Source organism: Microbacterium sp. SORGH_AS_0862 (assembly GCF_030818795.1).
Lineage (GTDB): Bacteria > Actinomycetota > Actinomycetes > Actinomycetales > Microbacteriaceae > Microbacterium.
Genome location: NZ_JAUTAY010000001.1, coordinates 3,169,685 through 3,281,843, shown reverse-complemented (window position 1 = coordinate 3,281,843; position 112,159 = coordinate 3,169,685). Strand labels below are relative to the sequence as shown.

112 protein-coding genes, 2 tRNA genes and 3 pseudogenes (1 of these 117 only partly in view) are annotated in these 112,159 nt (G+C 69.6%); 40 read left to right on the top strand and 77 right to left on the bottom strand.

Annotated features, from left to right (window positions below; translation table 11 throughout):
- From uvrB to QE377_RS16115, 10 genes are all read right to left on the bottom strand, one after another.
- Positions 1-1,395, bottom strand: partial view of an excinuclease ABC subunit UvrB gene (gene uvrB, locus QE377_RS16160; protein ID WP_307325317.1) — the 5' portion only. Its footprint begins 672 nt before the window's first position; 1,395 of the gene's 2,067 nt are visible here — the first part of the coding sequence; it begins with the start codon at positions 1,393-1,395; its stop codon lies off the left edge, out of view.
- Positions 1,396-1,432: 37 nt separating this feature from the next.
- Positions 1,433-2,029: a dephospho-CoA kinase gene (coaE, locus tag QE377_RS16155; protein ID WP_307325314.1), complete on the bottom strand. Its 597-nt coding sequence runs from the start codon at positions 2,027-2,029 to the stop codon at positions 1,433-1,435.
- Between the two features lie 20 nt (positions 2,030-2,049).
- A complete protein-coding gene (locus tag QE377_RS16150) occupies positions 2,050-3,237 on the bottom strand; it encodes a diguanylate cyclase (RefSeq protein WP_307325311.1) in 1,188 nt (395 codons plus the stop codon).
- Positions 3,234-4,802, bottom strand: a complete 1,569-nt coding sequence (locus QE377_RS16145) for an ATP-binding protein (RefSeq protein ID WP_307325308.1) — start codon at positions 4,800-4,802, stop codon at positions 3,234-3,236. Before QE377_RS16145 ends, QE377_RS16150 begins: the two co-directional genes overlap by 4 nt.
- Positions 4,803-4,962: 160 nt before the next feature.
- Entirely contained in the window at positions 4,963-6,174 is a 1,212-nt protein-coding gene (locus QE377_RS16140; protein ID WP_307325305.1) for a hypothetical protein, read from the bottom strand.
- Positions 6,171-7,949, bottom strand: a complete 1,779-nt coding sequence (locus QE377_RS16135; RefSeq protein WP_307325303.1) for a cell wall metabolism sensor histidine kinase WalK — start codon at positions 7,947-7,949, stop codon at positions 6,171-6,173. The genes QE377_RS16140 and QE377_RS16135 overlap by 4 nt, the downstream gene beginning before the upstream one ends.
- Positions 7,950-8,033: 84 nt before the next feature.
- Positions 8,034-9,653: an MFS transporter gene (locus QE377_RS16130; RefSeq protein ID WP_307325300.1), complete on the bottom strand. Its 1,620-nt coding sequence runs from the start codon at positions 9,651-9,653 to the stop codon at positions 8,034-8,036.
- Between the two features lie 84 nt (positions 9,654-9,737).
- On the bottom strand, positions 9,738-11,195 hold the full coding sequence (rpsA, locus tag QE377_RS16125; RefSeq protein ID WP_234075368.1) for a 30S ribosomal protein S1: 1,458 nt from the start codon (positions 11,193-11,195) through the stop codon (positions 9,738-9,740).
- Between the two features lie 215 nt (positions 11,196-11,410).
- Positions 11,411-12,073: a deoxyribose-phosphate aldolase gene (gene deoC, locus QE377_RS16120; RefSeq protein ID WP_307325294.1), complete on the bottom strand. Its 663-nt coding sequence runs from the start codon at positions 12,071-12,073 to the stop codon at positions 11,411-11,413.
- Positions 12,070-12,480 carry a DUF3054 domain-containing protein gene (locus tag QE377_RS16115; protein ID WP_307325290.1) on the bottom strand — a complete coding sequence of 137 codons (411 nt, stop codon included), beginning with the start codon at positions 12,478-12,480 and terminating at the stop codon, positions 12,070-12,072. The genes deoC and QE377_RS16115 overlap by 4 nt, the downstream gene beginning before the upstream one ends.
- Positions 12,481-12,690: 210 nt before the next feature.
- Here QE377_RS16115 and QE377_RS16110 point away from each other — a divergent pair, with 210 nt between their 5' ends.
- Positions 12,691-13,182 (top strand): FBP domain-containing protein, encoded by a 492-nt coding sequence (locus QE377_RS16110; RefSeq protein WP_307325288.1) that lies wholly within the window; start codon positions 12,691-12,693, stop codon positions 13,180-13,182.
- Positions 13,183-13,188: 6 nt separating this feature from the next.
- Here the strand turns inward: QE377_RS16110 and QE377_RS16105 are convergent, their stop codons facing one another.
- The 3 genes from QE377_RS16105 to QE377_RS16095 are packed head-to-tail and all read right to left on the bottom strand — an operon-like array spanning position 13,189 to position 15,223.
- The gene (locus QE377_RS16105) at positions 13,189-13,692 is read right to left on the bottom strand and encodes a GNAT family N-acetyltransferase (protein ID WP_307325286.1); all 504 of its coding nucleotides are present in this window, start codon (positions 13,690-13,692) and stop codon (positions 13,189-13,191) included.
- 17 nt (positions 13,693-13,709) lie between these two features.
- Complete coding sequence (locus QE377_RS16100) at positions 13,710-14,408, bottom strand: CoA pyrophosphatase (RefSeq protein ID WP_307325284.1); 699 nt, start codon at positions 14,406-14,408, stop codon at positions 13,710-13,712.
- 20 nt (positions 14,409-14,428) lie between these two features.
- Entirely contained in the window at positions 14,429-15,223 is a 795-nt protein-coding gene (locus QE377_RS16095; RefSeq protein WP_307325282.1) for an isocitrate lyase/phosphoenolpyruvate mutase family protein, read from the bottom strand.
- A gap of 168 nt (positions 15,224-15,391) precedes the next feature.
- Here QE377_RS16095 and QE377_RS16090 point away from each other — a divergent pair, with 168 nt between their 5' ends.
- Together QE377_RS16090 and msrA are read left to right on the top strand one after the other, a co-directional pair.
- Entirely contained in the window at positions 15,392-16,879 is a 1,488-nt protein-coding gene (locus tag QE377_RS16090) for an MATE family efflux transporter (protein WP_307325280.1), read from the top strand.
- A gap of 144 nt (positions 16,880-17,023) precedes the next feature.
- Positions 17,024-17,575 carry a peptide-methionine (S)-S-oxide reductase MsrA gene (gene msrA / locus QE377_RS16085; RefSeq protein WP_307325278.1) on the top strand — a complete coding sequence of 184 codons (552 nt, stop codon included), beginning with the start codon at positions 17,024-17,026 and terminating at the stop codon, positions 17,573-17,575.
- Between the two features lie 65 nt (positions 17,576-17,640).
- Here the strand turns inward: msrA and QE377_RS16080 are convergent, their stop codons facing one another.
- The gene (locus QE377_RS16080; RefSeq protein WP_307325276.1) at positions 17,641-18,528 is read right to left on the bottom strand and encodes an aldo/keto reductase; all 888 of its coding nucleotides are present in this window, start codon (positions 18,526-18,528) and stop codon (positions 17,641-17,643) included.
- 202 nt (positions 18,529-18,730) lie between these two features.
- Between QE377_RS16080 and QE377_RS16075 the strand changes: the two genes are divergently transcribed.
- On the top strand, positions 18,731-19,225 hold the full coding sequence (locus tag QE377_RS16075) for a hypothetical protein (protein WP_307325274.1): 495 nt from the start codon (positions 18,731-18,733) through the stop codon (positions 19,223-19,225).
- Positions 19,226-19,231: 6 nt separating this feature from the next.
- Here the strand turns inward: QE377_RS16075 and QE377_RS16070 are convergent, their stop codons facing one another.
- Both QE377_RS16070 and QE377_RS16065 read right to left on the bottom strand, forming a co-directional pair.
- The gene (locus QE377_RS16070) at positions 19,232-19,744 is read right to left on the bottom strand and encodes a glycine cleavage system protein R (RefSeq protein ID WP_307325272.1); all 513 of its coding nucleotides are present in this window, start codon (positions 19,742-19,744) and stop codon (positions 19,232-19,234) included.
- 22 nt (positions 19,745-19,766) lie between these two features.
- Positions 19,767-20,273 (bottom strand): bifunctional nuclease family protein, encoded by a 507-nt coding sequence (locus tag QE377_RS16065; RefSeq protein ID WP_307325269.1) that lies wholly within the window; start codon positions 20,271-20,273, stop codon positions 19,767-19,769.
- Between the two features lie 120 nt (positions 20,274-20,393).
- On the opposite strand from QE377_RS16065, the gene QE377_RS16060 reads away from it, so the two are divergent.
- The gene (locus QE377_RS16060) at positions 20,394-21,425 is read left to right on the top strand and encodes an LLM class flavin-dependent oxidoreductase (RefSeq protein WP_307325267.1); all 1,032 of its coding nucleotides are present in this window, start codon (positions 20,394-20,396) and stop codon (positions 21,423-21,425) included.
- Positions 21,426-21,498: 73 nt separating this feature from the next.
- Here the strand turns inward: QE377_RS16060 and QE377_RS16055 are convergent, their stop codons facing one another.
- Together QE377_RS16055 and QE377_RS16050 are read right to left on the bottom strand one after the other, a co-directional pair.
- On the bottom strand, positions 21,499-22,917 hold the full coding sequence (locus QE377_RS16055; protein WP_307325264.1) for a hypothetical protein: 1,419 nt from the start codon (positions 22,915-22,917) through the stop codon (positions 21,499-21,501).
- The gene (locus tag QE377_RS16050; RefSeq protein WP_307325260.1) at positions 22,890-23,219 is read right to left on the bottom strand and encodes a hypothetical protein; all 330 of its coding nucleotides are present in this window, start codon (positions 23,217-23,219) and stop codon (positions 22,890-22,892) included. Before QE377_RS16050 ends, QE377_RS16055 begins: the two co-directional genes overlap by 28 nt.
- 133 nt (positions 23,220-23,352) lie before the next feature.
- Here QE377_RS16050 and QE377_RS16045 point away from each other — a divergent pair, with 133 nt between their 5' ends.
- Positions 23,353-24,009, top strand: a complete 657-nt coding sequence (locus QE377_RS16045; RefSeq protein ID WP_307325257.1) for a dihydrofolate reductase family protein — start codon at positions 23,353-23,355, stop codon at positions 24,007-24,009.
- Between the two features lie 18 nt (positions 24,010-24,027).
- On the opposite strand, the gene lipA is transcribed toward QE377_RS16045, so the two are convergent.
- A complete protein-coding gene (gene lipA, locus QE377_RS16040) occupies positions 24,028-25,023 on the bottom strand; it encodes a lipoyl synthase (protein ID WP_307325254.1) in 996 nt (331 codons plus the stop codon).
- Entirely contained in the window at positions 25,020-25,658 is a 639-nt protein-coding gene (lipB, locus tag QE377_RS16035; RefSeq protein WP_307325251.1) for a lipoyl(octanoyl) transferase LipB, read from the bottom strand. The genes lipA and lipB overlap by 4 nt, the downstream gene beginning before the upstream one ends.
- An 83-nt stretch (positions 25,659-25,741) precedes the next feature.
- Here lipB and QE377_RS16030 point away from each other — a divergent pair, with 83 nt between their 5' ends.
- On the top strand, positions 25,742-26,182 hold the full coding sequence (locus tag QE377_RS16030) for a GNAT family N-acetyltransferase (RefSeq protein ID WP_307325247.1): 441 nt from the start codon (positions 25,742-25,744) through the stop codon (positions 26,180-26,182).
- Positions 26,183-26,265: 83 nt separating this feature from the next.
- Complete coding sequence (locus tag QE377_RS16025; protein WP_307325243.1) at positions 26,266-26,841, top strand: hypothetical protein; 576 nt, start codon at positions 26,266-26,268, stop codon at positions 26,839-26,841.
- 12 nt (positions 26,842-26,853) lie between these two features.
- On the opposite strand, the gene QE377_RS16020 is transcribed toward QE377_RS16025, so the two are convergent.
- The 11 genes from QE377_RS16020 to QE377_RS15970 form a co-directional block, all read right to left on the bottom strand.
- Positions 26,854-27,414: an NYN domain-containing protein gene (locus QE377_RS16020; protein ID WP_307326065.1), complete on the bottom strand. Its 561-nt coding sequence runs from the start codon at positions 27,412-27,414 to the stop codon at positions 26,854-26,856.
- 65 nt (positions 27,415-27,479) lie between these two features.
- Positions 27,480-28,529 (bottom strand): zinc-dependent alcohol dehydrogenase family protein, encoded by a 1,050-nt coding sequence (locus tag QE377_RS16015; protein WP_307325240.1) that lies wholly within the window; start codon positions 28,527-28,529, stop codon positions 27,480-27,482.
- A gap of 9 nt (positions 28,530-28,538) precedes the next feature.
- Positions 28,539-29,144 carry a YdeI family protein gene (locus tag QE377_RS16010; protein ID WP_307325237.1) on the bottom strand — a complete coding sequence of 202 codons (606 nt, stop codon included), beginning with the start codon at positions 29,142-29,144 and terminating at the stop codon, positions 28,539-28,541.
- Positions 29,145-29,186: 42 nt separating this feature from the next.
- The gene (locus QE377_RS16005) at positions 29,187-29,744 is read right to left on the bottom strand and encodes a ribonuclease H (RefSeq protein ID WP_307325236.1); all 558 of its coding nucleotides are present in this window, start codon (positions 29,742-29,744) and stop codon (positions 29,187-29,189) included.
- A 25-nt stretch (positions 29,745-29,769) separates the two neighbouring features.
- Complete coding sequence (locus QE377_RS16000) at positions 29,770-30,675, bottom strand: rhodanese-related sulfurtransferase (protein ID WP_307325233.1); 906 nt, start codon at positions 30,673-30,675, stop codon at positions 29,770-29,772.
- A 17-nt stretch (positions 30,676-30,692) separates the two neighbouring features.
- Complete coding sequence (locus tag QE377_RS15995) at positions 30,693-30,911, bottom strand: SCO4848 family membrane protein (protein WP_307325230.1); 219 nt, start codon at positions 30,909-30,911, stop codon at positions 30,693-30,695.
- Between the two features lie 19 nt (positions 30,912-30,930).
- Positions 30,931-32,424 (bottom strand): amidohydrolase, encoded by a 1,494-nt coding sequence (locus QE377_RS15990; RefSeq protein ID WP_307325227.1) that lies wholly within the window; start codon positions 32,422-32,424, stop codon positions 30,931-30,933.
- Positions 32,421-33,056, bottom strand: coding sequence for an FMN-binding negative transcriptional regulator (locus QE377_RS15985; RefSeq protein WP_307325224.1), 636 nt, complete (start codon positions 33,054-33,056; stop codon positions 32,421-32,423). Before QE377_RS15985 ends, QE377_RS15990 begins: the two co-directional genes overlap by 4 nt.
- Positions 33,057-33,063: 7 nt before the next feature.
- Positions 33,064-34,059, bottom strand: a complete 996-nt coding sequence (locus QE377_RS15980) for an Fpg/Nei family DNA glycosylase (protein WP_307325221.1) — start codon at positions 34,057-34,059, stop codon at positions 33,064-33,066.
- Positions 34,059-34,604, bottom strand: coding sequence for a ribose-5-phosphate isomerase (locus QE377_RS15975; protein WP_243227742.1), 546 nt, complete (start codon positions 34,602-34,604; stop codon positions 34,059-34,061). Before QE377_RS15975 ends, QE377_RS15980 begins: the two co-directional genes overlap by 1 nt.
- 37 nt (positions 34,605-34,641) lie before the next feature.
- A complete protein-coding gene (locus QE377_RS15970; protein ID WP_307325217.1) occupies positions 34,642-35,784 on the bottom strand; it encodes a ferrochelatase in 1,143 nt (380 codons plus the stop codon).
- 192 nt (positions 35,785-35,976) lie between these two features.
- Here QE377_RS15970 and pepN point away from each other — a divergent pair, with 192 nt between their 5' ends.
- The 8 genes and pseudogenes from pepN (at position 35,977) to QE377_RS15930 (ending at position 45,651) form a co-directional block, all read left to right on the top strand.
- Entirely contained in the window at positions 35,977-38,517 is a 2,541-nt protein-coding gene (pepN, locus tag QE377_RS15965; RefSeq protein ID WP_307326063.1) for an aminopeptidase N, read from the top strand.
- Between the two features lie 139 nt (positions 38,518-38,656).
- Positions 38,657-39,568: an ABC transporter ATP-binding protein gene (locus QE377_RS15960; protein WP_307325215.1), complete on the top strand. Its 912-nt coding sequence runs from the start codon at positions 38,657-38,659 to the stop codon at positions 39,566-39,568.
- Positions 39,565-40,407 carry an ABC transporter permease gene (locus tag QE377_RS15955; RefSeq protein ID WP_307325213.1) on the top strand — a complete coding sequence of 281 codons (843 nt, stop codon included), beginning with the start codon at positions 39,565-39,567 and terminating at the stop codon, positions 40,405-40,407. The genes QE377_RS15960 and QE377_RS15955 overlap by 4 nt, the downstream gene beginning before the upstream one ends.
- A gap of 10 nt (positions 40,408-40,417) precedes the next feature.
- Entirely contained in the window at positions 40,418-41,665 is a 1,248-nt protein-coding gene (locus tag QE377_RS15950; RefSeq protein WP_307325211.1) for a sensor histidine kinase, read from the top strand.
- Positions 41,662-42,351: a response regulator transcription factor gene (locus QE377_RS15945; RefSeq protein WP_307325208.1), complete on the top strand. Its 690-nt coding sequence runs from the start codon at positions 41,662-41,664 to the stop codon at positions 42,349-42,351. The genes QE377_RS15950 and QE377_RS15945 overlap by 4 nt, the downstream gene beginning before the upstream one ends.
- A gap of 10 nt (positions 42,352-42,361) precedes the next feature.
- Positions 42,362-43,531 carry a mechanosensitive ion channel family protein gene (locus tag QE377_RS15940; RefSeq protein ID WP_373459541.1) on the top strand — a complete coding sequence of 390 codons (1,170 nt, stop codon included), beginning with the start codon at positions 42,362-42,364 and terminating at the stop codon, positions 43,529-43,531.
- Positions 43,528-43,986: a globin gene (locus QE377_RS15935; RefSeq protein ID WP_307325206.1), complete on the top strand. Its 459-nt coding sequence runs from the start codon at positions 43,528-43,530 to the stop codon at positions 43,984-43,986. The genes QE377_RS15940 and QE377_RS15935 overlap by 4 nt, the downstream gene beginning before the upstream one ends.
- Positions 43,987-43,988: 2 nt before the next feature.
- A pseudogene (locus QE377_RS15930) lies at positions 43,989-45,651 on the top strand (FAD-binding dehydrogenase).
- A gap of 4 nt (positions 45,652-45,655) precedes the next feature.
- On the opposite strand, the gene QE377_RS15925 reads toward QE377_RS15930, so the two are convergent.
- Positions 45,656-46,321: a hypothetical protein gene (locus QE377_RS15925; RefSeq protein WP_307325202.1), complete on the bottom strand. Its 666-nt coding sequence runs from the start codon at positions 46,319-46,321 to the stop codon at positions 45,656-45,658.
- A gap of 47 nt (positions 46,322-46,368) precedes the next feature.
- Here QE377_RS15925 and QE377_RS15920 point away from each other — a divergent pair, with 47 nt between their 5' ends.
- Positions 46,369-47,280: an acyl-CoA thioesterase II gene (locus QE377_RS15920; RefSeq protein WP_307325199.1), complete on the top strand. Its 912-nt coding sequence runs from the start codon at positions 46,369-46,371 to the stop codon at positions 47,278-47,280.
- Here QE377_RS15920 and QE377_RS15915 read toward each other — a convergent pair.
- The 4 genes from QE377_RS15915 to ssb form a co-directional block, all read right to left on the bottom strand.
- Positions 47,277-47,765: a thioesterase family protein gene (locus QE377_RS15915; protein ID WP_307325197.1), complete on the bottom strand. Its 489-nt coding sequence runs from the start codon at positions 47,763-47,765 to the stop codon at positions 47,277-47,279. The genes QE377_RS15920 and QE377_RS15915 overlap by 4 nt on opposite strands.
- A gap of 62 nt (positions 47,766-47,827) precedes the next feature.
- Positions 47,828-49,507 (bottom strand): energy-dependent translational throttle protein EttA, encoded by a 1,680-nt coding sequence (ettA, locus tag QE377_RS15910; RefSeq protein ID WP_307325196.1) that lies wholly within the window; start codon positions 49,505-49,507, stop codon positions 47,828-47,830.
- 43 nt (positions 49,508-49,550) lie between these two features.
- The gene (locus QE377_RS15905) at positions 49,551-50,036 is read right to left on the bottom strand and encodes a hypothetical protein (protein ID WP_307325193.1); all 486 of its coding nucleotides are present in this window, start codon (positions 50,034-50,036) and stop codon (positions 49,551-49,553) included.
- Between the two features lie 16 nt (positions 50,037-50,052).
- A complete protein-coding gene (gene ssb / locus QE377_RS15900; protein ID WP_307325190.1) occupies positions 50,053-50,529 on the bottom strand; it encodes a single-stranded DNA-binding protein in 477 nt (158 codons plus the stop codon).
- A 216-nt stretch (positions 50,530-50,745) separates the two neighbouring features.
- Here ssb and QE377_RS15895 point away from each other — a divergent pair, with 216 nt between their 5' ends.
- A complete protein-coding gene (locus QE377_RS15895) occupies positions 50,746-50,976 on the top strand; it encodes a hypothetical protein (protein ID WP_307325188.1) in 231 nt (76 codons plus the stop codon).
- A gap of 3 nt (positions 50,977-50,979) precedes the next feature.
- Here QE377_RS15895 and QE377_RS15890 read toward each other — a convergent pair whose 3' ends face one another.
- On the bottom strand, positions 50,980-52,407 hold the full coding sequence (locus QE377_RS15890; RefSeq protein WP_307325186.1) for a PLP-dependent aminotransferase family protein: 1,428 nt from the start codon (positions 52,405-52,407) through the stop codon (positions 50,980-50,982).
- Positions 52,408-52,470: 63 nt separating this feature from the next.
- On the opposite strand from QE377_RS15890, the gene QE377_RS15885 reads away from it, so the two are divergent.
- Positions 52,471-53,103, top strand: a complete 633-nt coding sequence (locus QE377_RS15885) for a YitT family protein (RefSeq protein ID WP_307325183.1) — start codon at positions 52,471-52,473, stop codon at positions 53,101-53,103.
- Here the strand turns inward: QE377_RS15885 and QE377_RS15880 are convergent.
- Entirely contained in the window at positions 53,063-53,266 is a 204-nt protein-coding gene (locus QE377_RS15880) for a methyltransferase (protein WP_137417111.1), read from the bottom strand. The genes QE377_RS15885 and QE377_RS15880 overlap by 41 nt on opposite strands.
- An 86-nt stretch (positions 53,267-53,352) precedes the next feature.
- Between QE377_RS15880 and QE377_RS15875 the strand changes: the two genes are divergently transcribed.
- The 6 genes from QE377_RS15875 (at position 53,353) to QE377_RS15850 (ending at position 55,385) form a co-directional block, all read left to right on the top strand.
- Positions 53,353-53,428: transfer RNA gene (locus tag QE377_RS15875), tRNA-Arg, on the top strand.
- Between the two features lie 46 nt (positions 53,429-53,474).
- Positions 53,475-54,098, top strand: coding sequence for an oligoribonuclease (orn, locus tag QE377_RS15870; RefSeq protein WP_307325176.1), 624 nt, complete (start codon positions 53,475-53,477; stop codon positions 54,096-54,098).
- A gap of 37 nt (positions 54,099-54,135) precedes the next feature.
- Positions 54,136-54,211, top strand: a tRNA-His gene (locus tag QE377_RS15865).
- A gap of 33 nt (positions 54,212-54,244) precedes the next feature.
- Positions 54,245-54,595, top strand: a complete 351-nt coding sequence (locus QE377_RS15860; RefSeq protein WP_307325173.1) for a metallopeptidase family protein — start codon at positions 54,245-54,247, stop codon at positions 54,593-54,595.
- On the top strand, positions 54,586-54,897 hold the full coding sequence (clpS, locus tag QE377_RS15855; protein WP_307325170.1) for an ATP-dependent Clp protease adapter ClpS: 312 nt from the start codon (positions 54,586-54,588) through the stop codon (positions 54,895-54,897). The genes QE377_RS15860 and clpS overlap by 10 nt, the downstream gene beginning before the upstream one ends.
- Positions 54,894-55,385 carry a DUF2017 family protein gene (locus QE377_RS15850; protein ID WP_307325166.1) on the top strand — a complete coding sequence of 164 codons (492 nt, stop codon included), beginning with the start codon at positions 54,894-54,896 and terminating at the stop codon, positions 55,383-55,385. Before clpS ends, QE377_RS15850 begins: the two co-directional genes overlap by 4 nt.
- A gap of 1 nt (position 55,386) precedes the next feature.
- On the opposite strand, the gene QE377_RS15845 is transcribed toward QE377_RS15850, so the two are convergent.
- Genes QE377_RS15845 through gatC form a run of 6 tightly spaced genes read right to left on the bottom strand, consistent with a single transcriptional unit; the run spans position 55,387 to position 60,925 of the window.
- Entirely contained in the window at positions 55,387-55,926 is a 540-nt protein-coding gene (locus QE377_RS15845; protein ID WP_307325163.1) for a hypothetical protein, read from the bottom strand.
- A gap of 1 nt (position 55,927) precedes the next feature.
- Positions 55,928-56,248 (bottom strand): hypothetical protein, encoded by a 321-nt coding sequence (locus QE377_RS15840; RefSeq protein ID WP_307325160.1) that lies wholly within the window; start codon positions 56,246-56,248, stop codon positions 55,928-55,930.
- A gap of 44 nt (positions 56,249-56,292) precedes the next feature.
- The gene (gene dinB, locus QE377_RS15835) at positions 56,293-57,549 is read right to left on the bottom strand and encodes a DNA polymerase IV (protein ID WP_307325157.1); all 1,257 of its coding nucleotides are present in this window, start codon (positions 57,547-57,549) and stop codon (positions 56,293-56,295) included.
- A 51-nt stretch (positions 57,550-57,600) separates the two neighbouring features.
- The gene (gatB, locus tag QE377_RS15830; protein WP_307325154.1) at positions 57,601-59,115 is read right to left on the bottom strand and encodes an Asp-tRNA(Asn)/Glu-tRNA(Gln) amidotransferase subunit GatB; all 1,515 of its coding nucleotides are present in this window, start codon (positions 59,113-59,115) and stop codon (positions 57,601-57,603) included.
- Positions 59,115-60,629 carry an Asp-tRNA(Asn)/Glu-tRNA(Gln) amidotransferase subunit GatA gene (gatA, locus tag QE377_RS15825; RefSeq protein WP_307325151.1) on the bottom strand — a complete coding sequence of 505 codons (1,515 nt, stop codon included), beginning with the start codon at positions 60,627-60,629 and terminating at the stop codon, positions 59,115-59,117. The genes gatB and gatA overlap by 1 nt, the downstream gene beginning before the upstream one ends.
- Positions 60,626-60,925 (bottom strand): Asp-tRNA(Asn)/Glu-tRNA(Gln) amidotransferase subunit GatC, encoded by a 300-nt coding sequence (gene gatC, locus QE377_RS15820; protein WP_137417120.1) that lies wholly within the window; start codon positions 60,923-60,925, stop codon positions 60,626-60,628. The genes gatA and gatC overlap by 4 nt, the downstream gene beginning before the upstream one ends.
- 55 nt (positions 60,926-60,980) lie before the next feature.
- On the opposite strand from gatC, the gene QE377_RS15815 reads away from it, so the two are divergent.
- Positions 60,981-62,678 (top strand): long-chain-fatty-acid--CoA ligase, encoded by a 1,698-nt coding sequence (locus tag QE377_RS15815; RefSeq protein ID WP_307325144.1) that lies wholly within the window; start codon positions 60,981-60,983, stop codon positions 62,676-62,678.
- A 6-nt stretch (positions 62,679-62,684) separates the two neighbouring features.
- On the opposite strand, the gene ligA is transcribed toward QE377_RS15815, so the two are convergent.
- The 3 genes from ligA to QE377_RS15800 all read right to left on the bottom strand — a co-directional run bounded on the left by ligA (position 62,685) and on the right by QE377_RS15800 (position 67,386).
- Positions 62,685-65,021 carry an NAD-dependent DNA ligase LigA gene (gene ligA / locus QE377_RS15810; protein ID WP_373459540.1) on the bottom strand — a complete coding sequence of 779 codons (2,337 nt, stop codon included), beginning with the start codon at positions 65,019-65,021 and terminating at the stop codon, positions 62,685-62,687.
- A 61-nt stretch (positions 65,022-65,082) separates the two neighbouring features.
- Entirely contained in the window at positions 65,083-66,192 is a 1,110-nt protein-coding gene (gene mnmA, locus QE377_RS15805; RefSeq protein WP_307325140.1) for a tRNA 2-thiouridine(34) synthase MnmA, read from the bottom strand.
- Between the two features lie 9 nt (positions 66,193-66,201).
- Positions 66,202-67,386 carry a cysteine desulfurase family protein gene (locus tag QE377_RS15800; RefSeq protein WP_307325139.1) on the bottom strand — a complete coding sequence of 395 codons (1,185 nt, stop codon included), beginning with the start codon at positions 67,384-67,386 and terminating at the stop codon, positions 66,202-66,204.
- A gap of 73 nt (positions 67,387-67,459) precedes the next feature.
- On the opposite strand from QE377_RS15800, the gene glgX reads away from it, so the two are divergent.
- From glgX to glgB, 3 genes are all read left to right on the top strand, one after another.
- The gene (gene glgX / locus QE377_RS15795; protein WP_307325137.1) at positions 67,460-69,544 is read left to right on the top strand and encodes a glycogen debranching protein GlgX; all 2,085 of its coding nucleotides are present in this window, start codon (positions 67,460-67,462) and stop codon (positions 69,542-69,544) included.
- A gap of 61 nt (positions 69,545-69,605) precedes the next feature.
- Positions 69,606-71,687, top strand: a complete 2,082-nt coding sequence (locus QE377_RS15790; protein WP_373459539.1) for a maltotransferase domain-containing protein — start codon at positions 69,606-69,608, stop codon at positions 71,685-71,687.
- Positions 71,684-73,822: a 1,4-alpha-glucan branching protein GlgB gene (glgB, locus tag QE377_RS15785; RefSeq protein ID WP_307325134.1), complete on the top strand. Its 2,139-nt coding sequence runs from the start codon at positions 71,684-71,686 to the stop codon at positions 73,820-73,822. Before QE377_RS15790 ends, glgB begins: the two co-directional genes overlap by 4 nt.
- 90 nt (positions 73,823-73,912) lie before the next feature.
- On the opposite strand, the gene QE377_RS15780 is transcribed toward glgB, so the two are convergent.
- Both QE377_RS15780 and QE377_RS15775 read right to left on the bottom strand, forming a co-directional pair.
- On the bottom strand, positions 73,913-74,839 hold the full coding sequence (locus QE377_RS15780; protein WP_307325131.1) for a tetratricopeptide repeat protein: 927 nt from the start codon (positions 74,837-74,839) through the stop codon (positions 73,913-73,915).
- A complete protein-coding gene (locus QE377_RS15775; RefSeq protein ID WP_307325129.1) occupies positions 74,839-76,692 on the bottom strand; it encodes a glycosyl transferase in 1,854 nt (617 codons plus the stop codon). The genes QE377_RS15780 and QE377_RS15775 overlap by 1 nt, the downstream gene beginning before the upstream one ends.
- Before the next feature lie 111 nt (positions 76,693-76,803).
- Between QE377_RS15775 and QE377_RS15770 the strand changes: the two genes are divergently transcribed.
- A complete protein-coding gene (locus QE377_RS15770; protein WP_307325126.1) occupies positions 76,804-77,859 on the top strand; it encodes an AI-2E family transporter in 1,056 nt (351 codons plus the stop codon).
- Here QE377_RS15770 and QE377_RS15765 read toward each other — a convergent pair whose 3' ends face one another.
- The 9 genes and pseudogenes from QE377_RS15765 to rpsB form a co-directional block, all read right to left on the bottom strand.
- Entirely contained in the window at positions 77,860-78,582 is a 723-nt protein-coding gene (locus QE377_RS15765; RefSeq protein ID WP_307325123.1) for an alpha/beta hydrolase, read from the bottom strand. It lies immediately after the preceding gene.
- The gene (locus QE377_RS15760) at positions 78,582-78,869 is read right to left on the bottom strand and encodes a hypothetical protein (protein WP_307326053.1); all 288 of its coding nucleotides are present in this window, start codon (positions 78,867-78,869) and stop codon (positions 78,582-78,584) included. The genes QE377_RS15765 and QE377_RS15760 overlap by 1 nt, the downstream gene beginning before the upstream one ends.
- Before the next feature lie 2 nt (positions 78,870-78,871).
- Positions 78,872-79,555, bottom strand: a complete 684-nt coding sequence (locus QE377_RS15755) for a transglycosylase SLT domain-containing protein (RefSeq protein WP_307325119.1) — start codon at positions 79,553-79,555, stop codon at positions 78,872-78,874.
- Between the two features lie 59 nt (positions 79,556-79,614).
- The gene (locus QE377_RS15750; protein WP_307325116.1) at positions 79,615-80,232 is read right to left on the bottom strand and encodes a DivIVA domain-containing protein; all 618 of its coding nucleotides are present in this window, start codon (positions 80,230-80,232) and stop codon (positions 79,615-79,617) included.
- Complete coding sequence (locus QE377_RS15745) at positions 80,229-81,257, bottom strand: phosphatidate cytidylyltransferase (protein ID WP_307325114.1); 1,029 nt, start codon at positions 81,255-81,257, stop codon at positions 80,229-80,231. The genes QE377_RS15750 and QE377_RS15745 overlap by 4 nt, the downstream gene beginning before the upstream one ends.
- Positions 81,258-81,263: 6 nt before the next feature.
- On the bottom strand, positions 81,264-81,818 hold the full coding sequence (gene frr, locus QE377_RS15740; protein ID WP_307325111.1) for a ribosome recycling factor: 555 nt from the start codon (positions 81,816-81,818) through the stop codon (positions 81,264-81,266).
- 63 nt (positions 81,819-81,881) lie between these two features.
- Positions 81,882-82,598: a UMP kinase gene (pyrH, locus tag QE377_RS15735; protein WP_137417134.1), complete on the bottom strand. Its 717-nt coding sequence runs from the start codon at positions 82,596-82,598 to the stop codon at positions 81,882-81,884.
- A gap of 81 nt (positions 82,599-82,679) precedes the next feature.
- Positions 82,680-83,508: pseudogene (gene tsf / locus QE377_RS15730) on the bottom strand (translation elongation factor Ts).
- A gap of 99 nt (positions 83,509-83,607) precedes the next feature.
- On the bottom strand, positions 83,608-84,510 hold the full coding sequence (rpsB, locus tag QE377_RS15725) for a 30S ribosomal protein S2 (protein ID WP_307325108.1): 903 nt from the start codon (positions 84,508-84,510) through the stop codon (positions 83,608-83,610).
- Between the two features lie 300 nt (positions 84,511-84,810).
- On the opposite strand from rpsB, the gene QE377_RS15720 reads away from it, so the two are divergent.
- Positions 84,811-85,338, top strand: coding sequence for a M23 family metallopeptidase (locus tag QE377_RS15720; protein ID WP_307325106.1), 528 nt, complete (start codon positions 84,811-84,813; stop codon positions 85,336-85,338).
- Between the two features lie 2 nt (positions 85,339-85,340).
- Here the strand turns inward: QE377_RS15720 and QE377_RS15715 are convergent, their stop codons facing one another.
- The 10 genes from QE377_RS15715 to QE377_RS15670 all read right to left on the bottom strand — a co-directional run bounded on the left by QE377_RS15715 (position 85,341) and on the right by QE377_RS15670 (position 92,910).
- Positions 85,341-85,916 carry a hypothetical protein gene (locus QE377_RS15715; protein ID WP_307325104.1) on the bottom strand — a complete coding sequence of 192 codons (576 nt, stop codon included), beginning with the start codon at positions 85,914-85,916 and terminating at the stop codon, positions 85,341-85,343.
- 32 nt (positions 85,917-85,948) lie between these two features.
- Entirely contained in the window at positions 85,949-86,851 is a 903-nt protein-coding gene (locus QE377_RS15710) for a tyrosine recombinase XerC (protein WP_307325101.1), read from the bottom strand.
- Between the two features lie 16 nt (positions 86,852-86,867).
- A complete protein-coding gene (gene dprA / locus QE377_RS15705) occupies positions 86,868-88,028 on the bottom strand; it encodes a DNA-processing protein DprA (protein ID WP_307325099.1) in 1,161 nt (386 codons plus the stop codon).
- A complete protein-coding gene (locus tag QE377_RS15700; RefSeq protein ID WP_307325097.1) occupies positions 88,025-89,551 on the bottom strand; it encodes a YifB family Mg chelatase-like AAA ATPase in 1,527 nt (508 codons plus the stop codon). The genes dprA and QE377_RS15700 overlap by 4 nt, the downstream gene beginning before the upstream one ends.
- Positions 89,548-89,910, bottom strand: coding sequence for a YraN family protein (locus QE377_RS15695; protein ID WP_307325095.1), 363 nt, complete (start codon positions 89,908-89,910; stop codon positions 89,548-89,550). Before QE377_RS15695 ends, QE377_RS15700 begins: the two co-directional genes overlap by 4 nt.
- Positions 89,911-90,002: 92 nt before the next feature.
- Positions 90,003-90,326 carry a DUF2469 family protein gene (locus QE377_RS15690; protein ID WP_137417143.1) on the bottom strand — a complete coding sequence of 108 codons (324 nt, stop codon included), beginning with the start codon at positions 90,324-90,326 and terminating at the stop codon, positions 90,003-90,005.
- A 41-nt stretch (positions 90,327-90,367) separates the two neighbouring features.
- Positions 90,368-91,027, bottom strand: a complete 660-nt coding sequence (locus QE377_RS15685; protein WP_307325091.1) for a ribonuclease HII — start codon at positions 91,025-91,027, stop codon at positions 90,368-90,370.
- Positions 91,024-91,782 (bottom strand): signal peptidase I, encoded by a 759-nt coding sequence (gene lepB / locus QE377_RS15680; protein ID WP_307325088.1) that lies wholly within the window; start codon positions 91,780-91,782, stop codon positions 91,024-91,026. The genes QE377_RS15685 and lepB overlap by 4 nt, the downstream gene beginning before the upstream one ends.
- A 118-nt stretch (positions 91,783-91,900) precedes the next feature.
- Positions 91,901-92,248, bottom strand: a complete 348-nt coding sequence (gene rplS, locus QE377_RS15675; protein ID WP_137417146.1) for a 50S ribosomal protein L19 — start codon at positions 92,246-92,248, stop codon at positions 91,901-91,903.
- Between the two features lie 164 nt (positions 92,249-92,412).
- Positions 92,413-92,910 carry an MFS transporter permease gene (locus QE377_RS15670; RefSeq protein ID WP_307325081.1) on the bottom strand — a complete coding sequence of 166 codons (498 nt, stop codon included), beginning with the start codon at positions 92,908-92,910 and terminating at the stop codon, positions 92,413-92,415.
- 141 nt (positions 92,911-93,051) lie between these two features.
- Between QE377_RS15670 and map the strand changes: the two genes are divergently transcribed.
- Positions 93,052-93,834: a type I methionyl aminopeptidase gene (gene map / locus QE377_RS15665; protein ID WP_307325079.1), complete on the top strand. Its 783-nt coding sequence runs from the start codon at positions 93,052-93,054 to the stop codon at positions 93,832-93,834.
- A gap of 7 nt (positions 93,835-93,841) precedes the next feature.
- Here the strand turns inward: map and trmD are convergent, their stop codons facing one another.
- The 4 genes and pseudogenes from trmD to rpsP form a co-directional block, all read right to left on the bottom strand.
- Positions 93,842-94,531, bottom strand: coding sequence for a tRNA (guanosine(37)-N1)-methyltransferase TrmD (trmD, locus tag QE377_RS15660; protein ID WP_307325076.1), 690 nt, complete (start codon positions 94,529-94,531; stop codon positions 93,842-93,844).
- A 1-nt stretch (position 94,532) separates the two neighbouring features.
- Complete coding sequence (gene rimM / locus QE377_RS15655; RefSeq protein WP_307325074.1) at positions 94,533-95,162, bottom strand: ribosome maturation factor RimM; 630 nt, start codon at positions 95,160-95,162, stop codon at positions 94,533-94,535.
- Positions 95,162-95,392, bottom strand: coding sequence for an RNA-binding protein (locus tag QE377_RS15650; RefSeq protein WP_137417151.1), 231 nt, complete (start codon positions 95,390-95,392; stop codon positions 95,162-95,164). The genes rimM and QE377_RS15650 overlap by 1 nt, the downstream gene beginning before the upstream one ends.
- Positions 95,393-95,397: 5 nt before the next feature.
- A pseudogene (gene rpsP / locus QE377_RS15645) lies at positions 95,398-95,821 on the bottom strand (30S ribosomal protein S16).
- 181 nt (positions 95,822-96,002) lie between these two features.
- Here rpsP and QE377_RS15640 point away from each other — a divergent pair.
- Complete coding sequence (locus tag QE377_RS15640; RefSeq protein WP_307325070.1) at positions 96,003-97,163, top strand: glutamate--cysteine ligase; 1,161 nt, start codon at positions 96,003-96,005, stop codon at positions 97,161-97,163.
- Between the two features lie 41 nt (positions 97,164-97,204).
- Complete coding sequence (locus tag QE377_RS15635; protein WP_307325068.1) at positions 97,205-97,936, top strand: SGNH/GDSL hydrolase family protein; 732 nt, start codon at positions 97,205-97,207, stop codon at positions 97,934-97,936.
- A 7-nt stretch (positions 97,937-97,943) separates the two neighbouring features.
- Here QE377_RS15635 and ffh read toward each other — a convergent pair whose 3' ends face one another.
- Positions 97,944-99,482 carry a signal recognition particle protein gene (ffh, locus tag QE377_RS15630; protein WP_307325066.1) on the bottom strand — a complete coding sequence of 513 codons (1,539 nt, stop codon included), beginning with the start codon at positions 99,480-99,482 and terminating at the stop codon, positions 97,944-97,946.
- A 12-nt stretch (positions 99,483-99,494) separates the two neighbouring features.
- On the bottom strand, positions 99,495-100,088 hold the full coding sequence (locus tag QE377_RS15625) for a TetR/AcrR family transcriptional regulator (RefSeq protein WP_307325063.1): 594 nt from the start codon (positions 100,086-100,088) through the stop codon (positions 99,495-99,497).
- 250 nt (positions 100,089-100,338) lie between these two features.
- On the opposite strand from QE377_RS15625, the gene QE377_RS15620 reads away from it, so the two are divergent.
- From QE377_RS15620 to QE377_RS15605, 4 genes are read left to right on the top strand one after another with little or no spacing between them, the layout of a single operon-like run.
- Complete coding sequence (locus QE377_RS15620) at positions 100,339-101,979, top strand: ABC transporter substrate-binding protein (RefSeq protein ID WP_307325060.1); 1,641 nt, start codon at positions 100,339-100,341, stop codon at positions 101,977-101,979.
- Positions 101,980-102,004: 25 nt separating this feature from the next.
- Positions 102,005-102,973: an ABC transporter permease gene (locus QE377_RS15615; protein ID WP_307325058.1), complete on the top strand. Its 969-nt coding sequence runs from the start codon at positions 102,005-102,007 to the stop codon at positions 102,971-102,973.
- Positions 102,970-103,821 (top strand): ABC transporter permease, encoded by an 852-nt coding sequence (locus QE377_RS15610; RefSeq protein WP_307325055.1) that lies wholly within the window; start codon positions 102,970-102,972, stop codon positions 103,819-103,821. Before QE377_RS15615 ends, QE377_RS15610 begins: the two co-directional genes overlap by 4 nt.
- On the top strand, positions 103,818-105,314 hold the full coding sequence (locus QE377_RS15605; RefSeq protein ID WP_307325052.1) for an ABC transporter ATP-binding protein: 1,497 nt from the start codon (positions 103,818-103,820) through the stop codon (positions 105,312-105,314). The genes QE377_RS15610 and QE377_RS15605 overlap by 4 nt, the downstream gene beginning before the upstream one ends.
- A 2-nt stretch (positions 105,315-105,316) precedes the next feature.
- On the opposite strand, the gene QE377_RS15600 is transcribed toward QE377_RS15605, so the two are convergent.
- The 3 genes from QE377_RS15600 to smc are packed head-to-tail and all read right to left on the bottom strand — an operon-like array spanning position 105,317 to position 110,275.
- Positions 105,317-105,817: a DUF2004 domain-containing protein gene (locus tag QE377_RS15600; RefSeq protein ID WP_307325050.1), complete on the bottom strand. Its 501-nt coding sequence runs from the start codon at positions 105,815-105,817 to the stop codon at positions 105,317-105,319.
- A gap of 49 nt (positions 105,818-105,866) precedes the next feature.
- On the bottom strand, positions 105,867-106,739 hold the full coding sequence (ftsY, locus tag QE377_RS15595) for a signal recognition particle-docking protein FtsY (RefSeq protein WP_234075294.1): 873 nt from the start codon (positions 106,737-106,739) through the stop codon (positions 105,867-105,869).
- A 23-nt stretch (positions 106,740-106,762) separates the two neighbouring features.
- Positions 106,763-110,275, bottom strand: a complete 3,513-nt coding sequence (smc, locus tag QE377_RS15590; RefSeq protein WP_307325047.1) for a chromosome segregation protein SMC — start codon at positions 110,273-110,275, stop codon at positions 106,763-106,765.
- 443 nt (positions 110,276-110,718) lie between these two features.
- On the opposite strand from smc, the gene QE377_RS15585 reads away from it, so the two are divergent.
- Both QE377_RS15585 and QE377_RS15580 read left to right on the top strand, forming a co-directional pair.
- Positions 110,719-110,970: a hypothetical protein gene (locus tag QE377_RS15585; protein WP_307325044.1), complete on the top strand. Its 252-nt coding sequence runs from the start codon at positions 110,719-110,721 to the stop codon at positions 110,968-110,970.
- A gap of 29 nt (positions 110,971-110,999) precedes the next feature.
- On the top strand, positions 111,000-112,079 hold the full coding sequence (locus tag QE377_RS15580) for a GNAT family N-acetyltransferase (protein WP_307325042.1): 1,080 nt from the start codon (positions 111,000-111,002) through the stop codon (positions 112,077-112,079).
- The last annotated feature ends 80 nt before the right edge of the window (positions 112,080-112,159 follow it).

The window sequence follows — 112,159 nt, the reverse complement described above, 5'->3', positions numbered from 1 at the left end:
CAGTTCCTCCGCCATCTTCTTGGTCAGTGTGGTCACGAGCACACGTTCGTCGCGCTCGACCCGGAGCCGGATCTCTTCCAGCAGATCGTCGATCTGCCCCTTGGAGGGCTTGACCACGATCTCGGGGTCGACGAGACCCGTGGGGCGGATGATCTGCTCCACCACGCCGTCGGCGATTCCCATCTCATACCGACCGGGCGTCGCCGAGAGATAGACCGTCTGGCCGATCCGGTTCTTGAACTCGTCCCACCGCAGCGGTCGGTTGTCCATCGCCGAGGGCAGCCGGAAGCCGTGCTCGACGAGAGTGCGCTTGCGGGACGCATCGCCCTCGTACATCGCCCCGATCTGCGGCACGGTCACGTGCGACTCGTCGATCACGAGGAGGAAGTCGTCCGGGAAGAAGTCGAGCAGCGTGCGCGGAGGCTCGCCCGGCGCGCGCCCGTCCATGTGCCGCGAGTAGTTCTCGATGCCGGAGCAGAATCCGAGCTGCTGCAGCATCTCGAGGTCGAAGGTCGTGCGCATGCGCAGCCGCTGCGCCTCCAGCAGCTTGCCCTGCGACTCGAACTCCTTCAGTCGTTCCGCCAGCTCGGTCTCGATCGTGCCGATCGCGCGCTGCACCACATCCGTTCCTGCGACGTAGTGCGACGCGGGGAAGATCGGCACCGAGTCCATCCGCTCGACGATCTCACCCGTGAGCGGGTGCAGGGTGTACAGCGCCTCGATCTCGTCGCCGAAGAGCTCGATGCGGATCGCGTACTCCTCGTAGACCGGGATGATCTCGATCGTGTCGCCGCGGACGCGGAAGTTGCCGCGCGAGAAGTCGACGTCGTTGCGGTTGTACTGCATCGCGATGAACTGCCGGATGAGAGCGTCGCGGTCATAGCGCTCCCCCACCTGCAGCGCCACCATGGCGCGCAGATACTCCTCGGGTGCACCGAGGCCGTAGATGCAGGAGACCGTGGAGACCACAACGACGTCACGCCGGCTGAGCAGGGAATTCGTCGTCGAGTGACGCAGGCGTTCCACCTCGGCGTTGATCGACGAGTCCTTCTCGATAAACGTATCGGTCTGCGGGACGTACGCCTCAGGCTGGTAATAGTCGTAGTACGACACGAAGTACTCGACGGCGTTGTGCGGCATGAGCTCGCGGAACTCGTTGGCGAGCTGGGCCGCGAGCGTCTTGTTGTGGGCGAGTACGAGAGTCGGGCGCTGCACCTGTTCGATCAGCCAGGCGGTCGTGGCGGACTTGCCCGTGCCGGTGGCGCCCAGCAGCACCACGTCGGTCTCGCCGGCGTTGATTCGGGCGGCGAGGTCGGCGATCGCGGCCGGCTGGTCGCCGGACGGAACGTACTCGCTGACGACCTCGAAGGGGCGAACGGATCGTGTGGTCTGCACCGTTCCAGCGTAGGCGCGACCACGGACATCGGGGCGGTCAGCCCCGTAGCCGCTCCCACAGCTCGTCCGTCTGCGCGAGGGTATCCGCGAGGGAGCCCGACGTGTCGATGACCACATCGGCCACGGCGAGGCGCTCCTCGTCGGAGACCTGGGCGGCGATCCTCGCCCTGGCGTCGCGCTCGCTCGCGCCTCGCAGCTCCACGAGCCGGCGCTCGCGCACCGCGGCAGGGGCGTGGGCGACCACGATCGACTCCCATGGATCGTCGACGCGCGCCTCCACCAGTAGCGGGACGTCGTAGACGACCACCGCATCCGGATCTTCCGTGAAGGCCCGAGCGAAACGCTCGGACGAGGCGCGTCGCACCGCCGGATGGACGATGGCGTTCAAGCGTTCCCGCGCCGCATCGTCCGAGAAGACGATCGCGCCCAGCGCGGCACGATCCAGCGAGCCGTCGCTCTGGATGACCGCGGGCCCGAACTCGGCTGCGATCTGCGCCAACACGGGAGAGCCCACCGACTGCACCTCCCGCACGATGGCATCGGCATCGACGATGACCGCGCCGCGTTCGGCGAGACGACGCGCGATGGTCGACTTGCCGGACGCGATCCCGCCGGTGAGTGCGATGAGAGGCATGCCTCGAGCATGCCACGACGTCAGCCCGGGCCCGGTCCCGCCTCCGCCAGCCCGCCGAACAGCACGGACGACTCGACGCTCGTCGCGGACTGCACGGCCGCAAGGCGCGCAGACTGGACGAGGACCTCCGTTCGATAACCGACAGTCTCCGTCAACGCGACCCCGACTCCCACGGAGGGTATGACCGCACGACTCACGGCGCCGAGCGCCTCGAGCACACCGCGATAGATCACGGCGGCCTGTCGCCGCGCCTCCGCCGCGGTCGCCGCGCGCGTGACGATGATCAGCGCATCCTCTCCGTCCTCGCCGACGAGGGCGAACGACGGCGCGTACCGACGTACGCTCTGCCGCCAATGCTGCAGCACATCGCCCACGACGTCCGCGCCGAACGCCGTGCGGATCTCCGAGAGATCGGCCACGCGCACGGCGACGGTCGACACCAGCTCGCCGCGCCATCGGGCGCGCTCGATGACGTCCGCCATCGCCGTTCGAAGCGTCGCCGCCAGCAGGATGCCGTCCGAGTTGACTCCCCTGCTGCTCATCCACGCGAACGAGCGCAGATCGACCTGCGCCGCCCTGAGCAGCGAGAGCACGACGACGGCGACGACGGTCAGCACGACGGTGAAGAAGCTGGCGACGACGGAGCCGAACGCCTCGAGGAAGAGCGTGCTGCCGGGATCCGCGACGACGAAGACCACGCAACGGGCGAGATAGAACGCAGCGGTCACGAGGAAGACGATGGCGAGCGCCGCGGCGGTTCCGAAGCGGCGCATCGGCGCACGGAGCGTCTCGACCGCGGCGAGGACGGAGAACACGACCACGCCGATGCCCATCGTCAACCACCCCGCCCAGTCTCCGCCGTCGGGTCCTTCGACGATGACGGCGCCGGCCACGATCAGCGCACCCAGCAACGTCACCGCCGTCGCCGAACCGATCGGTCGCTGATTGAAGCTGCGAGAGCCGAGCCACATCACCGCCGTCGTCGTCACGAACAGCGCGTTGCCCACCGCGACGGTGAGCACCTCGCTGACACCCGCCGCCCACATGCTGTACGCGATGGTCGTCGTCATCCCGCACAGGAAGGCGATCGCCCAGATGCGGCCGGGACCGTGGTCACGGCGCAGGATCGTGTCGATGATGAACACGGCCCCGGCCACGTTGCCCACGAGCGCGGTGAACAACGATGCGGTGAGCAGGTCGATGTTCATTCCGGACTCCCGGTCTGCTCGCCGGGCACCGCGGTCGCCCGCACCGGGCGCTCATCGGCGGGAAGATGCACCAGGAACGTCGAGCCCAGACCACGGCTCGTCTGCACCGTGATGTCACCGCCGTGGGCACGCGCGATGTCACGACTGATGGAGAGGCCCAGTCCGGTCCCCTCCACGTCGGTGCGCGCACGGAAGTACCGTTCGAACAACCGACCGAGGTCGGACTCCGGGATGCCCGTTCCGGTGTCTCGGACGAGGATCCACGTCGACTCGCCGTCAGTGGTACAGCCGAGGAAGATGGCGCCGCCGTCGCGGTTGTACTTGACGGCATTGCTGACGAGGTTGTCCAGGACCTGCCTGAGCCGCAGGGGATCGGCGAACGCGCGGGCCGGCTCGATGCCGGATGTGACGATCGTCACCGCGCGCTCGGCCGCCCGGGGGCGCCAGGCCTCGGCCGTCGCCGCCACCAGTTCTGCGACATCGATCGGTTCGGGCGAGATCGTCATGTCGACGGACAAGCGCGATGCACTGGATGCGGCGAGGATGTCGGCCACGATCTCCAGGAGCCGCTCACCGTTCCGCGCCGCGATCTCCAGCGAATGGCGCGCCTGCGCCGGGTCGTCGAGAGTGTCCAGCGCGAGATCGAGATAGCCGAGGACGGACGTCAGGGGCGTTCTCAGCTCGTGCGAGACGGAGGCGACGAGGCGATCTCGTGCCCTCATCGCCGTCATCTCGGGGGTGACGTCCCGCGCGATCAGCACCGCACCCGCATCCGCGCCCTCGGCGTCGTGCATGCGGCGCACAGTGATGCTCATGGCGTGACGACGTTCGTCGGGGTGGCCGAACCACACCACCTGATTCTCGAACACCTCGCCCGCGAGCGCCCGCAGCAGCGGGCGTTCCGCCCGGGGCAACGGGGTGACGCCGTCGGCACGGTACGCGTTCTCGATCTCGCGGCTGCGGGACCCGAATCCCGGGATCGTGTTCTGAAACCGCCCCAGCGCCTCGTTCACCACGGACACCGTTCCATCGGGGGCGATGCGCAGCACACCGAAGTCCACCGCGTCGAGGACATCGATGACGAGCTCCTCCTGGCGCTGGGCGCGCTGCAGCGCGCCGCTGAGAAGCGCCGCCTGCTTCTCGAGCAGGTGCGCCTGCGCTCGCTGCCGCCGCGAGGAGATGAGCGTGGTCGTCGCGACCGCGAGAACGGCCGCCGGGAGCAGGAACGTCGTGTATCCCCAGACGGTCGTTCCCCCCGACACCACGATCGCCGCGTACGCAGCGTTGATGATCGTGAACTGGAGGAGGAATCCGACGACCCCCAGCGTGGCGAGCCACATCGCGGGGAAGACCCACATCAGTCCGAGCCCGCTCATGGGCTCGGCGACGCGGATCACCGCGATACCGGCGATGTCGACGATGGGCAAGACGTAGAGCACCGCGCGAGGGATGCGGGCCCAAGGCACGGCGAGGGTCGCCGTCCCGACGGCGAAGATGATCACGACCCCGATCAGGAACAGGCTCTGGTTGCGCAGTGTCGACGAGAGGACCCCGACCGTTGCCACGATCAGAACCAGGGCACACAGCACGAGCTGATTCAGGACAGCGGAGCGCCCCCGAGCTGCGAACGCACGAGAAGCCCGTGGCGCGGCGAGGCCCGCGTGCAGGAACGCGCGTACGCCTCTCCCCCGGGCGGGAGCAGCATCGCTGTGCATATCGTGGACACTATCGCTCCGTCGGCTCGCCCGGGAACGCAGGAGCGCCGACGCCTCGCGCCTGGGCGAAGACCACCGAGGTCTCGTCGCTCTCGGATGCTTCGACCGCGGCGATCGTCGCCGCTTCCACGAGAACCTCGGGCCCGTAGCCCAGGGTCTGGCTGAGGGCGACGCCGACTCCCACCCCTGGGACCACGATGCCTCTCGCATCCACGAAGCGTTCGATCACGCCGCGGTAGATGAGCCCCGCTTGGCGCCGCGCGTCGGCAGGGCTGGACGCGGTCGTCGCGACGAGGATGATGGTCCGATCGTCCGTCGCCCCCACAGCCGCCACCGGCGACGCGAACTCACGCACCGCAGACCGCAGCACTCGCGTGGTGGCTTCGGCGACCTCCTGCCCGAACGACGCGGTGATCGCTCCGACGTCTTCGACGATCACCGCGATGACCACGACCAGCTCGGTACGATGCGCCGCGCGGCGCAGGATCCGCCGCAGCCTCGCGAGGAACGCGGATGCCGCCAGCACCTCGTCCACGGCGGCGAAACCGGCGGGCTGCTGGTCGCTGACCAGCACGGCGCGGAGCATGAAGAGCGTCAACGAGGACACCGTGCCCAGCACCAATACCACCAGGGTCAGCGAGACCGGACCGAACCAGGCCGCGAAGACCGCGCTGTCCTCTCCCGCCGTCAGGGAGACGACCGCGCGCATCACGTGATAGGCGCCGAAGAGGGTGGTCGAGCCCACGAAGACCCAGGTGGCGACACGAGGTCTCGTCCGGGGGCCGACGGCGTGGATGATCGCCCCGACACACAATCCGGCGATGGCGAGGCTGTACCAGAGGACACTCGTGCTCCCGCCCGCGACCGGCGTCTCGACCACGGTGACCGCCGCGACGAGGAAGGCGAGGGACACGACCATGAGCGAGGGCCCCGCGACCTCCTCGCCGTTGTAGGCACGGAACCCCATCAGGACGCAGCCGGCCGCACCCACGGCGGCGGCGTTGCCCAGAGCGAGCGCCCACACGTTCGTCCACTCCGAGGCGTCGAACAGGCCGATCACCACGGTGCAGACGACGGCGATGATCTGCAGCAGGAAGCCGATTCCCCACAGCTGCGCCCCGCCGCTGTAGCGCCGCGACAGAGTGGTGGCGATGTAGGTGACCGCGACCGTGACCACCGCGATCGCGGTGAAGATGCCTGCGGTGATGGGATCGAGCGTCATCTGGCCTGGTCCCCCTTGCGCCGCGATGCGCCCGTTCCGGTGATGGTGACGATCGCGTCCGGATCGTCCAGCGACTCAGCGCTCGCGGGAAGCTGCACGCTGAAGGTGGAACCGACGCCGGCCGTACTGGTGACGATGATGTCGCCACCGTGCGCGCGCACGAGTTCGCGACTGATCGAGAGCCCGAGCCCGGTTCCGGTCGACGTGTCCGCGACCCGGAAGAAGCGCTCGAAGAGCCTGCCCAGGTCACTCTCGGAGACGCCGACGCCGGTGTCGGTGACCGTGATCATGGTCGTGATCCCGTCGGAGGTCGTGCTGAGCGTGACGCGCCCGCCGTCGCGGTTGTACTTCACCGCGTTGCTGACGAGGTTGTCGATCACCTGCCGCATCCGCAGCGGATCGGCGTACGCCGGCGCGGGGCGAACACCCGCCATGTCGATCGCGATCGCGCGTTCGGCGGCAGCGGGCGCCCAGGACTCTCCGCTCGCCCGCACCACGTCGGCGATGTCCACGTCCTGTTGCGAGATCGTGAGGTCCGCCGACATCTCTGACGTGCTCGACGCCGTCAGGATGTCGGACACGATCTCCAACAGGCGCGAGACGTTCCGCTCGGCCACGTCCAGGTAGCCGCGCGCCCGTTCGGGCACCTCGGGGTCGTCGACGGCGAGTTCGAGATAGCCGATGATCGACGTGAGCGGCGTGCGGAGCTCGTGCGAGACCGAGGAGACCAGCGAGTCCCGCGCGCGGAGCGCCGTGAGCTCGGCCGTGACGTCGCGCGAGACGATCACCGCGCCGTTGTCGGAGCCGTCGACGGCGCGCGTGCGCCGCGCGGTCACGCTGAGGGCGCGGCGACGCGGCCCGTCGCCACCGAACCACACGATCTGGTTGTCGAAGACTTCACCGCGTGCCGCTCGCGCGAACGGCGTGTCGTGCCGATCCACGGGCGTGACGCCGTCGGCCGCGAAGGCGGCGTGACCGCCGCCGGAGCCTGCCTCAGCCGACCGGGCAGCGCGCTGCAGTCGCGCGTGCGCCTCGTTCGCGAGCGTCGTGGAACCGTCGGCGGCGAGACGGATGACGCCGAAGTCGATCGTGTCCAGCACCTCCGCCAACAGCTCCTCCTGCTTCTGCGCTCGGCGCAGGGTGCGGGCCATGGTGCGAGTCTGACGGGTGAAGAGCAGCCGCTGCGCCGTCATCTGCCGTCCCAGAGCGAGGCTGATGGTGGCGACGACCACGATCATCAGCGGCAGGCTGAAGGTGACGTATCCGACCTCGTGGCGAGGGTCGACGATCGCGGTGGTGACCAGGACGGTGGGCGCGACGATGATGCCCACCAGATAGCCGCCGATGCCGAAGTAGATAGCGAGCCAGATGGCAGGGATGAAGAAGAGAACGCCGAACCCACCGGAGGGCAGCGATTGTCGGAGCAGGGCGATCCCCAACAGATCGATGATCGGGACGGCCATGATCCACCATGCGGACACTCTCGCCCATGGGACCAGCAACGCGACGCCGCCCGCTCCGAGCACGACGATCGCACCCAACCAGAAGAGGCCGAGATCGCCGGCGTAGCCCCAGGGCACCGCGATGACGACATAGACGAGCACGACCGCGGCCAGACTGAGCTGGAGTGTCGCCGTCGTCCGCGCGCGACCGGTGTCGAGGAAGGGCGGCAAGGCGAAATGACGACCGAATCCGCGGAGGTACCGCAGAATGCGCCGCGAATCGACGACATGCTCGGCGACGGGGTACGCATCGCCGTCGCCGCTGTTGCTCATGAGTCCGACGTTATCGCGCCCCGGCGTCCGATGCCGACCCACCCACCGCCTCCGCGCGCAATGGACGACCTGGGCGACGGGCCGTCACTGGCCGGCGGGCTCTGACGACGGCGCATCATCGGCTGCGTCGGCCGCAAGATACTCGGCGATCAGGCTGTGCTCGCCGCCGTGCGACGGCAGGAGGACACGCACGAGCACGGCTCCCGAGACGATAGCCACCCCGCCGACCGCGTACGCCCACAGCGCGCAGTCGACCAGGCTCTGCGTCGCCGCAGCCACGATCTCCGCACGGTACTGCGGAAACTGTTCGGCGACATGCAACGCGGAGGCGAAAGACGCCTGTAGCGCTGCCTGCACCTCGGCGGACACCTCCGACGCGGACGGCGAGGCGGCGATGGCCCGAGCGAACGCACCGGCGAACCCGGTCGCCAGGATGGCGCCGAGCAGGGCCTGCATGATCGAGCCGCCCAGGTCGCGCTGGAGGTCCGAGGTCGCGGAGGCCATGCCGACGCGCCGCACCGGGGTCGCATCGGTGAGCGCGCGGGATGCGGGGGTCATGGCGAAGCCGGCGCCGACCCCGATCGTGAAGAACCCGACGCCGATCAGCCAGTAGGGCGTGTGCTCACGCCAGAGCAGCGTCGTGAGGAAACCTGCGAGCACAAAGGCGTACCCGACCAGCATCGTCGTCCTCGAACCGCGCGTGGTGACCATGCGCGCAGAGACCGGCGCAGCGATCAGCAGCCCTGCCGCGGCAGGCACGACCGCCAGACCCGCCTCGAGGGTGTCGTAGCCGAGGATGTTCTGCAGGAACTGCTGGCCCACGAACATGGCTCCCATCAGTGAGCCGAAGACGATCATGCCCGCGACCGCGGGCACCCAGAACAGCCGACGACGGGCGATGGCGAGGTCGTACAGGGGTGACCCGGTCGCGCGTTGCCGCCACAGGAAGCACGCGAGCAGCACGACCGCCAGCGCAATGCTGATCCCGCCTGCCAGGCGTTGCCCGGGTGCGGCGACGACTCCCACCCCGACCACGAGAGCGGCAACACCCAATACCGACAAGATGCCGCCGACGTGATCGACCGGCTCCGCCGACTCGCGGATGTGGGAGGGGACGACGGCGAGGACGAGCACGAACCCGACGGCGGCGATAGGGGCGGCAAGCAAGAAGGCCGCCTGCCAGTGGAAGGCCTCGAGCACCAGGCCGGCCGCGACAGCGCCGAGCACTCCCGACATCGCGCTGACGCTCGACCACAGAGCGATCGCCGCCGTACGGGCGGGCCCGCGGGACCAGAGCGCGGTGATCAACGACAGGGTCGTCGGGTAGGCCATGCCCGCGGCGACGCCGGTGAAGACACGAGCCGCGATGAGCCACTCGAGCGACGGGGCCGCGGCTGCCGCGAAGCTGGCGACGACGGTCAACGCGAGCCCCAGCAGAAGCATCTGCTTACGGCCGTATCGATCCGCGAGGGCACCGAGATACAGCACGGACATCGCAAGCCCGAGCGAGCACCCGAGCGCGACGAGGTTGAGACCGGTCTGGCCGGCAGCGAAGTCGTCACCGATCTCGGGCAGAGCGATGTTGGCCGCGGCGAGATTGAGGTTGCACACCAACGCTGCCAGGACGAGAGCAGCGAGTACCAGACCGGGCCGAGGCGGGACGCCGCTGGCCTCGTCGACGCGCATCGTCCGCTCCACGGTCATGGGCTCACCCTATCCGCGTCACCGGAACGAGAAGAGGGCCGGGATCCGAAGATCCCGGCCCTCTCTCATGAGGATGTCAGTCGATCAACGACCCGACAGCTTCTCGCGCAGAGCCGCGAGAGCCTCGTCGTCGGCGAGGGTGCCCGCGGGGCCCGACTCGCTCGAGTAGGAGGACGAACCGCTGGCCTCGACGGTGCCGACGTTGTTGGCCTCCGCCTCCTGAGCCTTGATGACGGCAGCCTTGTGAGCTTCCCAGCGACCCTGAGCAGCGGCGTACTCCTGCTCCCAAGCCTCGCGCTGAGCGTCGAAGCCTTCCTTCCAGGCGTTGGTCTCGGGGTCGAAGCCCTCGGGGTACTTGTACTCGCCGTTCTCGTCGTACTCCGTGACCATGCCGTAGAGGGCCGGGTCGAACTCGGTGCCGTAGGGGTCGACCGACTCGTTCGCCTGCTTGAGCGAGAGCGAGATACGACGACGCTCGAGATCGATGTCGATGACCTTGACGAAGACCTCTTCGCCCACCGACACGACCTGCTCGGCCAGCTCGACGTGCTTGCCCGACAGCTCGGAGATGTGCACCAGGCCCTCGATGCCGTCTGCGACGCGGACGAACGCGCCGAACGGAACGAGCTTGGTGACCTTGCCCGGCGTGACCTGGCCGATGGCGTGGGTACGCGCGAAGACCTGCCACGGGTCCTCCTGGGTCGCCTTCAGCGACAGCGAGACGCGCTCGCGGTCGAGGTCGACCTCGAGGATCTCGACCGTGACCTCCTGGCCCACCTCGACGACCTCGGAGGCGTGCTCGATGTGCTTCCAGGAGAGCTCGGAGACGTGCACGAGGCCGTCCACGCCGCCCAGGTCGACGAACGCACCGAAGTTGACGATCGACGAGACCGTGCCCTTGCGGACCTGACCCTTGTGCAGGTTGTTGAGGAAGTTGGAGCGCGACTCCGACTGCGTCTGCTCGAGCAGAGCGCGACGGGACAGGACCACGTTGTTGCGGTTCTTGTCGAGTTCGAGGATCTTGGCCTCGAGCTCCTGACCGAGGTACGGGGTGAGGTCGCGGACGCGGCGCAGCTCGATGAGCGATGCGGGCAGGAAGCCGCGCAGGCCGATGTCGACGATGAGGCCACCCTTGACGACCTCGATCACCTGACCGGTGACGACGCCGTCGTTCTCCTTGATCTTCTCCACATCGCCCCACGCGCGCTCGTACTGCGCACGCTTCTTCGACAGGATGAGGCGACCTTCCTTGTCCTCCTTCTGGAGAACCAGGGCCTCGACGTGGTCGCCGACGTTGACGACCTCGTTGGGGTCCACGTCGTGCTTGATGGAGAGCTCACGCGAGGGGATGACGCCCTCGGTCTTGTACCCGACGTCGAGGAGGACCTCGTCGCGGTCGATCTTCACCACGGTGCCCTCGATGAGGTCGCCGTCGTTGAAGAACTTCAGGGTCTTCTCGACCGCGGCCAGGAAGTCCTCGGCAGATCCGATGTCGTTGATCGCGACCTGCTTGGTGGCCGGGGCGGTCGTTGCGGTAGTCATGTAGTGGGTAGTCCTTGTTGGATTGGGGTCTCAGGCTCCGAACGCACGCGCATGCGACGGACGGAGCGGATTGTCTGGATTCTTGTCACCCTGCGCGCACCGTCAGGCACGCGACACGAGTGACGATCAAGGCTATCAGAGCCGGGCACCGCGATCCAGCGCTCCAGAGACCGCCGTCATGCGGCGTCATCGATCCGCGGCGTCTGCCGCACGCGTCAGTACGAGCCCGACGCGACCGAACCCTCCACGACGGCGCGCGTGCTCGAGAGACCGAGGCGCGTCGCGCCCGCGGCGATCATCGCCTCGGCGTCCGCGCGTGTGCGGATCCCGCCCGAGGCCTTGACCTCCAGCCGGTCCCCCACGGTCTGCTTCATCAACTCCACCGCGTGCACCGTGGCGCCGCCGGAGGGGTGGAAGCCCGTCGACGTCTTCACGAAGTCGGCCCCCGCGCGCTCTGCGGCCTCCGAGACCGCCACGATCGCCTCATCGCTCAGCGCGGCCGACTCGATGATGACCTTGAGCACGACCGGCGCCGGGGCGGCCTCGCGGACCGCGCGGATGTCGGACTCGACCGCGTCGTAACGCCCCTCGATCGCGGCACCGACGTCGATCACCATGTCGATCTCGTCTGCGCCCTCGGATGCGGCCAGTGCGGCCTCGGCCGCCTTGATCTGCGAATGGTGCTTGCCACTGGGGAAGCCGACGACCACGGCGAGCTTCAGCCCGTCGGGGATGCTGACCGGGAGGACCGAGGGAGACAGGCACACGCTGTAGGCGCCGAGCGCCGCAGCCTCCGCGATCGTCGCCTCGACATCCGCCGTGGTGGCTTCGGGCTTGAGCAGCGTGTGGTCGACGTAAGGGGCGATGTTCTCGGTCATGCCTTCATGTTCTCATCCGCGGCGGTCGTCGCGGATCGGCCGGGCTTGCGCAGCAGCATCGCCGCCACCGCGCGCCAGCCCACCAGCAGCACGCCGAGGGCGATGGACGCCACGACGATGAAGGCGGGCGCCGTCCCCTGACCCGACAGCATCCGCAGCAACATCGCGCCGGCCACGGTCACGACCCAGACGGGCACCCCCGTGCGGAGCACGGCAAACGGCCGACGCCAGGCGAGCGCGATCCCCCAACCGGCGACGAGTGCGCCCAGGAAAGGCCACGCCGTGAGAAGCAGACCCTGCAGCGGCGACTCGTCGTGACTCGCGCGCCCGATGACGCAGAAGACGGTCACCAGAAGGACATCCGCCGCGACAGCGAAGAGGACGCGTCCACGGGCACGGCTGAGCACGCCTCCAGGGTACGGCGCCCGCGCACCGGCGACGGCGTACAGTGGTGCGCGTGATTCGTGAAATGCAGCCCGCAGGGCGTCAGGAGGTCCCCGGCGCGCATCGCGCCGGCGACAGATGAGGGTCGAGCCCCACGGGCTCCTCTGCATCTGCGTCGGCGATCGGCCGACGTCCACCCGCCGCTTCGGCGGCACGCACACGAAGGCACCTTCATGAACCCTTTGGACGATGCCCGCATCCGGGCCAGTTTCGTCAACGCATCCCTGCGCGAACGTAAAGCCGTTCTTCTCCCGCCGACTCTCGAGACGGTCTCGTGGGACGACCTGGACTACTTCGGCTGGCGCGATCCCAAGCAGCCGAAGATGGGCTACGCCGTCGCCGAGGTCGAGGGCGGGCCCGTTGGCGTGATCCTGCGCGAGGCAGACAGCCGTCCTCGCACGCGCGCCCAATGCGCGTGGTGCAACGACGTCGAGCTGCCGAACGACGTCGTGCTCTTCGTCGCCCGCCGCGCGGGCGACGCCGGTCGCCGTGGCGACACGGTGGGAACGCTCGTCTGCGCCGGCTTCGAGTGCTCGCGCAACGTCCGTCGCCTGCCGCCGTCCGCCTACCTCGGTTTCGACCGGGAGCCGGCGCGGCAGCGACGCATCGACGCCCTCCGCGAGAACGTCACGGCTTTCCTGCGCGACGTACGGGGCGCCGCCTGACGCGGATCAGCCCGCGCCCAGGCGACGCAGCGCTTCTCCCGTGAGGCGCTGCGTCGTCCACTCCGCCATCGGGGCCGCATCCAGCGAGCGGTAGAACGCGATCGCGGACGCGTTCCAGTCCAGCACCGTCCACTCCAGACGGGTGTACCCGCGATCGACGCAGAGCGCGGCCAACGATCCGATCAACGCTCGGCCGAAGCTCCGCCCGCGCTCCGACTCGGCGACGAAGAGGTCTTCCAACCAGATCCCGTGCCGGCCGGTCCACGTGGAGTAGGTGAGGAACCAGATCGCTATGCCGACGATGTCGCCGGCACGTTCCACGACGTGCGCCGAGACGCGCGGCTCGTCCCCGAAGAGCGCCTCCGTGAGCGCCTCCACGGAGTTCGCCACCGCATCCGGCTCGTTCTCATAGCGCGCGAGATCGTGGATCCGAGCGAGGATCCCGGGTTCGTCTCCCGGGCGGGCGGCGCGCAGCTGCGCGCCGTCGGGCAGATCCAGAGGCAGCGACATGCGTCGAGTCTGACGCATCACATCGGCAGAGCGAATTCGCGCGACCGATCCCACGGCTCCGTCCACCCGAGGCGATCGAAGACGGCGTCCAGCAACAGAGCGGTGAAGCCCCAGACGAGAAACTCGTCCGCGGCGTCGTGCACCACGAACGCGGGTCCGCGCCACTCTCGTCCATCGCGTCGGACGACCGTGACGCCCCGACGAGCGGGATCCAGAAGGTCCGCGACCGGAGCCCGGAAGACTGCCGCCGACTCGGCGACGTCCACCACGCTCACCGGTGAGGGACTGCGCCACCAGGCGAGCACGGGCGTGACGACGTGTTGCGAGAACGCGAGCGGCAGGGCCGGAAGAACGCCGAGGACCTCGACGCCCGCGGGATCCAGACCGGTCTCCTCCCGCGCCTCGCGCAGTGCCGCGGCGACGGGGCCGTCGTCGCCTGCCTCGAGGCGGCCTCCGGGGAATGCCATCTGGCCGGGATGCGCGCGCAGCGTCGCCGCCCGCGACAGCAGCAGTACATCGAGGTCGGCCGACACCGCCTCGTCTGCCGCGGCGCGGGCCGCGGGGAGCACATCGAGCACACCGAACAGCATGAGCACGGCCGCCGCCCGATCCGTCGGCGCCGGCGCCGGAAGCTCCGCCACTCGGAAGCCGCCCGCGTCGCGCGCGAGCGCGGCGAGCTCGGCTCGCGCGCCTCCCGACCCGTTCCCACCTCTCATGGCGCTGATCGGGGCGCCGCTCAGTTCAGCGCGCGGGTCGAGGCGGGGATGGATCCGTCGGCGTAGAGCTCTTTGGCGACATCCTGGAGCGCGGTGAGCGCGACGCGTTGCGTGGTGGGTCCGTAGGAGATACGCGCGACGCCCAGCGCCTCGTATTCACCCGCCGTCAGCGCGCTGGGAAGCCCGATGACGCTCACCTTCCGCTCCCCGATACCTTCGACGAGACGGCGGGCGACCGCGGCGTCCAGGATGCCGGGGACGAACACCACGTCGGCGCCGGCGTCGAGGTAGGCGCGGCCGCGCTCGATCGCATCGGCGATGGAGTCCTCGACGGGGCGCCCGCCCGCCCGGACGAACGCGTCGGTACGGGCATTCAGGGCGAACGGCACGCCTTCCGCATCCGCCGCCGCCGTGATCGCAGCGACACGCGCGACGGCCTCTTCGAGCGGCCGCAACCTGTCCTCGACGTTGGCTCCCACGACGCCCACGCCGATGGCGCGACGAACGGTGTCTCCCGGACTCTCGTAACCGTCGTCGAGATCTGCGCTCACGGGAATGTCACCGGCCACTCGAACGATCCGCGAGACCATGTCGAGCGTCGTCTCCAGCGGGATGGTGCCGTCGTCATAGCCGAACGTCGCTGCGATCGAATGCCCGGCCGTGGCGAGCGCGCGGGTCTCGGGCAGGGCGAGCACCGCCCGCGCCGAAACGACGTCCCACACGTTCACGACACGCAGGATCTCGGATGCGGCATGCAGCTCGCGGAGCCTGGTCGCGCGCTCGGCGATGGTCGACGACGGAGTCTCGGTGGTCATGCCCTCACGCTAGAGCACGCGCCGCGCCGAGGGGGATCGCGTCGGGAGCACGCGGCCACGGCATCCGCGACGCGCATACCACTAGCGTCTTCTCGAATCGATTCGATATCCTGATGGATGCGGTCTCTGTCACCGCGCTCATCCCCGCACGATCTCGAGAGCTCTCCCATGTCCACCTCACTCACCACCGGCAGTCCCTGGCGCGTCATCCTCCTCTTCTCCGTCCCCCTGCTCATCGGCAACGTGGTCCAGCAGCTGTACCAGGTGGTCGATGCGATCGTGGTCGGACGCGAGCTTGGCGTGGACGCGCTCGCCGCCGTCGGTGCGACGGGCAGTCTGCTCTTCCTGCTCATCGGGTTCGCGTGGGGATTGACCTCGGGCTTCGCCATTCCCACCGCGCAGGCGTTCGGAGCCGGCGATGCAGCCGCGGTCCGACGTTCCGTCGCCACCGGCGCTCTGCTGACCGCGGCGACCAGCGCCGTGCTCACCGTCGGTGCGCCGCTGGTGTCGCGCCCCCTGCTCCAGCTCCTGCAGACTCCCCCGGAGCTCCTCGACAACGCCACCATCTTCGCGCAGGTGAGCTTCCTGGGAGCCGCGGCGACGATGTTCTTCAACTACCTCGCGGCCACCATCCGCGCCATCGGCGACGCACGCACGCCGCTCGTGTTCCTCACCGTCGCGTGCCTCCTGAACGCCGGGCTCGTCGTGCTCACCGTGGGCCCTCTCGGCTGGGGCGTCGCGGGCGCAGCGGTCGCGACCGTCGTGTCACAGGCCGTGTCGGTCCTGCTGTGTCTGGCGTACGTGCGCCGTCGCGTGCCGATCCTGCATCTGAGCCGAACGGACTGGCGGATCACCCGCGCCGACATCGCCCTGCACCTGCGGCTCGGGCTGCCCATGGGATTCCAGGCCTCGATCATCGCCATCGGCACGCTGGCGGTGCAGGTGCGGCTCAACGAGCTGGGCGCGGATGCCGTCGCCGCGTACACCGCAGCGGCCCGCGTCGACGGACTCGCCGTCGCACTGCTGCAGTCCCTCGGGCTGGCGGTGTCCATGTTCGTCGCACAGAACTTCGGCGGCGGCCGTCCTGACCGCATCCGCGCAGGTGTGCGCCAAGCGTCCTGGCTCGCCGTCGGCGGAGCCGTCGCGCTCGGCGGCCTGCTCATCGCGTTCGGCGCACCCATCGTGCGCCTGTTCGTGGGAGACACCGCGCCGCAGGTCGTCGATCTCGCCGCGCTCAACCTCGTGATCAACGGCGCGAGCTACACGTTCCTCGGCATCCTGTTCGTCCTGCGCGGTGCACTCCAGGGCCTGAGCCACACCGTGATCCCCACCGTCACGGGGGTGATCGAACTCGTGATGCGGGTGGGCGCCGCGATCGCCCTCGGCGCCGCGTTCGGGTTCGCCGGTGTCGCCTTCAGCAACCCGCTCGCCTGGCTCGGAGCCGTGGCCGTCCTGATCCCGGCGTATGTGCGCGCCCACCGCCGCCTGGCCCGCGATCCCATCTCGCGCGGGGAGCACGTCTCCCCCGAGACCACGCCCATCCCCGTCGTGGGCCCGACCAACGGCTCCATGGTCGTTGACGCGATCGTCACGCGTCCGATCCCGATCATCCCCACCCGTACGCGGGGGCGACTGCTGCGCTCGCGCCGCCACTGAGGCGGATGCCGGGTGCGGGACCAAAACCGCCGGGTGCGTTGTTGTATCCGTCGATGCCGCCGACCGGCCGCATCGCAGACAGGCGGATCTACACTCGTGAAAGCCATCACGCGGCGACGATCCGTCCGACAAGGAGCAGTCAGCATGACCACCGACAACGGAACCATCACGCAGATCCCCGGCACCGAGACCGCCGTACTCGCGGGCGGGTGCTTCTGGGGCATGGAGGACCTCATCCGTCGTCAGCCTGGCGTTCTCGACACACGCGTCGGTTACACCGGCGGGCAGAACGATCACGCGACCTACCGCAACCACCCCGGTCACGCGGAGGCCGTCGAGATCGTCTTCGACCCCGCCAAGACGACCTATCGCGACATCCTCGCGTTCTTCTTCCAGATCCATGACCCGTCGACCCTGAACCGTCAGGGCAACGACATCGGCACGAGCTACCGCTCGGCCATCTTCCCCCTCAGCGAGCAGCAGAAGGAGGTGGCCCGCGACACCATCGCGGATGTGGACGCCTCGGGTCTGTGGCCCGGGAAGGCCGTGACGACGATCGAGCAGGCCGGCCCGTTCTGGGAGGCGGAGCCTGAGCACCAGGACTATCTGCAGCGCATCCCGAACGGATACACCTGCCACTTCCCTCGCCGCGGCTGGGTCCTCCCGCGCCGGGAGAGCGCCGCGACGCAGGCCTGAAGCACGCGGATGCGGCGAGCACACGCCCGCCGCATCCGCCTGCGGCGCTGACGGCCGAGCCTGCGTCAGTTCAGGTCGTTCGGATGCGTCCCGACACGGCCGGATCCGTCACCCGGGTCGAGTGCCGTGATCGCGGCGACCTCATCGTCGGAGAGCTCGAAGTCGAACAGATCGAGGTTCTCCGCCATCCGATCGCGATTGACCGTCTTCGGGAACACGATGTTGCCGACCTGCAGGTGCCAGCGCAGGACGACCTGAGCGGGCGTCTTGCCGTGGGATGCCGCGGCATCGTGGATCGCGGGGGTGCCGAAAAGGTCGTACTTGCCCTGCCCCAGCGGCCCCCACGCTTCGATGTGCACCCCGTTGTCCTTAGCCCAGGCGACGACCTCGCGCTGCTGGTACGCGGGGTGCAGCTCGATCTGATTGACGGCGGGCACCTTGCCGGTCGCCGCGACGAGTCGTTCGAGGTGCTCCACGAGGTGGTTGGAGACGCCGATGGAACGGGCGAGTCCGGCTTCGTTGAACGCGACGAGCTTCTCCCACGCGTGCACGTAGTTGTCGTTCGCCGGCGCGGGCCAGTGCACCAGGTACAGATCGACGTGGTCGAGACCGAGCTTGGTGAGGCTCTCCTCCAGTGCCTGCTTCGGCTGCGAGCCGGCCTGCCGGTCGTTCCAGAGCTTCGTCGTGACGAACAACTCGTCGCGCGGGATACCGCTGGCGGCGATGGCACGTCCGACACCTTCCTCATTGCCGTAGATCGCGGCGGTGTCGATGTGCCGGTATCCGAGTTCGAGGGCTTCGGAGACGAATCTCTCGGTCTGAGCGGGGTCGACTTTGAAGACGCCGTACCCGAGCTGCGGGATGTCGTGACCAGAGTTGAGGGCGATCGAGGGGATACGCCCCGCGTTCTCCCGCTTCGCTTCGGCGCGGTGATCTGCGTGATGTTCTGCCATGCGTCCAGCGTACGAAGCGGACGCGACATGCGGGCCGGGCTTGCAAGATCGGGAGATGTACCGCACGACGTTTTCGGCGGATGACCGGGCCATCCGGCTGTCGGGCTCTCGCCGCAGCGCGGGCTCGCGTTGACGTCTCCTCACGTCCGGAGAATGATGGAAGGACCCCGAACGCCGGTAGATCTACCGAAGGAAGTCTTCTATGCCCGCGCCCCGACCGCTCGTGACCGCGATGGTCGCGTCGGCAGGTGCGCTCGTGCTCTCATGCCTGAGCGCGTTCGCTCTCACCGGCGCCGACGCCGCGACCTCACCCCGCGCGGCCAGCACCGACCGTGCGCTGCCCCCGGTCGCGTTGAGCGCTCCCGCATCGCTGGAGGCGGCGATCGGCACGGAGCCCACCCCGATCGCGGAGCCTCCGGCGCCGGACGACACCGCGCCCCCGTCCCGTCGCGAGCGGGGCATGCCACCGACCGTCGGGCGGGTACCGCAGCCCGCCCCGGCTCCTGCCCCCGCTCCCGCGCCGCCGGTCACGCCCGCTCCCACCCCGGCGCCCACTCCGTCGCCGACGGACGAGCCCACACCGTCACCGGCGCCGACGACGACGCCGACCCCGGAACCGCCCGCCGAGGCGCCGGAGCAGCCGACGTCCGGGGAGCGTGCTCCCGACGAGACGTCGGAGTCGCTTCAGGACGACTGACTGCCGTCATCCGCTCTGGGTGACGGAGACCTCCACCTGGATGTCCGCAGCGATCGACTCGAGGCTCACCACGATCTCCGCGACGGACGTCTCCGCGGGGACCGCTGCCACGATCTCCGCATGGAAGAGGCGACCGCCCGACATCGCCGCATCCTGTGTCTGCGTGGTCATCCGGACGACGTTGACGCCGCGCTCAGCCAGCGCGCTGGTCACCTCGCGCACGATTCCGACACGGTCGTTGCCCATCACGCGGATGGCGAGCTCGCTCTGCGGCGCGAGAGGTCGTCCGGGTGTGACGACCACGATGCTCGCCAGCCCCTCCAGGATGCTCAGCGCGTCTCGCAGCTCGTCGGCACGGGATGGAGCGACGTCGACCTGGATGACGCCCGCGAAGGTGCCGGCCAGTTCCGCGAGCTCGCTGTTCTCCCAGTTGCCCCCGTGCGCGCTGATCACTTCGGCGACCGCAGACACGATGCCCGCACGATCGACGCCGATGACGGTGAGAACGAGCGTTGTCATGGCGCCAGCGTAGCCACCGCGCTCAGTCCTCGAAATCGTCCGGCTCGACCTCGTCGAGGAAGCTGCGGAATTCGGCGATGCGCGCGTCCTCGTCCGGCGCCGAGGCCGCATCCGGCTGTTCCGAGACGGTGTCGGCGATGCCCGCCACCGCGATGACGTCGTCCGCGACGAACATCGGAGCGTCCGCCCGGGACGCCAACGCGATGGCGTCCGACGGTCGGGCGTCCACGACGCGAACGCCCAGTGGGGTGTCGAGCGTGACTGCGGCGTAGAAGGTGCCGTCGTCGATGCGTGTCACCTCGACCCGCTCGACACGCGCGGACAACTCCTCGACGATAGAGAGCATCAACTCGTGGGCCAGCGGGCGCGGCGACGGAGCCCCCTGCACGGCCACGAGGATCGCTGTCGCCTCCTGGGCACCGATCCACACCGGGAGGATCCTGTCCCACGGTTCGGCGACAGGCTTCAGCAGGATCACGTGTTCCTGCGCGGGATCCAGAGCCACTCCCAGGACGCGGACGCGGACCATGGCACCTCCCGCTCGTCGACGTGCTGCCATGCTACGCACGACGACGCGGTATGCGGGCCGCGAAGAAGAAGGAGATCGATTCATCGGAATGGTTCCTCGCTCCGTATCGTTGTCCACGACATGGAACGCTTCGGAACACTGTCCTTCGGGCACTACGGCCCCCTCGGCGGCGGCCGCATCCTCACCGCGCGCGACTCGATGCTGCAGGCGATCGACCTCGCGGTGGGTATGGACGAGCTCGGCGTCGACGGCATCTACTTCCGGGTTCACCACTTCGCGCGTCAGCAGGCCTCACCCATGCCGCTTCTCGCCGCGATCGCCGCACGCACCTCGCGCATCGAAATGGGCACCGGCGTGATCGACATGCGCTACGAGAGCCCCCTCTCCTTGGCCGAGGAAGCGGCGGCGGTCGACCTGATCAGCGACGGGAGGCTCGCGCTGGGCGTCAGCCGCGGGTCGGCCGAGTCTGTGGTGCGCGGCTACGAGACCTTCGGATACACGGGTTCCGAAGACCCTCGGGGTGCCGACATCGCGCGTCGGCATTTCGATCTGTTCCTGCGCGCGATCGACGGCGAGCCGCTCGCCGAGCGCGACCCGAACAGCCCCTTCGGCGGCGGAACCGGGATGCAGGCGATCGAACCGCAGTCCCCCGGGCTCCGCTCGCGGGTGTGGTGGGGAGCCGGCAACCGCGACACCGCTGAATGGGCGGGACGCGTCGGGGTGAACCTCATGTCCTCGACTCTGCTCACCGAGGCAGACGGCACGCCCTTCGATCTGCTGCAGGCGCAGCAGATCGACGCGTTCCGTGCGGCGTGGCGCGAGGCGGGCCACGCGGGAACGCCGCGCGTCTCGGTCAGCCGCAGCATCTTCCCGATCACCACCGCCGAGGACGCCATGTACTTCGGCGGTTCGCAGGGCGGCGATCAGATCGGCATCATCGACGGCATACGCTCGACGTTCGGCAAGACGTACGCCGCGGAGCCCGATGTGCTCGTGGAGCAGCTGCTGCAGGATGCGGCGATCCGGTCCGCCGACACGTTGATGCTCACCATCCCCAGCCAACTGGGCGTGGAGTTCAATCTCCGCGTCGTCGAGTCGTTCGCGAAGTACGTCGCACCGGCTCTCGGCTGGAAGGCGACGGTATCGGCCTGAGGGCGCCCGCTCCCGCGTCTCAGTATCCGGCGAGCTCGCTCGGCGGGCGGGCCCGAGGGAACCCTCCTTTCCGTCAGCCGGCGGCGGGGGGGGGGACGCAGTCCAGGACGACGTCTTCGCCCTGCTGACTGATCGCCACGCTGGCGCCTCTCGTCCCCAATCCTCTCGGACGCCCCGAGCCAGCAGCGAGAGCGCCCCGCGACGAGACGCGAACGCGCACTCGATCGTCGGTCATCACGGCGATCGCGACGGCGGCGACACGTGCTGCCGAGTGCTTCACAGCGTTGACCAGCGCTTCATTGACCGCTTCTACGGCGCGCGCGGCCGTCCCGGGATCGGTCAGGGCCAGACGCGCGCCCGCGTCGACCTGGAGCGTCGTGGTGACGACCCCGCTCCAGGCGGACAGGAGACCCTCGACTGATCCTCCGAAGCCCGGCGCGGGGGCACCCTCCGCATCCGGAACTGCTTCGAGGATGGCATCGAACGCCTCGTCCGTCTGGTCACGGAACACCGCGAGGTCCTCCGGTGTCGGTGGGTCGTCGTCCGACTGCGCGGCGAGGATCACGCACCGTCCCTGCACCCGACCGTGGAGCAGCCCCGACGCGCGAATGAGCTGCTCACCGGCCTGCGCCTGCCGCGCTGCGACGCGCTGCGCCACCCGCGCCAGTACACGCGCGGCACGGTGCTCGGCGGAGCGCACCCTGCGCACCGCATCCACGCACAGCGACAGCGCCACCGCCGCCGCAGGGATCGCCACGACACCGACGACGCTGAGCATCCTCAGATCCGGCAGCAGCGCGAAGGTCATCACGGCCACGCCGACTCCGGCCAGCAGCCACGCCCCGATGAACGCGACCGGCCGCACGGAGTCGGGTGTCGGCCCCCGGAGGCGAGGAAGACGGGTCACTGCCCCCGCGGCGATGTCCAGCAGGCACACGCCGAGGTAGCCGAGCCCGACGACCGCGGGCGGCCCGGCAGTGAACGCAAAGGGCAGCGAGGCGATGTTGTAGACGAGCGCGACGACGAGCCACGGCATCGGGATCAGAACGAGCCGTGACCCACCCGCGGCGGCAGCCTCTGTCCCGGGCGCGGACGTCTCCGCGGGAAGACCCTCGTCGTCCGCAAGCTCGGCCAGCCGGTGGCTCCTCTCGCGCACCTTCACGGCGTACGCCCGCACGGTGTCGAAGTCCACGTGACCGCTCAGCATCGCGTCCCGACCGGCGCGCAGGTCGATCACCGTCTGCGCCCGAAGCTCGCGAGTCTGCGCCACACGCTCCTGGGCGCGCTCCAGGCGCGCACGCATGAGCTCCAGAGCGTCAGCCAGCCGCCGAGCGACGAGTCGGCGCCGCGCGAACTGCGTCGTCGCGACGCCGACGATGCCGAACACCACGAGGGTCGTGACGACGTTGGTGAGCGTTCGCGGACCCCACGCACCCGTCGTGGGTGTGTCCCACAGCAGCAGACTCACGGCGTTGTTGACGGGGGCGCGCACGACCGCCGCAGCGACAAGCGCCCCAGCACCACGATCGCCCGCGCGTGAGGTGACGTCAGCCGCCGTTCGGCCGCGGCCGCCGGCAACACGATGATCGAGAGAGCGATCCAGCCGAGCGCACCGACCAGCACCGCCGCCGCGTAGCCCTCGAGCGTCGCATCGCCGACCGTGGGCACGCTGACCGTGCCTGCGACGACGAACGACAACAGCGCGCTCCAACGCGTCAGGAAGGCTCCGCCGGAGACCGCATCCGCGCAGGTCCGGATGGCGCGTCGGAAGCTCCCCCGCACCCGAAGCACCATGCCGTACTCCCTCTGGCGCGCGTGCCTCGCCAGATCCATCGTGCCCCGCATCCGCCACCCCGGCAAGCACACTCCCGCATCCCTTCGCCGGGCCGGATGTTGACACCCGCTCCGTTCGGCCGGATCCTCGAGTGTGACTCGCGTGCGCCTCGACCTCAACATCTCTCTGGACGGCTTCGCCACCACGACCGACCAGACGCCGGAGAACCCGTTCGGCGAGGACTGGGGGCGACTCACCGCCGCGTACGTCGCCACACGCACCTTCCGCCACCGCGTGCTCCACGATGAAAGCGGCTCGGGAACGGCGGGCGTCGACGACGCGTACGCCGCGCGCTACTTCGAGGGCGTGGGCGCCGAGATCATGGGTGCCGGGATGTTCGGCCTGCATCTGCACGGCGACGACCCCGATTGGCGCGGTTGGTGGGAGGACGAGCCTCCGTTCGAGGTCCCCGTCTTCGTTCTCACGCACCGCGAGCGTCCGACGATCGAGATGGCGAACGGCACGGTGTTCCACTTCGTCCAGGGAGCGCCAGCAGCCGTTCTCGATCAGGCGATCGACGCGGCGGGCGGAGCGGACGTGCGGATCGGCGGCGGCGCGAGCACGGCGCGGGCGTTCCTCGGCGAAGGACTCGTCGACGACCTGCACGTGGGCATCTCGCCCATCATCCTCGGTGGCGGCATCCGCCTCTGGGACGATCTGCGCGGCTGGGAGGCGGACTACGAGGCGACCGGCGAGGCCGCGCCGAACGGAGTGATGCACCTGACCTTCCGACGTCGCTCGCGCGCCTGAGCCGGACGGGGGTATCTCCTAGACGGCTTGCGCGAAGCCCTGCCCCTCGGCGTCGATACCCTCGAGCAGGTGTGCGAGTTCCGTCGGGATCCGGCGGCCGTGGGCGCGCATCGACTGGGCCCACAAGCGTCCGGCACGGTACGACGAACGCACCAGGGGGCCCGCGAGCACGCCGAGGAAGCCCATCCGCTCCGCCTCCTGACGGATCGTGACGAACTCGTGCGGTTTCAGCCACCGTGAAACCGGCAGGTGACGCGGCGTCGGTCGGAGATACTGCGTGATCGTGACGATGTCAGTACCCGCGTCGCGGAGATCGCGCAGCGCTTGGAGCACCTCGTCGGGCTCCTCTCCCATGCCGAGGATCAGGTTCGATTTCGTGATCAACCCCGCGGCCCGCGCCCTCGCGAGAACCCCCAGGGAGCGCTCGTAACGGAAAGCCGGCCGGATGCGAGCGAACAGCCTCGGCACGGTCTCCACGTTGTGCGCGAAGACCTCGGGTCGCGAGGAGAACACCTCATCCAGAAGATCCGGATCGCCCGAGAAGTCGGTGGACAGGATCTCGACCCCGGTCCCCGGGTTCTCGGCGTGGATGCGGCGCACGGTCTCCGCGTGAAGCCACGCACCCTCATCCGGCAGGTCATCGCGGGCGACGCCCGTGACCGTCGCATAACGCAGCCGCATCCGTCGCACGCTCTCGGCGACTCGGCGCGGTTCGTCGGTGTCGTAGTCGGCGGGCTTGCCGGTGTCGATCTGGCAGAAGTCGCAGCGCCTGGTGCACTGTGCGCCCCCGATGAGGAACGTCGCCTCGCGATCCTCCCAGCACTCATAGATGTTGGGGCAGCCGGCTTCCTGGCAGACGGTATGGAGGTCTTCCGTCTTCACGAGCTCGCGCAGCGCGGTGTGCTCGGGCCCGGTGCGCGCTTTCGTCTTGATCCACTCGGGCTTGCGCTCGATGGGCGTCTGGGCGTTGCGGACCTCGAGCCGGAGCAGCCGCCGTCCCTCCGGTGCGCTCACGCCGTCACCTCCGCATACTCCAGCCGGAACCGATGGGAGGCCGTTTCCGCGAACTCCTGCGGCGAGATCGAGCGGCCGGCGGCGTCGCTGAGAGTCGTGACACCGGCATCCGTGATCCCGCAGGGGACGATGCGACGAAACGGTGCGAGAGAGTTGTCGCAGTTGACGGCGAAGCCGTGCATGGTGACACCCCGCTCGACGCGCACGCCGATCGCCGCCAGCTTGTCTGCTCCCGCAGCGCCCACGACCCAGACGCCGCTGCGACCCGGCACCTGGTGCGCATCGACGCCGTGATCGGCGACGGCCGCGATCAGCACACGCTCGAGTCGGCGCACGTACGCCACGACGTCCATCGGATCCGGCAGACGCACGATCGGATAGCCCACGAGCTGGCCCGGCCCATGCCAGGTGATGCGGCCCCCGCGATCGACGTCGAGAACCGGGGTCCCGTCGACCGGTCGCTCGGCGGGCTCCGTGCGCGTACCTGCGGTGTACACGGGCTGATGTTCGAGCAGCAGCAGGGTGTCCCCCCGTGCGCCCGCGGCGACCTCCGCGTGCAGGCGCCTCTGCAGCGCCCACGCGCGCTCGTAGGGCACGAGGGCTGGCGCGAAACCCACCGTCACAATGTCGAGCATTCTTCACTCCTTTGTTAGCCTCGGTCCAACAATAGTGAGCGCGCCACACGATTCCTCCTCGTCGACCGCTCTATGCTGGTCCGATGCTGGAGATCCGCACCGTTCGCACCGAAGACCACGCCGTCTGGCTCGAGCTCTGGCAGGGATACCTGAAGTTCTACGAGACGGAACTCTCCGACGACGTCACGCAATACGCCTTCGATCGCATCGTCAATCCCGCATCCGGACTCGACGGCGCGATCGCCTGGCAGGACGGACATGCGGTCGGACTCGTGCACTGGCTGACCCACCAGGCGACCTGGTCCAGGGGCGACTACTGCTACCTCGAGGACCTGTTCGTCTCCCCCGGCGCGCGCGGGTCGGGCGCCGGCCGATCACTCATCGGCCACGTGCGGGATCGGGCGACGGATGCGGGCTGCGCCAAGATCTACTGGCTGACGGCTGAGACGAACACCCGCGCTCGGGCACTGTATGACCAGGTGGCGACGCGCAGCGGGTTCATCCACTACCAGCTGTCGCTCTGACTCAGAGCGCACTCTCCACAGAGCCCCACGACCGGACCCTCGGTCCTGCCATCATGTTGCGAGACCGAGCGACAGGGGGCGCCATGGCCAATGACTCGTTCGCACGGGTTGCGATCACGACAGACGACGTCGGTGACGAGCTCGACAGGTACATCCGCGTCGCGGCGCACGACGGATACTGCATCCTCCACGACCCGATCCGGCGTGAGGGGACGGGCCGTGTCGCGCGGTTCCAGGGCTTCGCCACAGGTCGGTGGGCGTACGAGACGAACCTCCGCGGGTTCTTCGGCGACGCGTCCGGGTGGCGGGACGGCGCGCAGCGGTCAGCGTGGCAGGAGCTTCTCACCGCACTGCGCAGGACGAAGGGCCGCATCCGCTTCGAGATCGTCGACTCCGAAGAGGGAATGGCATGGTTCGCACGCCAGAGCGCCGAGGTGCGGGTGAACTGGCGATCCGCACCGAAGATCCACGTCGCCACACACTCGCACGAAGAGTTGGTATGGCCGACCTTCGCGGACGCGCTCGGGTTGGATGCTGACGTGATCGACGTCGATCTCGAGTTCGACGCGATGAGCTACGTTCGCCAGACTGCTGTGGCTCACGGCGAACTGCCGACCCGCAGCCAGTTGATCGCTTGGGCGCGCACACCCGGCGTCTGAAGCGTTCCTGGCTCAGCGCAGGAACTGCGTGGGGTCGTACTCGTCGATCGGGATCACGCGGATGCGGGGCAGGGGTGCGTCGAACGCCTGCGCGTCGTACTCGATGTCGAAGAAGGTGATTCCGCCGAGCGCCGCGTAACCGGTGTTGCGGAACTCGTTGAACGCGAGGACTCCGACGCGGCGCGTTCCGTCGGCGAGAGGTGCGAGATCCTCGACGAAGTCGCCGTCGTGACTGACGAGCACCACGTCGTCGTCGCGTTCGCGAAGCGCCCGCAGTGTGCGCTGGATCGCGATGTCGACCACCTTCGCGTCCGCCGGGCCCGACAGCGGGACGGGCTCGAAGCCGAGCGCCGTCAGTGCTTGGACGAACGTCATCGGCAGGTTCGTGGAGGCGTTCAGGAAGAAGAGCCCGCGCGCGTGCCCTCCCCAGGTGCGCTCGACGAAAGCCAGCAGGCGGTCCCAGCGCGGGCGCTCGTCGGGCTGCGGGCGACGCCCGAGGATCGACCCGCCCAGGGTGGCGTCGATGTTCTCGCCGTCGACGAGAAGCCAGGTCGTCGCCTGTGCCTGGGCCATCGTCTCGTCTCCTGTCGCCACCGTTTCGCTCACTCCCCCGCCCGCCGGGCGCACCACGCGTCGACTCACGGACGCAGCAGGACCTTCGTCGCCCGGCGCTCGTCCATCGCGGCATAGGCATCGGCTGCCTCGCGGAGCGGAAGCTCGAGATCGAACACGAGGCCGGGACGGATCGCTCCCGAGCGGACGTCGGGCAGGAGCTCCTCGATGTAGCCGCGCACCGGCGCCACACCGCCGTTGACGCCCACGTTCGAGCCGAACATGGTGCGCACGGGCAGCTCGGGGCCCCCGTTCGGGACTCCGACGTAGCCGACCATCCCGCCCGGGCGCGTCGAGCGCAGCGCCTGGTCCATCGACTCCTTCGTGCCGACGCACTCGAGGACGCGGTCGGCACCGATGCCGCCGGTCAGCTCACGCACCTTCTCGATGCCCTCCTCGCCGCGCTCTGCGACGATGTGGGTCGCACCGAACTCGCGGGCCAGCGCCTGCCGTTCGGGGTGACGAGACATCGCGATGATCGTCGTGGCGCCCAGTCGCTTCGCGGCGATGACCGCGCACAGACCGACGGCACCGTCGCCGACGACCGCGACGCTGTCGCCGGGGCCCACTCCCGCGGAGACCGCGGCGTGGTGGCCCGTGCCCATGACATCGCTCAGCGTCAGCAGACCAGGGATCTCGTCGGGCTCGACCGGGCCCGGAACGACCGCGAGAGTGCCGTCGGCAAGAGGGACGCGCACGAACTCGCCCTGACCGCCATCGGCGAAGCCGTCCTCGCGCACGTCAGCGCCCCACCATCCGCCGTTGAGACAGGAGGTGCTGACACCGTTGCGGCAGTTCACGCAGGTTCCATCGCACACGTAGAAGGGCGCGATGACGAAGTCGCCGGCACGGACGTTCTCGACGGCGTCGCCGACTTCCTCCACGACACCGACGAACTCGTGACCGATGCGGTGCGGACGCTCCGTCGGCGTCACCCCGCGGTAGGGCCACAGATCCGAGCCGCACACGCACGCCGCGACGACGCGGACGACCGCGTCGCGCCCCGTGGAGAGCTGCGGTCGCGGGACCTCTTCGACGCGGATGTCACGGGCGGCGTGGATGACGGTTGCGAGCATGATCCGAGCCTACGTGAGCCGGGGACCACGCGGCTCCCCGAGCGGATGCGGCGTCTTGCCCTCCGCGAGCATCCCGACGAGCCGCGCGACTCGCCCCGCCCGCGCCGACGGCGTCGCCGTCGCCACCCGGTGCAGGACCGCGTAGCGGTTCGTCGCGTCCAGGCGCTCGAAGAGCTCCGCCGCCGCGGGTTGCGCGGCGAGAGCGGCCAGGAGGTCGTCCGGCACCTCGATCGTCGCCGACCCGGCGTAGGCGCGTTCCCACCGCCCGTCCTCTTTGGCGCGGTCGATCTCCGCCTGCCCGCGCGGCCGCATCCGCCCCTCCTCGATCAGACGCGCGACCAGCGTCAGGTTGCGCTGGGACCACAGCGAGGCACGGCGCCGCGGTGTGTAGCGCTGCAGGAACGTGGCGTCATCGCGCCCGCGCTTCTGTCCGTCGATCCACCCACTGCACAGCGCCTCATCCAGAGCACCGTCGTATCCGAGAGCAGTCGGCTCGGTCGTGCCCTTCTTCGCGAGCACGAGCCACACTCCCCCGTCGTCGTGCTCGTGCTCGTCGAGCCACGCACGCCACGCGGCGGCATCAGCGACGATCAGCGGGTTGTCGAGGGTATGCACGCCCCCATCCTGGCGTGCGTCGACCGGATGCGCGAGAGGTGCTCAGCGGGCGCGGTCGCCCGCGCTGCGCGGCGGATCCACGCTGACATCCAGCGACTCCAGGCCGCGCAGCGACGTCCACACGAGCTCCTCCCCCTTGGCCGCGTGCTGGGATGCACGGACGGCGCGCTCGTCCGCCCAGCTGTTGAGGCGATGCCCTCGGTGTCCACGGACGTGTTCGAGCACGACGTCGGGAAGCCCCGCCGCACGCCGCGCGTCGCGCACCTCGATGAGCTGCTCGAGGATGTCGCGGTTGGCGGTGGGCTTCTTGGCCGAGGTCACCCAGCCGCGACGGGCATGACCGTCCATCCACTTCGTGTAGGTGTCGATCGCGTACATCGAATCCGCCTGCACGATGAGCTCGGGCACCTCGAAGTGATCCCGGATGGCGTAGAGCAGGCCCAGCAGCTCGCCGATATTGTTCGTGCCGCTCGGAAGCGAGCCTGCGGCCCACTGTCCGTCCTCACCCACCCATGCCCAGCCCGCGGGACCCGGGTTGCCCTTGCAGGCCCCGTCGGTCGCGACGGTGTAACGAGGGGGCGCGGCGTCAGTGGAGGACATCCCTCCATCTTCTCAGGCGTTCCGCTCAGCCCGCCACGAGCTCGGGATGATGGCTGCACGCCGTGCTGCCTCCACACGCCTCGCAGCGCACCACGCGATCGGGGCACCCGACGACCGCGCAGTCGATCATCCGGGAGGTGGGTGCGCCGCATCCGGTGCAACGGCCGATGTGCTCGGCGTCGGCGCCGAAGGTCATCGCCTGCCTGCCGTCGAAGACGTAGAGCGACCCTTCCCAGAGCCCGGTGTTGCCGAAGGTCTCGCCGTATCGGACGATGCCGCCGTCGAGCTGGTAGACCTCCTGGAATCCGCGTGCCGTCATCAGGCTGGAAAGCACCTCGCACCGGATGCCGCCCGTGCAGTACGTGACGATCGGCTTCTCCTTCAGGTGGTCGTATCGCCCGGAGTCGAGTTCCGCGATGAACTCCCGAGTCGTGGAGACATCTGGAACCACGGCGCCGCGGAAACGTCCGATCTCGGCCTCGAACCCGTTGCGTCCGTCGAAGAAGACGACGTCCTCGCCGCGTTCCTCGACGAGCTTGTGCACAGCACCGGGGGTCAGGTGCGTACCGGTGCCGACCACCCCGTCCGCGTCGACGCGCAGTTCGTCGGGAGCGCCGAAGGTGACGATCTCGTCGCGCACCTTCACCGAGAGCTTCGGGAAGTCGAGGCTCCGCCCCGCGTCGTCGAGCCCGGTGCCCTCCGACCACTTCAGGTCGAGCCCGCGGAAGGGCTCGTACTGTCGCGTCTTGCGCGCGTAGGTCTTGACCGCGCCGAGCTCTCCGCCGACCGTTCCGTTGATGCCGTGCCGCGAGATGAGGATGCGGCCACGCAGCCCGAGCAGCTCGCAGAGGTCGCGCTGCCACAGACGCACGGCCTCGGGGTCGGCGATCGGGGTGAACCGGTAGTACAGCAGGATCTTCGAGATGGCCACCGAGACAGCGTAGGCGCTCAGCCGGCCACGAGCGCCCACACCGCCGCGCCCGCCGACACGACGGCCAGGACGAGAGCGGTGCCGATCAGCACCGCATGGACGATGAGGAACCGTGTCGGGCGTCCCGCGGCGTCGCGTGCCCGCGCATCCTTCGCCACGCGGCCGTAGAAGCGAGGCCAGACCACGACGTTGTAGACCGCGTTGACGAGCAGAAGGACGGCGAGCAGGACGATCATGTCCCGAGCGTAATCGCCCTCAGACGACGTGCGTCACGCGGGCGTCGACGATCGTGCCCACGACCTCCATCTCACGCAGGGCAGCCGGCTCCCCCCTCCGCGGGTCCGCAGCGAGAAGCGCGAGATCCGCGCGCTGACCGACGGCGATCGTGTCCGGATCCGCGGACCCGCGATGAGTGGATGCGGCGAGGGCGACGTCCACCGGGACGGTCTCCTCGGGGACCCAGGGCTCGCGTCCGCCGCGCGTGCGAGATGCGGCAGCGGCGATCTGGCGCCACGGGTCGAGCGGGGAGACCGGGGCGTCCGATCCGAAGCGGAGGTCGACGCCCGCAGCCCACAGCGAGCGCAGCGGATACGCACGCGCCGTCTGCGTCGCCCAGATGCTGTCGGTCAGATCGCGGTCGTCGAGCGCGTGCTCCGGCTGCACGCTCGCCGTCACGCCGAGGCGGGCCATGCGCGGGATGTCGGCGGCAGCCACGAGCTGCGCATGCTCGATGGTGCCGTGCGCCCCGGTGGCCGCGTACGCGTCGAGGGCGTGACGCAGTGCGTCGTCGCCGATCGCATGGATCGCACAGTCGAAGCCCGCCGCCGTCGCCCGCGTCATGACCTCGCGCAGATCCCCCGGCGTGATGGTGACCAGCCCGTGCGGATGCGGCCCGTCGGCGTAGGCAACCGAGCAGGCGGCCGTGCGGGTGCCGAGCGATCCGTCTGTGATGGCCTTGAGCGGACCGACCGTGACGAGGCCGTCGTGGTCGCCGCGCAGCGCGTCACCGCTGCGCAGCCCCGCAGCGATGGCGCGGTCGAGGAGGTCCGGGTAGACACCGAACTCCACACGCAGCTGGTCGAAGCCGGTCGAACGTCGTCGCTGCCACGAGGACTCGTTCCACACCATGTCCAGATCGACGACGCCGACGACGCCGCGAGCGGACGCGGCCGCGGCCATCGCGGCCACCGCTGCATCGGAGATCTTCTCGGGAAGCTCGTTGAGGCGCCGCGATATCTCGAAAGCCGGCCCCTCGCGCAGGACGCCGTCGACGGCCGAAACGCCCTCGCGGGCAAGAGCTGCGGAGTTGAGCCACACGCTGTGCACATCGGCGTTGATCAGGTACGTGGGTATGTCGCCCGTCGCCGCATCGAGGACCTCGAGCGAGGGGGCGTCGGGCCAGAACGCGTCACGGAATCCGGTGCCCACGCGCCGACCGTCCACATCTGGGGCCACCCGCCCCATCCGGGCCGCCGCATCCTTCGCCGAGACCGCGTCGCCGAGCGGCTCACGCAACGCCGCCAAGGCCCATTGCGTCACGTGGACGTGATGATCCCAGAGACCCGGGATGACGAAGGCGCCGTCGGCGCGATGCACGGCTCCGCTCAACCGAAGAGCCCCGGCAGGCGCGATGTCGGCGATCCGCCCGTCGCGCAGGACGATGTCGTACACCTCCGCGCCCGGCAGGAGCTCGGCACCCGGTCCCGCGATCCGCACGTCCGCGACCGCGTCGATGCGTGGCCGGGTCATGCCTCAGGCCGCGCGCGCCGGGTGCGGGCCATCTCGTCGGCCAGTGCCGGGTTCGAGTGAGGCCCGTCGGCGCGCAGCATGTCGACGATGTGGTCGACCACCTCCGCCGGCCGGTTCTGGCTCAGCTTCCGCTTGCCGACGACCGAGCTCGGGGTGAGCCGGAATCCGACCGTGCCGCGCTCGAGCCGGTGCACGAACTCGGCGTCGTTCGGTCGCTCCCACATCCGGCGCGGGGCCGGCATGGGCGACTCGAAGCGTTCGACGAGACGGTCGAGCACCCGTAGGTTCTCCTCGGTGCCGAGCAACTCGGGAACGCCGCTCAGATGCGCGGCCACGAAGTTCCACGTAGGCACCGCCGGCACGTCGCCGTACCAGCCGGGCGACACGTAGCCGTGCGGGCCCTGCACCACGACGAGGAGCTCGCGCTCCCCCAGAGCGTGGATGGCGTCGTCGGGCTTGCCGACGTGCGCAACGATGCTCAGGTCGTCCCTCGTGTCATCGAGCAGCACCGCGTAGTGCGACGCGACGAGACCGTCGGGCCCCGCGCTGACGAACGTCGCCCACGGGTTGTGCTCGATGAGCCGCCGGATCTCCGCGACATCGGTCATCGCGAAGCTGGGGTTCTGTCTCACCGCATCCTCACTTCTGGCACACCGGACACCAGTACAGCTTCCGCGCGCCCATCTCCTCCAGCACGATCGACGTGCCGCTGATGCGGCAGGGCAGCCCCGCACGGTGGTAGACCCAATGCCGGTCGTCGCGATGCGCCATCGCCCGGCGCCACTCGTCGGGGGTGAGGTCGTCCATCGTCATCATCTGACCGGTCTCGACCCCGATCCGCAGCAGCCTCACCCAGTCGCGCCAGAGGCCACGGACGACCTCCTCGGGCACGTCTCGCCCCGGAGTGTGCGGATCGAGGCGGGCGCGGAACAGGAGCTCGGCGCGGTAGACGTTGCCGATCCCGCTGACGACGCTCTGGTCCATGAGCAGGAGCCCGATCGGCGTGGGCTTGCGCCGGACGACGCGCGTGAAGCGCTCCTCACCCTCGGCCAGGTCGTCGACGAGGGGATCCGGGCCCAGCTTCGCGATGACCGCCTGCACCTGATCGGGCGTCAGCACCTCGCATGCGGTGGGCCCGCGCAGGTCGGCGCACGTGGCCTCGGTCAGCAGCCGCAGCCGCACCTGGCCCACGATCGGGGGCGGCCAGGTCGCGTCGGTGTCGTCGAGTCCCGACGTCTGCTCCGACATGCGCACGTGTCCGCGCGCCTTTCGAGGCGCACCGATCGAGCTCAGCGAATTCTCGCCGGCGGCGTCCTCGATACGCTCCGTATCGGTGCCCCGCTGGTTCGTCTGTCCCATGCGCCCGTTGGCGGAGGCGATCGTCGGGTCGACAAGGATCTCACCCGAGAAGTCCCACGCGCCGTACATCCCCAGATGCACCCGCAGCCAGAGATCCCCCTCGAACTCGAGGAACATCTGCTTGCCGACAGCGCGCACCGACAGCGCCTCGCGGCCGTCCAGCAGCGCGGCGCCCTCGGCGAATCGCCCCTGAGGGCTCGACGCGAGGACCCGGTGTCCGACGACGTTGCGATCGAACTGCCGGGCGATCCGATGAACGGAATGGCCTTCGGGCATCAGCCCGCTTCCGGGTCGAAGCTGCTGGACGCGTCGTCGAGCACATCGGGGTGCGCGAGGCCCGCACGCGGATCGGGAAGAAGCGAGCCGTCGCGCTCGAAGTCCGCGATCTGCGCGATGCGGCGCACGTGCCGCTCCTCGTTCGAGAACGGTGTGGCGATGAAGCGGTCGATGAAGGTGGTGGCCTCCTCGAACGTGTGCTGGCGCGCGCCGATCGCGATGACGTTCGCGTCGTTGTGCTCGCGCGCGAGTTCGGCCGTCGCGATGTTCCACACCAGCGCCGCACGGATCCCCGCGACCTTGTTCGCCGCGATCTGCTCGCCGTTGCCGGAGCCGCCGAACACGATGCCCAGCGTCTCGATGCCGGCCGCCTGATCGCGAACGACCGCCTGCGCGGCGCGGATGCAGAACGCCGGATAGTCGTCGACCGGGTCGTATTCCAGCGGCCCGTGGTCGACGACGTCGTGACCGGCTTCGGCGAGATGGTGCTGCAGGCGCGTCGAGAACTCGAGGCCGGCGTGATCCGTGGCGATGTGGATGCGCATGATGCTCATCCTAGGGACGCGCGGACCCGCCCCGCACTCACGGGGCGATGCCGGCGGCTGCGGGCTTGAAGCCCGACCTGATGTTCTCGCAGCAACCGGGGCGGCACACGTCGAACCACGGTCCGAGCGACGTCCGGTGCAGACGCTGATCGGCCGGAGTACCGGCGAGTCGCTCCTCGATCAGATCCACGAGTCCCGACACGTATGCGGGATCGATGCCGGGCGTCGGTGTGCGGACGGCACGGATGCCGACCTCCTCCGCCGTCTCCATGGCCTCCGTGTCGAGGTCCCACAGAACCTCCATGTGGTCGCTCACGAAGCCGAGTGGCACGATCGCCACGGCCGTGACTCCGGCCGCCGCGAGTTCCGTGATCTCGTCGTTGATGTCGGGCTCGAGCCAGGGCTGGGATGCGGGACCCGAACGCGACTGGTAAACGAGCTTCCACCCGATCTCCGGTGCCGACTGCGCCATGACGACCTCCGCGACCGCCAGGTGCTGAGCCTCGTAGGCGCCGCCGGGGCCGAAGTCGCGGTCCCGCGGGCCGGAGCGCTGCGCGTCGGCGGTCGGAATGGAGTGCGTCGAGAACAGCACGCGGATCTGCTCGGCCGGCACGCCCTCGGCGAGGAAGCCCGAAACGGCCTCGCTGACGCCCTCGATGAACGTCGACACGAATCCCGGGTGGTCGAAGAACTGACGTACCTTGTCGATCGTCACCTGCCCGCCCAGGTTCGTCGCGTCCAGGACGCGGGCGAAGTCCTCGCGGTACTGGCGACAGCTGGAGAACGAGCTGTAGGCGCTCGTCGCGACCGCCAGCAGGGTGGTGTGACCGGCATCCGCGGCCTCCTGCACGGCCTCCTCCAGGTACGGCCCCCAGTTGCGGTTTCCCCAGTAGACCGGCAGCGCGAGACCGCGCCGCGCGATCTCCGCCTCGAGCGCGGCCTTCAGCGCGCGGTTCTGCGCGTTGATCGGGCTCACGCCTCCGAAGTGGCGGTAGTGGTGCGCCACCTCCTCCAGACGTTCGTCCGGGATACCGCGCCCGCGGGTGACGTTGCGCAGGAACGGGATGACGTCATCCTGCCCCTCGGGCCCCCCGAACCCGGCGAGCAGGACGGCGTCGTAGGCGGTGGGCTGCTCGACCCAGGGCGGACCGCTCGCGGCGTGTGCCGATGCGAAGGGCACGGGGGTGCCGGGGCGTCTCGGTCTGAAGAGGGGTCTGTTCAGGGGAAGTCACGCCAACATCCTCGCACCGTGCACGGATCGAGCCGGAGCGATACCGCCGATGCGCAGCAAAACCGTAGGCTGGAGGTCTCGCCCGTGTCGCCAGCAGCGATGCCGCGCCTTTCACACCCTCACCCCATGGGAGCAAACGCAGTGCCTGGAGAGAACCTCACCCGGATCGAGGCGCAGGAGCGCCGCGCGGTCGTCGACACCGAGTCGTACGAGATCGCGCTGGATCTGACCACGGGAGCGGAGCTGTTCCGCTCGACCAGCACCATCCGATTCGCCGCCACCGAGGGCGCTTCGACCTTCGTCGACCTCATCGCCGAGCGTGTGCACCGGATCACGCTCAACGGCGTCGACATCGACCCCTCCGCCTTCGCGGACTCCCGCATCCAGCTGGAGAACCTCGCCGCCCACAACGTGCTGACCGTCGACGCGGACGCGCGGTACACCAACAGCGGCGAGGGCCTGCACCGGTTCGTCGACCCGGTCGACGGCGAGGTCTACCTCTACTCGCAGTTCGAGGTACCCGATTCGCGGCGCGTGTTCGCCGTGTTCGAGCAGCCCGACCTGAAAGCGACCTTCCAGTTCACGATCACCGCTCCCGCGTCCTGGCAGGTCGTCTCCAACTCCCCCACCCCCGAGCCCGCGCCCACGGGCGACTGCATCGCGACGTGGACGTTCGAGCCCACTCCCCGCATCTCGTCGTACATCACGGCGCTCATCGCGGGTCCCTATGAGGTCACCCGCTCCGAGCTCACCAGCTCGTCCGGCCGCGTCATCCCGCTGGGTGTGTTCGCGCGCAAGAGCCTGTGGCAGCACCTCGACGCCGACTACGTCTTCGAGAAGACCCGTCAGGGATTCGCGTACTTCGAGGAGAAGTTCGGCGTCGCCTATCCGTTCGCGAAGTACGACCAGCTCTTCGTGCCGGAGTTCAACGCGGGTGCGATGGAGAACGCGGGCGCCGTGACGTTCACCGAGACGTACGTCTTCCGCAGCAAGGTCACGGATGCGGTGAAGGAGCGTCGTGTCGTCACGATCCTCCACGAGCTGGCCCACATGTGGTTCGGCGATCTCGTCACCATGAAGTGGTGGAACGACCTCTGGCTGAACGAGTCGTTCGCCGAGTGGGCATCCACCATCGCCACCGCCGAGGCCACCGAGTGGACCGAGGCATGGACGACGTTCAACGCGATGGAGAAGTCCTGGGCCTACCGCCAGGACCAGCTGCCCTCGACGCACCCCGTCGTCGCGGAGATCAACGACCTGGAGGATGTCCAGGTCAACTTCGACGGCATCACCTACGCCAAGGGCGGCTCCGTCCTGAAGCAGCTCGCCGCGTGGGTCGGCGTCGAGGCCTTCTTCGCCGGCGTGTCCGCGTACTTCCAGAAGCATGCGTGGGGCAACACCGAGCTGCCCGATCTGCTGACGGAGCTCGAGGCCACGAGCGGCCGCGATCTGTCGGGCTGGTCGAAGAAGTGGCTGGAGACGGCCGGCGTCAACACGCTCACCCCCGCGGTGGACGAGTCCGTGGACGGCACCATCAGCAAGTTCTCCATCATCCAGACGGCTCCGGCGGACTACCCCACCATCCGTCCGCACCGTCTCGGCATCGGCTTCTACGACCTGCAGGGCGACGCCCTCGTGCGCGTGCACCACATCGAGCTCGACGTCGACGGCGACCGCACCGACGTCGCCGAGCTCGTGGGCCACCGTCGCCCCGACCTCATCCTCCTGAACGACGACGACCTCGCGTACGCGAAGATCCGGCTCGACGACCGGTCGTTGGCCACAGCCGTCGCTCACCTGTCGAAGATCAGCGACCCGCTCGCCCGTTCCCTCGTATGGGGCGCCGCCTGGGATCAGACGCGGGATGCGGAGGCCTCCGCCTCGGAGTACGTGCAGCTCGTCCTCGGCAACATCGCGGCCGAGACCGAGTCCACGACCGTGCGCACGACGCTCGCGCAGCTGCAGCTGACCGCGAACGCCTATGTCGACCCCGCCAAGCGCGATGCCACACGTGCCGCCGTCGCCGACGGCCTCTGGGACCTCGCCCAGGGCGCCGCCGCGGGAAGCGACAGCCAGCTGCAGTTCGTGACCGCGTTCGCGTCCGCCGCGACGACCCCGGAGCACTTCGCGCGCGTTCGGAGTCTCCGCGAGCGCGAACTCGTCCTCGACGGTCTGGAGATCGACGCCGACCTGTCCTGGGCGCTGCTCGTCTCGCTCGCAGCGGGCGGACTCGTCACCACGACGGACATCGACGCCGCCCTCGCAGCGGACAACACGGCCAAGGGCGGAGAGTTCGCCGCCCAGGCGAAGGCGGCACTGCCCACGGCAGAGGCCAAGCGGCACGCGTGGGACGCGCTGGTCGGTTCGGACGACCTTCCCAACACCGTCGTCCGCTCGGCCGCAGCCGGCTTCACCCACCCGGCAGGTCGCGATCTGCTGGTCCCGTTCGTGTCGACCTACTTCGACATGCTGCTGCCGGTCTGGGAATCGCGCAGCTACCAGATCGCGAACTACCTCATCGTCGGCCTGTACCCAGCGCCTCTCGCGGATGTCGCGCTGCGCGACGCGACGCGGACCTGGCTCATCGAGAACCGCGACGCACCGGCGGCACTGCGCCGTCTGGTCGCCGAGAACCTCGCCGGCGTGGAGCGCGCCCTCTCCGTCCAGGAGGCGGACGCCTGATCGACTTATCCCGAACGCCCCGTCGACCACCGGTCGACGGGGCGTTCCGTTCGTCTCCGCCTCTGGGACGAGGCGTACCGGAAGAGATCGGTACCACAGGGGGACGCGGCGGCGAGGTGCCGGCTCGTAGCGTGGAGCCATGATCGTCGCAGAGAACCTCACCAAGCAGTTCGGGGACAAGCACGCCGTCTCCGATGTCAGCTTCACCGTCCAGCCCGGCAAGGTCACCGGCTTCCTCGGACCCAACGGCGCCGGCAAGTCCACCACGATGCGCATGATCGTGGGACTCGACCGACCGACCCACGGCAACGTGACCGTCGACGGCGAGGACTACCGCAAGATGCGCTCGCCCCTGACCCGCGTCGGCGTGCTTCTCGACGCCAAGGCCGTGCACACCGGCCGCTCCGCACGCAACCACCTGAGGGCGCTTGCGGCGACACACGGCATCCCGACCTCCCGAGTCGACGAGGTCATCGCGCTGACGGGCCTCGAGTCGGTCGCCAAGAAGCGCGCGGGCGGGTTCTCGCTCGGTATGGGCCAGCGCCTGGGCATCGCGGCGGCGCTGCTGGGCGACCCGCAGACGCTGATCCTCGACGAGCCGGTGAACGGCCTCGACCCCGAGGGCGTACGCTGGGTACGACAGTTCGTGCGCCACTACGCCAGCGAGGGACGCACCGTTCTGCTCTCGAGCCACCTCATGAGCGAGATGGCGATCACCGCCGACCACATCATCGTGCTGGGCAAGGGCCGTGTCCTCGCGGACGCCCCCGTGTCGCAGCTGGTCTCGGAGTGGACGAGCACCCGCATCCGCCTGCGCAGCCCGCGGCTTGCGGAGCTCATCCCCCTCATCTCCGGGGCGGGTATCGAGATCACCCAGACCGAGCCCGGAACGGCCGACGTCGTCGGCGCGCTGCCCGAAGCCGTCGGCGATGCTGCGGCGGCAGCCGGCATCCCCCTTCACGAGCTGAGCCCGCAGAGCGGCTCGCTCGAAGACGCCTACCTCGCCCTCACCGGCGAATCCGTCGAGTACAAGAGCAAGGAAGTCGCATGAGCGCCACCACAACCACCCCCGCGCGTCGCGTCACCGCGACGGAGGCTTCGTACCGCCTCTCCTTCCCCCGACTCGTGCGCAGCGAGACGCTCAAGCTCCTGACGCTGCGCTCCCCCTGGTGGTCGATCGCGATCGTCGCCGTCCTTTCGATCGGCTTCTCACTGCTGATGGCGTGGGCGATCACGAGCTTCGACGGCGGCCCGCAGGGCGACGACGGTTCGTTGGCCACGATGGTGATCCTCGCGCCGACGACGTTCACGATGCTGCTCGCCGTGATCCTGGGCGCCATCCAGGTCACCGGTGAGTACTCGACCGGGATGATGCGCTCCACCCTGACGGCTGCGCCCGGACGACTCGGGTCGCTTCTGGCCAAGACGGTGGTCGTCGCCGGGTTCGTGTTCGTGTCCAGCGTCATCATCTTCGCCATCGCCGCCGCGGCGACCGCACCGATCATGGCGCGCAAGGACCTCGGACTCGACTTCTCGAATCCGGAGGTCTCCGTGCTGCCGCTGCTGGCGGGCGCCCTCACCATGGCCGTCATCGCGATCATCGGCGTCGCAACGGGCTACATCCTCCGCAACGGTCCGGGAGCGATCGCCCTCGGTGTGGGACTCGTGTTCGTCCTGCCCATCGTCCCCGCTTTCTTCGCCGCGCTGCCCGGATGGGGCTGGGTACAGGATGCCGCCCGGTTCCTGCCCTCGAACGCGGGGCAGCTTTTGATGGGCACCTCGGGCGGAAGCGACCAGCTCGAGCCTTGGGCCGCGAGCCTCACGCTCGCCGTCTGGGTCGTCGTCGGCCTCGTTGGCGCGAGCGCCGTCCTGAAGAGCCGCGACGCGTAGAGTCGAGCGGATGAGCAAGCGCGGTCGGGCCGTCGCCGGGGCGGAGAGCACTCCCCCCGACGACGGCCTGCTGCTGCCGCGACCTCCGGGGGCCATCCGCCGGTACTGGTCGCGGCATCCGCGTTTCGCCGACGCACTCGTCGCCTTTTTCGCCTTCGTCCTCTCCGGGCCGGGCCTGATCGCCGCGGCTCCGATGGATCCCGCCTGGGCTCCCGTCGGCGTGATCGTGTCGATCACCGTTCCCGCGAGCACCGCGATCGCGCTCCTCTGGCGTCGGCGCTTCCCGATCACGGTCTTCCTGGTCGCCGCCCTCCCCTACCCGTTCGCGCCGTACCCCATGCTTCCGAGCGGCGTCGCGCTCGCGATCGCCGTCTACTCGCTGTCGGTGTACCGCTCCAGCCGCGCAGCGTGGGCGGGCGCCGGAATCCTCAGCGGCGCCCTCGTGATCTCCGGCCTTGTACGCGTGGGGCTCGGCGAGGGGTGGTCCACGGCGATCGGCGCGACGATCGCGACCATGATCATGCTCCTGATCGGGGCGCTCATCGGCGCGAACGTCGGCGGCCGCAAGCGCTACGTCGAAGCCCTCATCGAACGCTCCCGTCAACTGACGATCGAACGCGACCAGCAGGCACAGCTCGCCACGGCTGCCGAGCGCACCCGTATCGCACGGGAGATGCACGACATCGTGTCGCACTCGCTGACGGTGATCGTGGCGCTGTCGGAGGGCGCCGCGGCGACGACCGACGCCGAGCGCGCGCGCTCCGCCGCCCGCTCGGCCGCCGACACCGCCCGCGGCGCCCTGACCGAGATGCGGGCGATGCTGGGCGTGCTGCGCACGGATGACACCGGCTCCGCACCTCTGGCGCCCCTCACCGCCCCCTCGCCGCGGGAGGTCGTCGCCACCGCGCAGGGCGCGGGCTACCCGGTCGTGCTGCGCACCTCCGGACGCACGAGCACGCATGCGCCGACCACGGAGCTGGCGATCGGTCGCGTCGTGCAGGAGGGGATGACGAACGCCATGCGGCACGCGCCTCGCGCGACGGAGGCCGTCGTCGAGATCCGCGAGGATCCGGATGCGGTGCGAATCAGGATCATGAACAACGGCGTCGCTGACGAGAGCGACGACGAGAACGCAGGTTTCGGGCTTCGCGGACTCACCGAGCGCGTCGCCCATGCCGGCGGCACCCTGCGTACCCGACGCGGCGACGGCACCTGGACCCTCGACGTCTGGCTGCCGACCGAGGAGGAGACCCGATGAACGATCCCATCCGCATCCTGCTCGTCGACGACCAGGAGCTCATTCGTCTCGGCTTCCGCATGGTGCTGGACGCCGAGGACGACCTTCAGGTGGTCGGCGAAGCCGCCGACGGGGAATCCGCCGTCGCGGCCGTCGCGACCCTCGAACCGCACGTCGTCCTCATGGATGTGCGGATGCCGGGCGTCGACGGCATCACCGCGACGGAACGCATCGTCGCCGCTCACCCCGATGCCCGCGTCCTCGTGCTCACGACCTTCGATCTCGACGAGTACGCCTTCGCCGCTCTGCGCGCGGGCGCGAGCGGGTTCCTGCTGAAAGACGCGCAACGCCACGAACTCATCTCGGCGATCCACGCGGTGCACCGAGGCGATGCCACACTCTCGCCGCGCGTGACGCGCCGGATGATCGAGTTGCTCGGCACACCGCCCGTGCGCTCGGCAGCACCCGATCCGACCGAGACGCTGACGGAGAGGGAGCGCGAGGTGTTCCTCGCCATGGCTCAGGGTGCCACGAACGCCGAGATCGCGGCGGCCCTGTTCCTGGGCGAGTCCACCGTGAAGACGCACGTCGGTCGCATCCTCGCCAAGCTCGGCGCACGCGACCGCGTGCAGGCGGTCGTGATCGCCCACCGTGCGGGGCTCGTCGACGGCGGCGGCATCCAGCTCGGTGAGAGCGGCGATCGGTAGCATCGAGAAGGTGACGCACACCTTCGTCTTCGACCCCAACGACCCGGCGTTCTGGCCGAACATCGGGTCGTTCTTCACCACCGCCGGATTCAAGGCGCTCGGCGTGCTCGCCATCATCGTCGGCGCCATCATCGTCTCCTGGATCCTCCGCGGCGTGATCCACCGGGTCGTGGAGCGCATCGTCTCCGGCGCGAAGAGCAAAGCTCAGGTCACCGACACCCAGGCGCTGGATCGCTCCCCGCTCGCCGCCGTGCGACTGGTCCAGCGCACCCGCACGCTCGGCTCGATCCTGCAGAACATCGTCAACGTCACGATCGTGATCATCGGCATCATCCTGATCGTCAACACGATCGACTCGGGCATCCTCGGCTCCTTCGCGCTGCTCACGGCGGCGATCGGCGCAGGGCTCGGCTTCGGCGCGCAGAACATCGTCAAGGACGTGCTCAACGGCATCTTCATCGTCGCCGAGGATCAGGTGGGCATCGGCGACGTCGTCGACCTCGGACTCGCGACCGGTGTCGTCGAGTACGTCAGCGTGCGCGTCACGCACGTGCGCGACGTCAACGGGACGCTCTGGTACGTGCGCAACGGTGAGATCACCCGGATCGGCAACATGTCGCAAGGGTGGTCGCGGGTCATCATCGACCTTTCTGTCCCCGTCGATGCCGACCTGGATGCGGTGGAGAAGGCGATGCTCGATGCGGCGAAGCATCTCGCGAAGGATCCCAAGTGGCGCACCAGGATCATCGAACAGCCCGAGATCTGGGGGTTGGAATCGATCTCCGGGGATGCTCTCGTGATCCGGCTCGTCATGAAGACCCGCTCCAACGCCAAGGACGACGTCGCGCGAGAGCTCCGGGTGCGCCTGAAGCGTGCGATGGACGCCATGGGCATCCAGCTGCCGTTGCTGAACTCGATCATGCTGAGCGGACTGGAGGCGGCGGGTCGCGTGCGCGGGGCGAACCCTCCCCGCACCAAGCCCATCCCCGTCGCGGCAGACGAACGCCCGGTGTGGCGCCCGAAGCGCACGGGGAGGGGCGCCCGCGCCGCCACGGAAGCCGCCGCAGAGGGCGAGGCGGTCGCCCCCGCCGGAGACGGAGCGCCAACGAGCGATGACACGCATTCGGCGGCGCCGCGAAAGCCACGTAAGCCCCGCACCCCGCCCGAGGAGTCCGCATGAGCCAGCAGCCCGTCAGCTTCTACGCCCAGGTCGGGGGGCACGCCTTCTTCACCAAGCTCGTGGACGCGTTCTACGAAGGCATCGCCGACGACGAGGTCCTGCGGCCCATGTACCCGGAGGCCGACCTCGGTCCCGCCAAGGTCCGCATGCAGACCTTCCTCGAGCAGTACTGGGGCGGACCGACGACCTACAGCGAACAGCGGGGTCATCCGCGGCTGCGCATGCGCCACGCGGCGTTCCACGTCGATCCGGATGCTCGCGACCGGTGGCTCTCGCACATGCGGCACGCCGTCGATGCGTGTGACCTGCCGCCGATCCTCGAGGCGACGCTGTGGGACTACCTGCAGCGCGCGGCCTATGCCATGGTGAACACGTTCGAGCCCGCAGGCATCGGACCTGCGGCGGGGACACGCTCCTCCCTCCCGGTCGATCCTGCGGCGACCACGAAGGAGTGACCGTGACCGCATCCCACCGCACCGATGTTCTCGTCGTGGGATGGGGTCTGGCCGGACTCGTGGCAGCCTGCGAGGCCCTGCGCGCCGGGCGGTCGGTGACGATCGTCGACCAGCAGCCGCGTGTAGACCTCGGAGGGCAGGCGTGGTGGTCGTTCGGCGGGCTGTTCCTGGTCGACTCGCCCGAGCAGCGCCGCATGGGGATCAGAGACTCCCCCGAGCTCGCCGCGCAGGACTGGTTCGCCACGGCCGGCTTCGACCGGGCCGAGGACGAGTGGCCCGCGCGATGGGCTCGGGCGTACCTCGACTTCGCGCACGGCGAGAAGCGCTCGTGGCTCCGCCGGCGCGGGGTGTCGTTCTTCCCCGTCGTGGGCTGGGCGGAACGCGGTGGTTACACCGCGACCGGCCCCGGCAACTCCGTGCCTCGCTTCCACATCACATGGGGCACCGGCCCCGGACTGGTCGCTCCCTTCGCGGCGGAGATCGAAGAGGCCGAAGCAGCTGGACGCCTGCGCATCCTCGCCCGTCATCGCGTCACGGTGCTCGAAACGAGCGCCGGCGCGGTCACGGGGGCCCGCGGCGACGTTCTCATCTCCGCGGACACCGACCGCGGACGAGCGACTCCGCACGATGTGGTCGGCGACTTCTCGATCGAGGCGGCCACGACCATCGTGACCAGCGGAGGGATCGGCGGCAACCATGCGCTGGTCCGCGAGCGCTGGCCGGAGCGGCTGGCGACGCCGCCCGCGACTATGGTCGCCGGCGTCCCGGCCTATGTCAACGGTTCGATGCTCTCGGTCGCGGAACAGGCGGGAGCAACGCTCATCGGCAGCGACCGGATGTGGCACTACGTCGAGGGGCTGCAGAACTGGGATCCCGTCTGGCCGCAGCACGGGATCCGCATCCTCCCAGGCCCCTCCTCCATCTGGCTGGACGCGACCGGCGAGCGGCTGCCCGTCCCCCTGTTCCCCGGCTTCGACACCCTCGGAACCCTGGCCCATCTGCGCGCCACCGGACACGACCACTCGTGGTTCGTCCTGTCCGAACGCATCGTCGAGAAGGAGTTCACGCTCTCCGGCAGCGAGCAGAATCCGGACCTGACCGGCAAGGACGTCTCACTGCTCCTGCGCTCGCGGCTCGGAAAGGGCGCATCGGGTCCGGTGCGCGCGTTCCTGGAGCACGGCGCAGACTTCGTGCGCGCCGACCGACTCGAGGATCTGCTCGCCGGCATGCGGCGTATGCCCGGCGGCGACGCCCTCGATCCCGATCGGGCCCGGCGGGAGATCGAGGCGCGAGACCGCGAGATGGACAAACCCGTTCACCAAGGACGCCCAGGTGGCGATGCTGCGCTCCGCGCGGGCGTTCCGCGGCGATCGGCTGGTGCGCACAGCCCGGCCGCATCGCATCCTCGATCGCGCGGGCGGTGGCTTGATCGCCGTCAAGCTCCACGTGCTGACACGCAAGTCTCTCGGCGGCATCCTGACGGACCTCGACGCGAGAGCGCTCGATGCGCACGGTGAGGCGATCCCGGGGCTCTACGCCGCTGGCGAGGCCGCCGGCTTCGGGGGCGGCGGCGTGCACGGTTACCGCGCCCTGGAGGGGACGTTCCTCGGCGGCTGCCTCTACTCCGGCCGCGCCGCGGGACGCGCCGCCGCGAGCGCCGTCTGAACCGTCAGGAGCCCGTCGCACGCACGGCTGTCATCCCTGACCGCATCGGTACGCGCACGAGGATGTGACCCCGCGACAACGAGACGCGCGTCCACCCGGGGGCGGAGAACACTCGAGCGTGCTCCGCGCCGAGCACGAAGCCCATCGCGACCGCGCCGAAAGCGACGGCGCGCAGCTGGGAGCCCAGCGCCTCGTCCGGCTCCGCCCACACCCGGAGCCGAGCCGAGCGCACGACCTCCTCGCCGGGGTCGCTCGGCAGCGCATCGGCGACGGCCGCCATCCCCCACTGCGCTCGTGCGGCCAGCACCTCCGATGCGATCCGGTCCGACGGCTCCCATCCGGTGCGCGGCGGGGACACGCCCGCCCACGCGGGCCGGACGGCCGTCTCGCCCAGTTCGATCGCGGTGTCTGACGCGGCGGTCAGCTGCGAGGCGGGCACGCTCAGGTCGCACTCGAGCTCCGGGTCGACGGGGAGGACGCGCATGGCCAGCACCGTCGGAGTCGCATCGAGCAGGCCACGGGAGGCCAGCACCGCCGTCGTCATGGTCAGCACACCTCCGGCACCGCGGAAGTGGACGGCCGCTTCGCGGTCGAGCGCTCCGGCCCGTCCGACGAACGTCAGAGCGTCCGCCGCGGCCTCGGGATCGGGGAACAGGAGACGAGCGGACACCCCACCTAAACTAGCAACGCGTGCATGCGGCGAGCCGAGGAGAACCAATGACGATCAGCGATGAACCCACCGTCGGACGCACGGAGCACGGGAGCGACCCGGTCGGCTCCCTCATCGAGGTCCTCTCGATCGCGTCGAGCGATGCGCGCACGACCGAGGACATCTTCACGGGCGACTCGCACGCCATGCCCCTCGGACGCATCTACGGCGGTCAAGTCCTCGGCCAGTCCGTGGTCGCCGCCTCCCGCACGGTCGCCGAGGACCGCCCGATCCACTCCATGCACGGCTACTTCCTGCGCGCCGGCGACTCCTCGCGGGGGTTGACGTTCTCCGTGGACCGCCTGCGCGACGGCCGCTCCTTCTCGGCCCGCCGCACCCAGGCGTACCAGGAGGGCGTACCGATCTTCTCGATGATCGCGTCGTTCCAGACCGAGGATGCCGGCCTCGACCACGCCGAGCCGATGCCGGACGTGCCGGAGCCTGAGGCACTCGTGCCGCAGGAGTCGGACCAGCTGCATCCCCTGTCGATGCGCAGCATCAGCGAGCTGCCGGTCGAGGTCCGCCACGTTCCCGGAACGCTGTTCGAAAGCGAGACGGTGACGCCGGAACCGCATCAGAGCGTCTGGATGCGGCTGCGCCGGGCTCTGCCCGCCGATCCCCTGCTGCATCGCGCGATGCTCGCATACCTTTCGGACATGACCATCCAGGAGTCGATCCTGCGCGCGCATGGCCTCACGTGGCGCACACCGCGGCTCAACGTGGCGAGTCTCGATCATGCGATGTGGTGGCACCGCCCCGCAGCCGTCGACGACTGGCTGCTCTACACGCAGGACTCCCCCAGCGCGCGCGGGGGGCGAGGGCTCGCGACCGGCCGCATCTACACCCGCACCGGCGAGCTCGTCGCCAGCGTCGCGCAGGAGATCATGGTGCGTGTGCCGGCTCCGGGCGAGGCGTCCTAGCGCCGTCGGGCGTAGGCGATCGGCGCGCCGAGGTACGGCTCCCAGGCCTCACGCATCCGTTCGGTGAGTCGCATGGGCCGCCCCGTGGCGGCGTCGACCGTCACCACGACGGCGGACGAGCGGGCGTAGAGAGTCTGCGGCTGCTCGCCCGTCAGCGGACTGAACACCTCGTAGCAGACCTCCATGCTGGATCCGCCGAGGCTCCCGAACCACAACTGGACGTCGAGCGGTGCGCGCTGGTAGGGCACGGGATGCAGGTACTCGATCTCCTGGCGCGCGATGAGAGTCAGCACACCGGCCGTGGCCCCGGCCGGGACGACCGCGGTCGGATACTGCGGCTCGGTGTCATCCGCGGCCCAGAAGGCACGCACGCGCGCCTCCTCGAGAAGCTTGAGCATCGAGGTGTTGTTGACGTGGTTGAACGCGTCGAGGTCGCCCCATCGCAGGTGGATGGGGACATGGAGCCGGCGCTGGGCCTCGGTCATGATCTCTCCCCTGCTCGCATGCACGATACGGATCGCCCGTCAGGGGCGATCCGTATCCGGCATCAGTCGCGCGTCAGCTTGCGGTGCGTCGAACGGTGCGGGTTGGCCGCATCCGGACCGAGTCGCTCGATCTTGTTCTGCTCGTACGCCTCGAAGTTGCCCTCGAACCAGTACCACTGCGCGGGGTTGTCGTCCGTGCCCTCGTAGGCCAGGATGTGGGTCGCGATGCGGTCGAGGAACCACCGGTCGTGCGTGATGACCACGGCGCAGCCGGGGAACTCCAGCAGCGCATTCTCGAGCGAGCTCAGGGTCTCGACATCGAGGTCGTTGGTCGGCTCGTCGAGGAGCAGCAGGTTGCCGCCCTCCTTGAGCGTCAGCGCGAGGTTCAGACGGTTGCGCTCACCGCCCGAGAGAACGCCCGCCTTCTTCTGCTGGTCCGGCCCCTTGAAACCGAACTTGGAGACATAGGCGCGGGACGGGATCTCGGTCTTGCCGACCGTGATGATGTCGAGGCCGTCGGAGACGACCTCCCACAGCGTCTTGTTGGGGTCGATGTTCGCGCGCGACTGGTCGACATAGCTGATCTTGACCGTTTCGCCGACCTTCAGGTCGCCGCCGTCGAGCGGCTCCAGCCCGACGATCGTCTTGAACAGCGTGGTCTTGCCGACACCGTTCGGGCCGATGACACCGACGATCCCGTTCGGCGGCAGGCTGAAGCTGAGTCCGTCGATGAGAACGCGGTCGCCGAAGCCCTTGTGGAGCTTCTTCGCCTCGATGACGACGTTTCCGAGGCGGGGCCCGGCAGGGATCTGGATCTCCTCGAAGTCCAGCTTCCGCGTGCGCTCGGCCTCCGCCGCCATCTCCTCGTACCGCGCGAGACGCGCCTTCGACTTCGTCTGGCGCCCCTTCGCACTCGAACGCACCCACTCGAGCTCGTCCTTGAGGCGCTTGGCGAGCTTCGCGTCCTTCTTGCCCTGGACGTCGAGACGCTCGGCCTTCTTCTCGAGGTACGTCGAGTAGTTGCCCTCGTAGCCGATCAGGCGGCCGCGATCGACCTCGGCGATCCACTCCGCGACGTTGTCGAGGAAGTAGCGATCGTGGGTGATCGCGATGACGGCACCCTTGTAGGACTGCAGGTGCTGCTCGAGCCAGAGCACACTCTCGGCGTCGAGGTGGTTGGTGGGCTCGTCGAGCAGGAGCAGGTCGGGCTTCTGGAGCAGGAGCTTCGCCAGCGCGACGCGACGGCGCTCACCGCCGGACAGCGGACCGATCGCGGCGTCGCCGGGCGGGGTGCGCAGTGCGTCCATCGCCTGCTCGAGCTGCGAGTCGAGATCCCAGCCGTCGGCCGCGTCGATCTCCTCCTGCAGCACGCCCATCTCCGCCAGAAGTGCGTCGAAATCCGCGTCGGGATCGGCCATCAGGCCCGAGATCTCGTTGAAACGGTCGAGCTTGGCCTTGATCGCGACGCCGTCCTGGATGTTCTCCAGAACGGTCTTCGTCTCATCGAGTTCCGGCTCCTGCATCAGGATGCCGACGCTGTACCCGGGGCTCAGCTTCGCCTCGCCGTTCGACGGCTGGTCGAGACCGGCCATGATCTTGAGGATCGTCGACTTACCGGCGCCGTTGGGGCCCACCATGCCGATCTTCGCACCGGGGAGGAACGCCATCGTGACGTCGTCGAGGATGAGCTTCTCGCCGACCGCCTTGCGGGCACGGACCATGGAGTAGATGTATTCGGCCATATCCGCTCCAGTCTAGACGGCGCTCGCACGCCCCGCCGTCGGCCTACCAGTCGATGGCGCGGGTGTGTCCGATCAGACACGTGCCGTCGGAGAGACCCGGCTCCACCACGGTCACGGCCTCGCGTGTGGCGGGTCCCACCTGGCCGATCAGGCATTCCTCGCCCCAGCGCACCGCGAACTGGATGCTCTCGGCGGGATTGTTCACTGTCGACTGATCCGGGGTGACCTGCATCGCCGCCTTGTCGAAGCCGGCTGCGGTGAGCGCGTCGATGTACGCACGCCCCGAGACCTGATCGGGCCCGGCCCACACCGCATCCACCACACTCGTGAACAGCGGCAGGTTGTCTTCGGCCGAGCCCTCCGGAACGAGCGTCGGGGTCGGGCTCGGAGCCGGGGTCGTGGCGGCGGGTGTCGAGATCGACACGGTCGGGCTCGGCTGCGGTGACGGCGTGCACGCCGCGAGCATCACGGCGCCGGCCGCGGCCACGAGGACGAGGGCGGACAGTCGGACGGCGCGGGGCGAGGTCACGGGCCCAGTTTAGGCATCAGAACGGGGTGGACCCGACGCTCACCTCCTCGCTCTCCGCCCCGGGCGCCGCCCACCCGTCATCGTCGACCGGACCCGTGGGGCGGCTTCCATCGAGCCCGGCGGGGTCCCCTGACCGCGCAGCCGTGCGCGTGTAGACGGTCGTGCCCCATCGCAGATCATGACCCACGGCCTCGGCCTCGATCTCCGCAGAGACGCCCTTCTTCGTGTCGGTCTCCCATTCCTGCAGCGAGAAGCGACCGCTCACGACGACCCTCTCTCCCGACCCGATCGATCGGTGGATGTTCTCGGCCAGTCCGCGGTAGGCGCTCACGCGGTACCAGCTGGTGTTCCCGTCGATCCATTGCGAGGTCTGCTTGTCCTGGCGACGTTCGGTCACCCCGACGCGGAAGCTGACGACCGCGTCGCCGGAGGGCATGCGCCGCAGCTCGGGCATCGCGGCCACGTTGCCGACGATCGTGATGCGTTCCTTCATGGTGTGTCTCCTCTCGATCGGGCACGCGGGATGACGCTGCGGCGCCCGGGTGCCCGACGGGCGCCGCAGCGGAGACAACTGTGCCTGGCCGATCCGGTCGCGAATCCTCTCGCGGACCTGGATGCGGCGGACCCGCCGTCCGTCTCGCACTGGGGAGGAGCGAGGATGCGGTGTCGGTGGCCGTCGATAGCGTCGAGACGACGGGAGGGAAGACCGATGAACGCAGGAATGAACACCGCGACCGCTCCGTCTCTGGTCGCCCTCGGACTGGATCGATGGCGCGTGCTCGACGCGGCGGGCGTCGTGATCGGCGTGGTCGACGCGCTCGCGCGCCCTGAAGGAACGCGCTATCGCGCCCGTCGCTACCGGTGGTCCTCTCGGGCCTTCGTCGACGTCGGCGAGTTCTGGCGACGTGATGACGCCGTCGCGGTGCTCCGCCGCGGCTGAGCCTCAGACGACCGCATCCAGCGCACCCTCTCTGAGCGGCGCCGCTCCCCCGATGGTCCGCCCCCAGGCACGAGCGATCCCGTCGACGGCGCGCTCGAGATCGGGGGCGGCTGCGGTGAAGGGGATGCGCAGGTTCTTCTCGAAACCGCCGTCCACGCCGAAACGGGGCCCTGCGGAAAGGAGGATGCCCTCGGCGCACGCGGCGAGCACGAGCGCGCTACTGAAAGGGCGATCGAGCTCCACCCACAACGCCACGCCGCCGTCGACCGCCGGAACCGTCCACTCGGGAAGCTGCTCCGCTAGGGCTGCGCTGACCGTGTCACGTCCGGTTCGCAGCAGATGCGCGCGCTGCGCGATGACCTCGGGCAGATGCGGGAGGAGAAGAGTCGCGACGTGTTGCTCCCAGTCGGGGGTTCCCAGCTCGATGGGAAAGCGGGCCGCGATGAGACGACGGATGAGTTCCTCATCCGCCCGGATCCAACCGACGCGGAGCCCGCCCCAGACCGTCTTGCCGAACGAACCGACGCGGACGATCTGCTCGTCCTGCGGGTCCGCCCCGAACGGGGGCGGCTCGATCGCACGGTCGATGTCGAGATCGGCCGTGGTCTCGTCGACGATCAGCACCGTTCCCGCACGCGCGGCGGCCGTGACGAACAGCTCGCGCTCGAAGCCGGTCATCGAGCGGCCCGTCGGATTCTGGAAGTCGGGCATCAGGTACGCGAGACTCGGGCGGACGCGCGCGAACACCTGCTCGGCGCGATCCAGGTCCCACCCCTCGTCGGGCGTCACGGGGACGCTCACCAGCCGAGCGCCGGCGGAACGGAGCGCTTCGGCCGCATGCGGATACGTCGGACTCTCGATCATCACCCGATCGCCGCGGCGCACCAGGACGGTCGCGAGGAGGTGCAGGGCACTCTGCGCACCGCTCGTGATGAGGATCTGGGCCGACGTCGTCTGAATGCCGCGACGCGTGTACTGGTCGGCCAGCGCAGCACGCAACTCTTCGCGACCGACCACGTCGTAGCCGGGGCGAGCCAGGAGCGCCGTTGTCTGCGCGGCCGCCTCGGCGAACACACCGGCCAGACCGGGCCAGGCCGCAGGGCTCGCCTGCTGGAGATCGACGGCGCGGGGGTCGGACACCGTTCTGGTGGCGGCGCGCTGCGGCGCTCCCTGCGTGACGCTGCCCGAGCCTCGGAGGCTGCGGATGTGGCCACTGTCGCGGAGGCTCCGGTATGCGGCCGCAACCGTGGTGCGGCTGACGCCGAGCACGGAGGCGAGTGCCCGCTCTGCCGGCAGCGCGGTCCCGGCGGGGAGCCTGTTGTCGAGACAGAGCAGGCGGATCCCGTCGGCGAGGGCCTCGTATGCGGGTTCGCTCGTGCGCCATCCACCCAGTCGCGCTGTCAGCGCCCTCGCGCTCACTCGGGAGTCCATGCAAGCCAGTCTATCGAGATTGGTATCTTGGAGAGGAGCCAATTGTGCGATGTGCTTGACGGCATGACCACACGACTGATCCGTCTCGTCGTCGGCTTGGCGATCTACGGCGCCGGAGAAGCGCTCATCGTTCGCGCGGGGCTCGGTGTGGACCCCTGGACGGTCCTCGCCCAGGGCATCTCACTGCGAACCGGGTGGGGAATCGGCTGGATCGTCAATCTGCTGGGACTGGCCGTCATGCTCGCGTGGATACCGCTGCGCCAACGACCCGGTGTCGGGACCCTGGCCAACATCCTCCTGCTGGGAACGAGCATGCAGGTCGTGCTCGATCTCGTGCCCGACGCCGACGGGTTCCCCGCCCAGATCTTCATGCTCCTCGGCGGTATCGTCCTGGTCGCCTTCGCCACCGGTCTCTACATCAGCGCCGGGCTCGGACCCGGCCCGCGCGACGGACTGATGACAGGACTACACACCCGCTTCGGCATCCCCATCTGGATCGCGCGCGGCAGCATCGAACTGACGGTCCTCGGTGTCGGCTGGCTGCTCGGCGGCACCGCGGGCGTCGGAACCGTCGCCTTCGCGCTGCTCATCGGGCCGCTCGTGCACCGGGCTCTTCCGCTGCTGGCACGCCGCCCTCGTGTCGCCCGTCGGTCGGTCAGTGCTGACGGAACTCCGGCCACGCCGAGCCGGGCTTGAGGTGCGCGCGCAAGGCGCCCTTCGCGATCTCCATGCTGGGATAGCTGCCGAGATGGTCGTCCGCGCCGCTCATCGTGACGACGTATTCCCCGGCATCCTTGCGGATGCTGCCCACCACACCGGTGTTCCCGTAAGCCACCCATAGCGCTTCGGTCGTGCTCATGCCGAACCTCCTCGTCCGTATACGCCCGACGCTACGCCGTCCCGCGGTCGGGCACCAGGCCCGTCGCGCTACGCTGGAGGATGCGGCCCCCCGTAGCTCAGCGGATAGAGCAGGAGCCTTCTAATCTCTTGGTCGCAGGTTCGATTCCTGCCGGGGGGACCACCGTCTCCGACTCGTCCGCGTCGGAGCACACGAGGAGGATGTGCACGTGAGTACGACCGATGGCGACCGGCTGGTGTGGATCGACTGCGAGATGACGGGTCTCGATCCTCAGATCGATGAGCTCGTCGAGATCGCGATCGTCGTCACGGACTTCGAGCTCAACGTCCTCGACGAGGGATTCCAGATCGTCATCCGCCCGGATGCCACCGCGTTGGCGAACATGAACGACTTCGTCACCGAGATGCACAGATCCTCCGGCCTCCTCGATGAGATCCCCTCCGGCGTGAGCGTCGCCGAAGCCGAGTTCCAGGCGCTCGAGTACGTGCAGCGCTTCGCGCCGATCGAAGGCAAGGCGCCGCTGGCGGGCAACACGATCGGCACGGACCGCGCCTTCCTCGCCCGTTACATGCCCCGACTCGACCGGTGGCTGCACTACCGCAACGTGGACGTGTCCAGCATCAAGGAGCTCTCGCGCCGCTGGTACCCGCGGGTCTACTTCAACGCACCCGCCAAGAACGGCGGCCACCGGGCCCTCGCCGACATCCGGGAATCCATCCGCGAGCTGGCCTATTACCGCGAAGCCGTGTTCGTCTCACAGCCCGGTCCCTCCAGCGACGACGCGAAGTCCGTCGCGGCGAACGTCGTGTCATCATTTGCCTCTGAGGTGTGAGAGAATCGTTTGGTTGCCCGCGCGAGCGGGAGACATGGTGGCTATAGCTCAGTTGGTAGAGCACCGCGTTGTGGTCGCGGGGGTCGCGGGTTCAAGCCCCGTTAGCCACCCCACTTCTTCCCTCCGTTGCGAGGCAGGGTCGCCTGATGCTTGAGATGGATCACGAGAGCTTCGAACGCCTCGTCGTCGAGGAGCTCGACCGTCTCCCCGACGACATGGTCGACGGACTCGACAATGTCGTGTTCGTGGTCGAAGACCGCTCGGACGAGGATCGGGGCGAGCTGTTCGGGCTGTACGACGGGTGGGCGCTCACCGAGCGCGACCGTTATGGCGGCGGTGAGCTGCCGGATCGGATCGTGGTGTACCGCGAGCCGCACCTGAACGCCTGCGCCGACGAGGAGGAGCTCCGCGACGAGGTGCACACGACCCTCGTCCACGAGATCGCCCACTTCTACGGCATCGATGACGCCCGGCTGCACGAGCTGGGATGGGCATGATGGCGGCGTTCGCAGATCCCGACGTCGACGAGCGGTTCGATCTCGGCGCGGCCGGCGCCCTCGACCCGCACTGGCAGACCGTCGTCTGGAACGACCCCGTCAACCTCATGAGCTACGTCGTCCGCGTCTTCCGCGAGTACTTCGGCTTCTCCCGGGAGGAGGCCACCAGGCGCATGATGGCGGTGCACCACGACGGGCATGCCGTCGTCGCGGAGGGGATGCGGGAGCAGATGGAGCTGCACGCGCAGGCGATGCACGACTACGGCCTCTGGGCCACCGTGCGGCGGGCACCCGGCGCATGAGCGACACGGTCACCCTCTCCTTCACGCGTGTCGAGGCCGTTCATCTGCGAGGACTCGTCGGGCAGTTCGTCGATCTGCTGGCGGATGCGGATGCCGCATCCGACCCGGCGGTGGCGCGCCTGACGCCCTCGGCATATCCCGACGACGCGGCGTCCGCGGATCAGTTCCACGCCGCGACCCGCGCTGACCTCCTGCGCCGGCGGAGCGCGGAGGCGGGCACCGTCCTCGCGGATCTCGCCAGCGCGGGCGAACTGGATCCGTCGGACGACGACGCCTTCGACGAGGCGCTCGCACAGATGGAGATCTCGCTCGAGCCGCGCCAGGTGGCGGCATGGATGCGGACACTCAATGCCGTCCGGCTCGTCCTGGCCGCGCGGCTGGGCATAGACGACGAGGACGATCACCCGGCGGACGATCCCCGCTTCGGCGTGTACGAGTGGCTCGGCTATCGGCTCGAGCTGCTGATCGGCGCCACCGAAGACCCGTGAGTCAGACGTTGACGACGTGCGTCGCGAGGGAGCGCGGGTCGTTCTCGCTCAGGTGATCCCGCTCCTGAGCGGCCCAGCGGTCCCAATGCGGCTCGTACGTCGCACCGTCACGTCGCAGTGCCCGCTCCCGTCTCACGGCGTCCTCCGCCTCCACCCAGACGCGCACCGGCACCAGAGCGGCCGCCGCCGGTGTCAGGACGCCAGCGCCCTCGACGATCAGGGGCGTTCCCGGCGCGACCTCGTGCCACGCTGCCGGCGCGTCCGACTCCCAGTCCCAGCCCTGCCAGCGGCCGACCCTCCCCTGCGCCAGCGGCTCCAGCACGCCGGCGATCGCCGCATCCGCACCCCGACGCAGTCCATCCCATCCGGGATAGAGCCGATCCAGCGACAGGACGACGAATGCGGGCCGTGCGGCGGCGAGCTCGCGTGCGAGCGTCGTCTTGCCCGCGCCGGAGCGACCGTCGATGACCACGAGACGCGTCGGCCCGCACGCGTCGAGGGATGCGGCGATGTCGGCCAGCGAGGCGCCGCCCTGCGGCACGTTACTTCTTGAGGGCGCGGATCACGCGGCTCAGCGCGCGACCGGCGACGAAGACGAACGGAATCGCGACCGCGAGCAGCGACACCAGGTTCGGCTCGAAGCGCAGGTCGTCGCCCTTGCGGATGTAGGCGCCCAACGGAACCGTGTACCCGCCACCCCCGCCACCCTCGTTGCCGCTGTCGTCGGAGCCTCCTCCGAAGCCGTGCCACGACAGCGCGACCGGAATGAAGCGCACGCCGTCGACGTCCTGCTGATCGCCGTAGACGGAGGTGACGCCGAGGGATGCGGACTGCTTACCGAGGTCGAGAACGAAGTTGGCCATGCCCCCACGCTAACGGCAGATACGCACGACGCCTACGCCTTGACTCAGTCGGACCGGGGTGGACGAGGGTGCGAGGGCAGCGATCCGCCGGCGCGCGGCGCTCCGAGCAGCGCCGCGCGGGTGACCGCTCCGCGGCCGAAGCGGCTCGATGCGTCGTCGAGGGCCTCTTCGACGCGTCGCCACTCGGCGTCGTCGTCCCACAGGGTCGCCATCATGCCGGAAGAGCGCAGATTCTCGCCTCGCACCCCGATGAGCCGGACGGGCAGCGAGCGGTCGACTCCCGCGAGCAGACGCAGCGCGGCGTCGCCGATCCGCTGGCCCACAGCCGTCGGCTCGGGCAGGGTCACCGACCGGGACAGGGTACGGAAGTCCGCGAAACGCACCTTGATGGCCACCGTCGCCGCCTCGACATCATGCGCTCGAAGTCGGGCGCCCACCCGGTCGGCGAGACGTCGCACTTCGGCACGGAGCACCGTGTCGTCGTCGACGTCCTCATGGAACGTCTCCTCGTGGCCGATGCTCTTGTCGGTTCGCTCGATGGACACCTCACGCGCATCCTCCCCGCGCGCCAGCTGCCAGACGCGCTCCCCCATCGCCGCACCGAGGGCTTTCTCCAGCACCGACCTAGGGGTCTCCAGGACGTCGCCGATCGTGCGGATGCCTCGGGCTTCGAGGACCTCTGCGGAGCGGGGGCCCACGCCCCACATCGCACGAACCGGCCGGGGCGCGAGGAACGCCGCGGTGTCGGCGGCCGCGATGATCAGCAACCCATCGGGCTTGCTGAGCGTCGACGCCATCTTCGCGACGTGCTTCGTCGCCGCCGCTCCCACGCTGCAGACGAGGCCGGTGTGCTCGAGCACCCGGGCACGCAGCAGCCGCGCGATCGTCCCCGGGCTGCCCCAGAGGCGGCGCGAACCGCGCACGTCCAGGAACGCCTCGTCGATCGACAACGGTTCGACCAGCGGGGTGAATTCGCGGAAGATGTCCATGACCTGCGCCGAGAGCGCCGTGTAACGGTCGAAGCGCGGCGGCACGATCACCGCGGACGGGCACAGCCGCATGGCCTGGGAGACCGGCATGGCGGATCGAACGCCATAACGACGCGCCTCGTACGACGCGCTCGAGACGACGCTGCGGCCTTCGGGCGATCCGATGATCAGCGGCTTGCCCGCCAACGACGGATCGTCGAGCACGGCGACGGCCGCATAGAACGCATCCATGTCGACGTGAAGGATGCCCGCGCCGGTGTCGTCGGCATCGGCTGGCGACACGATGCGCCCGGATCCGTCGCCGCGTCCCATACGATCATTCTCCCGCGGACCGCCGACATCGCGGCCCGCGGGAGAGCCGGGTCACTGTGCGGCGCGCTCCAGCACCAGCTCGCGAACGCGGGCGGCGTCGGCTTGCCCCTTCATCGCCTTCATGACCGCGCCGATGACGGCACCCGCGGCCTGGACCTTGCCGTCGCGGATCTTCGCCAGCACGTCGGGCTGGGCGGCCAGCGCGTCATCGATCGCGGCGATGAGCGCGCCGTCGTCGGAGACGACCGCGAGTCCGCGGGCGTCCACGACCTCCTGCGGCGAGCCTTCGCCGGCGATGACGCCCTCGAGGACTTGACGTGCGAGCTTGTCGGTCAGCGTGCCGGCATCCACGAGCGCCTGGAGGGCGGCGACGTCGGCGGGGGTCACGAGGTCCGCCGCTTCGCGCTCCTGGGCGTTCGCGACGCGCGTGATCTCACCGGTCCACCATTTGCGCGCGGCGGCAGGGCTCGCACCCGCGGCGATCGTCGCCTCGACCTCGACGAGGAGTCCGCCGTTGGCGACGTCTTGGAACTCGAGGTCGGTGAAACCCCACTCGGCCTTCAACCGACGACGGCGAGCCGCCGGCGGTTCGGGAAGCGCAGCGCGCAGCTCCTCGATCAGCTCGGGGGCCGGGACCACGGGCAGCAGATCGGGCTCCGGGAAGTATCGGTAGTCGTCGGCATCCGACTTCGGACGACCCGGCGACGTCGTCCCCGTGTCCTCGTGCCAGTGCCGCGTCTCCTGCGTGATCGTGCCGCCTGCGGCGAGGATGGCCGCCTGACGCTGGATCTCGTAGCGCACGGCACGTTCGACGGAGCGCATCGAGTTGACGTTCTTGGTCTCGGTGCGCGTGCCGAGCTTCTCCGCACCGCGCGGGCGGAGCGAGACGTTCGCGTCACAGCGCAGGTTGCCGCGCTCCAGGCGGGCTTCCGAGATACCCAGAGAGAGGACGATGTCGCGGATGGCCGCGACGTACGCCTTGGCGATCTCCGGGGCCCGGCGCTCGGCGCCGAAGATGGGTCGCGTGACGATCTCGACAAGGGGCACGCCGGCTCGGTTGTAGTCGACGAGCGAGTACTCGGCGCCCTGGATGCGACCGGTCGAGCCGCCGACGTGGGTGAGCTTGCCTGCGTCCTCCTCCATGTGGGCACGCTCGATCGGAACCGTCACGATCGTCCCGTCGGCGAGCTCGATCTCGACCTGCCCGTCGAAAGCGATCGGTTCGTCGTACTGCGAGATCTGGTAGTTCTTGCCGAGATCCGGGTAGAAGTAGTTCTTCCGCGCGAACCGGCTGGACGGCGCGATCGAGCAGCCGAGGGCGAGCCCCAGGCTGATCGAGGAGCGGATCGCCGTCGCGTTGACGACCGGCAGCGCGCCGGGCAGCCCCATGTCCACGGGCGCGACGAGCGTGTTCGGCGCTGCCTGGTGGTTGTCGGGGTGCGCGGGGTTCGGCGCGGCCGAGAACATCTTCGTGTGCGTGTTGAGCTCCACGTGGACCTCGAACCCGAGCACGGGCTCGAACAGCTCGAGAGCCTCGTCGAAGTCCATCAGTTTGTCCTTGGCCATCAGCGGGTCCCTCCCAGCACGGGGGCGCGATCGAGCAGCGGCCCGCCCCACGAATCGACGAGCAGCGCCTCGAGCGCCGCCCCCACGCGGTACAGGCGCGCATCCTCACGCGCGGGCGCGAGGAACTGGATGCCGACCGGCAGGCCGTCCTCGGCCGCGACGCCCGACGGCACGGATATCCCCGGCACACCGGCCAGGTTCGCCGGGATGGTGGTCACGTCGTTCAGGTACATCTGCAGCGGGTCGTCGATCTTCTCGCCCAGGCGGAACGCCGTCGTGGGCGCGGTAGGCGTCGCGATGACGTCGACCTTCGCGAACGCCTCGTCGAAGTCGCGCTGGATCAGGGTGCGCACCTTCTGGGCGCTGCCGTAGTAGGCGTCGTAGTAGCCCGCGGAGAGAGCGTACGTGCCGAGGATGATGCGACGCTTCACCTCGTCGCCGAAGCCGGCTTCCCGGGTGGCGGCCATCACGTCCTCGACCGTGGCTGCGGTGTGCGGGCTCACCCGCATCCCGAAACGGACGGAGTCGAACTTCGCGAGGTTGCTCGACGCCTCGGCGGGCAGGATGAGGTAGTAGGCCGCGACACCGTACTCGAAGTGGGGGGCACTGACCTCGACGATCTCCGCGCCCTGCGCCTCCATGGCCGCGAGAGCCGCGCGGAACGAGTCCGACACTCCCTGCTGGAAGCCGCGGTCGTCGAGTTCACGGATGACGCCGACCTTCAGGCCCTTGAGGCTCTCGCCCATGGCACCTTCACGCGCCGCAGCCGCGAACGACGGCCAGGCGTCGGTGAGCGACGTGGAGTCGTGAGGGTCGTGACCGGCGATCACGTCGTGCAGCAGAGCGGAGTCGAGAACCGTTCGCGTGACAGGCCCGACCTGGTCGAGGCTCGAGGCGAGTGCGATCGCACCGTAGCGGCTGACACCGCCGTAGGTCGGCTTCACGCCGACCGTGCCCGTCACGTGCGCGGGCTGACGGATGGAACCGCCGGTGTCAGAGCCGAGCGCCAGCGGCGCTTCGAAGGCGGCGACGGCGGCCGCCGAGCCGCCGCCGGAGCCTCCCGGGATGCGATCGAGGTCCCACGGGTTGCGGGTGGGGCCGTACGCGGAGTGCTCGGTGGATGAGCCCATCGCGAACTCGTCCATGTTGGTCTTGCCCAGGGGCACGAGGCCGGCGGCCCGGGCCCGCGCGACGACCGTCGCGTCGTAGGGCGACATGTAGCCCTCGAGGATCTTTGACCCGCTCGTGGAGGGCATGTCGGTCGTGACGAGGACGTCTTTGATGGCCAGCGGCACGCCTGCCAGCTCGCCCAGCACCTCGCCGCTCGCGCGGCGGCCGTCGATCTCCGCGGCCGCGGCCAGCGCGCCCTGGTTGACGTGCAGGAACGCGTGGACATCACCATCCACCGAGGCGATGCGATCGAGATGCGCCTGGGTCGCCTCGACGCTGGACACCTCGCCCGCGGCGAGCTTGGCGGCGAGATCCGCCGCGCTGAGACGGATGATGTCGCTCACTGCTCCTCCCCCAGGATCGCCGTCACGCGGAAGCGGTCCTCCGCCGCATCCGGCGCGTTCTGCAGAACCTCGGCGAGAGACAGCGCCTCGCTGTGCTCGTCGTCGCGGAAGACGTTCTGCAGCGGGATCGGGTGGCTCGTCGCGACGACATCGGGGGTCGCGACCTCCGACACCTTCGCGATGTTGTCGACGATCGCGTCGAGCTGACCGGTGAGGCGCCCGACCTCCTCGTCGCTCAATTGGATCCGGGCGAGGACGCCGAGATGGCGCACGAGATCTGGGGTGATTTCCGACACCCCGACAGTCTAGTTCGGCCCCGCCCGGACCCCGGGCGCCCGTAGGCTGTGCCGGGTGACGACCTTCGATCCTCCCCGTCCCTGGGTCCGCAGCTACGCCGACGGAGTGCCCGACGACCTCGAACCGGTATCCGGCTCCCTCGTGGATATCGTGCAGGCCTCGGCACGGGAGTATCCGGATGCGGTCGCACTGCAGTTCTTCGGGCGCGAGACCACCTACCGGGAGCTCGACCGAGCCATCTCCCGCGCGGCGGCCGGACTCCACGCACAAGGCGTCCGCCGGGGCGATCCCGTCGCGATCGTCCTGCCCAACTGCCCCCAGCACATCGTCGCCTTCTATGCCGTCCTGCGCCTCGGCGCCGTCGTCGTCGAGCACAATCCGCTCTACACGGCGCGCGAGCTGCGCAAGCAGTTCGAGGACCATGGCGCCAAGCACGCCATCGTCTGGAGCAAGGTGGCGGCCACCGTGCAGGCCTTCCCGAAGGACGTCCGCGTCTCGACACTCGTCACGGTGGATCTGACGCGCGCGATGCCCTTCACGACCCGGGCCGCACTCCGCCTGCCCATCGCCAAGGCCCGCGAGTCCCGTGCGGCGCTCCACGCGAAGGTCCGCGGCGGTGTCGACTGGGACCAGCTGCTGCGCAGCGAACCGCTTCCGGCCTCGCATCCCGCGCCGGCGGCCGACGACCTCGCCATCATCCAGTACACGAGCGGCACCACCGGCACCCCCAAGGGCGCCAAGCTCACGCACCGGAACCTGCTCGCCAACGCGGCGCAGTCGAGGGCATGGGTGCCCTCCATCCATCGCGGCGAGGGATGCGTCGTCTACGCCGTCCTGCCGATGTTCCACGCCTACGGCCTGACCCTCTGTCTCACCTTCGCCATGTCGATGGGCGCGCGGCTCGTGCTGTTCCCGCGCTTCGACCCCGACATGGTCCTCACTGTGACCAAGAAGCACCCCGCGACCTTCCTGCCGCTCGTGCCGCCGATCGCCGACCGGCTCCTGCAAGCGGCGCAGGCGAAGGGCATCTCGCTCGCGGGAACGCGGATCGCCATCTCCGGCGCCATGGCGCTGCCGCACGAACTCGTCGTGCCGTTCGAGAAGGCGACGGGGGGCTACCTGGTCGAGGGCTACGGGCTCAGCGAGTGCTCGCCGGTCCTGATGGCGAACCCCGTCGCCGAGAACCGGGTGCCCGGGACCGTGGGGCTTCCGCTGCCCGGCACCGAATGCCGGGTCGTCGACCCTGAGAACCCCCGGGTCGACGTCGCTCCCGGCTCCGCGGGCGAGCTGCTCGTGCGCGGACCGCAGGTCTTCTCGGGCTACTACGGCAAGCCGGAGGCCACGGAGGAGGTCTTCGTCGACGACTGGTTCCGCACGGGCGACATCGTCACGATCGACGAGGCGGGCTTCGTCCGCATCGTCGATCGGATCAAGGAGCTGATCATCACGGGCGGCTTCAACGTCGCACCGACCGAGGTGGAGAACGTTCTGCGCCAGCATCCGCAGGTCGAGGATGTGGCCGTCGTCGGCCTCCCCGACGAGCATGCGGGCGAGGAGGTCGTCGCCGCCATCGTGGTCACCCCCGGTGCCGAGGTCGACACCGAGGCGATCCGCAGCTACGCGCGCGGCATCCTGACGCCGTACAAGGTGCCGCGGCGCCTGTTCATCGTCGAGGAGTTGCCGAAGTCGCTCATCGGGAAGGTGCTGCGCAAGCAGGTGCGCGAGCACCTGCTTGCCGAGACGGCCCGCTGAGCGGACTCAGCCCGCGTCGGGCGCCAGCGCGTCGAGTGCCGCTGGTCCCTGCTCCACGAGGATGCGGAACTGCGCGGCGTCGATGATGCGCACGCCGAGCTGTTCCGCCTTCGCCAGCTTCGATCCGGCGCCCGGCCCCGCCGCCACGAAGTCGGTCTTCTTGGAGACGCTGGAGCCGGCCTTCCCGCCTGCCGCGAGGATCGCCTCCTGCGCACCCTCTCGCGTGTAGCCCTCGAGGGTTCCGGTCGCCACGACCGTCAGCCCCTCGAGCACCCCGCCCTCGACGACGGCGGCGCCCGGACCGGGGTGTCCGGGCGTGGACAGCTGAGCTCCCGCCGCCTCCCAGCGATCGACGATCTCGCGGTGCCAATCGACCTCGAACCAGGCGATGACCGCATCCGCGATGATCCCGCCCACTCCCTCGACGGCCGCCAGCTCCTCGCGGCCCGCGGACCGGATGGCCGAGACGGATCCGAACCACTGCGCCAGCGCCCGTGCCGCAACGGGTCCCACGTGGCGGATGTTGAGTGCGACGAGGAAACGCCACAGCTCCTTCGTCTTCGCCTTCTCCAGCTCCTCCAGCAGCGTCAGCGCCTGCGCCGACGGCTGCGGCGTCAGCAGACCGGACTTGCGCTCGGCGGGCGTCGGATTGCGGCGGAACGGTGCGCGCCGCACCGGCTCGCCGGTGGCGTCGTCCAGCTTCGGTTCGCCGGTTTCCGCATCGCGCACGACGACCTCGATCGGAACGAGTTCCTCGAGGGTCAGATCGAACAGGCCTGCCTCCGTGTCCAACGGCGCCCGCGCCTCGCCATCCGCCTGCGTGAGGGCCGCCGCCGTCACCTCGCCGAGCGCCTCGATGTCGAGCGCACCGCGGGAACCGATGTGCTCGACCCGGCCCCGGACCTGCGCGGGACACGAGCGGGCGTTCGGACAGCGCAGATCGACGTCGCCCTCTTTCGCGGGAGCGAGCGGAGTACCGCACACGGGGCAGTCTCGCGGCATCACGAACGCGCGCTCGGAGCCGTCACGGAGCTCGACCACCGGTCCGAGCACCTCGGGGATCACGTCGCCGGCTTTGCGGAGCACGACCATGTCGCCGATGAGCACGCCCTTGACCTTGACGACGTCCTGGTTGTGCAGTGTCGCCTGACGCACGACCGAGCCCGCGACACGTGCCGGAGCCATCACCGCGAACGGGGTCGCGCGGCCCGTGCGCCCGACCGAGACGACGATGTCGAGGAGGCGGGTGTTCACCTGCTCGGGCGGGTACTTGTACGCGATCGCCCAGCGCGGCGCTCGGCTCGTCGCGCCCAGCTCGTCGTGGAGCGCCAGCTCATCCACCTTGACGACGATTCCGTCGAGTTCGTGCTCCACATCGTGACGATGCTCGCCGTAGTGGGCGACGAACCCGAGGACGCCGTCGATGTCGTCGAAGGTCTTGTAGTAGGGACTCGTCGGCAGTCCCCACTCTGCGAGCAGGTCGTAGATCTCGCTCTGAGAGGCCACCGGAGGCGCGGTCCAGGCGCCGATGCCGTGCACGAACAGCCGTAGCGAGGCGAGACGTGCCTGACCGGCCTCGAGCTCGAGGCCGTCCTTCTTGTCGAGTTGCTGACGCAGTCCGCCGCTGGCGGCGTTGCGCGGATTCGCGAACGCGGGGAATCGGCGGTCGGCACTGAGGCGCGCCCGCTCTTCGGTGAGATTGCCGCGCTCACGGGCTTGTTCGATGACGCGTTCCCGCATCCGCGCCTGCAGAGCGTTGAGCTCCTCGAAAGCGGCGACCGGGATGAAGACCTCGCCGCGCACCTCCACGAGAGGGGGGTGACCGGTGCCGCTCAGTCGTTCGGGGATCCCCTGGACGCGCAGCGCGTTGACGGTGACGTCCTCGCCGATCCGCCCGTCGCCGCGCGTGGCGGCCGAGGTGAGCACCCCGTTCTCGTAGCGGAGGCTGATCGCGAGCCCGTCGATCTTCAGCTCGGTCAGCCACCGCACCGGCCGGCCCGCGGAAGCCTGGGCCTTGACGCACCATTCCCGAAGCTCCTCCGGGCTGAAGACGTTGTCCAGACTCAGCATCCGCTCGGCGTGTTCGACGGGCGCGAACATCGTCGTGGATGCCGCGCCGACGCTGAGCGTGGGGGAATCCTGTGTCTGCACCTCGGGGTGCAGCCGCTCGAGCTCTTCCAGCCGGTGGATCCAGCCGTCGTAGGTGGCGTCGTCGACGAGCTCGGCGTCTTCGCCGTAGTACGCATCGCGGGCGCGGAGGATGCGCTCCGTCAGCTCTGCTGCTTCCGCGCGAGCCTCCGCGAGGGTCGTGTCATCGTCGATCGAGTCACCGGCTTGCGTCACGGATCGAGTCTAGGTCCGCCCTCCGACACCGCCAGATCGGTGCGCGGCGCCGCTCTCGCGCCTAGGATGCGGCGACGGAGTCGACCGGCACCGCCGAAACCGTGCGGTCGACGGTGAACTGGCCAAGCACACGCGTGCCGAGATAGAGCACGGCCGTCTGTCCGGGTGCGACACCGTCGAACGGCTCCACCGGACGCACCACGACACCCTCGTCGGTGACCTCGGCATGAGCGGGCACCGGATCGGCGTGGGCACGGATCTGCACCTCGCAGGAGAATGCGGCCTCGGTCGGAGCCGAGCCCGCCCAGCTGAAGCGCGCGCCGGCGATCTCTGCCGTCGCCAGCGCCTCCTTCGGCCCCACCACGACGGTGTTGCTCACCGGACGCACTTCGAGCACGAAACGCGGTTTGCCGTCGGATGCGGGAACACCGAGCTGCAGCCCGCGCCGCTGTCCCACGGTGAACGCATGGGCCCCGTCATGGCGCCCGACGACGGCACCCTCGCGATCGAGGATGTCACCCTGCTCTGCACCCACGCGCTCGGCGAGCCAGCCCCGCGTGTCGCCGTCGGGGATGAAGCAGATGTCGTGACTGTCGGGCTTCTGGGCGACGGTGAGGCCCCGCTCGGCCGCCTCCGCACGCACCAGGGCCTTCGACGGGGTGTCGCCCAACGGGAAATAGGTGTGCGCGAGCTGCTCGGCCGTGAGGACGCCGAGCACGTACGACTGGTCCTTGGCCTGGTCGCTCGCCCGGTGCAGCTCCCGGCCGTCCGGCCCGTCGACGAGCAGCGCATAGTGCCCGGTGCAGACCGCGTCGAAGCCCAGCTCGAGAGCGCGCTCGAGCAACGCCGCGAATTTGATCAGTTCGTTGCAGCGCATGCACGGGTTCGGCGTGCGCCCGGCCCGATACTCCGAGACGAAGTCGTCGATCACGTCGTCGCGGAAGCGCTCCGAGAAGTCCCAGACGTAGAAGGGGATGCCGAGCTTGTCCGCCGCGCGACGCGCGTCCATGGCGTCCTCGATCGTGCAGCAGCCGCGGCTGCCGGTGCGCAGCGTGCCACCCGCACGGGACAGGGCGAGGTGGACTCCCACCACCTCGTGTCCGGCGTCGACGGCGCGCGCCGCAGCAACGGCCGAATCGACGCCGCCGCTCATCGCCGCCAGAATCCGCATCATGCCAGTCTACGAGGACGAGACGGTACGAGCTCCGGCAGCACGCGCACGCTCGGCGGCCCAGGGCAGAGCCTCGAGGAAAGCGTCGACGTCGTCCGGGGTCGTCGTACGACCCAGGGTGATCCGCAGCACGGAACGCGCCGCCTCCTCGTCACGCCCGAGTGCGCGCACGACGTGCGAGGGCTCTGCGATCCCCGCTTGACACGCAGACCCCGTCGAGACCGAGATTCCGCGGGTGTCGAGCAGGAACAAGAGTGTCTCCCCCAACGCACCGGGCACGAGCAGATGCGCATTGCCGGGGATGCGGCGCACGGGGTCGCCGAGCAGCTCGAGTCCCGGCACGAGCGCGCGTGCCCGGCTCACCAGCCGGTCCCGCAGCTCAGCGAGACGCACGGCCTCCGCATCCCGCTCGGCCGCGGCGAGTTCCGCCGCCACGGCGAAGGCCGCGGCACCCGCGATGTCCTGTGTTCCGGCCCGCAGTCCCCGCTGCTGTGCGCCCCCGTGCATCTGCGCACCGATCCGCGCGGACCGAGCGCTGACGAGAGCACCCGTGCCCACCGGACCGCCGACCTTGTGCGCCGACAGGCTCAACGCCACCAGACCCACGCCCGCCGGAACATCACCTCGCCACCGTCGGAAGTCCACGGGAACCTGGCCGAACGCGGCCACGGCGTCCAGGTGCAGCGGCACCAGGGCGGATGCGGCGCGCGCTGCGAGCCCCGCCGCATCGGAGAGGGTGCCGACCTCGTTGTTGGCGACCAGCGCCGTGGCGAACGCGGCACCACCGAGGGCCGACGCGAAGCCCTCGAGGTCGACCTCGCCGAGCGGGCTCAGCCGCACGGGTCTCACCTCGGCATGCTGTGCGTCGACGAGGGCCGCGACCGAGTCGATCGTCGCGTGGTGCTCCCCGTCCGGGAGCACCACCGCCTCCGCACCGTCGGCACGGGTCGCCCACAGACCCTTGACCGCGAGATTCACGGACTCGGTGCCGCCGGAGGTGAACACGACCTCGATGGGATCCGCGCCGACGACCGCGGCGAGCCGTTCTCGTGCGTCCTCAAGCACCCGGCGCGCCGCCTGTCCGCCGCCGTGCACGGAAGAGGCGTTTCCCGTCGTCGCCGCCGCGTCGAGCCAGGCCTCTCGCGCCTCAGGACGCAACGGACTCGACGCCGCATGGTCCAGATAGATGTGCACCCGTCCACTGTCGCACGCGCAAGGTCACCGGGCGTCATCAGTTCGTCATGCGCGGATGGCTAGGGTTGTGGGCATGGTCAGCCCGACAACGACCTCAGCTCCCGCGCTCTCGCAGGTCCTCGACCCCGCTCTCGACGACCTCGGCGTGCGTCTGCACGACGACGGCGGCACCCTGCGCGTCTTCTCGCAGGCGGCCGACTCTCTCGATGTGGTGATCTTCGACGCCGACGATCTCGACTGGGCGACGGCGATCCTGCCGATGCAGCGTCGCGAGAGAGGAGTCTGGGAGATCACCTCCGAGCTCCTGGTCGCCGGCGCACGCTACGCGTTGCGGGCCGCGGGGCCGTTCGGGGCCGGCAACATCTTCAATCCGCAGACGCTGCTCCTCGACCCGTACGGCCGCGGGATCGTCAGCAGCGGCTTCGGCGACTGGCGTTCGGTCGTCGTCGATCGCGGTTTCGACTGGGGCGAGGTGCGAAAGCCGGCCGTCCCGCTGGATCGAACGATCGTCTACGAGGCGCACGTCAAGGGGATGACCAAGCGGCATCCGGGTGTCCCCGCAGCGCTGCACGGCACCTACGCGGGGCTCGCGCATCCCGCCATGATCGAGTACTTCCTCGACCTGGGCGTCACGACGATCGAGCTGCTGCCCATCCATGCGTTCGCCTCCGAGCCCCGCCTGCTGCAGCTGGGACTCGACAACTACTGGGGGTACAACACCCTCGGCTTCTTCGCACCGCACGCCGCCTACGCGACCGACCAGGCGCGCCGCGAGGGACCAGATGCGGTTCTTCGCGAGGTGAAGGGGATGGTGAAGCTCCTGCACCAAGCCGGTCTCGAGGTCGTCCTCGACGTGGTCTACAACCACACCGCGGAGGAGGGCATCGGCGGGCCGCGCTCGAGCCTGCGAGGTCTCGACAACCGCGCCTACTACCGGCAGCAGGAGGACGGAACGTACATCGACGTCACCGGATGCGGGAACTCCGTGAACACGGCGACGGATGCGGGTGCGCGTCTCGTCCTGGACTCCCTGCGCTACTGGGCGCGCGACGTGCAGATCGACGGGTTCCGGTTCGATCTCGCCACCACTCTCGGACGCGACGATCAGCATCGCTTCACGCCGGAGCATCCGCTGCTGCGGGCGATCGCCGACGACCCGGAGCTCGCCGACACGAAGAAGATCGCCGAGCCGTGGGACGTGGGCATGGGCGGATGGCAGACGGGGAACTTCGGCGACGGCTGGCACGAGTGGAACGACCGTTACCGCGACCGCGTGCGCAACTTCTGGCTCTCGGACGTCGACTATGCGCGCCGCGCCTCCACGGCACCGGTGGGCATCGGCGGATTCGCCACACGGCTCGCGGGCTCCTCGAACACGTTCAGTGCCGAGCGGGGTCCGCTGGCGTCCATCAACTTCGTCACCGCTCACGACGGCTTCACCCTCAACGACCTCGTCTCCTACGACGTCAAGCACAATCTCGGCAACGGCGAGCACAACCGCGACGGCGCCGACACGAACCGGTCCTTCAACCACGGCGCGGAGGGCGCGACCGACGACGAGCGGATCCTCGCCACCCGCCGAAAGGCGATGCGCAATCTCATGGGCACGCTCCTGCTTTCGGCGGGGGTCCCGATGATCACCGCCGGTGACGAGTTCGGCCGGACCCAGCGCGGCAACAACAACGCGTACTGCCACGACTCGGCCCTCACCTGGCTGTCGTGGGAGCATCGCCCCTGGCAGCGGGACCTCTTCTCGCACGTACGGCGTCTGATCGAGCTGCGCGCGGAGAATCCGGCGCTCCGCCCCATCCGCTTCGCACGCCTCGACGAGGAGACGCCGTCCGCGTCCGTCATGGAGTGGTACGACGAGCGCGGCGAGACCATGTCGGGCGAGCGATGGAACGATCCCGCGCACCGCACGCTCCAGTACGTCGCGGCGTCGACCCCCGAGTTCGAAGAGTTCAACCGCATCCTGCTCATCGTGCACGGCAACGAGACCCCGGTGGATGTGCGCCTTCCGGTCATCGACGGAGTCAGCCGCTACGTTTCGCTCTGGTCCAGCGCGGAGGAGTCGCCCTCGCTGGAGGCACCCGTCCTGGCACCCGGCGACGTCGTTCCGACTCCCCCGACCTCGATGCATCTCTTCCGCGCCGAATAGCACGTTCGCACCGACCGCGTCACGCCTGTCGTGCCGCACCCGCCCGCGATAGGTTCGCTGTGTGGCCACTCCGACACGATCGCTCCCCGTCCGCACTCAACGAAGCGGAGCCGAGATCCCGCTGCGCACCGTCGCGGCGCCCGCGCCCGCCGACACGCTGACCGGCCGCATCCCGCTCAGCGCGGAACGACCGTCGACGCCCGACCCGCGGTTCGACCCTTCCGCCTTCGCGGGCGAGGTCGTCCCGTTCCGCGTGCGCGCGTTCCGAGAGGGGCACGACCTGATCGGCGTGCAGCTGCGGCTGACCGCGCCCGACGGAAGCGAGTCGCTGCATCGGCTCGACGCCCACGAGGACGGGTTGGACACGTGGGGCGTCCTGGTCACGCTGCTCGTGCAGGGGACGTGGTCCTTCCGTTTCGAGGCGTTCGCCGACCGGTACGCCACCTGGCGCCATGCGGCCGAGCTGAAGATCCCCGCGGGCGTGGATGTGGCGCTGATGCGCGAGATCGGAGCACGCCTCTTCGACGACGCCGCCGCGGAGAAGGACCGCCCCGCCGCAGAGAGGCGCCTGTTGACGGAGAACGCCGCGCTCCTACGCGCGAGCGGCACCGACGAGGAGACCTCTCTCGCCATCGTCCACGACGACCGCATCGCAGAGGCCTTCACCGCCCGCCCGCTCGGCGAGCTCTGGACCCTCGGCGCGACGCACGAGCTCCTCGTCGAGCGCGAGCGGGCGGGCGTCGGCGCATGGTACGAGTTCTTCCCCCGATCCGAGGGAGCGAGGCGCCGGGCCGACGGGGCCATCGAGCCGGGCACGTTCCGCACCGCCGTCGATCGGCTGCCGGGCGTTGCGGCGATGGGGTTCGATGTGCTCTACCTGCCGCCGATCCATCCCATCGGCCGCACCCACCGCAAGGGCCCCAACAACACGCTGAGCGCGGGCCCCGCCGACCCCGGATCCCCGTGGGCGATCGGCGCGCCGGAAGGCGGCCACGATGCCGTCCATCCGGAACTCGGCTCACTGGCCGACTTCCGCGCCTTCGTGGCTGCGGCCGCATCCGCCGGCATCGAGATCGCGCTCGATCTGGCGTTGCAGGCGTCGCCCGATCATCCGTGGGTGACGGAGCACCCGGAGTGGTTCACGACCCTCCCCGACGGAACGATCGCGTACGCGGAGAACCCTCCGAAGAAGTACCAGGACATCTATCCCGTCAACTTCGACAACGACCCCGCGGGCATCCGTGCCGAGGTGCTGCGCATCGTGCGCCACTGGATCGCCCAGGGCGTGAGGATCTTCCGCGTCGACAATCCCCACACCAAGCCGCTGCAGTTCTGGGAGTGGCTGATCCGCACCGTCCGCGACGAGGCGCCCGACGTCGTCTTCCTGGCCGAGGCATTCACCAGGCCCACGCCGTTGCGCGGGCTCGCACAGGCGGGTTTCCAGCAGAGCTACACGTATTTCACGTGGCGCAACTCGAAGGCCGAGCTCGAGGAGTTCCTCGACTCGCTCGCCCACGAGACCGACGACTACCTGCGCCCCAACCTCTTCGTCAACACCCCGGACATCCTCACCGAGTACCTCCAGTACGGAGGGCGCGCGGCCTACCGGATCCGCGCGACGATCGCGGCGACCGCGGCGCCGACCTACGGCGTCTACGCGGGCTACGAGCTGTTCGAGAACGTGGCGCGCCCGGGCAGCGAGGAGAACATCGACAACGAGAAGTACGAGTACAAGCTCCGCGACTGGGAGCAGGCCGAGGCGGACGGCGACTCGCTCGCGCCCTACCTCGCCTTCCTCAACCGGGTCCGGCGCGAGCATCCCGCGCTGCGCCAGCTGCGCAACCTCCAGATCCAGCACAGCGACGACGACGCGATCCTGGTCTACTCGAAGCACCTCGACGGCGCCCTCAGTGAGAGCGGCGAGAGCGACACGATCATCGTCGTCGTGAACGTCGATCCGCACTCCGCGCGCGAGACGACCGTGCATCTGGACACCGCGGCATGGGGCATCCCGGCGGGATCGCCGTACCTCGTCGAAGACCTCGTGACGGGTGCCTCCTGGACCTGGACCGACCACAACTATGTGCGGCTGGACGCGTTCCACGAGCCGGCGCACATCCTGCACGTGAAGGGCCTCGCATGAGCGTCATCGAACCCCGGGTGCTCGACACCGTCGCCACCGGCTCCTATTACGCCCCGCACGACGTGCTGGGTCTGCACCCCGATGGCGCGGCCGGCGGAGTGATCCGCGCCCGGCGGCCACTGGCCGCATCCGTCACGGCCGTCTTCGCCGATGGCCGAGAGACAGCGCTCGAACATGTCCGCGCGGGCATCTGGGAGGGCGCGTACCGCGGCGACGCGGGCCCGTACCGGCTCACCGCCGCATACGAGGGCTCCGCTGCGCACACCGCAGACGACCCCTACCGCTTCTCACCGACGGTCGGGGAACTCGACCTCCACCTCATCCGCGAGGGACGCCACGAGCAGCTCTGGCAGGTGCTCGGCTCCCACGTGCGCGAACACGAGGGCGTGATGGGGACGTCCTTCGCGGTCTGGGCCCCCCATGCTCAGGCCGTGCGCGTCGCCGCCGACTTCAACGGCTGGGACGGTCAGTCGCACAGCATGAGGTCGATGGGCGCGAGCGGAGTGTGGGAGCTCTTCGCGCCGGGTGTGGGCGCGGACAGCACCTACAAGTACGAGATCCTCACGCGCGACGGCCGGTGGATCCTCAAGGCCGATCCGATGGCACGTCGCGCCGAGCTGCCGCCGGCGACGGCCTCGGTCGTGACGGAATCGGGCTACGAATGGGGCGACGACGCGTGGATCGCCGAACGCGCCGCCAGCCAGCCGCTCGAGCGCCCGATGTCGGTCTACGAGCTGCACCTCGGCTCGTGGCGGCCGGGGCTGGGCTACCGCGACGCCGCCGACCCGCTCATCGAGTACGTGAGCGCCCAGGGGTTCACGCACGTCGAGTTCCTCCCGCTCGCCGAGCATCCCTTCGGCGGTTCGTGGGGATACCAGGTGAGCGGCTACTACGCGCCGACGAGCCGGTTCGGCTCACCCGACGACCTCCGCTACCTCATCGACCGGCTGCACGGCGCCGGCATCGGAGTGATCATGGACTGGGTTCCGGGTCACTTCCCCCGTGACGAGTTCGCGCTCGCCCGTTTCGACGGCGAGGCCCTCTATGAGCACCCCGATCCGCGGCGCGGCGAGCACAAGGACTGGGGAACCCTGATCTTCGACTACGGCCGGGCCGAGGTGCGCAACTTCCTCGTCGCCAACGCGCTGTACTGGTTCGAGGAGTTCCACGTCGACGGCCTGCGTGTGGATGCGGTCGCCTCCATGCTCTACCTCGACTACTCCCGCGAGGCCGGCGAGTGGGAGCCCAACATCTACGGTGGCCGCGAGAACCTGGAGGCGATCCAGTTCCTCCAGGAGACCAACGCGACCGTCTACAAGAAGTTCCCCGGCATCGCCATGATCGCGGAGGAATCGACGAGCTACCCGGGCGTCACAGCGCCGACGAGCGCCGGCGGCCTCGGATTCGGCTTCAAGTGGAACATGGGGTGGATGAACGACTCGCTCGTCTACATCTCGCGCGACCCGCTTTACCGCGCGCACCACGAGGGCGAGCTGTCCTTCTCGTTCGTGTACGCGTTCAGCGAGAACTACGTGCTCCCCATCAGCCACGACGAGGTCGTGCACGGCAAGGGCTCCCTTTTCGCGCGGATGCCCGGCGACCACTGGCAGAAGCTCGCGGGAATGCGCCTCTTCCTCTCCTACATGTGGGCCCACCCCGGCAAGCAACTGCTGTTCATGGGTCAGGAGTTCGGACAGATCGCGGAATGGTCCGAATCGCGATCACTCGAGTGGTGGCTGCTCGACCAGCCCGCCCACCGTGAGCTCGGCGACTTCGTCGCCGCCCTGAACGCGACGTACCGCGATACCCCGGCGCTGTGGCAGCGGGACGCGGACGGCTCTGCGTTCTCCCGCATCGGCGGACCCACGTGGAACCCGAACGTCTCGGCGTTCGTCCGCTGGGACGCCGACGGCAGACCCCTCGTCGCGGTCTCGAACTTCTCCGGCGCGCCGCTGCACGACTATGAGCTGGATCTCCCCCTCGCGGGCGTCTGGCAGGAGCTGCTCAACTCCGACGCATCCGCCTTCGGAGGTTCCGGAGTGGGCAACCTCGGAGCGGTGACCGCCGATGCATCCGGGCGCGCACGGATGACGCTGCCGCCGCTCGGAGCGCTCTGGCTGCGTCCCGCCGAGTGACAGAACGGGTTTGGGGCGCGATCGGAGCGTCGGGGCGCGAACATGGCGCCCCACAGCACGAATCGCGCTCCGAACCCGGGCGCCTCGGCCTCAGAACAGGAGTGAGGCGAGGCGTCCGCGCGCGCGGATGACCCGGGGATCCGCGTCGCCGACGAGGCCGAACAGCTCGAGCAGACGCGCGCGCACCGGTGCGCGGTCATCGGCCGGCAGCGCGGCGAACAGGTCGAGCAGCCGCCCGAACGCGTCGTCCACGTGTCCGCCCGAGATGTCGAGGTCGGCCACCAGGAGCTGCGCGTCGATGTCGGTGGGCGCGGCGGCGGCTGCCGCACGGGCCTGCTGCAGGTCCGCGCCCTGCACGCGCTGCAGCAGACGCACCTGGCCGAGGCCCGCGTGGGCATCGGCGTCGCGCGGGTTCTCTGCCAGCGCACGCTCATACGCCGACGCCGCCCGCGCATAGTCGCCGTCTTCGATCGCCGCGAAGGCCTCCGCGTGCAAGGGCGGCAGCGGCGCCTCCTCGGGAGCGTCCGCCGGGCTCCCGGTGCCGGCATCGACCGTCCCCGTGACCCCGTTCTGCGCCGCGAGCTGCAGGAGCTGCGAGAAGACCTCACGGACCTGCTCCTCGGGAACGGCGCCGGTGAACAGCGGAACCGGCTGGCCGCCGACGAGAGCCACGACCAGGGGAATGGACTGCGCACGGAAGCCCTGCGCGATCTGCGGGTTGGCGTCCACATCCACCTTCGCCAGGACGAGACGCCCGGCGAGCTCTTCCACCACCTTCTCGAGGATGGGGCTGAGCTGCTTGCAGGGTCCGCACCATTCGGCCCAGAGGTCCACGACGACCGGGACCGTCCGCGAGAGCTCGAGGATCTGGCCGAACGTCGCGTCGGTCACATCCTGCACGAGGGAGCCGGCCGCCGGGGAGGAGGGGGCGGCATTCGACCCCGGAGCGGGCCGGTTTCGAAGAGCGGAGAGATCGACGGCGCCGCGCAGGACGGCTCCGGGGGCCTGATCGGACATCACAGAACCTTCGCTTCCAGGATGTTGGAGGTGTAACCGAGGAGTCGGATCTTCTCCGAGGAGCCTTGCGCCGGCACATAGAAGAACAGCTGGTCGGCGAACGTCGAGCTCACGCCGGTGGCGGACTCCGACACACCGGTCAGCGCCTGAACGGTGGGATTGTCGGTCAGCTTGATCACGACGTCGCCGCTGTTCGGCGTGACTGTGTCGACTTCGTTGACGGAGACCGCGACGATCGCTCCGCTCTCGAGGGTCGCGAGAGCGAGCGGAGCCTGGCTGCCCGCCTGGGCCGCGAACTCGATCGTGCCGGTCGAGGCACCGGTCTCATTGAACTTGTCCCGGCGTTCCTGGCGGTTCGCGGTGACATTCTGACTGAACAGGTCGGTCTGCTCGTCGAACAGTGCGATGGACGAGCTGTCCTTGCCGTTGTTCAGGACGTCGGCGTACGCCTCTGCCAGCTTGTCCGGCGCGATCGTCAGGAACGACGAGTCCGGCGGAACCTGGGAGGCGCCGATGTACGCGGGAGCGAGATCGGGCATCTCGACCGATCCCAGCAGATCCCCGATGTACGACAGCTTGTAATCGGCCCACTGGTCGGCCTGCGTCAGGAACATGATCGTGGAGACCGGTCCCTGGGCGCCTTCCTTCTGCACGACGGCCATCACCGTGCGCGGCCAATCGTCGAACGCCTGCGGCAGGATGATCTGCGTGGGCTCGGCCGGAATCGGAGGGAGCGCCGCCTCATCGGCGAGAGCGCCGCGCAGGGCGTAATTCGTGTTGCGCTCGGCCAGCGCGGCTCCATCGAGCCGGGTGGCCGCGAGGTTCGCGTCGCGTGCCTCATCGGCGGACGCGACCGTCGTCGAGATACGCTGCAGGATCGCCTGCGCCTGCGCCTCCGTCACTGCAGGCGCCTGCTGATCGGCCGAGTCGACGATTGCCGCGGTCCCGGAGGGCGTCGGCGTCGGAGCCAGATCCGGCCACGCATCCGGAGAGCAACCGGTGAAGACGAGCGCACCCACCACCGCCAACGGAACGGCGAGCAACGGGCGACGCGAGGATCGTCGCGAAGGCGTGGCACTGATCACGCCCTTCGCCCCCGGCTCGACGGCGAGATCGATCGGCTGCGTCTCCGGCAGGGGCGGCGGCGCTTTCCGGCGCGGTCCGCGGGAGCGCCGGTCGTGTCTGATGGCCAGGATGTACAGCACGATCCCCGCGACGAGCGCGACGCCGCCCAGGAGCATGAGCGGTCCTGCCCAGGGCGTCGTCTGGGCGATGTTCCAGGTGATGCTGGCCTCGGCGGGAGCGGCCTTCGTGCCGTCCGAGGCGATCAGCACGCTCATCGAGTCGGGCAGTTGCAGGGGAACACTGACCGCGCGATCGTCGCTGTACTGAGCGAGCCAGAGATCGGACTGCGCGGGATTGCGGCTTCCGGGCGCCGCCTGGTCCCCTTCACCCGCTGTGTCGGCGGCGGCATCCTCCTCAGAGGCCTGGGGCTCGATCAGCTCGGCGTTCAAGACGCCGTCCTGCCCGACGGAGACCTCGTTGTACGTCTGATCGGAGAGCCAGGCACGCATGTCGGAGGTGCGGCCGTAGGCGACGAAGACGCCGTCGGAAGCGGAGACGCGCAGGGTCTGCGTGCCCGGCAGCGAGGTCAGGACGGCACCGTCGACCATCGTGTATGCCGCTCCATCCGCGGCGGGGATCTCGGCGCTCTGCGTGGACGGGCCGTAGAAAACGGTCCGTTGAGCGATGCCTGCCCCGATGAGCAGAGCGGCCAGTACGAAGGCCGCGACGGCCCAGACGAAACGCACGAAATCTTCCTCCCATGCCCGCAGAGCGGAACGATCCGACATTCGAGACTAGCCGAGACGCCTGTGTGTTGCGCGAGAGGGGGTCGCTGCCGACTCCACGGCGGCTCCGCCCGTATCGTGTGTGCAGCACGTTCCGCTCGCCGAGGAGGCACTGTGAAGCTCCACAACCCTTTCCGCATCGCCTTCATCGGCACGCTCGGCGTCGGCCTGGGGCTCCTGCTCATCGGCAGCGTGCAGACCCTGTCGACGATCCTCCTCTACATCGGCACGGCTCTCTTCCTGTCGCTCGGTCTCGAGCCCGTGGTGGCATGGCTGACCAGGAGACGGCTGCCGCGCTGGTCGGCCGTGCTCGTCACCGTCCTCGGTGTCCTCGCGATCTTCGCCGGCATCGTGTGGATGGTCGTCCCGATCATCGTGAGCCAGGTCAGCCAGCTCGTCGAGGAAGTGACGCGGTTCCTTCAGAGCACGTCGTGGCAAGACGTCAAGGACTGGATCCATTCGGTGTTCCCGGGAATCCAGGACAGCACGATCGACGACACCGTGACGAACGTCCAGAACTGGGCGATCTCGAACTGGGGGAACATCACCGGCGGCGTCATCAACGCGAGCCTCGCGTTCCTCGGTGGACTGACGGGAGCCTTCATCGTCCTGATCCTCACGATCTACTTCACCGCGTCGACGCCGAACCTCAAGGCAGCGGTCTACAGCCTCGTCCCCGCTTCGCGTCGTCCGCGATTCATCGAGCTGTCCGAGCAGATCACCGACTCCGTCGGGTACTACGTCATGGGGCAGGTCAGCCTCGGCGTCATCAATGGCGTGCTGAGCGCCATCTTCCTGACGATCATCCAGGCGCCGTTCCCTGCCGTGCTCGCTGTGATCGCGTTCTTCTTCTCGCTCATCCCGTTGGTCGGAACGCTGACGGGCTCGGTCATCATCGTCCTGACCTGTCTCATCCCGGGTCTGGGCTCGCCGACGACCGCGCTCACCGCGGCCATCTGGTACGTCATCTACATGCAGCTCGAGGCCTACCTGGTCTCGCCGCGCATCATGAGTCGCGCCGTGGCCGTCCCCGGTGCGGTGGTCGTCATCGCCGCCCTCGCCGGCGGATCGCTGCTCGGACTTCTCGGCGCGCTCGTCGCGATCCCGGTGGCCGCGAGCATCCTGATCATCTATCGGCAGGTGATCGTCCCACGCATGAACGAGCGGTGATCAGGCGATCGGCCCCTCCCACTCCGTCGGAAGGGGCGCGGCCGCCGGATTGACGATCGCGACGATCTCGTCCAGCACGCGGCGGGTCTGAGCCTCACCCACCCAGAGGTGCTTGCCGCCCTCGACGGCGATCAGTGTCATGTCCGGCACCGAGGTGAACCGGCGTCGCGCCTCGTCGGGACGCAGGTAATCGTCGAATTCGGGGATGAGCGCGACCAGTCGCCGAGGATCTCCTTGCCAGGCGGCGACATCCTCCTCGCTCGCGCGATGCAACGGAGGCGAGAGCAGGATGGCGCCGTCCACGGGGTGCTGCCTGCCGTACTTGAGCGCCAGCTCGGTGCCGAACGACCAGCCGACGAGCCACGGATGCGGCAGCGCGCGGTCGGCGACGAGGTGCATGGCCGCTGCGACGTCTGCCTCCTCGCCGACCCCCTCCTCGAAGTGACCGTCGCTCTTTCCGCGCGGCGAAGAGGTGCCCCGGGTGTTGAACCGGAGCACGGCGAGATCCGCGAGGGCGGGCAGCCGGGCTGCGGCCTTGCGGAGGATGTGCGAGTCCATGAACCCGCCGTGGGTGGGCAGCGGATGGAGCGTCACGAGAGTGGCGACGGGCTCCTTCTCGAGCGGAAGCGCCAACTCCCCCACCAGCTGGAGTCCGTCCGCCGTGCGCAGGACGATGTCCTCGCGTCGGGCCGGAAGCACACTCGCACCACGGATCTCAGCCATCACGCCACCTTCCAACAGTGAGAATGCCAATGCCGACGTGCCGCGAGATCCGCGGCGTCGCCCATGACCCCGTCCGCGCGCCACACCACCAGATGTGCTGTTCCCGCCGGGATGACGCGGTGACAACCTGGGCAGGTGTACTCCTTCACGGCCTGCATTGCCGAGATCGGCTGCACCGTCCATTCACGGCCGCCGCGCATCTCCGTGCGTTTGAAGCCCGCCAGCAAGCGCTGGAACGACTCTTCGGAGCCGGAGTGCTCGGGGCGGCGTCGACGCGATCGCGCCACCGTCACCACCAGTGGTTGTTGATCCAGAACGCGTACGCGCCCGCCCAGCTGCCGTAGCGGCCGACGGCGTACCCGGTACCCCAGCGAAGGTTGTCCACCGGGTCGTAGCCGTTGCCGGGAACCTTGCTGCACGGCAGAGCCTGCACGAGACCGCACGCGCCGGAGCTGCGGTTGGTGGCGTTGGGATTCCAGCCGCTCTCCTTGGAGACGATGTAGTCGACGTAGCCCCAGTCGCTCTCGGCGATGCCCGCCGCAGCCATCCACTCGGACGGTGCTCCTCCGCCCGAATAGAACGGCGTCGAAGGGGATGCTGCCGCCACCTTCGGCTCCGGCGGAGGCGGCGGCTTGGGCTTCTCGAACGCGCTGTACGAGTCACGGTCGAGCGACACGACAGCCCCGGACGCCACGACGAGACTCTGCGCGTCGTCGATCGTGCTCGAGTAGACCGTCTCTGTCTCCGACTGCGCCGGCGACGCATCCGTGAGCGCGAACGCGGCAGGGCCGACGGATGCGGCGGCGAAAGCCAGCGCGGCCACCCCGGCGAACACCCCGACGACCCCGCGGCGCCGCGACCAGCGCGCGTTCGTCGCCGCCCGCGATGCGGGAGCCGACGCCGGAACGGCCAGCGCACGGGCCGACCGTCGGGTCAGCGGCGCCGGGTTTCGGGTGTCATCTCCGGAAGTCACGATTCCCCGATTGTAACGATTTGGTCCTGAGAACGCCATGCGAGCCCGCAGGCCGGGATTCAACCGACCGCCAGCATGATCTCGACGACGGCGTCGAGCACCGCATCCACCTGGGTCTCGCGGTATCCGCCGCGCTGCATCCGAAAGGCGACCGATCGCACTTGTTCGACCGTCAGCCCTGTGCCGTCGGCCAGGTAGCGGGCGATCCGATCCGCCACCAGGTCGACCTCGTCCACACGGTACCCGTAGTGGACGAACGAGACGCGCTCGAAGCGGTGCCGGCGCTCTCGTCCCAGTCGGTCGAGCACGACCTGCGCGTCCTGACGCTGCTGCTGCACCCAGGCCCGTGCGCCCATGCGGGCGATCTTCTGCTGACGCTCCTGCGCGGCGAACGCGTCCTCCACACGGCCGAGTGCGGCATCCACCGGGCCGATCGCGTACCCGCCGCGCACGAGTGCGAACGAGACGTCGCGGACGTCGGACGCCGCGACTGCCGTCTCATCCGGCAGGTCGGATTCGAAGGCCTCCCGGGCGCGGGCGAGAAAGTCGTCCACGGCGACCGGATCGTAGCCCTTCGCCCGCCCCTGCACGCGTGGGAAGGCGTTGTGACGGGACGAGGTGGAGATCGCCGCGGTCTCGTTGCGCTGTTCGAGCGCGGATCCGTCGTGGACTGTCATGAAACCGCCAAAGGTGTCAGCAGGTAGAACAGAGCGAGAGCCGCGGGAGCCGACGGGAGGATGGAGTCGAGCCGATCCAGCACGCCGCCGTGACCGGGGAGCCAGGAGCTCATGTCCTTGATGCCGAGATCACGTTTGAGCATGGATTCGCCGAGGTCCCCCGCGGTCGCCGTGCCCAGGATCACCAAGCCGAAGATGATTCCGGTCCACCAGGGAAGCCCGAGCATCAGCCATGACAGCAGCACACCCGCGATCACCGCAGCGAGAGCGGCGCCCGCGAATCCTTCCCACGTCTTCTTGGGACTGATGCGCGGCGCCATCGGGTGCCGACCGAGGGTCAAGCCGGTCACATAGGCACCCGTGTCCGACGCGATCGCCACGATGAGGAAGGCCATGACCCACCACTCGCCGTGATCCTGGCGCAACAGCACCAGTGCGAGGCTCGCGAGGAACGATACGTACACGGGCAGAAGCGCGCCCGCCAGAACATCGTCCACCACGGCCGAGTAGCGTCGACCGTCCCGCGCGATCATCTGTCCGAGCAGACGCCACACCACGATGAGCACGACCGCGACGAACAGCGACACCCAGTGGAGCCAGAGATCGAGGAAGTACGCCGACATCAGGATCATCAACCCGCCGACGAGCTGCGGGACGACATCGACCTTCCGGCCCGACGCCTGCAGCGCTCGAGCGAACTCGAAGGTCCCCAGCAGCGCGACACCCGCGCCGAAGATCAGGAACGGCCACTTCACGAAGACGAGGGCCACCAGCACAACGGCGCCGATCGCCACACCGATCACGATGGCGAGGATCAGGTCACGGCCGGTGCGCTGCTTGATGCGCTCGTTCGCCTCCTCGAACTCCGCGCGCGCGTGCGCGACCTGCAGTTCGAACTCGTTCCGTCGCGCCCGGATCGGCGACGTCTGGCGTTCCGCCCCGGCGCGATCGCGCCCCGGCGGCACTCCTTGCCCCGGTGCCGCACTCTCTGGTGCGGCCCCGGCGGCATCGGATGCGTCGGACATGCCTTCTCAGACCTCGAGGAGCTCGGCTTCTTTACGCTTGAGCGCCTCGTCGATCGCGTCGACATGCGAACGCGTCAGAGCGTCGAGCTCCTTCTCCGCCCGGACGAGTTCGTCCTCGCCGACCTCGGACTTCAGCGCGTCGAGCTCGTCCTTGGCCTTGCGGCGGATGCCGCGCACGTGCACCTTCGCGTCCTCACCCTTGCTGCGCACGAGCTTGACGTACTCCTTGCGGCGGTCCTGCGTGAGCTCGGGCATCGTCACGCGGATGATGTTGCCGTCGTTCGTGGGGTTGGCCCCGAGGTTGGGCATGTCCCGGATGGCCTGTTCGATCGCCTTCAGCGCCGACTTGTCGTAGGGCGTGACGATGATCGTTCGCGCCTCGGGGTTGTTCAGCGAAGCGAGCTGCGCGAGCGGCGTGGGGGTGCCGTAGTACTCCACGTTCAGCTTCTGAAAGAGCTGCGGGTTCGCACGCCCGGTTCGGACGGTCGAGAAGTCCTCCTTGGCCGCTTCCACGGCCCGTTCCATACGTCCGGCGGTTTCGGTCAGCACATCGGCGATCACGGTAACTCCCTCATGTCCAGCAGCTTTCGAGTCTAGTGGCGGCATCAGCCCCGCACGCGGAGGTCACGCCGTGACGAGCGTGCCGATCTCGTCGCCGCGCAGGGCGCGTGTCACGTTGCCTGCCGGCTCCATCCCGAACACCCGCATGTCGATACGGTTGTCCATGCATAGGCTGAAGGCGGTGGAGTCGACCACCTTGAGTCCCTGGACGAGCGCGTCGTTGTAGGTGATCCGGTCGAGCTTGACCGCCGAGGAATCCTTGTTGGGGTCGGCCGTGTAGACCCCGTCCACGCCGTTCTTCGCGACGAGGACCTCGTCGGCGCCGATCTCGAGCGCCCGCTGGGCCGCGACGGTGTCGGTGGAGAAATACGGGAGGCCGGCTCCGGCACCGAAGATCACGACTCTCCCCTTGGCCATGTGACGCTGAGCGCGACGCGGGATGTACGGCTCCGCCACCTGCGTCATCTCGATCGCGGACTGCACGCGCGTCGCGGCGCCTGCCTGCTCGAGGAAGTCCTGCAGAGCGAGCGCGTTCATGACGGTGCCGAGCATCCCCATGTAGTCCGCGCGACCACGGTCCATGCCACGCTGGCTGAGCTCGGCGCCGCGGAAGAAGTTGCCGCCGCCGACGACGATCGCGATCTCGACCTCGTCGACCGCCGCGGCGATCTCACGAGCGATCTGGCTCACGATGTCGGGGTTGACCCCCAGGGAGCCGGCCCCGAAGGCCTCTCCGGAGAGCTTCAGAAGGACGCGACGGCGCCCGGTCGATTCGTCCATGTGTGCGTCCTCTTCTCGTCGGGTCAAAACTACGGCATGCGAAAGGCCCGCACCGACGACGATGCGGGCCTTTCGAGCGACTTACGCGCCGACCTTGAAGCGGGCGAAGTCGGTGAGGGTCAGTCCTGCGTCGGAGGCGACCTTCGCGACGGACAGCTTGTTGTCGCGCGCGTAGTCCTGGTCGAGCAGGGCGACCTGCTTGAAGAACGCGTTCACGCGGCCTTCGACGATCTTCGGCAGCGCGGCCTCGGGCTTGCCCTCGTTGCGGGAGATCTCGGTGACGATCTCGCGCTCCCTCTCGACGTCGGCCTCGGGCACGTCGTCGCGGGAGAGGTAGGAGGGGTTGGCGAACGAGATGTGCTGCGCGATGCTGCGCGCAGTCTCGGCGTCGTCACCCGAGTAGATCAGGACGACGCCGACCTGCGGCGGAAGGTCCTTGCTGGTCTTGTGGAGGTAGATCTCGGCGTGGTCGCCCGAGAGGGTACGCACGCGACGCAGTTCGACCTTCTCGCCGATGATCGCGGCCTCGTCGGAGATCAGCTGCTCGACGGTCTTGCCGTCCACCGGCGCGGCCAGAGCGGCCTCGACCGAGTCGGCGGACACGGCAGCGGCAGCCTCGACGACCTTGTCGGCGAGAGCGATGAAGCGCTCGTTCTTGGCAACGAAGTCCGTCTCGGTGTTCAGCTCGATGAGCGTGAACCTTGCCGTCGACCTCGCGCGCGGCCACGAGGCCCTCGCTCGTCGAACGGTCCGCACGCTTCGCGTTGCCCTTCGCGCCCTTGAGGCGGAGGATCTCGACGGCCTTCTCGAGGTCGCCGTCGGCTTCCTCGAGCGCCTTCTTGGTGTCGACCATGCCCGTGCCGAGCTGCTCGCGCAGAGCCTTGATGTCGGCGATGGTGAAGTTTGCCATGAGTGGCGGCTCCTTCTGTTGGGAGAGTTCTCGCGGATGCCGATCGGCGCGGCCGGTTCGCGGCCGCGCCGATCGTAGCGGGTCCAGGGGACGCGCTGATTACTTGTCGGTGGCCTCGGCCTCGGCGACGGCTTCGACGCTCTCGCCAGAAGCGGCGGCGACGGCCTCGACCTGCTCCTCGGCGGCAGTCTCGTCCGCAGCGGACTCGGTCGATGCGACGACCGCGTCAGCACCCTCGGCAACGGGCGCGCCCTGCTCGAGGAGCTCGCGCTCCCACTCGGCCAGGGGCTCTTCGGCGCCGGACTCGGGGTTGTGCTTCTGCTGCAGGCCTTCGGCAGCGGCGTCCGCGATGATGCGCGTCAGCAGCGAGACGGAGCGGATCGCGTCGTCGTTGCCGGGGATCGGGAACTGGAACTCGTCCGGGTCGGCGTTCGTGTCGAGGATGCCGATGACCGGGATGCCGAGCTTGGTCGCCTCATCGACGGCGAGGTGCTCGCGCTTGGCGTCGACGATCCAGATGGCGGACGGCGTCTTGGTGAGGTTGCGGATACCACCGAGCGACTTGTGCAGCTTGTCGAGCTCGCGCTTCTTGAGCAGCAGCTCCTTCTTCGTGAAGCCGCTGGCTGCCGGGTCCTCGAAGTCGAGCTCCTCGAGCTCCTTCATGCGGGCGAGGCGCTTGCTGACGGTCGAGAAGTTGGTCAGCAGACCGCCGAGCCAGCGCTGGTTCACGTAGGGCTGGCCGACACGCGTCGCCTGCTCGGCGATGACTTCCTGCGCCTGCTTCTTGGTGCCGACGAAGAGAACCGTGCCACCGTGGGCGACGGTCTCCTTGACGAACTCGTACGCCTTGTCGATGTACGACAGCGACTGCTGGAGGTCGATGATGTGGATGCCGGAGCGCTCCGTGAGGATGAAGCGCTTGACCTTCGGGTTCCACCGGCGGGTCTGGTGTCCGAAGTGGACGCCGCTGTCGAGCAGCTGGCGAATGGTGACGACGGCCATGGCCGTTCTCCTTCTGTTGCGGTTGTTCGCGTCGAACCGATCGGCCGACGAGCCTGGTGCCCGGCACGCACCCACCCGTCCGAGGACGGGACCGTAGGGTGGATGTGCCGCGGGGTGTTGCCGCTGAGGGCACGCGGAGTCACCTCGACATGCGAGGTGCGCCTCAAGTGTATCAGTCGCCGACCCACCCCACGGTGCAGCCGAACGACGTCTCCTCCCCCGCGCTCACGCCCGGGGCGATCCGTCCCCACACGCGTCTCCGCGACCCGCGCAGGTCGCGTTCCCGGGCACGGTGAGGGCATGTCCGCCCGTACCCACGCCCGCCGCACCGCCGCCATCGCCATCGCTCTGCTCGCCCTCACGGCACCGTCTGCCGTGGCGACGTGGGCTCCGGACGTCTCAGCCGCCGCATCGGATGCCGATGCGGCGCACTCATGGACATGGCCGGTCCTCGGCCGCGTGGTCGAGCCTTATCGGCAGCCCGCGCACGATTACGCGGCCGGCCATCGCGGAATCGACATCGAGGCCGGCACCGACACCGTCGTCGCGCCCGATGATGGCGTGATCCTCTTCGTCGGGGTCGTGGTCGACCGCCCCGTCGTCACGATCGACCACGGGGACGGTCTGGTGAGCACGCTCGAGCCCGTCACCACGTCCCTGCCGCCGGGAACGGGAGTGGGGGCCGGCGAGGTCGTTGGCACACTCGCCGACGGCGGGCACGCCGCCCGGGGCGCTCTCCATCTCGGCGCGCGGCGCGACGGCGCGTACATCAACCCGCTGCTCCTGCTGGGAGGGGTGCCGCGCGCCGTGCTGCTGCCGTGCTGCTGATTTCAGCGACCGGTGACGGTGTTGCGCTGACCGTTGTCGGTCACCGTCCCCTGACGGTCCGCGCGCACCGCGTTGTCGTTGCCGGACACGATCAGCGCACCGAAACCCGCCGCCGTCAGGGCGTTGCGATCTCCGTTGAGGGACACCGTCGACAGCGTTCCCGCGTCGACCGTGTTGTCCTGACCTCCCACGGAGAGGTCGGAGATGTCCGATGTACGCAGGTCGTTGCGATCTCCGGAGAGCTGGACGACGCCGAGCGTCGCCCGTGTCGCATCCACGCGCAGCCCTGTTCCTCCGATCATCACACTCCCGCAGTCGCCGGCGAGCACGAAGTCCTGGTCGGCGCCGGAGATCTCCGTCGTCCCGCTGTCGCAGACGAGCTGACCGTCCGCTGCGGGTGACGGCGCCGACGGCGCGGGCGTCATCGGACGGGTGGGGGCAGGGGACGACGCCGACGGCGCCGCGCTCGGCGGCTCCGGCAGAACCGTCTGGCGCGGGCCGGCGACGACGCCGCATCCGGTCACAACGGCCGCTGCGGTGAGGAGGATCGCGATCTGGCCCAGTCGGCGCGGTGTCATGCCTTCACGGTACGCGCCGCGCGGCGTCGGCGTCACGCCCGCGGATGCGCCTGACGGTAGGTAGCCGCGAGCCGCTCGTGCGAGACGTGTGTGTAGATCTGCGTGGTGCCGAGGTTCGCATGCCCCAGCATCTCCTGCACGGCGCGCAGGTCGGCTCCGCCGTCCAGGAGATGCGTCGCGGCAGAGTGGCGCAGGGCGTGCGGACCGGCAGCACGTCCGATGACGGGGCCGACGGTACGGGCGACGAGGTCATACACGCTGCGCGGACCCAACGCGCCCCCTCTCACGCCGAGGAAGAGGGCGTCCGACGGCTGATCGCCGGCACGGGCCGCGAGGACGGGTCGCGCACGGACGAGATACGCGGCGACCGCCTCGTCCGCGGGCGCCCCGTAGGGAACCACGCGTTCCTTGTTGCCCTTTCCGACCACACGAACGGTGCGACGCTCGCGGTCGAGATCCCGGCTCCGCAGTGCGCACAGCTCCGACACGCGCAGCGCGGCGCCGTAGAGCAGTTCGAGCACCGCACGGTCCCGCAACACGACGGGGTCGCCGTCGGCGCTGTCGACCGCCAACGCGCCGAGCATCTCACCCAGGGCGGGCGCGCTCGCGACCGCGGGAAGGGTGCGACCGCGTTTGGGCGCGATGAGACGCAGGCTCGGGTCGGCCTGGATGATCCCCTGCTCGCGCGCCCAGCCGAAGAAGCCCCGGGCGGATGCGGTGCGCCGGGCGATCGTGGCGCGACTGTCGCCGCGGTTCGTGGCCTGCCAGAGCCACTCGCGCAGCTCCTCCAGGTCCGCACTCTCGACCTGTTCGACCCCGGACAGCGCGGCGAAATCGCGCAGATCGGCTCCATACGCCCGCACCGTCGCCGGCGACAGGCGACGCACGTCGGTGAGGTGATCGCACCAGGCGTCGATCGCAGCCGCCAGCATCATGCAGCCAGCTTGCCAGTCACCGCCCCGCTGGGCGTCGCCACCCGCCGTCGACGCCCACGACCGACCCCTCGAGGAGCATCACGCCCAGGATGGCCTCGACCTCGGCGGTCGCGAGCCCGGAACGCGCCGCCAGCTCTGCCGCGTCGCGCCCGACCCTCGTGCTCAGCGCGTCCCGCACGCGCGTCCGCTCATCCGTGCGCGCACCGGGCACCACGAGCGGCCTGGCCATCCCGAGGCCGGCGAGCTCCCGCGCCTCGGCCGCATCCGTCACGCAGACCGCGTCGTACTCACGGAGCAGCCGATGGCATCCGAGGGATGCTGCGCTCGTGACCGGCCCGGGCACGGCGCCCAGGGGGCGACCCAGTGATGCTGCATGCCCGGCGGTGTTCAACGACCCGCTCCGCGCCCCCGCCTCGACGACGATGGTCGCGAGCGAGAGTGCCGCGATAAGGCGGTTGCGCGCGAGGAAGCGCCACTTGGTCGGCGCTGCGCCGCACGGCACTTCTGCGACCACCGCCGCGGTCGCGGCGATCCGCTCCAGCAACTGTTCGTGCCCGGCCGGGTAGGAGCGATCACAGCCGCCGGCGAGGACGGCGACCGTGGAGCCGGAGCGGGTGGCGAGAGCACTGCGGTGCGCCGCGCCGTCGATTCCGTAGGCCGCGCCCGAGACGACCGACACGCCCGCCGCGACCACTCCCGCGGCCAGCTCGCCCGCCACGTGCTCGCCGTAGGCGGTGGCCGCCCGCGCGCCGACGAGCGCGACGGATGGCACACGGAGCGCATCGGGATCGCCGCGGACCCACAAGGCGATCGGAGCATGATCCCCCAGATCGTCGACCGCTTCGGGCCACTCGGGGTCCGTGGGGACGAGGATCGACACCCGCGAGCGTGCGGCCCGCTCGAGAGGGTCGCTCAGGAGGTCGTCCCGCAGTCGCGGACGCCAACGAGCTGCGGCATCCGCGGCAGCACGCGTCGGGGCGCCGGTGATCCGCTGGATCTCCGCGGCATGCGCGGCGACGCGGAGCGCGGCCACGGCGGGCACGCGCGCCAGCAGCGCCCCCGCAAGCGCATCGCCGGGTTCCGCGACGCCGCTCCAGAAGACGCGGGCGGCTCGCTCCGGCGTAGCCCGCTCCCCCAGCAACGGCAGCATCCGCTCGATCGAGGCGTCGACGTTCATGCGGCGATCCCCCGCTTCATGAAGAGCGCTCGCCCGATGTCCTCCCGGGTCGGACCCGCGCGCTGCGCGAGATCGGCCAACGTCCACGCCAGGCGCAGGACGCGGTCGTAGCCGCGCAGGGTCAGCTGGCCGCGTTCGAGCGCGGCGTCGAGCGGCGCCCGCACCTCGGCGGGTGGTGCCGAGGGCCCTTCGCGCAGCCAACGGCCGGGTACGTCGACGTTTCGTCGCCAGGGCGTCCGCGCCAACCGCTCCGCGGTACGCGCACGGGCGTCCGCCACGCGTCCGGCTGCTTCCGCTGTCGAGACGCGCCCGACCGCGGTATCGACGCCCACTGCCGCGACGCGGCGCATCGGCAGATCGATGTCGACGCGATCCAGCAGGGGTCCCGACAGTCGCCCGAGGTAGCGGCGGATCGCGGACGGCGGGCACTCACACGTCGCCCCACGCACCCCGTAGTTGCCGCAGGGACAGGGATTGGTGGCGAGAACGAGCTGGAATCGCGCCGGATATCGCACGCTGACGCCGGAGCGGTGGATGTGGATGTCGCCCCGTTCGAGCGGCTGTCGCAGCGCGTCCAGGACGCTCGCGGGAAACTCGCCCGCCTCGTCGAGGAACAGCACCCCCTCGCTGGCGCGCGCGATGGCGCCCGGCCGGATGACACGGGAGCCTCCGCCGACCAGCGCAGCGACGCTGGCCGTGTGGTGCGGCGCCTCCAGCGGCGGGATGCGGGTGAGGGAGGTCACGGCCTCGCCCGACAGCGATCGGACCGATGCCACAGCGAGCGCCGCCTCGCGGTCGAGCGGCGGAAGGATGCCGGGCAGGCGCCGCGCGAGCATCGTCTTGCCCGCCCCCGGCGGCCCGCTCATCAGTAGGTGATGCCCGCCGGCGGCTGCCACCACGAGTGCCTCGACCGCTTCGCGCTGGCCGATCACATCCGACAGATCCAGCAGCTCACGATCCTCGTCCTCTGCCGGGGCACGCGTCGGCGGGGGTACGTCGGGAACGATCACGTCCGCGCCGTGCCGAGCGGCGACCTCGGCCAAGGTCGCGGCCGGCAGCACCTCGATGCCCGTCACGAGCTGGGCCTCCTCACCGTTCGCCGCGGGCACGATGATCCGGCGACGCCCCGCACGCGCGGCGGCCACGACTGCGGGAAGCACGCCTGCAACGGGTCGCAGGCGACCGTCCAGCCCCAACTCGCCGATGTGCACCGTTCCGGCGACCGACGCCGCATCCATCCCGCCGTCCGCGGTCAGCGCGGCGATGGCGATCGCGACGTCGAAGCCGGACCCGTGCTTGGGCAAGCTCGCCGGTGACAGGTTGACGGTGAGACGGCGTCTGGGCAACGGGAGACCGGAGTTCGCACATGCGTTGTGCACGCGCTGCACCGCCTCGCCAAGCGCCCGGTCCCCGAGTCCGATGATGCGGAATTCGGGGGTCTGCTGACTGACGTCGGCTTCGACCTCGACGAGAGAGCCCTCGAGCCCGTTCAGCGCGATCGACCACGTGCGAGCGACGGTCATCGCACATCCCGCAGGTGCTCGACATGACCGGTGCCGGCGTCCATCCCCAGGACGGACACGGCGTCGATACGCACCGCGCGCCCTCGCGCCTCGTCGGGATGCGCGATGCACCAAGCCACCGCGAGTCGCCACAACCGGGCGCGCTTGCGCGCGTCGATGGCTTCGAGGGGGTGCCCGAAGCGCTCGCTCGTACGTGTCTTGACCTCGACCACGACGATCTCGCCGGCTTCCGCCGCGACGATGTCGATCTCACCCAGAGGGCAACGCCAGTTGCGGTCGAGAATCCGGTACCCGCGGTCGGTCAGAAAGGATGCGGCGCGGTTCTCACCGTCTCGCCCCAGGTCGTCTTTCGCTGCCATCGCCCCAGCGTGTCGACCCTGCGGAGCCGCCGTTCACGCCTGACCTCGCATCGGGGAGAACCCGCCGCGGCCCCGGGGGTGAGGAGATCTGCTCAGTTGTCGAGCGAGAGCTCCTCGGGAAGCTGGAAGTCTCGGCGCGAGAGCTCCTCGACGTTCACGTCCTTGAACGTCAGCACGCGTACGGCCTTCACGAAGCGGTCGGCGCGGTAGATGTCCCACACCCACACGTCGGTCATCGAGATCTCGAAGTAGAAGTCGTGCTCGGTGTCACGGCGCACGACATTGACGTCGTTGGCGAGGTAGAAGCGGCGTTCGGTCTCGATCACGTACTGGAACTGCGAGACGACGTCGCGGTACTCCCGATACAGAGCGAGCTCGAGTTCGCGGTCGTAGTCTTCGAAGACATCGTCATCCATGGTGCGTCCATTCTACGGCTGCGGTCCGGGTCGGCGCGGTCTCAGAAGAGTGTGGGCGCCGCGGCGATCTGCCACGAGGCGCGATGATGCGCGTGAAGCCCGTGTGCGGCGATGGCGGCACGGTGCTCCGGGCTCGCGTATCCCTTGTTGCGTTCCCACAGGTACGCGGGCGCATCCGGATGCAGCGCGACCATGTGCGCGTCGCGGGCCACCTTGGCGACGACGGATGCGGCCGCGGCGCTCGCGCAGTCGCGGTCGCCCTTGATCACGGTGCGTACCTCGTACGGCGTCGAGCCCGCGGGCGAGATGTAGTCGTGGTTGCCGTCGAGCAGGACGACCGCACCCGTCACATCCACGCCCTGCGAGCGAAGACCGTCGAGAGCGCGGTGCGCGGCGAGACCGAGCGCCCGCGTGATCCCCACGGCGTCGATCTCTGCAGCGGACGCCCAACCCAGAGCGCTCGCATCGACCCACGCCGCGGCGGTCCGAGCCACATCCGCTCTGCGCGCCTCGGGGATGAGCTTGGAGTCGCGCAGCCCCTCCGGGATCCGGACACGGCGGGTGCGCGGCGCCATGACCGTCGCACCGATCACCACGGGGCCGGCGAGAGCTCCCCGCCCGACTTCGTCGCACGCGACGACGACGCGCTGCTCGGCCCACAGGCGCCGTTCCAGACGCAGCGTCGGTTGGACCGGACTCACTGGCCCTCCGGCCGCGGAACGTCGGCGAACACCTCGTGATGGAAGTCGATGCCGCCGAAGCGGTCGAACGGCCAGGTGATCAGGAAGGCACGTCCGACGACGTTGTCGATGGGCACGAAGCCGCGCCCGGGCTGATCCTGGTTGTACCGCGAGTCCTTGGAACGGTAACGGTTGTCCCCCAGCACCCAGAGCGACCCCTCCGGCACCGTGACATCGAAGTCGAGTGACGAAGCGGGGGCGCCCGGATCGGGCAGCAGGAGATATGAGGACTCATCGATCGGCGCACCGTTGACGGTGATCTGGCCCAGGTCGTTGCAGCACACGACATGATCGCCGGGCAGACCGATGATGCGCTTGATGAGGTGGTCGTCGCTGTCGGGCGCCGCGAGGCCGACGAGCGAGAGCACCCATTCGATGCCGTCGACGATCGGCCCCTGACTCGGAGCAGACACCGTCGAGCCGAGCCAGCCGCCCGGGTCGCGGAAGACGACGACGTCACCGCGCTCGTATCCGCCGAAACGGGGCGTCAGCTCGTCGACGAGGATCCGGTCCTGCTCGATCAGCGTGTTCTCCATCGACGCCGACGGGATGTAGAACGAGCGCACCAGGAACGTCTTGACGAGGAACGACACGAGCAGCGCGATGAGGATGATGACCAGCACGTCGCGGAGGAAGATCAACGCGCCGCGCCGTCGGCGGGGCCGGGATCGGCGGGGCAGCGATGCGTCGTCGACGGAGGGGTTGTCGGTGCTCATGCAGTTCCTCGAGATACAGGCGGCACGAGCCGCACTCTAGCGTCGCACATCCGGACGCGGCCGCGGACACGACGAAGCCCCGACGCCGGAGCGGTCGGGGCTTCGTGAAAGAACGCGATCAGCGGTCGCGCTTCTCCTTGATCTTCGCCTTCTTGCCGCGGAGGTTGCGGAGGTAGTACAGCTTCGCGCGACGCACGTCACCGCGCGTCACGACCTCGATCTTGTCGATGATCGGCGAGTGCACCGGGAAGATGCGCTCGACGCCGACCTGGAAGCTGATCTTGCGGACGTTGAAGGTCTCGCGCACGCCGTCGCCCTGGCGGCCGATGACGACGCCCTGGAAGACCTGGATGCGCGAGCGGTTGCCCTCGGTGATGTTGACGTGCACCTTGACGGTGTCGCCGGGACCGAAGTCCGGGATGTCGGAGCGGAGCGAAGCCGCATCGACGGCGTCGAGGATCTGCATGAGTGATCTCTTCCTGCAACCGCCACAGGTCGGCTGCGAAACTGGTGTTTACGAAAGTTGGAGCGGTGCCCGCACCGCGCGGGATGCGCGGCTGTCTCCCCTGAGGCAGAGACCGGTCAGGGCACAAACAACTATTCTGCCATGCTCCGCTGCCGGCGCCAACTTCAGGCGTCGCGGTGCAGCGTCTCCTCGACCACGATGACCTCGTGCGCCGGAGCGGATGCGGCCGGTGCGGGCTTCGTCGGCGGGATGTAGGCGGTGCCGTCGCTCGTGTGCAGCACCGCCGCGCGCGGGCGCGCCTCGCGCCACAGCTGCCAGAGCTGCAGCCAGATGTTCGCGACACCCACCAGGACCGTGAGCACCATGATGGGCGCCCACCACTGCTGCACGAAGAGGCCGAGCACGATCGTCAACGCATGCCAGAGGCCGTAGCCGGCCACATCCCACCAGGACAGCGCTCGCTCGGCGCGGGCTGTCGGTCGCAGACGCGTGAACAGCGTCAGCAGGAGTTGGCCGAAGAACACCGAGGGGATGGCGATGAACAACACCCACAGCAGGGCCCAACCGCCCGCGCCCGTCACCGTCCAGCCGACGAAGAGCCAGAGCGGCAGCAGAAAGGCGGACGGCAGAAGCCAGTGGAAGCCGGCACGACGAAGCCACATGTCTGCATCGTACGCGGCCGCTCGGGACGAGCGCCGGGCGTGACCGACACTCGGGGCAGACGCCCAGCGGGGCAGGACGGTCGCGCCCACGACACACGTCCGGCGGCCGGGAGAGAATGGAGACGAGAACGAAGGAGCACCATGATCGAACTGCGCACGCCGGCTGAGATCGAGCAGATGAGACCGGCCGGACGCTTCGTCGCCGAAGTGCTGGCGACGCTTCGGGACGACACGAAGGTCGGCACGAATCTGCTGACGCTCGATCGCAAGGCGCACGACATGATCCGCAAGGCGGGCGCCGAGTCCTGCTACATCGATTACCACCCGTCCTTCGGAGCGAGCCCCTTCGGCAAGGTGATCTGCACCTCGATCAACGATGCCGTCCTGCACGGGCTCCCCTTCGACTACACGCTGCGCGACGGGGACCTCGTCTCGCTCGACTTCGCGGCATCCGTCGACGGCTGGGTCGCGGACTCCGCGGTCTCCTTCGTGGTCGGAGTCCCTCGCGACGAGGATCTGCGTCTGATCGAGACCACACGCGTCGCCTTGGATGCGGCGATCCAGGCGGCGACGGTCGGCAACCGCGTCGGCGACGTCTCGGCCGCGATCGCGGCCGTCTCGCACGGCGCCGGGTACTCCATCAACACCGATTTCGGCGGTCATGGCGTGGGCCGCGTGATGCACGGTGATCCGCACGTGCCGAACGACGGAAAGGCCGGCCGCGGCTATCCGCTTCGCGAAGGACTCGTGGTCGCGCTCGAGCCATGGCTGCTGGAGACGACCGATCGGCTCGTGACGGACCCGGACGGCTGGACGCTGCGCAGCGCAGACGGGTCCCGCGGGGCGCACACCGAGCACACCGTGGCCGTCACAGCCGACGGCCCCGTCGTCTTGACCGACCGCGGGTTCCTCGGCGTCGACTGATCCCGGCTCAGTCGGCGAGCAGGTCGGGACGCCGCTCACGCGTGCGTTCCACCTGCTGCTCACGGCGCCACTCGGCCACGCGGCCGTGATGTCCGCTCAGGAGCACATCGGGGACGACCAGACCGCGCCAATCGGAGGGCTTCGTATACGAGGGGTACTCCAGCAGACCGTCCTCGTGCGACTCCTCGACGAGGCTCTCGGGGTTGCCGACGACACCGGGAACGAGACGTCCGACGGCCTCGATCATCGCCATCGCCGCGACCTCGCCGCCGTTGAGCACGTAGTCACCGAGGCTGGCGAGTCGCACCTCGCCGAGCGTGGCCGCGTAGCGGAAGACGCGTTCGTCGATGCCCTCGTACCGGCCGCAGCCGAAGACGAGGTGGTCGCGACCGCTCCACTCACGGGCCGTCCCCTGCACGAACCGCTCTCCCGCCGGCGACGGGAAGACGAACGTCGGCGCAGACGTCGCCTCCTGTGCGATCGCGTCGAGCGCGAGACCCCAGGGTTCCGGCTTCATGACCATGCCCGCTCCCCCGCCGTACGGGGTGTCGTCGACCGTGCGATGCCGGTCGGTCGTGAAGTCGCGAAGGTTGTGGACCCGGACATCGAGGAGCCCGTTGCCACGGGCCTTGCCGAGGAGGGAGACCTCGAGAACGTCGAAGAACTCGGGGAAGATCGTGATGACGTCGATGCGCACGTCAGTCCTCGCGGGTCGCGGCCGTTTCGTCGTCAGGGGCGGGGTCGTCGTCGGCGGGAAGCTCCTCGAAGAGCCCGGCGGGCGGCGTCACGACCACGCGGCCCGCGGTGGGGTCGACCTCGGGCACGATCGCCTTGACGAACGGCACCAGCACTTCGCTCTCGCCCACGGCGACCGCGAGCAGATCCTGCGCAGGAAGATGGTCGACACGGGCGATCCGCCCCACGACGACACCGTCGCGGACGACGTCGAGGCCGACGAGCTGGTGGTCGAACCAGGCGTCCTCTTCGTCGGGTGTGCTCTGCTCGTCCTGGTCGATCCAGAGGATGGCGCGCACGAGAGATTCGGCCGCGTCACGGTCGTCGACGCCCTCGAAGAATGCCACCGGGTGCGTGTTCATCCAGCGGAACTCACGCACGGTGACGGTCTTGCCGAACCACGGCGACGAATCGGGGACCTGGAGGGTGAACTCCGCCCCGGGGACGAACCGACCGTCCGGGTCGTCCGTGTACAGCTCGAGTTTCAGCGCGCCCTTGAGACCATGGGCCTTGACGAGGCGGCCGACACGAAGCTGGGTCTTGCCGGGGCGCGGCGCGGACGCGCGCGCTCCGTCGGCGGATGCGGCCGCCATCAGTCGTCGGCGACGTCGACGCGCACGCGGCTGCCGTCGGCGAGGGCGGTGACCACGGTCCGCAGAGATTTGGCGGTGCGACCGCCGCGCCCGATCACGCGACCCCGGTCATCGGGGTGGACGTGCACCTCGAGCACGTCGCCGCGCGGCGACGTGGACGAGACGATGCGCACGGCGTCGGGGTTGTCGACGATCCCCTTGACGACGTGTTCGAGCGCGGCAGCCAGCACGATGATTACGCCTCGGTGCTCTCAGCAGCCTCGTCGGCGGCCTCGGCCTCGACGGGAGCGGGCTCCTCGGCCTTCTTCTCGGCCTTGGGCTTGATGACCGACTTCTTGGCCGCGTCGACCTCGAAGGGAGCCTTGCCCTCTGCGTACTTGACGGTGCTCACGGCGTCCTTGTCGCCCTTGAAGCGACCCCAGTCGCCCGTGAGCTTGAGGATGGCGAGGACCTGCTCGGTCGGCTGCGCGCCGACGCCGAGCCAGTACTGGGCCCGCTCGGAGTCGACCTTGATGACCGAGGGCTCCTCGGTGGGGTGGTACTGACCGATCTCCTCGATCACGCGACCGTCGCGCTTGGTGCGCGAGTCGGCGACGACGATGCGGTAGTAGGGCGCACGGATCTTGCCGAGACGCCTTGAGACGGATCTTGACAGCCACGATTCTCCTGAATGTGTGGAAGGTGGTCGAACTGGTCGCCTGGAGCGTGGGGTGCACACCCGGCGGAAGCTCTGTGGTTCGGACCCGGCCGGATAGAGGGTCGGGCGGGGTCCAGCTGTCTATTTTGCCAGATGATGACGCGGCTCGCGAACCAGCGCCCGCCGCGTGTCAGACTGAGCCGGTGACCGTCCCCTTCGCCCCGTCGCGCCGCTCGACCGTCGGACTCGAGTGGGAGCTGATGCTCGCGGACGGGAGCACCGGTGATCTCGTCCCCCGCGGGCCCGAGATCATCGATGAGCTCGAGGAGTCGGTCGCCCCAGAGCGGTTCGCGGTCACCGGTGAGCTTCTGACGAACACGATCGAGGTCACCAGCGGCGTCGGCGACACGGTCGAGGCGGCCGTCGACGACATCGCGGATGCGATCGCGGCCGTGCGCACCGCAACGGATCCGCGCGGCGTCGAGCTCCTCTGCGCAGGAAGCCATCCCTTCGCGCAGTGGTACGACCAGGAGGTCACCGACAAGACCCGCTACCACTCCCTCATCGAGCGCACCCAGTGGTGGGGGCGGAACATGATGATCTGGGGGATCCACGTGCACGTCGGCGTCGACGACGTCTCGAAGGTCTTCCCCATCATCAACGCTCTGTCCACCTACTTGCCGCACCTGCAGGCGCTCTCCGCATCCAGTCCGTTCTGGGCGGGCGAGCGCACCGGATACGCGTCCAACCGCGCCCTCGTCTTCCAGCAGCTGCCGACGGCGGGTCTGCCGTGGGGGCTCGGCGACTGGGCGGAGTACGAGTCCTACCTCGACGACATGGTGCGCACGGAGGTCATGGCGGACGCCACCGAGGTGCGCTGGGACATCCGTCCCGCTCCGCGGTGGGGCACGATCGAGGTGCGCGCGTGCGACGGGATGTCGACCCTGCCCGAGCTCGCCGCGGTCGCCGCCCTCACGCAGACGCTCGTCGAGGACTTCTCCCGCCGGCTCGACGCCGGCGAGGAGCTGCCCACGCTGCAGCCGTGGTTCGTACGAGAGAACAAGTGGCGCGCCGCGCGGTACGGACTGGATGCACGGGTCATCGTCGATCGAGACGGACGTCAGGAGAGCGTCGTCGAGCATCTGGAGGCCACGCTCGAGCGTGTGCGCGACATCGCCGTCGAGCTCAAGTGCGCCGAGGAGCTCGAGGGCGTGCGCGCCACGCTCGCGCAAGGCGCCAGCTACGCGCGCCAGCTCGCGGTGGCGGATGCGTCGGGCGGCGACCTGCGCCAGGTGGTGCAGCACCTCATCCGCGAGTTCCGCGCCGGCCCCGAGCGCCGCGCACCGCTGGCCGCCCGAGGCTGAACCTGTACCGCACTCATAAACTCGCTGCCTACCGTGGTCCCGTGATCGCCCGCCGCCACTATCGGCTCCACGTGACCGCCTGGGCCGCTGTCGGCGCGGCGGCGCTGACGATGACCGGGTGCGCCGCCGCGCCGCCGCCCCGGCTGAACAGCGCTCGGAATACCGCGTCGCCCGCCCCCTCGGCAGCGCCGACGCGGACGCCGACCGTCGCCTCAGACGCCGTCATCGTCACGATCGGCGACTCGATCATGTCGGGATACGGCCTCGACCCCGACGAGGCGTGGCCCGTGCTGCTGGGCGAGCAGACGCACCTCGACATCGTCAACCTCTCCTGCGGGGGCGCGGGTTTCGTCGTCGACGGCGACTGCGGGACGAACTTCTCCGCGCTCGCGCAGGAGGCCATCGACCTCAAACCCGCGATGGTCATCCTGCAGTCGTCGGACAATGACGCGGATGAAGACGTCGACGACATCGACTCCGCCACCCGCGCGACCGTCGAGGAGCTGCACGAGGCACTCCCCTCGACGCGGATCGTCGGGCTGAGCACGCTGTGGAACCGGCCGTGGGAGGCGCCGCAGTCGATCGCGTGGAGCTCCGATGCCCTCCGCGCGGCGGTGCAGGCGGCCGACGGCACCTTCGTCTGGCTGGGGCAGCCGCTGCAGGAGAACCCCGAGCTGCTGCAGTGGGACAGCGAGCATCCGACCGCCGAGGGGCAGGAGTACCTCGCCCGTCACGTGCGCGCAGTGCTCGCGCACGCGGGCATCGTGCTCTGAGGCGGGCTCAGCCGCGACCCAGAAGCTTCTGCAGCTCGGCGAGATCGGCCTCGCTCGGCGCCTTTCCGCCGCCCAGGCCGAAGCCCGAACCGGTCGGCTCCGCTGCCGGGAGTCCCGCGTTCTCGGCGGCGCGCTTGGCGGGGTTGCCCGACCGCGAACCCTTCGCCTTCTGCTGCTTGCCGCGCTTGGCGGACGCACCCGGCCGACCCATCGATCCGACACCGGGCATGCTGGGCACACCACCGCGAGCGACCGTCTTCATCATCTTGGCAGCCTGGTCGAAGCGCTGCACGAGCTGGTTCACATCGGTGACCGTCATGCCCGATCCGCGCGCGATACGCAGGCGTCGCGAGCCGTTGAGAAGCTTGGGGTTGCGGCGCTCGGCCGGGGTCATCGAGCGGATGATCGCCTCGGTGCGATCGATCTCGCGTTCGTCGAAGTTGTCGAGCTGCTGCTTCATCTGGCCCATGCCCGGGAGCATCCCGAGCATCTTCTTCATCGAGCCCATCTTCTTCATCTGCTGCAGCTGCTCGAGGAAGTCCTCGAGGGTGAACTGCTCCTTCGCCAGCTTCTCGGCGACCTTCATCGCCTCGGCCTCGTCGAAGGTCTGCTGCGCCTGCTCGATCAGGGTGAGGATGTCGCCGAGATCGAGGATGCGGCTCGCCATGCGGTCCGGGTGGAAGGGCTCGAGGTCCTCGAGACCCTCGCCGGTGGAGGCGTAGATGATGGGGCGGCCCGTGACCGAGGCCACGGACAGGGCGGCACCGCCGCGGGCGTCGCCGTCGAGCTTCGAGAGGACGACACCGGTGAAGTCCACGCCCTCCTGGAAAGCGGTCGCGGTGTTGACCGCATCCTGACCGATCATCGCGTCGATGACGAAGAGGACCTCGTCGGGGTCCGTCGCCGTGCGGATGTCGGCGGCCTGCTTCATGAGCTCGGCGTCGACGCCCAGGCGTCCAGCCGTGTCGATGATGACCGTGTCGTGCTGGTGACGGCGCGCATACTCGACGCCGTCGCGCGCGACCCGCACCGGGTCGCCGACGCCGTTGCCCGGCTCGGGGGCGTAGATCGCCGCTCCCGCACGCTCGGCGACGACCTGCAGCTGGTTCACGGCGTTCGGGCGCTGGAGGTCAGCCGCGATGAGGAGCGGCGTGTGCCCGTCCTTCTCCAGAAGACGCGCCAGCTTGCCCGCAAAGGTGGTCTTTCCGGAGCCCTGCAGACCCGCGAGCATGATCACGGTGGGCGGCGTCTTGGCGAACTGCAGACGACGCTGCTCGCCACCCAGGATCGCGACGAGCTCCTCGTTGACGATCTGCACCACCTGCTGCGCCGGGTTCAGCGCGCGATTGACCTCGTCGCCGAGCGCCCGCTCGCGGACCTTTCCGGTGAACTCCTTCACCACGGCCAACGCGACGTCGGCATCGAGCAGGGCGCGACGGATCTCGCGCACCGTGCCGTCGACGTCGGCGGGGCTGAGCTTTCCCTTCGTGCGCAGATTGCGGAAGGTCTCAGTGAGCCGGTCGGAGAGGGTGCCGAAAGTCGCCATGATGCGTCGATTTTACGCGAGCGCGGCAGCGGTTGAGTCGCCGGACGCTCCGAAGCGTTCGCACAGCGACAGCGCGTGCTGCAGCAGTCCCTCCAGAGACACCGATGAGGCCCCGCGCTCCGCCCACATCCAGACCGCACCCAGGACCCCCGCCCCGTAGGCGGCGGCGCGGATCTGTGCGAGCAGAGCGTCGCCCGTCGCGTCCGTGAGACGGCGGGCGATCTCACGCTGGAGCAGCGCCAGGCGTTCGGCGCGCTGCCTCTCGAGCTCTTCGCCGAGCCCCATGGCGTCGGCGTTGGTGATCGCGAGCGCCAGCGTGTCGGGCGCGAGGTCGCGTCCGATGCCGGCGAGAGCGTCGGCGACGGGTTCCCCCGCAGCCATGGCGGAGAAGGCCGCTGCCAGCCGGGCATCGAAACCCGACCAGAGCACGTCGCTCTTCGCGCGGAAGTAGTTGAAGAAACTGGCACGCGCGACGCCGGCGCGGCGGGTGATGTCGCCGATCGAGGTCCCGTCGTAGCCCTGTTCGAAGAACAGCTCGCACGCGGCCTCGGCGATCGTCTCGCGCGAGCTCGCTCGAGGTCGTCCCATGCGCGGCGCGTCGGTCACCCGTGCAGCATAGCCAGCGTCCGGCTGCGGCGACCGCGGCCGCATCCCTCCGCAGGAGAACTCCCCCGAACAGGACCGTTCCGCCCGAGTCGCCTGAACCGTGGCGATCTCCTGCACAGCGTGCGGCCGATACCCGGGCCGGGCATGCGGCGGAGCGGAACCCGAGAACCGCGGTAGGCTGCATTCTTGGACCGGTTACAGCAAGTCCGTCCGCACTCATCCGTGCGTCCCACCTCGCCGAAGGTTCCCCATGATCTCTGCATCTCTCCGCTCTCGTCGCGCCGTCAGCGCGGCCGCGGGCCTGGTCGCCGCCCTCGCCCTCACTGCGTGCGCGGCGGGCGGCACCGCTGACACACCGCGCGACGGCGGAACCCTGGTCTACGCGACCGGCGACGCCGAGCCGACGTGCCTCGACCCCCACGTCGGCGGCAACTACCCCCAGGCGCTCATCTCGACGCAGTACCTGGAGCCGCTCGTCGGCCGCGAGGCCGACGGCACGATCACGCCGTGGCTCGCCCAGTCGTGGCAGGTCAGCGACGACGGTCTGACGTGGGACTTCACACTCCGCGACGGGCTGACCTTCACCGACGGGACGCCCGTCGACGCGGCCGCGGTCAAGACCAACATCGAGCACCTGAAGGACCCCGACACGGCGTCCAGCACGGGCTATCTCGCGGTCGCCAAGGTCACCGAGGTGGAGGTCGTGGACGCGACGCACGCCCGCTTCCATCTGTCCGCCCCCGACTCCGCGCTGCTGGAGTCGCTCAGCCAGCAGTGGACCGCGATCGAATCCCCCGCCGGGATCGCCCGTGGCCAGGAGGAGAACTGCAAGGCCCCGATCGGCACGGGCCCCTTCGTCGTCGACTCCTGGACGCCGCAGGAATCGGTGCACCTCGTGCGCAACGAGGACTACGCCTCCCCCGGCCCCGAGGCCCAGCACGACGGCCCCGCCTACCTCGACGCGATCGAGTGGCGCTTCATCCCGGACGCGGCGACGCGGCAGGCCGCCCTGCTGTCAGGCGAGGTGCAGGTCATCGACAACCCGCAGCCGGACGCGATCGTCGCGGCGGAGAACTCCACCGACACGACCCACATCGACGCACCCCGCCCCGGGTCCGTGAACCGCATCGAGCTCAACACCGGCCAGGTACCGTTCGACGACATCCGCGTCCGCGAGGCCTTCGCCCGGGCCGCGGATCCGGATCCCGGCATCGCAGCCCTCTACCAGGGCACGGTCACGCGCTCCTACTCGCCGCTCGCGAGCACGGAGCCGGTCGCCATCGGCGACGAGTCGCTGTTCACGACCGACACCGCGCGCGCAGAAGAGCTGCTCGACGAGGCCGGCTGGACCGCACGGGATGCGGACGGTGTCCGCATGAAGGACGGGGCCCGTCTCAGCGTGCGATTCCCCGTCAGCACCAATCAGTCGGTGGCGGCGGAGCAGTCGCTCTTCGAGCAGATCCAGGCGAATGCCGGCGCGGTCGGCTTCGACGTCCAGATCACGCCGATGGACCTGTCGGGCTGGTACGCCGCGCTCGGCAAGAAGGAGTACGAGGCGGTCAGTGCGCCGTACACGAAGGTCGGACCCGACGTCCTGCGCATCCTGTACGACTCCGACGGCATCATTCCCGCGCCGAGCGGCTACTTCGCCAACCACGCGCAGCTGTCCGACCCGGAGCTGGACGCGCTGCTCGATCAGGCATCGGCCGCATCAGATGAGCAGCAGCGTGCCGACCTGTACGCCCAGGCGCAGCACATCGTCCTCGACAGCTACGCCATCCTCCCCCTCTACGACCAGCAGAACCACTTCCTGGTGCGCGGGGCGAGCGGGGTCACGACGCTGGGCACGGTGGCGACGCCGACCTTCATCGACGCGCGCCTGAACGGCTGATCGCTCGGTGCAGGTGCTTCGCTGCGTGGCGGCGCGCGTCGGATCGGCGCTGCTGGTGGTGTGGCTCGTCGCCACGGTGGTGTTCTTCGCGCTGCGCGCCTCCGGCGACCCCCTCGAGGCGATCCTCGGTGGGCCGGGCTCCCAGGCCGGGCCGGAGACGGTGGAGTCGGCGACCCGCACGTACGCGCTCGACCAGCCGCTGATCGTGCAGTACCTGCTGCAGCTGGGCCGCATCGCGACCTTTCAGCTGGGCGACTCCTACGCGAGGAAGCAGCCCGTCGCCGAGCTCATCGCCGCACAGCTGCCCTCGACGCTCCTGCTCGCGACCCTCGCCCTGGTGGTCGCGTGGCTGCTGGCGCTGATGGGGGCGGCCATCGTCACGGTGGTGCGCGGCCGGGCGGCGCGGGTCGTGTCCACGGTTCTGCGCTCCGTCGAGACGGTGGCCACGGTGATGCCCCAGTTCTGGCTCGGCGCGGTGCTGATCTTGCTGTTCGCAGCGACGTGGCGCGTGCTGCCCGCCACGAGCGTCGGCGCCGATCCCGCGGGCCTCGTGCTCCCCGTGATCACACTCGCCGTACCGATCGCCGGCTTCCTCGCGCAGGTCATGCGCGATTCCCTCGCCCTCGCCGACGCCGCGCCCTTCGCGATGACGGCTCGCAGCCGAGGCGCATCCGAGGTACGGGTGCTGCTGCGGCACACGCTGCGACACGCCGCGCTCCCCGCGCTGGCGCTCTCCGGCTGGGCCTACGGCAGCCTGCTGTCCGGCGCCGTGGTCGTCGAGGCCCTCTTCGCACGCCCCGGTCTCGGGCGCCTGCTCATCGACGCGGCCACCGCCCGCGACGTCCCGCTCGTGATCGGCGCCGTCGTCGTGGTCGCCCTGATCTACGTCGTCGTGGTCGTGCTGACGGATGCGGCGGAGCTTCTCGTCGATCCCCGTCTGCGTGGCCGCCGCCCACGGTCGCTGCGCGTCCCGACCGTGGCGGTCGGTGCATGAGCGCCACGACCTCGACACGCGTACGGCCGGGAGCCGTGAGAGCGTTCGCTGCCGCATGGGGCGCGGCAGGCGTGGCGGCGCTGATCGGCCTCGGCGTGCTGCTCGTGGCGATCGTCTGGCCGGGTCTCCTGGCTCCGGGAGACCCGCTCGCGATCGCCCCCGCCGACGCATTCCGTCCGCCGAGTCCTGCCCACCTGTTCGGGACGGACGAGTCGGGGCGCGATCTGTACACGCGCGTCGTGCACGGTGCCGCCGCATCCGCCGGCGTCGGCGCCGCCGCGACCGCCATCGGCGTGGGAGCCGGCCTCGTGCTGGGCTTCACCGCAGGCCTCGGACCGCGGTGGCTGGATGCGGCGCTGTCGCGGATCATCGAGGTGCTCTTCGCCCTCCCGACGCTCGTCATGGCCCTCCTACTCGTGGCTGTGGCGGGCCCGGGGACGACGGCGTCGGTGGTGGCGATCGGGCTCGCGACGACACCGGGCTACGCGCGGATGCTGCGCACGCAGGTGCGGCAGGTCGCGCGCAGCGGATACGTCGAGTACGCCCGCCTCGAGCATGTCGGGCCGGTCCGCATCCTCCTCCGGCACATCGCACCCAATGCGCTCTGGCCCCTCGTGTCCGTCGCGACCCTCGGTGTCGGCCAGGCGATCGTGTGGGTGTCCGCCCTCAGCTTCCTGGGACTCGGAGCGCTTCCGCCCTCGCCCGAGTGGGGAGCGATGCTCAACGCCGGGCGCGTCTACATCGGCAGCGCCTGGTGGCTGACGGTCTTCCCCGGGCTCGCGATCGTCGCCACGGCCGCCGTGCTGACCGCGGTGGGGCGACGTCTGGCGAGCGGGGTACGCACATGAGCGGTCTGCACGTGAAGGGACTGCGGGTCGCCCTTCCGGGCACCGGCAGCGTCCTGCAGGGCATCGACCTCGACGTCGCGCCGGGCGAGATCGTCGCCGTCGTCGGCTCCTCCGGCGCAGGCAAGTCCGTGCTGGCGCGCACGCTCCTGGGCTTCACTCAGGAGCAGAGCGGGGCCTCGGTCGCCGCGGCGCACTTCGAGGTCGCGGGGCGCGATGTGAGGCTCGCGGGACGGCGCGACTGGCGACGGATGCGGGGGCGCGACATCGCGCTCGTGCTGCAGGACGCCCTCCAGTCCCTCGACCCGCTCCGGACGATCGAGGCGGAGGTCGGCGAGACGCTCGCGCTGCGCCGCGTTCCCCGAGCCCTCCGACGCGAGCGCGTCGTGCAGGCTCTCACGGACGCCGGACTGCCGGAGCCGGAGAGGCTGTTGGCGCGTCGGGCGGGCGAGCTGTCGGGCGGGATGCGGCAGCGCGCGCTCATCGCCTCCGCGCTGGTGGGCGGCGCGAACATCCTCATCGCCGACGAGCCCACCACCGCCCTGGACGCCACCGTGGCGGTGCACGTGCTGGATCTGCTCGCCCGCATCCGCGACCAGGGTCGGGCCGTCCTTCTGATCAGCCATGACCTCGCAGCCGTCGCCCGCGTCGCCGACAGGGTGGCCGTTCTCGAGCACGGCGTCGTGGTGGAGACGGGTCCGACGTCGCAGGTGCTCTCCGCGCCGCGCCACGTGGCCACTCGCACGCTGCTCGCCGCGACGCCACGCGGGCCGAAGTGGGTGCCCGCGCAGCCGGCGGGCCGCGTGCTTCTGAGTGCGGAGGGCCTCGGCCGTGCCTATCGCTCGGTCACCGCCCTCGCGGACGTCGACCTCCGGATCCGCGCGGGCGAGGTGGTCGGCGTGGTCGGTGCGTCCGGGTCGGGAAAGACGACCCTGGCCCGGCTGCTGGTGGGCGCCGAGCGTCCGGACACCGGCACCATCGCGCTCGGAACCCCCGCACCCCGCATCCGCCTCGTTCCGCAGGACCCCGCGGGCAGCTTCGATCCTCGGTGGAACGTGGAACGCATCCTGACGGCCTCGTCCGCCCCGTCCTCGCCCGCTCCTCGTGCGCTCCTCGAGCTGGTGGAGCTGGATCCCGGGCTCCTGCGTCGACGTCCGGCGACGCTCTCCGGCGGACAGCGTCAGCGGGTCGCCATCGCGCGCGCCCTCGCCGCCTCACCTGACGTTCTGGTGTGCGACGAGCCCGTGTCGGCACTGGACGTCGCGACGCAGGCCGGCATCCTCGAGCTCATCCTGTCCCTGCCGGCGACGACCGGGACCGCCGTCGTCTTCATCTCGCACGACCTCGCGGTCGTCCGGCGCGTGAGCGATCGCGTGCTCGTGATGAGCGGCGGTCGCGTCGTCGAGGAAGGCCCGACGGAAGCGGTCTTCACCGCCGCACGGCACCCCTTCACACGCGAGCTGATCGCTGCGGCGTCCACTGCGCCGCGGGAGTGAGCTCAGTCGGCGCTCGTGACCGAGATCACCGCGCCGTCCGAGTCGAGGTTTACCAGCAGCACATCCTCGGTCGCGTCGGCGTCCAGCGCGTACTCCAGGACGGCGAACGGATCCGAACCGCCGTGCTCGTCGGCGAGGATCGTCATGCTGGTCAGTTGGAGCGACCGGATGACGTCGACGTGCACGTCGCCGGAGATGTCGACGAGGAGATCGGTGATGTCGTCGCCGAAGGTGTCCTGCTGCTGCAGGATGTACTCCGTCACCTCGCTGGTGCGGTCGTCGAGTTCGCCGATCATGGCGTTGCGCGCCAGCAGGTCGAGCTGCTCCAGCGAGGAGATCAGTGAGGCGGCGACGTCCAGCGCCGCGACGGATACGTCCTCCTGGTCGGGGGCGGTCAGATCGACCGTCACGCTCTGGTCGCCGAACTCGACGTTCTCGGACCAGAAGATGGACCCGTCCGGTCCGGATTCCAGAAGTCCGAAGAAGTCGTGCTCGATCGCCATGAGTCAATGAAACCAGCCAGGCCCGCCAGGCGGTAGTCCGGCGCGCGGCTCAGGAGACGAGCTGCTCCACGAAGACGTGGGGCGTGAATCCGGTCAGGTCGCCGATGCCCTCTCCTTGCCCCAGCAGTTTGACCGGGATGCCGGTGCGCTCCTGCACGGCCAGGACGAATCCGCCCTTGGCCGAGCCGTCGAGCTTGGTGAGCACCAGCCCGGTGACGCCTGCCTGCTCGAGGAACGCCTCGGCCTGCATCAGACCGTTCTGACCGGTCGTCGCATCGAGCACGAGCAGCACCTCGCTGATCGGCGCCTGCTTCTCGATCACGCGCTTGATCTTGCCGAGCTCGTCCATGAGCCCACCCTTGGTGTGCAGGCGTCCGGCGGTGTCGACGAGGACGATCTCGGTACCCGTCTCGATCGCGTGGGCCACGGTCTGGAAGGCGACGGATGCCGGATCCTGCCCCTCCTGCTGCGGGCGGACGATCGACGCTCCCCCGCGCTCCGCCCAGGTCGCCAGCTGGTCGACGGCGGCGGCCCGGAAGGTGTCGGCGGCACCCACCACGACGGAGCGGTCGTAACGGCGCAGGAAGTTCGCGAACTTGCCGATCGTGGTCGTCTTGCCGACGCCGTTGACACCGACCACGAGGACGACGGCCGGGCGCTCGGTGAGGCGGAGCGTGGAGTCGAACTTCGCGAAGTGCTCCTCCAGGGTCTCGCGCAGCATCCGCTGGAGATCCTTCGGGTCGGTGGTGCGGTACCGATCGACCTTCTCGCGCAGCTCGTCGATGAGACGCTCGGTCACGTCGGGGCCGAAGTCGGCCGTGAGCAGAGCCGTCTCGAGGTCCTCCCACGTGCTCTCGTCGATGACGGGCTTGACGAACATCCCTCGCAGGGCACGCCCCAGCGACCACGATCTCTCGGCCATGTCTCCAGCCTACGCGGCCGGGCTCATGCGGATTCGCGCTCGCGAACCCGCTGGCCGACGACGGCCGAGACGCCGTCCTGACGCATCGAGACGCCGTAGAGCGCGTCGGCGATCTCCATGGTCCGCTTCTGGTGCGTGATGACGATCAGCTGGCTGGATGCACGCAGCTGCTCGAACACCGTCAGGAGGCGCCCCAGATTGGCATCGTCGAGCGCCGCCTCGACCTCGTCGAGGATGTAGAAGGGGCTGGGGCGCGCCTTGAAGATCGCGACCAGCAGCGCGACCGCTGCGAGCGAGCGCTCCCCACCGGAGAGCAGCGACAGTCGCTCGACCTTCTTGCCGACCGGGCGCACCGAGACGTCGATCCCGGTCGTGAGCGGGTTGTCGGGATCCGTCAGCGCGATGCTGCCGGTGCCGCCCGGGAACAGCAGAGGGAACACCTCGGTGAAAGCCACGCGGGTGTCCTCGAACGCCTCCAGGAAGATCGACCGCATCCGCTCGTCGAGCTCCTCGATGATCGTGAGGAGGTCCTTGCGCGTCTGGGTCAGATCGGCGAGCTGCTCGGTGAGGAACGTGTGCCGCTGCTCGAGGGCCGCGAACTCCTCGAGCGCGAGCGGGTTGACGCGTCCGAGCTGCGCGAGCTTGCGCTCCGCCTCTTGGAAACGCTTGCGCTGCTGCCCGCGGTCGAAGGCGATCGCGGGCCGCTCCCCCTCCTCGGTCGGTTCGACGGAATCGTCCGGGATGGGCTGGTCCGGCCCATATTCCGAAATCAGAATGTTCTCGTCCAGGCCGAGCTCGCTCTGCACCCTCTCCCGCAGCGAGCCGACGTGGAGCTTCTTCTCGTGGATGCGCAGCTCGAGTCCGTGCACGCTCTCCGTGAGCCCGCTCAGCCGCTCGCGCAGCGCGGCCTCCTCGCGTCGCGCCTCGGAGAGCTCCGCCGTGACGGCGGTGCGCGCGGACTCAGCCGCGGCGAGTTCCACGCGCGCCTGAGACACCGAGCGGTCGACCGAGTCCAGCAGCGCCGGCAGCTGCGCTGCGACGGATGCGGCGATGTCGCGCTGACGTCGACGGATCACGGCGCGGCGAGCCGCTTCCTCGGCGGCCGCCCGTTCGCGTTCGCGTTGACGTTCGAGCTGAGCGATGCGTGCCTCGCCCGCGCGGATCCGCTCGCGAAGAGTCTCTACATCCAGGCGGGCGCGCATCTCGCCGTCACGCGCGGCGTCGAGCGCGGCGAGCATGCCGTCGCGGGCCGACGCGTCCAGGATCGGTCGCGGCGCCTCCTGCGCGGACGCCAATCGGTCGGCCGCGACACGCGCCGAGTCCTCGGCCTCGGCGACCGCCGCCTGCGCCTGACGCAGCGTCTGCGTGAGCCGCTCGCACTCCGCCACCGCGGATTCGTGCCGGACCGTCGCCCGGTTGACCTTCTCCGCGTGAGCCGCCAGCGCGGCGTCGTGCGAGCGCAGCGCGTCGAGGGTGAGCTTGGTGCGGGCGCGCGCCTCCTGGAGGGCGCGCGTCTGATCGGAGAGGGCTTCGCGCAGGGAGTCGGCGACGACCTGCAGCTCACCGAGCCGCTCCGCGGCCGCATCACGCTCGGCTGCGAGCTCGAGCCGGGAGCGCCCCTGGCCGCTGCCCGCACGAACGGAGAAGCGCGTGACGATCTCACCCGCGCGCGTGACGACGGTAAGGTCGGGGGCCGATGCGAGAACGCTCTGCGCAGCAGGGAGGTCTGCAGCGATCACGACCCGCGCGAGGAGTCCCGCGACGCCTGCCGGGGCGGTCATGACGTCGGTCGCCCGGACTGCACCGTCGATGTCGGGGAACTCGGTCGGGACGGCCGACACTTCCGCGATCACGATGTCTACGACACCGAAATCTCCGGAACGGGCGATCGCCGCCGCATCCAACGCATCCGCCTCGCTGTCCACCAGTACGCCCTCGGCGACAGCGCCCAGCGCGGCGGCGATGGCCGCTTCGTAGCCCGACGTGACCTGAACGGCGTCCCCCACGAGCCCGCGGACTCCGCTGCCACCGGCCGCGATGAGCTCGGATGCGCCGGTGCGCACGTCGAGCGCACGGCCGAGGGTCTTGACCTGCGCGGAGAGCGCGTCGACCTCGCGCTCGGTCGCGTGCAGACGCTCCCGGATGCCGGCCATCTCCGTTTCGGCGTCGGCAGCGTGCCGCTGCGCCTGTTCGTAGGCGGCGGCGTGCTCTGCCGACGACGTCTCCGGAACCAGGTCCGGGTCGGCGCCGGCGAGCTCCTCCTCGGCCTCGGCTCGGCGAGCGAGCGCTGCGTCCAGCGCCTTCTGCTGCCGTTCGACGGCGGCGCGCACGGCCGCCAGGGCCGATTCCGCCGCTTCCGCCGTGCCACGCAGAGCCGTGAGCCGCATGTCGTGCTCGGAGACGAGAGCGCTCTGCGCAGCGATATCGGCATCCAGCGCGTCGAGCTCGGCGCGCGCGCGGGTCACGTCTCGCGCAGCGGCCGCCGCAGCGTCCTCCGCCTCGCCGACCCCGGTCGTGATCGTGTCGAGCTCCTCACGCGCTTCATCGATCGCAGCCTGCGACACGGTCGGCGCCGGCGCCAGCGAGTCCTCGTCCTCGGAGAGCAGGCTCAGCCTCTGCCCCGCGAGCGTGTACAGACCGCGCAGGCGCTCCTGCACCTGTTCGAGACCGAAGGCGACGCGCCGCGCCGCATCCACCGCTTCGGAGCGCTCCTGCGTCTCGAGGGCTGTGACACGAGCCTTGACCTGGTCGGCGCGATCCTGCAGGAGTGTCCGCTCCGCTCGCCGGTCCTGCTCGTTGCGCGCGAAGTCGGCGAGTTCCGCCTGCAGTGCGACCAGCTCGTCGGCCAGCAGCCGCGCCCGCGCGTCGCGGACGACAGCGGCGATCGTCGCCGCCTCTCGGGCGATGTCCGCCTGGCGTCCGAGCGGTTTGAGCTGACGGCGCAGCTCTCCGGCGAGATCGCTGAGGCGGGTGAGATTCGCCTCCATGGCCTCGAGCTTGCGGAGGGTCTTCTCCTTGCGTCGGCGGTGCTTCAGGATGCCCGCCGCTTCCTCGATGAAGCCGCGACGGTCTTCGGGGCTCGCCTGCAGCACGGTGTCGAGGCGCCCCTGCCCGACGATGACGTGCATCTCCCGGCCGAGTCCCGAGTCGCTGAGCAGCTCCTGCACGTCGAGGAGCCTGCAGGACTGCCCGTTGATCGCGTATTCGCTGGCGCCGTTGCGAAACAGCGTCCTGCTGATCGTCACCTCGGCGTACTCGATCGGCAGCGCTCCGTCGGCGTTGTCGATCGTGAGCTGCACCTCCGCACGGCCGAGCGGTCCACGGGTGGACGTGCCGGCGAAGATGACGTCCTCCATCTTTCCGCCGCGGAGGGTCTTGGCTCCCTGCTCGCCCATCACCCAGGCGAGGGCGTCGACGACGTTGGACTTGCCGGATCCGTTCGGTCCCACGATCGCGGTGACACCGGGCTCGAGGGCGAAGGTCGTGGGCTGCGCGAACGACTTGAACCCTTTGAGCGTCACGCTCTTCAGGTGCATGCGAATCCTCCGGTCGTCGGGCTTCTCACGACGTTACCGGAGCGGCCCTCGCCCGCCTCGCAGCGACGCAGGCGGACAGCGCGACACGCCCGGGATGTTGACAGCTGTCTCTCAGACACGCTAGCGTCCTGATCTGCCAACCGACGTTGAGAAAGGAGATCGCAAGATGACTCGTCTGCTTGTCACCACCGCGCCGAACACGTGCGCCGTCGATGCGATCCGCTCCGTCGGTGTGTTCCAGAACGGTCGCACGCACACCGCTCGTTGACCCGCGCCGGGGATAAGTCTGCCCATCACCGAGCAGCGATCCGCGCGGAGTCGAGCGCACGCTGAGCCGTTCGTTCCTCCGCCGCCCGTGCCCTCGCACGTGGTCGGCCCTTCCCGACCGCACTGCGGCCCCATCCGGCGGCCGCATCCTGCCCACTCTCACTCGGAGAATCATCGTGAACATCACGCAGGACGCCCCCATCCGGGCGTCGCTTCCCACCCACCCGCCGTCGCCCTCGCAGGTACGGCCCACCCTCATCGATCGCATGGCGATGCACATCGGACTCCGGCTGCTGCTCTGGGGGCGCGACCGCTCGCGGCGGCGCGTCTCCTCCGAGGCCAACGCCCGGGCACTGCTCGCGCAGGATGTCCGACACGCGTACGACCTCGCCGTCGTGCGCACCGGAGCCCAGCCCACGATCCGATGATCGACACGAATCACCCACGGAGCACCAGCATGAACATCCTCACCACTCTCGAGCTGCGGCCCGTCGAGGTCCCCACGGACCTCGACGGGCCCGGAGCCCGGGACTTCCACCGGCTCGCCGCCATTCGCAACGACGTCTATCGCGAGATCTCCGGCACGGACGACGACCGGATGACACCCGGCGAGCTCGCCCCGTTCGCCCGCTCCGACGCACATGAACTGCGCCTCCAGTGGCTCGTGCTCCTCGATGACGAGCCGGTCGGGCGCATGGGCATGGATCTGCCGCAGGAGGACGGCTCACGCACGGCGTACGTGTTCATCGAGCTCCGGCACGACGTGTGGCGTCGGGGCATCGGCGAGCGTGCGCACGCGCTCCTCGAAGAGACCGCCCGCGCGCACGGTCGCAGCGTCATGCAGAGCTGGGTCGAGCATCCTGCCGCCGAGGGCGAGCAGTTGACACCCCCGACAGGCTTCGGAACGGTGCCGCTCGATCATCCGGCTCGTTTCCTGCTGCGGCACGGGTACACGCTGGAGCAGATCGTGCGAAAGAGCGCCTTCGCCCTCGACAGCAGCCGGGCAGCACTGGAGCAGCACGCCGCCGTGGCGCGTGCCGCAGCGGCCGAGTACCGCGTCGTGCAGTGGGAGACCCCCACTCCCGACGAGTACGTCGAGGGCTACGCGTGGATGAAGTCGCGTATGTCGACGGATGCACCCTCGGCCGACCTCGTGGTGGACGAGGAGACCTGGGATGCCGCGCGGGTGCGGATGTGGGATGCGGAGATCCTCGACGGCGGGCGCCGGATGCTGGTGACCGCCGCACAGCACATCGCCACCGGCGAGCTGTGCGCATTCAACGAGCTCGTGCTCGGCGTCGACCCCGAGGTGGCGTCGCACCAGTACGACACCCTCGTGCTCTCGACGCATCGCGGTCATCGGCTGGGCATGCTCGTGAAGGCCGAAGGGCTGCTCGCGTGGCCGCGAATCGCCCCCGACTCCACGCGCGTCGTGACGTACAACGCCGAGGAGAACCGGCCGATGCTCGACATCAACGAGGCCATCGGCTTCACGCCGGTCAGCTACGAGGGCGTGTGGAAGCGCGTGCTCTCGTGATGGGTGGAGTCCCGCGTCCCCGGCCGGTTCGGAGTGCGCCCGCGCGCCGAACCGGCCGGGGCCTTCGCGGTCGCGCCCGA

Excerpts from the sequence above, each read along its gene's own strand:
- QE377_RS15850 (WP_307325166.1), top strand. The coding sequence starts at position 54,894 with ATGAGCGACACGGTCACCCTCTCCTTCACGCGTGTCGAGGCCGTTCAT.
- QE377_RS15745 (WP_307325114.1), bottom strand. The coding sequence starts at position 81,257 with ATGTCCGACGCATCCGATGCCGCCGGGGCCGCACCAGAGAGTGCGGCA.
- clpS (WP_307325170.1), top strand. The coding sequence starts at position 54,586 with ATGGGCATGATGGCGGCGTTCGCAGATCCCGACGTCGACGAGCGGTTC.
- QE377_RS15715 (WP_307325104.1), bottom strand. The coding sequence starts at position 85,916 with ATGACACCGCGCCGACTGGGCCAGATCGCGATCCTCCTCACCGCAGCG.
- pyrH (WP_137417134.1), bottom strand. The coding sequence starts at position 82,598 with ATGGACGAATCGACCGGGCGCCGTCGCGTCCTTCTGAAGCTCTCCGGA.
- QE377_RS15895 (WP_307325188.1), top strand. The coding sequence starts at position 50,746 with ATGAACGCAGGAATGAACACCGCGACCGCTCCGTCTCTGGTCGCCCTC.
- QE377_RS16150 (WP_307325311.1), bottom strand. The coding sequence starts at position 3,237 with ATGAACATCGACCTGCTCACCGCATCGTTGTTCACCGCGCTCGTGGGC.
- QE377_RS16015 (WP_307325240.1), bottom strand. The coding sequence starts at position 28,529 with ATGCTCGCAACCGTCATCCACGCCGCCCGTGACATCCGCGTCGAAGAG.
- dprA (WP_307325099.1), bottom strand. The coding sequence starts at position 88,028 with ATGAACGTCGACGCCTCGATCGAGCGGATGCTGCCGTTGCTGGGGGAG.
- QE377_RS16070 (WP_307325272.1), bottom strand. The coding sequence starts at position 19,744 with ATGACAACGCTCGTTCTCACCGTCATCGGCGTCGATCGTGCGGGCATC.
- QE377_RS16105 (WP_307325286.1), bottom strand. The coding sequence starts at position 13,692 with ATGTCGCTGCCTCTGGATCTGCCCGACGGCGCGCAGCTGCGCGCCGCC.
- QE377_RS16060 (WP_307325267.1), top strand. The coding sequence starts at position 20,394 with ATGGAACGCTTCGGAACACTGTCCTTCGGGCACTACGGCCCCCTCGGC.
- QE377_RS16110 (WP_307325288.1), top strand. The coding sequence starts at position 12,691 with ATGAACCCTTTGGACGATGCCCGCATCCGGGCCAGTTTCGTCAACGCA.
- QE377_RS15610 (WP_307325055.1), top strand. The coding sequence starts at position 102,970 with ATGAGCGCCACGACCTCGACACGCGTACGGCCGGGAGCCGTGAGAGCG.
- deoC (WP_307325294.1), bottom strand. The coding sequence starts at position 12,073 with ATGACCGAGAACATCGCCCCTTACGTCGACCACACGCTGCTCAAGCCC.
- QE377_RS15780 (WP_307325131.1), bottom strand. The coding sequence starts at position 74,839 with ATGTCCGATCAGGCCCCCGGAGCCGTCCTGCGCGGCGCCGTCGATCTC.
- QE377_RS15605 (WP_307325052.1), top strand. The coding sequence starts at position 103,818 with ATGAGCGGTCTGCACGTGAAGGGACTGCGGGTCGCCCTTCCGGGCACC.
- QE377_RS15975 (WP_243227742.1), bottom strand. The coding sequence starts at position 34,604 with ATGCGCATCCACATCGCCACGGATCACGCCGGCCTCGAGTTCTCGACG.
- QE377_RS15990 (WP_307325227.1), bottom strand. The coding sequence starts at position 32,424 with ATGACCCGGCCACGCATCGACGCGGTCGCGGACGTGCGGATCGCGGGA.
- ffh (WP_307325066.1), bottom strand. The coding sequence starts at position 99,482 with ATGGCGACTTTCGGCACCCTCTCCGACCGGCTCACTGAGACCTTCCGC.
- QE377_RS16135 (WP_307325303.1), bottom strand. The coding sequence starts at position 7,949 with ATGAGCAACAGCGGCGACGGCGATGCGTACCCCGTCGCCGAGCATGTC.
- ettA (WP_307325196.1), bottom strand. The coding sequence starts at position 49,507 with ATGGCCGAATACATCTACTCCATGGTCCGTGCCCGCAAGGCGGTCGGC.
- QE377_RS16090 (WP_307325280.1), top strand. The coding sequence starts at position 15,392 with ATGTCCACCTCACTCACCACCGGCAGTCCCTGGCGCGTCATCCTCCTC.
- glgB (WP_307325134.1), top strand. The coding sequence starts at position 71,684 with ATGAGCGTCATCGAACCCCGGGTGCTCGACACCGTCGCCACCGGCTCC.
- QE377_RS16095 (WP_307325282.1), bottom strand. The coding sequence starts at position 15,223 with ATGACCACCGAGACTCCGTCGTCGACCATCGCCGAGCGCGCGACCAGG.
- QE377_RS16140 (WP_307325305.1), bottom strand. The coding sequence starts at position 6,174 with ATGACGCTCGATCCCATCACCGCAGGCATCTTCACCGCGATCGCGGTG.
- QE377_RS15710 (WP_307325101.1), bottom strand. The coding sequence starts at position 86,851 with ATGATGCTGGCGGCTGCGATCGACGCCTGGTGCGATCACCTCACCGAC.
- ssb (WP_307325190.1), bottom strand. The coding sequence starts at position 50,529 with ATGAAGGAACGCATCACGATCGTCGGCAACGTGGCCGCGATGCCCGAG.
- QE377_RS15920 (WP_307325199.1), top strand. The coding sequence starts at position 46,369 with ATGACGATCAGCGATGAACCCACCGTCGGACGCACGGAGCACGGGAGC.
- rimM (WP_307325074.1), bottom strand. The coding sequence starts at position 95,162 with ATGGCGGCCGCATCCGCCGACGGAGCGCGCGCGTCCGCGCCGCGCCCC.
- rpsA (WP_234075368.1), bottom strand. The coding sequence starts at position 11,195 with ATGACTACCGCAACGACCGCCCCGGCCACCAAGCAGGTCGCGATCAAC.
- QE377_RS16130 (WP_307325300.1), bottom strand. The coding sequence starts at position 9,653 with ATGACCGTGGAGCGGACGATGCGCGTCGACGAGGCCAGCGGCGTCCCG.
- QE377_RS15890 (WP_307325186.1), bottom strand. The coding sequence starts at position 52,407 with ATGGACTCCCGAGTGAGCGCGAGGGCGCTGACAGCGCGACTGGGTGGA.
- lepB (WP_307325088.1), bottom strand. The coding sequence starts at position 91,782 with ATGAGCACCGACAACCCCTCCGTCGACGACGCATCGCTGCCCCGCCGA.
- QE377_RS15915 (WP_307325197.1), bottom strand. The coding sequence starts at position 47,765 with ATGACCGAGGCCCAGCGCCGGCTCCATGTCCCCATCCACCTGCGATGG.
- lipB (WP_307325251.1), bottom strand. The coding sequence starts at position 25,658 with ATGCTCGACATTGTGACGGTGGGTTTCGCGCCAGCCCTCGTGCCCTAC.
- QE377_RS15955 (WP_307325213.1), top strand. The coding sequence starts at position 39,565 with ATGAGCGCCACCACAACCACCCCCGCGCGTCGCGTCACCGCGACGGAG.
- msrA (WP_307325278.1), top strand. The coding sequence starts at position 17,024 with ATGACCACCGACAACGGAACCATCACGCAGATCCCCGGCACCGAGACC.
- QE377_RS15695 (WP_307325095.1), bottom strand. The coding sequence starts at position 89,910 with ATGGCAGCGAAAGACGACCTGGGGCGAGACGGTGAGAACCGCGCCGCA.
- gatB (WP_307325154.1), bottom strand. The coding sequence starts at position 59,115 with ATGGCCAAGGACAAACTGATGGACTTCGACGAGGCTCTCGAGCTGTTC.
- mnmA (WP_307325140.1), bottom strand. The coding sequence starts at position 66,192 with ATGCGGATTCTGGCGGCGATGAGCGGCGGCGTCGATTCGGCCGTTGCT.
- QE377_RS15880 (WP_137417111.1), bottom strand. The coding sequence starts at position 53,266 with ATGAGCACGACCGAAGCGCTATGGGTGGCTTACGGGAACACCGGTGTG.
- QE377_RS15765 (WP_307325123.1), bottom strand. The coding sequence starts at position 78,582 with ATGGCTGAGATCCGTGGTGCGAGTGTGCTTCCGGCCCGACGCGAGGAC.
- QE377_RS15950 (WP_307325211.1), top strand. The coding sequence starts at position 40,418 with ATGAGCAAGCGCGGTCGGGCCGTCGCCGGGGCGGAGAGCACTCCCCCC.
- QE377_RS16050 (WP_307325260.1), bottom strand. The coding sequence starts at position 23,219 with ATGGTGCTTCGGGTGCGGGGGAGCTTCCGACGCGCCATCCGGACCTGC.
- coaE (WP_307325314.1), bottom strand. The coding sequence starts at position 2,029 with ATGCCTCTCATCGCACTCACCGGCGGGATCGCGTCCGGCAAGTCGACC.
- QE377_RS15700 (WP_307325097.1), bottom strand. The coding sequence starts at position 89,551 with ATGACCGTCGCTCGCACGTGGTCGATCGCGCTGAACGGGCTCGAGGGC.
- QE377_RS16065 (WP_307325269.1), bottom strand. The coding sequence starts at position 20,273 with ATGGTCCGCGTCCGCGTCCTGGGAGTGGCTCTGGATCCCGCGCAGGAA.
- ftsY (WP_234075294.1), bottom strand. The coding sequence starts at position 106,739 with ATGGCCGAGAGATCGTGGTCGCTGGGGCGTGCCCTGCGAGGGATGTTC.
- QE377_RS15885 (WP_307325183.1), top strand. The coding sequence starts at position 52,471 with ATGACCACACGACTGATCCGTCTCGTCGTCGGCTTGGCGATCTACGGC.
- rpsB (WP_307325108.1), bottom strand. The coding sequence starts at position 84,510 with ATGGCCGTCGTCACCATTCGCCAGCTGCTCGACAGCGGCGTCCACTTC.
- QE377_RS16020 (WP_307326065.1), bottom strand. The coding sequence starts at position 27,414 with ATGGCCCAGGCACAGGCGACGACCTGGCTTCTCGTCGACGGCGAGAAC.
- QE377_RS15750 (WP_307325116.1), bottom strand. The coding sequence starts at position 80,232 with ATGACAGTCCACGACGGATCCGCGCTCGAACAGCGCAACGAGACCGCG.
- QE377_RS16030 (WP_307325247.1), top strand. The coding sequence starts at position 25,742 with ATGCTGGAGATCCGCACCGTTCGCACCGAAGACCACGCCGTCTGGCTC.
- QE377_RS15860 (WP_307325173.1), top strand. The coding sequence starts at position 54,245 with ATGCTTGAGATGGATCACGAGAGCTTCGAACGCCTCGTCGTCGAGGAG.
- QE377_RS15775 (WP_307325129.1), bottom strand. The coding sequence starts at position 76,692 with ATGTCGGATCGTTCCGCTCTGCGGGCATGGGAGGAAGATTTCGTGCGT.
- map (WP_307325079.1), top strand. The coding sequence starts at position 93,052 with ATGATCGAACTGCGCACGCCGGCTGAGATCGAGCAGATGAGACCGGCC.
- QE377_RS15935 (WP_307325206.1), top strand. The coding sequence starts at position 43,528 with ATGAGCCAGCAGCCCGTCAGCTTCTACGCCCAGGTCGGGGGGCACGCC.
- rplS (WP_137417146.1), bottom strand. The coding sequence starts at position 92,248 with ATGCAGATCCTCGACGCCGTCGATGCGGCTTCGCTCCGCTCCGACATC.
- QE377_RS15690 (WP_137417143.1), bottom strand. The coding sequence starts at position 90,326 with ATGGATGACGATGTCTTCGAAGACTACGACCGCGAACTCGAGCTCGCT.
- QE377_RS15945 (WP_307325208.1), top strand. The coding sequence starts at position 41,662 with ATGAACGATCCCATCCGCATCCTGCTCGTCGACGACCAGGAGCTCATT.
- QE377_RS15995 (WP_307325230.1), bottom strand. The coding sequence starts at position 30,911 with ATGATCGTCCTGCTCGCCGTCCTTCTGCTCGTCAACGCGGTCTACAAC.
- QE377_RS15670 (WP_307325081.1), bottom strand. The coding sequence starts at position 92,910 with ATGTGGCTTCGTCGTGCCGGCTTCCACTGGCTTCTGCCGTCCGCCTTT.
- dinB (WP_307325157.1), bottom strand. The coding sequence starts at position 57,549 with ATGGGACGCGGCGACGGATCCGGGCGCATCGTGTCGCCAGCCGATGCC.
- QE377_RS15620 (WP_307325060.1), top strand. The coding sequence starts at position 100,339 with ATGATCTCTGCATCTCTCCGCTCTCGTCGCGCCGTCAGCGCGGCCGCG.
- QE377_RS15580 (WP_307325042.1), top strand. The coding sequence starts at position 111,000 with ATGAACATCCTCACCACTCTCGAGCTGCGGCCCGTCGAGGTCCCCACG.
- QE377_RS16025 (WP_307325243.1), top strand. The coding sequence starts at position 26,266 with ATGGCCAATGACTCGTTCGCACGGGTTGCGATCACGACAGACGACGTC.
- QE377_RS15840 (WP_307325160.1), bottom strand. The coding sequence starts at position 56,248 with ATGGCCAACTTCGTTCTCGACCTCGGTAAGCAGTCCGCATCCCTCGGC.
- glgX (WP_307325137.1), top strand. The coding sequence starts at position 67,460 with ATGGTCAGCCCGACAACGACCTCAGCTCCCGCGCTCTCGCAGGTCCTC.
- QE377_RS15600 (WP_307325050.1), bottom strand. The coding sequence starts at position 105,817 with ATGGCGATCGAGCACGACTTCTTCGGACTTCTGGAATCCGGACCGGAC.
- QE377_RS15960 (WP_307325215.1), top strand. The coding sequence starts at position 38,657 with ATGATCGTCGCAGAGAACCTCACCAAGCAGTTCGGGGACAAGCACGCC.
- QE377_RS16100 (WP_307325284.1), bottom strand. The coding sequence starts at position 14,408 with ATGAGAGGTGGGAACGGGTCGGGAGGCGCGCGAGCCGAGCTCGCCGCG.
- QE377_RS15980 (WP_307325221.1), bottom strand. The coding sequence starts at position 34,059 with ATGCCCGAAGGCCATTCCGTTCATCGGATCGCCCGGCAGTTCGATCGC.
- QE377_RS16005 (WP_307325236.1), bottom strand. The coding sequence starts at position 29,744 with ATGTCCTCCACTGACGCCGCGCCCCCTCGTTACACCGTCGCGACCGAC.
- QE377_RS16075 (WP_307325274.1), top strand. The coding sequence starts at position 18,731 with ATGCCCGCGCCCCGACCGCTCGTGACCGCGATGGTCGCGTCGGCAGGT.
- smc (WP_307325047.1), bottom strand. The coding sequence starts at position 110,275 with ATGCACCTGAAGAGCGTGACGCTCAAAGGGTTCAAGTCGTTCGCGCAG.
- QE377_RS15720 (WP_307325106.1), top strand. The coding sequence starts at position 84,811 with ATGTCCGCCCGTACCCACGCCCGCCGCACCGCCGCCATCGCCATCGCT.
- QE377_RS16080 (WP_307325276.1), bottom strand. The coding sequence starts at position 18,528 with ATGGCAGAACATCACGCAGATCACCGCGCCGAAGCGAAGCGGGAGAAC.